Raw genomic sequence first — 115343 nt, 5'->3', positions numbered from 1 at the left:
ACTCCAAGCGAGCACATGGTGGGAGCGAATGCCCGCAGCTTCCATAAGAAACGGATTCGGCAAATGCGCTAGTTGTAAGAAACGATGACTAGCAATCTCAGTGCCGCACAAGAGCTGTTTACCGAGCCGCATGACTACGCGACTGACATCTGTCACGTCGTTGATGCTTCGGTTCTGCATCTAAAAGCACATGACACTGCACTGCCATGCCAGGCACCGAAGCACAACCATCGGCATGTATCGAAATCGCTTCCATCGCAGTGCGTCATTGTTTCCCCAAGCTTTGCCTCGGATTTACCCTCATGTCCACCATGTCACGCGTGTTGTTCTGTTTCGTCGGCTTGTTGCTGCCATCGATCGTTGCGAGCGCGCCCTCAAGCATCCCCGCGACAACGTTGCTCCGGGAGATGCGCCAAGCCTATGGCGGCGACCGCTGGAACCATGTCGGCGCTCTCCAAAGCGACGGCACTGAAACGGGAGATGGCCTGAGCGGCGCGTGGCATTCCCTGGTGGATCTGCAGAGTGGCCAGTTCGTAAGCCGCTGGCGCAACGAGATGTTCTCCGCTGCTGATGGTTTTGACGCAGCTGGTCGTTGGCATGAGCGTCTTTCCGGCATGGTCGGCCCGTATGATTCCGATGAGGCCAAAGCCGTTGCGATCAGTGAAAGCTGGCTGCGGCGTTTTGGCTTTCTCATGCCACAAACCCACGCAACTTTGCGCCCACTCGCTGATGCCGAAGACAACGGACATCGCTACATTCGACTGGAAGCGACGCCCGACGGCGGTCGTACGGTGACGCTGTGGATCGATCCGGCCACCTACCGGCTCGACCATGCCACGTGGAAGGGCTCGTTCTTTCAGTGGACCCAGCGCTACGACGACTATCGCTCCGTGGAAGGATTGCAACTGCCGTTTCGCGTCACTACGTCCTCGACGTTGGCGGCAGGCGGGTCCCATGACACCACAATTGACGTCGCTGAAAGCATTCGCGTACTGCCCGGAGCATCCATCGATCAGCTCAAACGTCCCCCTGGCATCGTTCGCGACGTCACGATGGCGCATGGCGTCTCTGAGACCACGGTGCCTATGCACTTGGAGGGCGGCATATTGTTGGTCGAGGCGAGCATCGATGGAAAGGAACCCATGCCTTTCATCCTCGACACGGGCGGGCAAGCCATACTCACGACGGCGGCCGCGAAACGCCTTGGTGTTCAAGCCAAGGGTAGCGGCGTGAGCGCCGGCTCTGGCCCCGGATCAATGACCACGGCATACGCCAAGATCGATCACCTCACGCTCGGTGACGCCGACCTCCGCGATCAAACCTTCGTCGTGATGCCGTTCCCGTACAGCTTCTATCAACGCGGCACCGGACGCGAACCGATCGCGGGAATTCTTGGCCTGGAGGTCTTTCAGCGCTTTGCCGTAACGTTCGACTACGACGACGGCAGGTTGATTCTGCAGCCGTACGATCACGGCGACGCGCCTGCGGCTAGCAAGGGCGAGGTCATGCCGATTCGCTTTACCAACGATGTGCCACTGGTTCGAGCGATGCTGGACGGCAAACCAGGCATCTTTGACGTGGATACGGGCAACTCTGGTTACACGCTGGTATTTCCTCAGTGGGCTGAAAGTCAGGGTTTGCAGCCGCGCTATGAGAGAGGCCCTCAGTATCTCACCGGTGGAGCGGGCGGCCTTTATGCCGCACATCTCGCGCATGCGCGCTCGCTACAGCTTGGAAATTACACGCTGAGGAATGTGCTCGGCATGCTCACGCGTGCCGATGCCGGAGCTACCGGTAATCCAAGTGAGGCCGGCAATATCGGGCAAGACATACTGGCGCGATTCAATGTGCATTTCGACTATCGCCGCCAGGAGATGGTACTCATGCCGCGTGAGAAAGCGCCGACGTGGCATTACGCGATGGCAGGCTTCCGTGCCGAGAAAGAGGAGGACCGGCCGGATCGCTACCGGGTCGGCGCGGTGATGGCCGGAAGTCCAGCCAAACAAGCTGGGTTGAAGAAAGACGACGAGATCGTGGCCGCTAATGGCAAGCAGGCTTCAGTGCTGAGCGTTGGCGACCTGTGGGACATCATTTCACTTCGGCCCGAAGGTAGCTTGCTGACCTTGACCTTAGCTGATGGCCGGACACTGACGATGGAACTGCGTGACATGACACCTCGCTAGTCGAGGGAACATCGAGCGCTGCGCCGCCATTTGCTCGCGTGGCGACCGCTCTCCTGGCTTGCACATTTTGCATTGCTACAGATATGCGAGATCTAAGCATGGATTCGGATCATTTTGATCGCCAGCTTCTCAGTCTTGTCCAGGACGATGCGGAGCGATACCTTCGATTGCATTGAGATTTTCTACAATTGGCAACACCGCCCAAGACATCTGGGCGGCCTAGCGCCAATGATATTCGAGGCGGTCAATTCAAAATCCAACGCCCAGCCGTCTACGAAAGCGGGGCACACGATCCTGAGGACCTTGTTATGTTCGAATTGACAGATCGCGTGGCTCTTGTCACTGGTGGATCGCGTGGTATCGGAAAGGCAATTGCTCTTTCACTGGCGAAGGCGGGAGCTGCCGTCGCCGTAAATTATCGCCAGCGAGACGACGAGGCTAAAGCTGTCGTCGAAACCATACTTGACAGTGGTGGGCGGGCGGCGGCTTTTTGCGCAGACGTTTCGCTCGGCACTGCAGTGCAAGATATGGTTCATCAAGTCGAAGAGTGGCTTGGCCCGATTGACATCCTGATCAATAACGCTGGTATCGCAGTGATGCGCGGCCTCGACGATATTACGGAAGAGGACTTCGATCGAGCTGTCGCCACCAATTTGAAATCGGCCTTCCTCTGCACGCAAGCCGTCCTGCCGGGCATGCGAGCGCGGAAGTGGGGCCGGGTTGTCAATATCTCATCGATCGGGGCGCGTATCGGCGCGGGCTCAGTCAGCGTTGCGTACGGCGCCGCGAAGGCTGGACTAGAAGGCCTGACTCGCGGTTACGCGCTACGGCTAGCGCCAGAAGGCGTGACGATCAATGCCGTAGCACCGGGCCTGATTGACACAGAGATGGGCGCGACTCTTATTGAGTCGGGCGTCCCTGCACGTATCCCAGTTGGACGGGCTGGAACCGGAGATGAGATCGCGCAAGCGGTCATATTGCTATTGAGCAATGGCTACATGACGGGGCAGACGATAGCGGTCAACGGCGGCTCGCTTTTTTCCTAAAGCAGGCGTCACCGCTCAGCGGCCTTTGACTGCGTCGTGTAACGGCGGTGGGTACCCGTTCCTTAGGCGCCCCATGGTTGGTTCCGGGTTACACAGAAAATCTTCACACGCACAAATCCGTCCCTTGCCCACCTCCGATAACCCCCGCTTATCGCCCACGCCGAGCGTCAAACCCTAAGGCCATGCAACAGGCCTCACCGTGAGGTTGGCGAGCGTCTTAAGACGGAGGCAGTCCACCTGCCTGCTGGCGTGACGGCCAAGATAGACGCCATTTCAAATTGACGCCAAGCGTGCCAAGCACGATGAGCGCAAGGCCAGCAAGTTGCACTGGCATCAGGCGGTGTCCATAGATCAAGTAGTCCAGCATGAGCGTTACCACCGGGTAGACAAATGCCAGAACGGCGATCGTCACTACCGGCAACCTGGGGTAGGCCGAATAGAACAGGACGTACACCACGCCGCTGTGGATGACACCAAGTCCAAGTAACCAAAACCAATGCGGACCGGCATGAAACACATGAGAGCTCGAGAAGCCGGCCAACATGGCAACACCCACCCAGCACTGCAACATCACCAGTGCAAATGGACGCTCTCGTCCCAATTGCCTTGACATCAAAAGCGATGCGCCACATAGCACCGCTGCCAGCAGGGTCAGACCGATGCCCACAAGATAGGAAGGATCAGCATCTCGCCACAATCGCATGGGGTCCGTTGAGCAAGCTACACCCGCGAAACCAAGAAACGTCCACGCCAAATCGGCCGGGCGCGTACGCTCTCCCTGCAACAGCGCAGCCAGGATGATCATCACGAATGGGAAGAAGTGATAGATCAGCGTCGCTACGCCAATGGACGAGCGCGCCATACCGGCGAACAATGCCACCCAGTTAAGTACCAGAAGCACGCCACTGACGAGTGCACCGCGCAATAGTGCGCGCTCTCGCCATAAGCCGCGCAATTGGCCACGAGCCAGCCCCCAGCCAAGCAGAAAGAGTCCGCCAAACAAACAGCGGTAGAAGACGGCTGTGACTGGATTTTCGCCGCTTTCGTGTACAAACACGCCAACCGAACCGATTAGCAGTTCGCCGAGCAGCAATTGCCCCAGCGCTGCTTGCTGGCCATTGCGAACGGGTGAGGGATGCATGACGCTTTTTTCAGACGGGGAGCCAAGCGTATGCGGGCCGAGAAGGCCAGTACAGATCCAGATAAGATAGATGTGGACCGGTACAGATGGGAAAAGGCATGCTTCTTTACGAGCACCTGGCGACTCAGATGCGCACGCAGATTGCGCAAGGCGCGCTGCGCGTCGGCGATAAGTTGCCATCCATTCGGCAACTCGCACAGGGCTACGGGGTTAGCATCGCCACTGCCGTGCAGGCCTGTCTGCAGCTTGAGCGCGAGGGGCTGGCGGTAGCGAGGCCACGCTCCGGCTATTTTGTCCGCGCGACTACTCCTCCACTACCTTCTGGGCGACCGCTTCGGCAACGGGCGCCGCGTATCGTCAGCAATCCAGCGTTAGAAGGCGTGTTGGACATGCTCGCCCGCAGCGATCTGCTACCGCTGCATAGCGCCACGCCTGCGGCCGCTCTGTTACCGCAATCGGCCTTGGCCATGTCACTGACCCGATGCATGCGGCATGGCACGGCGGCATTCGACTATGCGCCACCACAAGGTCAGCTGGCCTTGCGACGACAGATCGTGCAGCGCTATGCGCAAGTGGGCACTGCCGTGTCGCCGGATGAGGTCGTGATAACTGCGGGTGCCATGGAGGCAATCAGCCTCGCTTTGCGCACGATCACAGAGCCGGGCGACGTGGTTCTTCTGGAAACACCGACTTATCACGGCATCCTGCAGGCGGTGGCAACATTGCGGCTCAAGGTGTTGGAAGTGCCCACTCACCCGGCCCATGGCATCGATGTGACGCGTCTGGAGCAGCTGCTACAGCTGCATGCAGTGCGCGCAGCCGTGCTGGTTCCAAATTTCAATAACCCGCTTGGCAGCCTGACGAGCGACGCTGCCAAGCAAGCTCTGGTGGAAAGCTGCGCACGTCACGGCACGGTGATCATCGAGGATGACGTCTATGGTGAGCTGGCCTGGTCGGGCCAGCGTCCGTCCCTGCTACGCCGCTGGGATCGGCATGGCATCGTCATAAGTTGCGGCTCATATTCGAAGACGTTGGCACCCGGTTTGCGCCTTGGCTGGCTGGTCGGCAACTCCTGGACCGATGCATTAGTGCGTGCCAAATACTTTTCGACCATCGGTAGCGCCAACCTGCCCCAGCTGGCGATGGCCGACTATCTTCAGCGTCACGACCTTGAACGACACCTGCGCCGCTTGCGCCGTACTCTTGCGGAAAATGCGCAACGCATGCACGAAGCTATTGCACGTCATTGGCCAACGGGCACTCGGGCTAGCGAGCCATGCGGTGGTCTGTCGCTATGGCTGCAACTACCACCCGGTGGCGATGGTCATCGGCTATTCGAGGCGGGCCTTAAGGTTGGAGTGGGCACCTCGCCGGGAGTTTTGTACTCGAGCCGGGGGGATTACACCGATTGCCTGCGCCTGAGCTGCGGCCTGCCCTGGAGCAATGAGCTGGACGTGGCGATGAGGCGGCTCGGGCAACAGGCGTCGCGCCAAGTTTCTTGAAGACCCTCAGCGCTTCGACGCTGATGCGCCATGGCAAACGCTCCAGCAACTGGGCTTCCCAGGAAATAAGACACTCGCCGTCTCATCATGATCGCCTAATGGAATATTTGGCTGGTCTGGTGCTGGTGACTTCAGCATCATCGTTTGTGGACTCGCCTGGTGTGCCGCTGAACATCAGCGATCTAAATCGGTTGCGCGAAGCGGCGGCTCTGCCGGTGCCTCCTTTCTTGCACCATCCCGGGATGATCTGGGTTTATCGATCGAGTTCCATGCGCTCCAGTCGACCGCCCGTCCTGCCCCTGTGCTGGAACCAAGGCGGAACTGACACATTAGTCCGCCGAACAAAAGCGCCGCCTACGGTGTAGCCGCGCTCGCTGACCTGCCCCACTGCCTCGGCCTTGAACTCGTCGATAAAGCGATGCTTGGTCTATCTCGTCCGATCCTAAAAGACGCTATCAGACCTCTACGGGATAGGAGGCACTCGAGCCCCATCGCTGTACACAACACTGATACTGAGGGGTGTTTTCGTGCCAAGGCTGATGGTCAAGTTGCCAGGACTACATCGAGCAGACATGCATCGATGGCCAGCTCGCCGCACTTCAGGTGGGCAAGGTATATATATTATATAAGTGCTGTCACATAATTCAGGCGGAGAACGTCCTTGATGCGGGCCACGCCTCAGGCGGTACGGTCTTCATTACCCCCGGAAAGGACTTTTTGTGAGACGACTCTTGGATCCCATCGATTTTTCCGCTCGAGGCTTGCCTGCGGACCCTGCGCTGGCGACCGCCATCGATTTGTCGCAGCACATGTCTCCCAGATCTTTCCATTTGGCTGACTTCACGCCATCACTTCTGCGGACGTTGCCCACGGATGACGATCGCGTCCCAAATTTTTCTCAGCCGCGCCAACCTAGGGAGAAAACGCGCCTTGCGGTCGCCTCCCCCGCTATCCGCGCCCAGGCGATTTCGATGGAGGTGGAATGAGTACGTCAGCAATGTCGGTGTGGGAGCGTCTTGCACCACTGCCGTTAGGCAAGTGGCTGTTCTCGCGGATTGTGTGCTGGAAAGCGCCCTACTTCGCCAGCATTCGTCCACTGATTGAGGAGTTGGGACCGGGCCGATGCTGTGTAAGGCTTCGCAAATGCCGCGCCATCCTCAATCACCTGGGCACAGTGCATGCCATCGCGATATGCAACGCGGCGGAACTCGCTGCGGGAATGATGACCGATGCATCGACACCCGGCGACCTTCGCTGGATTCCGATAAAAATGGTGACTCGCTACGGCAAGTTGGCGACCACCGACCTGGTCGTAACCGCCGAGCCGCAAGGAATCATGGGGCCCTCACCGGGAGACTACGTGGTGGAAGTCACCGCCGAGAATTCCTCTGCGGAAGTTGTCTTCCATGCTGCCATAACGATGCGGCTGTCAATGAGAAAGAAGAAGGCGCAACAGGATTGAGTCGAGTACGCTCATAACTCAGGTGATCAGGCCCCCTGTCACCTTTCTCGCCGATCCGACGTCCTATTTCCGGGGGTGTAAGGCGGTTTGCGCAAACAGCAATGCCGGAGTGACCGATTGGCGATACCTATGGCCTATGGCGGAGTGTTGTTTGGCCAAATATAACAGCACTCATATATATGAATGCCGATAGTCGTATTCACGGCTCAAGCCGGTAGCGAGTCCCGTATAGGCGTGGCCACGACAGCGAGAACACCGTCCCCGGCTCCGCAACGCGCGAATGCCTTTGGAAACGACGACAACGAGAGCGACGAATGAGCTTAACGACCAACGTTGTGGTTTATGGCGCGAGTGGGCATACAGGGCAACTGGTTGCCGCGGAGCCGATCGCCAGGGGCAATGCCGTTGAGCAGCTCGCGGCAAAGCGACTGTTGGCCAAAGGCATGGAGAAGTCTGGTGTGCTGAGCCCTGCTCAGGCCTTCGATGCCGCTGAGCTTCCTGGTGCGCTTTCGAAACAGGGATTGCGCATTAAGGACACTGCCTTGGCACCGGCGTCTCAAGGTTCTTGAGGCTGAAGCACGCTGCAGTTCATTTTAGTCACCCACTCCCGAAAGGAACTCACCAAATGACCTCGATACCCCGTAGACGATTTCTGCAGGGCGCGAGCGTGGCGGCGCTTGCTGCCAGTCTGCGTGCTGTTGCCGGTCCCGCCGATCATTGGTTCGGACAAAGCCACGCCGTGGCGCCGCCAGGCCGTCTCGCGTTTGCTCATTTCATGACCGCCGGGCTGCGCAGTTTCAACAATGCTCCCGCACCGGATTTCTACGACACGACGTATCTCGCCCCCGCCGGCGATGGCGGAATCCATTCGTCATACGGTGGGCTGTCGAGAAACAGGCCGTTGTTCCGGGCGCCCATTAACGACCCGAATTTGACGTATCAGATCGTCGATGCGATGTGGGATGTCGCCACGGCCCGACAAGCGGGCTTGGATGGCTTTGCCATGTGGATGCCCAACTATCAGGGCATCCACGTTCCCCGCATGGATGATCTCTGGACAGGCGCCTACCTGCAGGATCCCACCTTTCTGATGCGCATGATGCCTGACATGGGCGCATCCATTGGCAGCGCCACGCAGCAGCAGTTTGTCGAATGCATAAAGCGCTATGCCGCCATGCCCAATACCATGCGCCTGGACGATGGTCGCGTAGTGCTGTCTCCGTACCGGCCGGAGCTGAAAAGCGTTGATTGGTGGCAGGCGGTGATTGATATGTTGAATATGCCAACCATGAATGCAGACGGGAGCCTGGCCCCTCCCATATCCATTGCTTTCGTGCCCATCATGCTGAGTTTCACGACGGCATTTCACACGATGCCGGCCACCTACGCCGTAGGTTCGTGGGGTAGTCGCGCAGCGGCGAGCACGAATCCCGCCACGTCCGGGCAGCCGGGTTTTGCGAGCGGTGCCCGTGCCGCCGGTCGACTTTGGGTGCAGAACGTGGCGTTGCAGGATGCGGTGCCTCAAGCGAAAGTATTCGATGAGGTGCTTGGCACCATCACGCTGGTCAATGGCACCCAACTCGCGGTCAACACCAACGCCGACTGGATTGATCTGGAGACATGGAACGATCCAGCGGAGTGCACGGTTTTCTATCCGTCGCGCAACCTGGGCATGGTACCTATCGAACTTTGGCGACGGCTTGGATCGTTATGGCGCACTGGGGCTCTGTGGGAGCCCGATGATTCTTTCTTCGTGATGCACCGCCCGCATTTCTGCAATGACAAACCAAGCTGGAGCGGCTACCCCGTCGACCCCTATGGTGCGATCCAGAATCTCATGGTGCCGCGCCCCGTGTCGTCCGCGCCCGTGGATATCATTGACGTGACGTCGTGGTTCAAGGCACCAACGCCGGTCAGCGTATTGGCGGATGACGTCGTCATCGCCTCGTACACGGCACCTGCGGGTTATTGCCGGTACGTAACGCCTTTGGCCGAGGGTGTCATTCGGGTTCTTGCGACCAGAGATGGGGCTTCGCTGTTCATACAGACGCCGACCGCCGTCACACACCATCCGCTGGTGCAGGATGCGTCGTATTGGGGTGGCATGGGCATTCTGGGTGCGGGTGAAGATGGCGCCCCGGCCTAGGCGATACGACTTTCGGCACGTGTGAGGGCAGCTTTCTTTATATATAACAGTGCTTATGCATATGTGCCGACCTGGTGGCCGGCGCGGCCCGCCTTGACCCAGGGATTTTCATCCATGCTCGGCATTCAACACTTCGGCGCCTTTCTCATTGCCTGCATCGCCCTGAATCTCACTCCGGGGCTGGATACGTTCTACATTCTCGCCCGCAGCAGCCGCGAAGGCCGCACGGTTGGCGTCGCCGCCGCGCTCGGGATCAATGCCGGGTGCCTGATCCATACCGTGGCCGCTGTCGTCGGGCTCTCGGCGTTACTGATGACTTCAGCACTCGCGTTCAACGTACTCAAATACCTGGGTGTCGCTTATCTGTGCTGGATCGGCCTGCGCATGCTCCTGAGTCGTCAGGCAACGCATACGCCGGCGACGACCCAAGGCCAGGGTCCGCGCGCGGCCTTCTTGCAGGGGCTACTCACCAATGTGCTGAACCCGAAGGTCGCGCTGTTTTACCTGGCATTCCTCCCGCCATTCGTGTCGTCGCACACGCCCCATCCGCAATTGGCGCTGCTCGTGCTGGGACTGAGCTTCATCGCCACGGGCCTGTGCTGGTCAATGGTGCTGGCCACACTTGGTGGACGAATCCAGACCTTGCTTTCGACAAAACCGCAGATGGGCACCTGGATGGATCGGATCTGCGGCGGCGTCCTGCTGGGATTCGGTGCCGTCCTGGCGTTGCGGCATCCGCACTGAGCGGCGCGATTCCCTCACTGCCGTTTCCCGGCTGGAGTTCATGGCGCCGGTGGCGAAGCAGGCAGCGCGCCTGCCTGTGTTGGTGCTCGTATCTGCAATCCTGGCCACGTGCGCAATGCAATCGAATACGGCGCCGCCTCCCGGCCCTCAGGGGCCGGAACGTACTTCCGCGGTCCCACGCCAGGTCCCGACAAACTGGATCAGCCTGCTCTGATTAAGTCCCAACTCAGCGACATACAGGCAGGCCTCGCGGTCAGCCGACCTGAATATCCAACTCCCGACGCGCCAGCGCATCGAGAAACTCTGCTGGGTCGAAGGCCTCACTTGGACTCAGTACTCCGGCCTTGTCGAAACCGCGGCCCATACGCTCGACAGCGGTCGCCATCATGATGGCAGTAAAGCCGTAGATATCCGTACCGCGCGCTGTGAGTCGCTTTCTACCGCTGCCATGCCGTACGTCGACAACGACAACGAACTCGGTCTGCTTGCGCAGGTGAGCCGCGGCCGTCGCTGCCTCCTCCGGGTCCTGGGAGCGAAATTCCTGCACGGTGGACACGGTCATTTGCACAGCCACTTGCTGCGTCGGTACGTGCCGGGGAATCGTTGCGACTGCGACATCGGGATAATTCTTGATGACGTCGAGCACGCCGTAGTGCGGACCGAAATCGAATGAATCGATGCTCGGTGGATCCACGTTCGTCGAAAACCGGCCCTCGCTAAAGATCAACCTTGGCGTGCCTTGCGCTTTGCGTGCGGTGGCTTGCGATCCGCGAGTCGGGATCCAGCCCCTGACTATGTAGCTCACGGTGACCTCAGCGATTGAATCGAGGCCGCGCGCCGCCTGGCTTGCCAACATATCGCCGAGGCCACCAAATGTCGCCAGGCCCGGCACGACAACTACATGGCCCATGCGGGCGGCATCAGACAATTCATCGAACAGGCGCTTGGCGGTCAGCTGCTCGACCGCATTGGTATCCAGGTAATGGACCCCGCGACCGATGGCGGCAGCTGCCAATGGATAGGCCGTATCACTCTGTGGACCGGCGCAATTGATCAGCACATCAATCCCCATCAACGTGGCGTCCAGTGTCAAGGGATCGTCCACATCGGCGACTGCAATCAGCGCCTTTCCGGCCAGACCAGTAGCAACCTGCTCAAGCGCCGTTTTGTCTCGTCCCACCAGCAATGGAACGTAGCCTCTGTGGACCAGCTCCGCGGCAAGCAACTGGCCGGTGTGCCCGCTAGCACCATAAATGGCAACGTTTATCTTGGGATTCATACGTCTACTCCAATCACTTCTTCATTTGCGCCGGGATGAACTCGGTGCGGACCGCATCGGCAATCAGGTTCGGTGGCAACATGCCTTGCGCCACCAGGAAGTCATTGAAAGCCTTGCGGTCGAATTTTTCGCCCAGGGTCAATTCCGTACTCTGGCGCAGCTGCACGATTCGGGAATAACCATAGAAGTACGCCGCCGCCTGCCCCGGAGACTGGAAGGTGTAGCGATCGATCTCCTGCTTCGCCAATGCCTCAGAGAAGCCGGCGTCGTGGACCAGGACGGCGTGGGCGCGCTCGGGTGTGATCAGGCCCAGATTCAACATCGGATCAAGGAACGCACGCGCGGCGCGCAGCAAGCGGAACTGCAGGGCGACGAACTGCCCGGCTGCTGGTTCGTAAGGCAGCATCTCCATCTCAGAGTAAAGCGCCCAACCCTCCGCATTGACGCTGTTGAAGGCAAACAAGCCGCGCGTCATAGACACCCCACGCTCGATCATTCCCGCGTACTGCAGCTCGTGACCGGGGCGCCCCTCGTGCGCGGTTAGCGTCCAGGCCGCGGCTTCATAGGTGAAGTCGTCGTAGGCTTCGCCTGCGTCGCCTCCATTGCCTGGATGGCCGGTTGCCAAAACGAAGGTGCCCCGTTCACCCTTATTGTCGATGAAAGCAGGCGGGTCCATATGCGGCGACGAGATCGCTGCATTCTCGGCATCCGAAGCGATGCGGATGAGCATGCTTCGCTGCGGCAACTCAACGATTCGTTGCTTCCGGATCGCGTCCTCGACATTAGCGATGACACGGTTGTAGGTCGGCAGCACCGAATCCTTGTCCAGTTGCTTCGCCTTCAGACCCTTGAGCACATCGAGGTAATCGGTGGCTGGGATACCTTCGGCCTTGGCGACGACCGGCGCCATCATCTGCATGGCCGCGCGGGTCTCAGCGAACTCGAGCATGGCCTGTTTGATCAGAGCGTGTGGATCCACATCCAGGCCGAACTGCTTCATGCGGTGGGCATACACAGGCTCCGGCAGCCGAAAGTCGCCGCGGGCGCGCGGCAGCACGGTCTCGCGCACCCATGCGTCGTAGGCCTTCATTTGTTCTTGTAGCTTGTCCAGCGGCTCTTTGGCGCCCGCCATCTGGTATTTCGCGAACAGTTTGCGCAGCCCGGTGATGTATTTTTCGGTCTTGCCCAGCTTCTGCTCGACTTCACCTTTGTACGGGGCCAACAGGGTATTGTCGTTGAGTCGCTCGGTCGTCCGCGCCTTGGCGAGTTCGGCGATCGGCTCGCAACCCGGCGTCATGCCGACATAGCACTTCAGGCGCTCGATCGCGGCTGGTCGACGCTTGGCATCGACCTCGTCCTTGAGCAGGACGAACTCGCCGTCGAACACCAATTGGCCGACGTCGGTATACGGCAGCAAGTACTTCGCATTCAGGTCGATATCCTCAACCTGCAAGTCAATCTGCTCGATCAGGATCGCAAGGTCCTGACGGACGTTGGGATCCCTCTCCGTTTTCATGCGCGTTTCCAGCGTGGCACGCGCGCCCGAAAGGGCTTCACGCGTCCTCTCACTGACCTGCGGCTTGAGGTCAGCCACCATGGTGTCGTACTTGGCCGCTCCGAAATCGGAGGCATCCTCAGGGCTGAAGCGTGCAGTGACGTCCAGCAGGATCTGCGCGTCAGCGTTGCTGCGGGTAATCCAGGCCGGAGTGCTGGGCCCATGCGCGGATTCGGCGTTAGCCAGTTGTGAGGCAAGCGTCAGCGAGATCGCTGCAGCGAGCGCAATACTTCTCAACACGATCGGAGTTCTCCATCAATGGAAGCGGGGCCGGTCAAAGCAGCGTCAGCCCGGCATACCGCGCACAATGTATTAGCACTGTTATATATGGGCAAGGCAATGCCGCCATGTGCCAAAGGTGTATGCAACCTTTAAAGACGGCGCGCCTCAGCGCGCCTTCACCAGACTGCGCTGCGCATCGCTCAGCCGCTCGGCAAACGAGCGTTTCTCAAGTGCGTTAATCGCATCCTGAAGCACTTGCGAGAGAGGAACAGTCAGGTCCTTCTCCAACGACTTCGCAGCTTTCGCTGTCGCCACCCAGAAGCGCTCCAACTCGGGCACTATTTTCTTGGCCGCAGCGCTTAGTTCGACGATCCGTTCACGCGCGTCCTCGTCACCGCTGCGAACCTTGACCAGGCCCTGCTTAGCCATTTGCGCCACCGTCTGGCTGGCTGCGGAATGAGACAGGCCGGCGTTCTCGGAAATCGCCCGAATGGTCGATGGCCCGAGATCCAGCAAGGTCCTCACTATCGGCGTATACCGCGGACGGTAGTCCAGGCCTGCTTCCACATAGGCCTCATCGACCGCGCTATCGAGTATTTCAATGAGGTGACGCAGCAGCGTTCCCAGCATCGGCTTTTTCGCTTTCATCGTCGCCCCCATGGATGGACACCCGTAACGGCGTCAGTGCTCTTCGAACAGTTTACGCAATTCATTGACGTCGCTGTTCCGACTCAGACCCAGTGCCAACAGGATTCGCGCCTTCTGGGGGCCGAAGTCCTCGCCGCCAATGAAGCCATTTTCCTCGAGATAGGCGCGGCGCGCGACTCGCCCACCGGCCGCGCGAGAGCACTGAACCACGGCGATGCCTGCGGCGATCGCCGCCTCCAGCGCTTTCCTTTCCGCCTTGGTGGGGATACCGGGTGCCAGCCCCGCCGAGACGAGGCCGCGCGCACCCTTGTTTATGGCCGCCTCGATAAAGGTCTCATCGGCACCGACATAGGAGTAAACGATATCGACCCGTGCGAGCTCGGCGGGGGGAGCAATGAACCGCCCGTGCGGCGCATGCCGTCGCTCGGAGCGGCGATAGTAATGAATGCCATCCGGGTCGATAACGCCGAGCGCACCATGATCGCCCGATCGAAACGTCTCCAGGCGCAGCGTGCTGGTCTTGACCACATCGCGCGCGGCAAAGATGCCATCGTTCAAGGCCACCAGGACCCCACGCCCGCGTGACGCGGCCGCACCTGCCACCCGGACGGCGCCATAGAGGTTCATCGGCGCATCGGAGCTCAATGCGCTGAAGGGGCGTTGCGCTCCGACCAGAACCACGGTCTGCTCTATATCGAGGGTGAGGTCCAGAAAGAACGCAGTTTCTTCGAGAGTGGCTGTGCCATGGGCAATCACGAAACCCGCGAGATCAGGCTGCTCGCGAGCGAAGCGCCGCAGGGTTTCCCCCAGGTCCAGCCAATCAGCGTATGTGAGGTCGGTACTCCCGACGGATCGGAACGGCACCGCCACAAGCTCGGCGATGCGCGCCGCCTCGGGTAGCCGTCCGAGCATCTCTTCGATGCTCATCTTGCTGCCGCGCTCGGGATAGTCCATCAGATCGGTCAGTGATGCACCGATCGAGGAAATGGTGCCGCCGCATCCGATGACGGCGACTTTCGGTCGCGATGTGTCCGGATTCATGCACCCATTCCCTCAATGAATCTGCTCTGCCCGTCCATACGGCGGCTGGACATCCTGCTTGATCCAGTCGCCCAGCAAACGGAAGTAACCGTCGGCGACGCGGGTGAAATGGCGCTTGCCATCGGCATCCTCGGTAAATTCGTAGATCCCATGATCCGTTTTCGGGAATACATACAGATCGATCGGCTTGCCAGAGTGGACCATGTCGACTAGGCGATCGCGCGTCACCTTGCCCGGCGCCTCGCGGTCTTCGCCGGCGAGTACCCACAGCTGCGGAATATCGAGGGAGCGAATGGCCTTGACTGCGTCGTAGCGCCAGATGATGTTCAGATTGTCCATCCGCGCCGCACCAGTCCGGCGCAGGTCGGCTTCATCCTCGTGCAGGATGCGTCCGGTGAACTCACCATGGATATCCTTGAACCACTGCTCTGATCCGTAGCGCTTCTTTGCCTGGGCCAGCAGGTCGTAGCCGCCGGTGAAATGCGAAGCTATGACCGCGCCGGTGGCATCGGTGACTTCGCGCGCATGGGCTAGTGTTTCATCGTCCGCATGCTTCTCTCGCAGCTCTTTGAACACCTGCTCTTGGTCTTCTTCCAGCGGCGTCAGCACCAACCCGAACCCGACTGCGACAAAATCCGCATGGGCCAGCTTGGCAGCGAGAGGCGCCACCCAACCACCCTGGCTGCCGCCGAAGTAGCCCGCACGGGAGTAACGACCCGCCGCCACCCTCCGGGCCTCGTTCAAGGCGGCAGCGGCGTCGTCGGCGAGAAGTTCGAAGTTCTGGGTGTAGTCGCCCTCGGAACTGCCAGTGCCGCGCTTGTCATAGACCAACACAGAAAGACCTTGCGCTGCGAGCACGTACGGATAGTAGAAGCCGATCGCCGGCCATCGTTCCGAGCCATGAACGAAGACTACCAACGGCGGCTTGCCGACTGGGTGCCTGGACTCCATCAACACACCCGACAACTTGGTGTCGTGGCTGGTGAAGTGCACGGGGGTCTCGCTGATCTCCACTCGATTCCACGTCGCGAACTTGCCGTCCGCCCCTTTCACGCTGGCCACGTTGTTCTCACAGCGCACCAGGCCGCCGTCGGCGTTGACTGCGTCCTTGCGCCCATCGAGGAAGGTGTAGCGCGGTCCGGTCGAGCCAATCGGGTTGGTAATGACGACGCGGTCATTGGCTGCGTTGCCATAGACGCCACTGGCGCAGGTCGCATCGGCCACGCTTGCGGCAGACGCGAGCGCTCCGGCGAAACATAGACTTGCCCACTTCTTCACTACGGTCTCCTGCTTAGATCTCAACATTGTCTGGCGCCGTGTAGACGTCATCCTCAACGTCACCGGTATTACGGGTTGCGGCGGGCTCGAAGATCAGCACCTCCGCCTCTGCATCGGCCGCAGTGCGATGCTCAACGCCGTGCGGCACCACCACCATCTCGCCGGCGCTCAACTCGACGATGAAGTCGCGGAATTCGACGCGGAAGACCCCGCGCCAGACCATGAACATTTCGTCTTCGTGTTCATGGGTGTGCCAAGGAAAAACGCCCTGGACCTTGACGAGTTTCACTTCCTGCCCGTTCATCGATGCGACCGTTTTCGGGCGCCAATGCTCGCTGAATAGGCTGAACTTCTCGTCAATTGCGACTTTCTCAATCTTCGGTTTCATGACAGTCGAATGCTCCGACCAGTTGTGGGGGGGGGGGAGGCGGCCACGCTCACATGACTCCGTGACCAAAATCTGTATAAGGCCTGTTATAAATGGACAGGTATCTGCCCGCCATATGCCATTGGTCGCGGTCGCGGACAGGTCACCCATCGATACCTGTCGCTGCGCAAACGATACGCACCTGAAGCAATATCTTCACCAGGCTCATCACTACGAAGGTTTCAGATCGTTTCACGTTGGCGTTTGCGAACTGACTCTGCGTCAGGCCCTCGCGTTGAGCCATGGCGGCCCTGTAACCCTGCAGGTCATGACATCTACGGCGTAACCGCATTGATCGTGGCCAGCTGGTGGATCGATTGGTCGCTTGTGCACTTTTTGGGAGTGGCGCATTTGCCGCGTCGCAGGTGCGGTCACCGCGTCAGGCGTTGCCCAGTTGCCGTTGAATGGTTTTACGTGCCCGGCCTGGCGTCCGATCGAAAGTCGCGATCCAAGAACACGGTGCCTCCGTGTGCGAGATCTTTCTCGCTGCTGGACATCCGATATTTTGCCATCGCTCTACTATTCGTGCACTCGCGGAAGTATTGAGTGTGCATCTTCCCAATAGTCAGCCAGCTCGACCGGCAGCATGGATGTCGCTTCATGCATCCACGATTGCACACTTCCCCTTGCCAGCAAGCGCGATGACCATGCAGCGATTCGGGGCCAGCTGTCCAGCGTTTCCACGTGGGCAAGAACGCGCACCAGCGTTGGAACGAAAGCCAGGTCGGCAAGACTTAGCGAGCCTACGAGATACGGCCCACCGCTCCGAGCAAGTGATGCTTCCCAGGTACTGAACAGACGGTTTGCGCCTGCCATTTCGTCCGCCGTCATGGCACGGCGTACTGGATAGAAAGCGCTCTCAAAAGAAAGTCGCGGGCAAATATTCGACAGCCCTTCATGTTGCCACGCCAGTAACGAGCGCGCTTCAGCCCTAAGCTTCACATTGCTCGGAAGCAAGTCTGCGTCGGTCAGGTCGTTGGCGTATTCCATAATGGCCAGCGAGTCGTAAATGACGTGTTGTCCGTCAACGAGTACCGGCACGGCGCCGGGTGGAGAAAAGGCGGCGATCTGCGCGAGCTCGGCATGCCTCTGCGGTAACCGAAGATCCACCGTGCGCTCTTCGAATGCAATGCCCGCTTCCGTAAGTGCCAGCCAGGCGCGGAAAGACCAGCTGGACGCATTGCGGGTGCCTGAATATAGGATCACGGTCTTACCTGCGGTGCCATGTTGGCAGACAAGGAAACTTCACCACTGCGGTGCGGGGTCAATGGTAGTCGCTTGCCCGGTCGCGTTTGTGCGCGTCATCGACAGCTCCGACGATAGCCCCATGAGGAGCCGGTAACGGCCCCTCACATTGGCCTGCCGTGAAACGGGATGCTTCAAATCGTCACTTAGTGCATGCTGGGTGCGCGCCCTGCCCCGCCGCCTGGTGCAGGTAACCGGTGACGATGGCCTTGAGACGCGGATAGTCCGACCGATCGGTCACCGCGCCGGCAATCGTCTGTCCGGAAATCGGCTCCTCCGCAACGATGGTTCCCCAGAATCCCGAATGCCCGATCGCAGCCACGCCATCAAAGTCGTAGGCAAAGACACCTAGCCGATAGGGACTGCCCGCGGGCAGCCCCGCGCTCGATTCCATCATCGCCAGTGTTTTGGCATGCCGGAAAATCTTGCCATCCAACAACGCATTGAAAAACGTTGTCAGGTCCTCAGTCGTGGCAACCAGGCCGCCGCCGCCGAACAAGTCCATGGTCGGACTCCAGGCATACGTATCAATACCCTCGTACCACTGATGCGCTCGCTCGCGTCCATTCGCAGGCTCATATTGCTCCCAGTAGGTATTGGGGAGGCCGAGCTTGTCCAGTTCCAGCTCAGTGCGAACGGCCTTAGGCAAAGACTCTCCGGTCACGCGTTCGATGATCGCCCCCAACAAGACATATCCCGTGTCGGAATAGGAGTACTTCTCGCCTGGTAGACCCACCGGGTGAGTCCAATCGATCAGGTGCTGAATGTCACCCGATCGTGACCAGGTTGTCTGGGGATTCGCCTTGATTGTCTCCATGAACTGCGGCGCCTGCGCGTGGTCGGCCAGTCCCGAGGTATGACTCAGCACCTGGCGAACGGTCATCTTGGTCGGCTCGTAGCCACCGCGAACCAAAAGATCCAGCCAATCTGAGGGCAACCATTGGCTGATGGGAGCCTGAAGGTCGATCCTGCCGTCCTCCCAGAGCCTGAGTACAGTCGCCGCGACATAGGTCTTGGTAATGCTGGCGATTCGAAAGCCTTCGTGACCGGTCAATGTCGTTCCGGGTGATGACTTCCCCTGAATGACCTTGGTGTCATGCACCCCATTGCGCGAGAGCGTGGAAAGCACGATCTGCCCGTGGATACCTGCGTTCGCCTCCGCTCCTCCGGCCGATTCCACCAGGCACTGGTCTCCAGCGAAGGCCGGCATGGCGAGGGCTAGCAAGGTGATTGCACTGAGCATTCTGATCATGTCTTCGTCTCGAGCGGCATGGTGGGAATCGAATCGCGAGATGTTATATAAGGACTGTTATATATGGATGAAAAAACGAATCCATGTGCCGGAAGTCGCAGACCACTGCCGGTGGAGAAAGGCTGTTGTTGTGTTGCGAGGCCTATTCGTGATCCGGCCATATCAGCGCCTGTGCAACCACCACATGTTCGCCGTTGAAGGTTGCTGCTGGCGATCCATGAAGCTGGTAACCCAGGGCGAGCGCTGCCGATACGCGATGACAAAAGGAGTCATCGTCCCTGCCAGTGAGCAAGCGGTAGCAGGGAAGCCCTGATGGCGGGGTCGACATGTCGTTTTTCCTCTTGGCTTGATTCATTTCAAATCCGCTCCACGTTGCCGGAATTCTTTGATCGGAAGACCACCCCAGCCCCAGTTCTCGGTGTCGACTTCTTCGATCACCACAAACGTCGCGTCGAGTGGCTTATTAAGGACGTCCCGAAGCAACTCGCTGGCCCCCTTGATAAGTGCCGCTTTTTCCTCGGCAGTAACGCTCACCCGGTCAGGCGACGAGCCCTCACGGGTGATCTGGATCGTAACAATCGGCATGCTTGTGTCCTCTTTCAGGCACGTGGGCGGAATGAATCCATACCCTCTTCCAACCTGGCTTTTTCTTTGGCGCCCTTGCGAGCGAATGTCTCGCTGGCCGCCCGAAGTCGATCAGCAAACTAACGCCGCATGAGTGCCACGATGTTTTCATGCAATATCGTTGAGAGCGAGACGGATAACTCGCAGCCCAGTCCGTCAGCCACCATGTTTTTCGGCGCCAAGTAGCGCTCGCTGATGGGCATCATGCGATGCACCAACGGTATGAGCTTGACGATTCGTCGGCGTTCATCGTCGCCACTACTTTGATTGACCGAATTCTGCTTCTTCGTCTGGGTAACGGCCTGGCCGGCAACCGAAGGCGTGATGCGCGCTGTGTGGCGATGGAACGGATCGACGACGAGCCGAGGTCCAGTAGCGCCTTGAGCACAGGCGTGAAGCGCGGACCGTAGTTGAGCCTCGGCGCTCATGGGCATCGCCAATATCGGCGTCCAGCGCGCCGATGAGATGACGAGCTAGTGCACCCAGCAAAGTTGGCGTCTTCATCGGAAAAATATAGATGGCTTATTACATCCCCGTCAACGAGGCATGATCCGTCACGGAGGACGCCATCGCTGCCGCACGAAATGCATGAATCATGAGAATGGAATCATGACTTTAAGCACATGCAAGTCATTTTCCGCAGATTTATAACAGCACTTATACATATTGCAAGAGGTGCTTGGCATGACTATGCAAGCTCCGATGAATTCCCCCGTCGGCAACGGATCGCACCGCACCTCTCCCACGTTTGCATGGCATGAAGGTCCATGCTCAGCCATTCCCTGACGGAGGGGATCGCTACAAACCACGAATCGCAGAGATGCGCACGTCCGTAGGACAATTTACCGAGCTCTTCCAACGATGAAATGGCTACTTAACCATTGCCTGGATGTCCCGCAATACGAACGCTCACTGGCGGCAGCCGATGCGCTCGGCGCGGAGACTGCAACGCGTGTGCGCGCGCTACTCTCACGCTGCCCAGGCTACGAACCAACGCCGATCCACGAACTCGACACCCTGGCAATCGACATGGGTGTGGCGGGAATTGTTGCGAAAGACGAGCGATTCCGCCTGCACATGGGAAGTTTCAAAGCGCTTGGCGGCGCCTATGCGGTTCTGGTTCTTGCCGCAAAACTTGCGTCGCAACAGCTTGGTCGTTGCGTTGATGTAGAGGAGCTTCTTGAGAAGAGAGTCGAAGCCGCGCCAAGACTGACCGTTACCACCGCCACCGCGGGCAATCACGGCCGGTCCGTTGCCGCCGGCGCCGCGTTGATCGGGGCGCGCAGCGTGATCTTCGTCTATGACGGTGTGCCTCATGACCAGGTTGCCGCGATCGCAAGGCACGGCGCCCAGATCGAATACGTGAATGGTGTCTATGAGGAGGCCGTCCGGGTATGCCGCGAACGCGCGGCAGTCGAAGGTTGGCACGTGGTCTCCGACACCTCGTGGGAGGGATACGAGGAAACGCCGATCAACGTGATGGCCGGCTATACCGCCATGGCATCAGAGCTTCTGGAGCAAACCGCCGAGGCACGCCCCACACATGTATTTCTTCAAGCTGGCGTGGGCGGAATGGCCGCCGCCATTGCCGGCCATCTTGCGCAGTGCCTTGGGCCGAACCGTCCCCGCATGATCGTCGTCGAGCCGGAGGCAGCCGCCTGCCTCCTTGAGAGTGCCCGCCACGGCAAGCTCATGACAGTACCTGCGACTGAGCGCACCGCCATGGGGCGGCTCGAGTGCTACAGCCCGTCGCCGGTGGCCTGGCGTGTACTTGAAGGCATTGCCGATGCATTTGTTGCCGTGCCTGACTCGGAGACGTTCGACGCACAGGACAAGCTGGCGCGCCTGGGCATCACCACCAGCCCGTCGGGTTGCGCGGGGCTTGCTGGGCTGGCGGCTGTCATGCGCTCGCCGGAGGCAAGGCAAGCGTTACGCCTCGATAGCCAGAGCAGAGCGTTAGTGCTCATTACCGAGGAGGCCACTTATGACGATCTGATTCGTATCAATGCCACCCCCACTCCCACGCCAGGATCCTCCCATGCTTGACATTCTCCCCCTCGGCGATCCGCGCTTGCGCCAGATAAGCGCTCTCGTTGGGCCCGCTGACCAGGACCTCACGACCCACATCGCCGATCTTTCATACGCTCTGACAACATTCCAGTCGTCGCACGGCTGGGGGCGAGCGGTCGCCCTTCCCCAGTTGGGAGTAGCGAAACGGATCATCGCGTTTGACTTCGGTGCTGGTCCGGTGTTTGCCATCAATCCGGTCATCGAATGGACTAGCCCCGAGATGTTCGAAGTGTGGGACGACTGCATGTGTCTGCCGGAAATTGCCGTACGCGTTCAGCGCCACCGCTCAGTGTCCATGACATATCTCGATTCGAACATGCAGCCCGCACGCCTGAGCCGCGTTCCCGAAGACATTTCCGAGCTCATTCAGCACGAGGTCGATCATCTCGATGGCATCCTGTTGACTGATCGCATGCTGCCGGCTTGGGGCGTGATCGCACGACATGCGCGAGAATATGCGCAGCCGACCATTGCCTCAGTGGACTACGACCTCACTGGCTGAGCCTGCCGGCTCGGGACGTCCACACATAGTCGCTTCCCTGCGGCCCGCACCTGGCACGGGTCGCCATCGCGCGCAGCCCATGTCGCCCGGCGTCGGCATTTCCCCTCCCGCACGATTCCGCGGCATGGTCAACAGGAGCGCTGATGCGCCCAGGCTCCTTGCCCAGATATGGGTGGTGTCGGCACCAAACCTGGCAACCAAGCAACTCACCGCGAATCCCGGAAAAGTCGCCCATCGCTGTGGCTTCAATGATGACAGTGGCCTAAGGCGTGCCTTTGCGATGCAACTCAACACCTCCCTCTCCCGGCGGCGTATTGGAGGAAGTCCGGGAAGTGAGCTCCGCATGAGAACGCTTGTGCCTTAGCTGGGTCGGCGATGCGATGCCTCAGACCCGTGGCCCCTCTATACGTCGCCGGCTCGCCGAGCTCACTAGATCGATTGGGCCGCCAAGTGCGAGTCGCTTCATTTTGACGACCTTCAGCACGGTGCATTCGTGAAGTCGTCGCGGCTCTTGAGCGCGACAGTCTCGATCAGTGTTCGGCCATGATCGCAAATACTTGATCGCAAAACCCTGCGAAACGTCGCACTTGTTCGAAGGACCGCCGAACGAATAGCCGTCCGCGCGTTTTTCGATACCTAAGAATGCGAATTGGTGAGGATTCACTAGCCTCGATCTTTCGTTCACGACTTACGGTAGGGACGTTCGCTTTATGCGTTCGCGATCTGGCCTCGCCAACCAACTGCCAGGCGATGGTGCGATGCACCGCGCGCGAACTGTCGGCTGCAGGGGCGATCGGTAGAAGATATAAGCGCGAACTCTTGCGCCCGCACTTCTTTTTTTAAAAGGCGCCGGCTTTCGCAAATCGTGCACTGCGGAATGACTGTCATGCCATCAGTCATGTGTCGATGGGCACGGGATCAAGCGCGTCACGCTATGTAAGCTGCCACGCGCTCGAGTCGTAACCGAGAAACGTATCAGCGTTTTGGCAGCGCACGCACAGAGTCTTCGTACTTGGTGACGAAGAGGCGCTGGCTCCGTTGATGACGCGACCCATCAGAACCGGAAGATGCCACGGCTAAAAGCCTCCTGTGCTTGTCCGGGAAAGTGTTGAATCCAAGCCAGGCGCCCTTTCATGTCGAACAACGCGTTCATTACCCATCTCGCCCGCCCCCTTGTTCTCGCGGCGCTTGTAGCCGGTTGCGGCCAAGGCATCGCTGCAACGAACGACGCGCCCTTGTCACCTCAAGAAGGAAGTCATTGGCAAAAACTTCCAACCGAGCCTTACAAGGGCAAGCAAGACGACATCTATTTCGTCAATCAGGACCTCGGTTTCTACGTCAACGGCAAGGGCAATATCTGGCGAAGCACCGATGGCGGTCGCAACTGGCAGAACGTTCTGAAGCAGCCTGGTACATATTTTCGTGCCATCGGCATGGTCGATGTCCGTCATGGTTTTGCTGGAAATATCGGCACCGGCTACTTTCCTGGCGTAACGGACAGCACGCCGCTGTACGAGACGACGGATGGCGGCGATCACTGGAGTGCCGTGTCCAACATTCCAGGGCCGGCCATGCAGGGCATCTGCGCCATCGACATACTTCGCCCCGATACGCATGATCAGACGCGCTCGATCATCCACGCCGCTGGACGCGTTGGTGGGCCCGCTCGCTTGCTGAGTTCCGTGGACAGTGGCAAGACCTGGTCCAATATCGACATGACGCCATGGATCGCCATGATCGTGGACGTCAAATTCTTCGATGCCAGGCACGGCGTGATATTCGGCGGCTCGGATCCGGATCTGGCCAAGTCGCACGCCGTGATCATCACCACGGACGATGGCGGCGCTCATTGGCGACACGCCTATGAATCCAGAAGGCCAAGCGAGCTCATCTGGAAAGGTTACTTCCCGTCGCGGCGCGTAGGCTATGCCACGATCCAGAACTACGACACGGATACAAGCGTAACCCAACGCTGGCTCGCCAAAAGCACGGACGGTGGCAAGACGTGGAGAGAGCTACCACTGGTGGACGACAAGCAGGTCACTGAGTATGGCGTAGGCTTCGCCAGCCCTGACCTGGGCTGGGTCGGCACCAACAAGGGCGGATTTGAAACGACGGATGGTGGCGCACACTGGGCGCACGTGGATATGGGGCGCGTGATCAACAAGTTCCGCATCCTGCCCGATGGCAAGCACTTTACGGCGTTCGCGATCGGTTCGGATGTCTATAAGTACACCAGCGAACAACTGCCGGCGACCACAGAAGCTGCAACACCTGTTCAAGTCGACAAGCCGTAACTGCGGACTCTGTCGTCGCTCACTCAAGGTATCGCACGGTCGCGCCGCGTTGTTGATCCACTCAAGGCCTGTTTGGAACTGCTCCCATGTCTACCCTTATCCGCCTACTATTCGCTTCCGCCGGTTTGTTGCTGGCAACAAGTACCAACAGCGCCGCTGCCAGCATCCCTACAGAAACATTGCTGGGCGAAATGCGTCAGGCCTACGGTGGCGATCACTGGAACCACGTCGGTGCACTTCATTACGAAGGCATTGAGACCAGCGATGGCCTGAGTGGTGCATGGAACTCGATGGTGGATCTGCATAGCGGCCATTTCCTCAGTCGCTGGGACAACGAGGTGTTCGCTGTTGCCAACGGCTTCGATACACAGGGCCGGTGGCATCAGGGTATTTCCGGCATGATCGTCCCCAATGATTCGGCTGAGGCAAAGGCCATCGCGACCAGCGAGAGCTGGCTGCAGCGTTTTGCATTTCTCATGCCGCAGCCCCATGCGACATGGCGGCCGATCGCTGATGCCGAAGAAAACGGACATCGCTACATTCGCCTGGAGGCGACGCCGGACGGCGGCCGCACGCTGACACTTTGGATCGATCCGTCCACATTCCGGCTCGACCACGCGGAGTGGAAAGGTTCGTTCTTGCGGTGGACCCAGCGCTATGGCGACTATCGCTCCGTGGATGGATTGCAACTGCCGTTTCGTGTCAGCACGTCCTCAGCGTTGGCGAGCGGAGGTTCGCATGACACCACGATCGGCATCACCGAAAGCATTCATGTACTTCCCGAGGTAGCTGCCGATCGCCTCGAACGCCCTTCCACTGTCGTACGCGATGTCACGATGGCCCATGGCGCTTTGGAAACGGTGGTGCCGATGCACTTGGAAGGCGGCATCTTGTTGGTCGAGGCCAGCATCGACGGAAAGGGGCCCATGCCTTTCATCCTCGACACGGGTGGCCAAGCCGTACTGACGACGGCAGCCGCGAAGCGGCTTGGCGTTCAAGCCAAAGGCAGCGGCGTGAGCGCTGGCTCAGGCCCCGGCTCGATGACCACGGCGTACACCAAGGTCAGTCACCTCACACTCGGTGATGCCGACATCCGTGATCAAGCCTTCGTCGTCATGCCGTTCCCTTACAGCTTCTATGAACGCGGCACCGGACGCGAACCGATTGCGGGGATTCTTGGTCTCGAGATCTTTCAGCGCTTCGCCGTGACGTTCGATTACGACCATGGGCAATTGATTCTGCAACCGTTCGATCACGGAGACGCGCCTGCCGCAAAGAAAGGCGATGTCTTGCCGATTCATTTCACCACCGACATGCCACTGGTTCAAGCGACACTGGACGGCAAGTCAGGCATTTTCGGCGTGGATACAGGCAATTCCGGCTATACGTTGGTTTTTCCGCAATGGGCTGAGCACCAAGGTCTGCGTTCTCACTATGAGAAAGGCCTTCCTTACCTCACCGGCGGCGTCGGTGGGCTATATACCGCTCACCTTGCGCACGCCCGTTCGCTGCAACTTGGGGGCGATACGTTGAACAATGTGCTTGCTCTTCTCACGCGCGCCGACGCTGGAGCCACTGGCAACCCAAGTGAAGCCGGCAATATGGGTCAAGACGTGCTGGCTCGCTTCAACGTGCATTTCGACTATCGCCGCCAGGAAATGGTGCTCATGCCCCGCGAGAAGGCGCCGGCGAAGCATTACGCGATGGCGGCCTTCCGCGCGGAGAAAAATGAGGATCGACCCGATCGCTATCAGGTCACTTCGGTGATACCTGGCAGTCCAGCCGAACAAGCCGGGCTGAAAAAAGGCGACGAGATTGTGGCGGTCAATGGCAAGCAGGCATCTGTGCTGGGCGTCGGCGATCTGTGGGACACCATCTCACTTAGGCCCGAAGGCACTCAGCTGACATTGACCCTGGCCGACGGCCGCACGCTGACGATGGAACTTCGCGACATGGCGCCTCGCTAGTCGGGCTGGGGCGTCACCCTTTCCACGATTCATTCGGAAGATTAAGCAGTCTCTTCGTGCCCCATATCGAAACCAACATCCGCTGTGGGTCGAAAGCGGCCGTGCCGTGGAAGTTGCGAGGCACGTCGCTTACTCCTGAACCTCGCATCCCCAGCCGTCGTTCTGGCCTCCGAATGGCGCCGCCTCGCTTTCCAACAATGTCTCATAGCCAGAGATATTGTCGTGAGTGGGAACCATGAATGGATGGGCCTGTACTTGCCAGGGCAGCTCATCGTGCGCTTCGTAAGGGGAAAAGGTGACCTTCTGGCCATTCCGAAGCAGTAGCACAGCAAATTCAAGAGCTGCGCGCTCTGATGGAAAAATCACCGAGAAGTCGATTTCGCGCGGTATGGAAAGGTCGTCGCCCTGCTCTGCCATCTGTCGAAGCACTTCACCGTTCTCATCGTTCGGAAAAGCCGTCTGATTACTAGCCATAGTAGCCCTGAGCCTTGTGGGAAATGATGTATTGAGGCAAGCCTATCGGGTTACGGGGCCATAGGTCGACCAGCGCTTTGTTGAGCGACACGGCCAATCTGTGGGTGCTAGTGGTTATTGTGGCTTTCGTCCGCGGACGGAAATCATGGGTGGCTGGGAGAGGTCCAGCGCACCCGTTCGCACGTTCTCAAGATGTCGTTCAATGTCGTCATCGGTTGCTATGCGATTGCTCAGCAGATCGTTTCGAATCATCTTTATGGTGGCAATTTCTAACGGCGCGCATTCCGGCAAGGTGATCGGAAAATAAGCTTCGGCCGCGATGTTCGCCATGCCGGCTCCGCGGAATATTCGCGGCAGTTTTCGACCGAAGGAAAGATCTGCGCCGCGATTTGACAATAAAGTCCTGAATCCCTGCCTGATCCTGTTGGCCAGCTCCTGTTCGGGGCCGTACGCATCTATACAGCTCAAAGGCTGGAGTGCCGGATCGGCGTCCTCGATTACCAGCCACCCACCGGGCTTCAGCGCGGAGATCATGTTCTTAAGTGCGCGTTCCCGCTCGGGAATGTGGACCAAGACAAGCCGAGCATGGATTAAATCAAATTGCTCATCAGGTGGAGGGTTGCTCGCTACGTCATGGTTGCGCACCTCGACGTTTGTTGACGCTGCCTCCTTCGCCCACGAGTCGTCGATGTCAGTCGCCAGTACGTGCCCGGAGTGTCCGACACGCTCCGCGATCTTACGGACCAGCCCGGGTCCACCGGCCCCCACTTCCCAGCAACGCCATCCAGCAGCCATGCCGCAAGCGTCGAACTGTCGAAGCGTTACCGGGTCAAACAGCGCTGACAACGCAATGAAGCGCTGCGCCGCTTCCACCTTCCGGTTCTCCAGAAGGTAATTGGAGTCGTTCATCAATTTCTCCACGCTCGTGTGCCGTGTTTCGTGGCGCCCAACACTTGAATCAAGTGGCGACGAAGCCGTCCGCTTGAATGAGTGGCCAGGCTATCTTTCGTTGAGTATCGCAAACACAAAGTAGCAGGCGATTGACGCGACCAGCAACTCACGAGCGCCACTTTCTCACGAACGATAGGCTTGGTTGGCGGCGGTGAGTTTGGCCAACTTAAACCGGGCCTTGACGACAGCCGCCTGGAAATTCCGAAGAATCTAGAACCTGGAATGGCACCGCTGCGATCCCATCAAGCGTGCCGAAATATCTTGTCTCGGCCTCGCATCGGTAGACCACCGCATTAAGGTCAAAACTCCAGACGATAGGCGATTTTTATCAATGCCTGCTCCGTGTTCCGCAAATCGAAGCTACGACGGAAATTGGAAAACGCGCCTTCATCTCCGGCTTCGGACTCATAGCCGCCGCGGTTGTATACGATGTACAGATCCGACAGCGGCGCGATTTCGTAGCGATATCGAATCTGGAAACCCAGATTCACCACGCCCAGGTCGTCTATCGGCGCATTGGTTGGTACGGCCCGTCCATCACGGGAAATTTCATAAGCCTGCCGCAAATGCGCACCAACACCCAGCGCCTGCAGCTTGATTCGTAGTTCCTGTCGCGTACCAATATTCCAGTTGACTCCCGTATTGATGCCATAGGTCTTTCCGTCGAATGCACCGACCAGATTGTCGTGCTGCCAGATCATCCAGTAGGGGTCGGACTCGATGCTGGCACCGGTGAAGACGCTGAAGGCATCACTAATGAAATAGGTAGGCACGAACTTGAGCATGTAGCCCAGGCGATGCGATCCGGTCAGCTCATTGCCTTTCACTTCCCCGTCCAGTACCCACGACCAGTTGCCGACACGCGGCCGCGTGCGTTCATAGGTCAGGGTCAGATTGGGGGGAAGGTGAAGAGGGTTGCCGCCTCGGGTGAGAAGATCGTCATGGCCGGCGGCATCCACCCGTAACTGCCATATCTCCTCACCGCCATCGCGACGCAGACTGTCCCGGGTCAAGCGCAGTTGGCGCTCCAGCGCAAGCCCATGGGTGTTGTTGACGGCGGCGATGCGATAGCGCCAATAGTGCGAACTGTATGCGGAATCCGGCGACAGCCCGGTGAGACGCTCACCCACCTCGTAATGCCCGTAGTTGAAGCCATTGCGGTCCAGGTAGCCGAAGTCATTGACGTCGAGGCTATCGGTGAAATGCATGCCCAACCATTGCTGGCTCCATACCGGCGACATCTCATAATTGATGACCGTCGTGGCGCCGGTGCCGGTGCTGTTGTGTCCTGGTTGGTCGATATGACTGGCGATGATGTTGCTCGTCATATCGAAACTCGCGTTGGGCTTCCAGCGATGGTCGATGCCAAGCACGTTAGCGTCCCGATCCAGCCACGGATGGTCGACATGCGTCGCCAGCATGCCAAGACTTTGGGTTCCAAGGTCCTGACTGATGCGCAGGGCGCCAAAGGTGCGGCTCATGTCACCCTTCTCCTGCGCAGCGAGCACGCCATAACTGGTGCCACCGATGCTGCCGTTGAGCTTTACCGCGCCGGCGATATCCGCAGGACCTGAACCGTCGTCAGTCGTGCCGCCGACGCGGCGCGTATAGACCAGCTGCGTGTAGTCGTCGAGCAGACTGAAGTCAAAAATGCCCTGGTTCTCGGTGAAGAACGGACGCTTGTCCGTCAGAAACGTTTCTTCCGGCGTGAAATTGATGACCAGGTCATCGCTTTCAACCTGGCCAAAATCAGGATTGATGGTAGCCGTGAGCTGGGTCTGCCCGTTGGGTTTCCACACCAGGTCGGCACCCTCTTGAAATGACGTGTGGCCACGCACGCGATCGGTAGTGGCGACCATATAAGGCGTCACAGCAAACATCGACTGCGTATAGGCCGGTATCTCGACATGCTTGAAGTCGGACAGGAAGCGCGGCTTATTGAAGCTTGCAACCGGCCATGCCATGCGTTCGCCAGTGCTCGCGACCACGCGATCCAGATAGAGCCCGATAGTGCGCGTACCGTTGCTGCCAGCGCGCATCTGCGCCACGTACCACGGGATCAACACTTCAACCGACCAGCCCTGCTCGTCCTCGGTCAGCGCATGGCTCCATACGCCATCCCAGTCGAAGCTAAACATCGATTCGTTGGTGATGACCTTGTCCGCGATGCCGCCCGTCGAGGTCACTTCGAAATCGTAGCCAGTGCGTCCATCACCGTTGAAATCGACCATGACATTGATGCGATCGACCATGGCGTCCTCATCTCGACGCGTCTTCTGATGTGTTCGAGGAACACCTGGTGGCTGGGTGGCGCGGATCGCAATAGCCAGTCCCTTGGGCGTGGAAAGAATCCAGGCTTCGGTAGGCATGCTTCCCGGTTGGCCCGAGAGGGGCTGCACGTCGCGAAAGTCGGTCACGTGCATAGCCCCGGCCCATTCGGCTGGATCGATGTGACCATCGATCTCGACGGCGCGTGCTGCGAAGGACAACACCAACAAAACAATCAACAAGACAGTACGGTAAGGCATGAGAACTTCTACGTAATGGACGGGGATCGGATGCGCCCAATCACGGGAGGGTTGGCATGACTGATGACCCAGGCGCGGGCATCCGCCGGCTTAGACTGAAAGTGGTGATGCATCAGGGCCAGACTGCGGAGGGCCCCGCATCAGGCGGCTGTGACGTCATTTGAAGACGTTGCTGCAGTGATGCCTCGGCTCATGCACTTCGCCGATGCAGAGCAATCGCAATGCCATGCCCAGTGGCTTTAGTAAGTCGCTTATTTGGTGAATGCGAGTGCAAGTGTTGTGGAGACGGATGCAGTGTCCGCGTCCATCCGCGAAATGTCCGCGGACACTACTTGTGTGAGCCACTCACAGGCTAGACAAGAAATCATCGCTGGCATGGGCCGTGCATACAGATCGGCAGCAACTCTATCGCTGATGCAAGAGCCTGCGCGCCGCTTCGCATGCAGCCACCCCGCATCCAATTCTGCTTCACCGCACCGGAGGAATAAACGTGCGCCATCCATTTCTCGGCTTGCTCATCTGGGCAGGCCTATCGCTATTTGCGGTTCACGCGTCCCCGGCACCTGTCACCGCATTCGTTCATGTGAATGTCGTGCCGATGGATCGCGAGCGCGTGCTTCTCGATCAAACCGTGATGGTGGAAGGAGACAAGATCGTTGCGGTCGGGCGTCAACTGTCTGTGCCAGCCAACGCCCGGATCATCGATGGTCACAAAACGGCGTATCTATCGCCCGGCCTGGCCGACATGCACACCCATTCCGAAACACGCAATGACCTTGCGGTCTACGTGGCGACGGGCGTAACGACGGTCCTCCAGATGGGTGGCGCTCGCGCCGGATTTGTAGATAACACCGTGCCTGCAGCGAACAAGGGCAGCATTCCAGGGCCGCATGTCTATGCCAGTTTTCTGGTAGATGGATCGACCGACTACAACGGCTTCATCATCAAGACCCCGGCTGAAGCCCGGGCAATCGTTGGGCTGGCCAAAACCAACCGATACGATTTCATCAAAGTCTATGTCGGTCTGTCGCCCGACGTCTTTGCAGCGCTCGCCGATGAAGGGCGCCTTCAGGGCATACCACTTGTGGGCCACGGCGTGACTTCGGTACGCCTTGAACACCAGCTTGCCGCCGGGCAGGTGCTCGTCGCGCATGCGGAGGAATTCTTCTACACCTTCTTTACGCCCGCCGGCGTAGAGGAGTCCGACACGCCGCCGGATCCGAAACGAATTTCCAGCGCAGTCGCGCTCGCCAAAAAGTACAACGCCACCGTCACGGCGGACCTTGCCACTTACGCAGCCATCGACCACCAGATCCAACGACCCGATGTCGTCGCCTCTTTCCTTGCTCGGCCCGAGGCCGCCTATCTGTCACCCAACGATCGCCTGGCCTGGCAGCGCAGCGATTACGTCAACAAGACCGCGAAATTGGACGCCAAACTCGCCTTCCTGCGATTGCTCGTGAAGGCAATGGCGGACGGCGGTGTTGAACTGGTGACAGGCACCGACGCACCTGCCGTCCCCGGCCTTCTGCCAGGCTTCTCTTTGCACGATGACCTCGACGAACTGGAAGCATCGGGGCTGACGCGCTTTCAGGCGCTGTCCGCTGCGACCCGAAATCCTGGAGCTTTCATCACGAGGACGAAAGGAGGTGATCCGTTCGGCATCGTCGCACCGGGGTATCGCGCCGATCTGATTCTCTCGACAGATAATCCGCTCGATACATTGTCCACGCTTCGCACGCCCAAGGGCGTGATGGCTCATGGCCAATGGTGGGACGCCAAGGCCCTCACGGATCTGACTGACGACGTGCGTCAGAGTTACCAGCATGCGTCTGAGGTGCCCCACCAATAACTGATGCCCGCTTCGGGTCGGACGCGGACATTTTTTGCCTGCTGTTAGATCAGCTTGGTCGCGAGGATTACGATCAATGCGTTTCGCGTATACGATGCTGACGTGAACCATTTTGCTCTGGTTTTTGGCGCTGGTTTAGTGGCAGGTGCGATGAACGCCTTAGCCGGCGGTGGCTCGTTTATCAGCCTTCCCGCATTGATCGCGGTCGGCGTGCCATCCGTTCAGGCGAATGCTTCAAGCACCGTGGCCTTGTTTCCTGGCGGTGTCGCCAGCGCCTGGGCCTATCGTGGCGGGTTGCGGCCGGTCGGCACTGCGTCGCTCCGAGCCCTGCTGATTACAACGCTCTTCGGCGGAATGATCGGAGCGGCTTTGCTGCTGCGCACGCCAACAAAAACCTTCGATGCTGCTCGTTAGCGCCGCCAACATGATGGCGGTGCTTATCTTCATAGTCGCGCATGCGGTTCATTGGGCTGAAACGATGGTGATGCTCATTGCAGCAATGGTCGGAGGTTACGGTGGTGCGCAGATCGGCCTCCGCGCTCCGCCGAAGGTCGTTCGAGCCGGCACATTGGTTATGAGGGCATGCATCACCCTGGCGTTTTTCGTCAGGGGATACATGCACTAGCCGGCATGGTGCAGTAGGCGCATCGCCTACCGTCGCGATTGTCGCCATGCGTAATGATCATCCCGCCGCCAAGAGGCAACGGCGGGCGCTCGCCAAGACTCGCAAAGATTGGCGACCGTGAAATTCGGTGGCACGGCTGCCAGGTGTGTATGCCAGTCATAGATGGACTCGGTGCTCACACCATAAGTCCACGCTGTGGACACGGTGCAGGACAGGAAGGGCTGCAGAAACAGGCTCGCGCCGCAAAGGAGGCTGAATCAGAGCTAGTAAGCGCCACTCGATATGGTCACGCCCGCTTTCCACGCAAAGCAGGCGCTTCGATATCGCTTCCACCGCGCCGCGGGTAAAGCTTTGGAGCCCGCGGTTGCCCACCGCAAACTGCTTTCAATCCTGGTGGTCGGCTTCAAGTCGCTCCATGCGGTCACCTCCAAAACTGGTGCCCCAATACTGATGGTCGAAGAGTATGGCCGTGGACGCCGCGCCGAAGGTTGGCGTAGCTTTTGCGGAGAATTGCTCAAGTACCTTTTTTGCATGCGTGTCGAAAAGCACGACCTTTGAGTCCATCGGGCAGACGGGCCCCACTCCGCAAGCCATGATGACGTCCGGGCGGCCCATTTGCCCTGCGATCAAAAGTTTCCCATCGCGAAGGAAGTGTGCGTTGTCGGGATGGATATCGCCCAGTTCAATCGTGCTCGCAGCGATGCCTGGACGAAGAGGAAGGATGTGCAGCGTGCCATCTCCCCATCCGTTTACATAGAGCGAGTTGTCGTCAGGATTCCAGGCGATGCCGTTGTTGCCGGCAAACTGGCTGTCAGGCAGGTGGCGCCAACCTGCTTCGGGCGACCACATCGCCACGAACCCGCTCGGCTCTCCTTGCTGGAGTTTCGCGAGGTCCTTGTCGTCGCGTTGTCCGAAGCTGGTGACTGCCATGCCACCGGGCACGAAAGCTACCGCGTTGGTAAGAGTATCCTTCGGAACAGCGACGCACCCGATCCACTGCAAATGCGCGCCGTTCTCGGCCAGCCGCAGATCGTAGATCTCGATCGATTCGCGACCACCATGATTCACCGCGTAAAGCTCGCCGTGGCCCGGAGAAAGCCAATGCACGTCCAGGCCATGGGTAATGAGTTTCTTCGGATCCATCGGGCCTGGACATGCCTTGAACCGGGCATCCGCATGCTTTGAATCGTCCGTCACCAGTTCGCTTACGCGACGTGTCTCCAGATTGATCAGGTAGAACCCACTCGTCATGGAAGGATCTCGCGCAAGGCGAGAAGCGATGGCCCAATGCGTCGTATCGAGGCGAATGGCGTCCTCAGAATTACCCAGTCCGCAGATCTGCGAGTCCTTGCACGGCGCTGCTGCGCTTGCCAGCTGCGTGACCAGCAACGTCACTATCAGGCCCGCAGCCTGCCGCAGGTGGCTCAAGTGGCGCTTGGAAGCAGATCGCGCCGTGGCGCCCGCTCGATGGTTGCATGGCATTGGTGTACATCCTCAGTTGATACGGCGTTGATATCTGCAGGTATTCACCATGGCGCAATCGACCACTCGCCCAGTCCATGTCGGCGCTAGCCTTGGGATCTGAACGTCGTTGCGTGACATCGGATAGCCGTCGCGGCCTTCGGGACGCGGGACTGACATGGACGCCCGTTCGTGGCCGGGTGACCCGTGGATGTACCGATGCCGTCAGCACATGGTGCGTGCGACGGTATACATGCGGGAAAACACACCTGCCATGTGCCTGAAGTCCCGGATGCGAATCCGGGCACCTCGTCGGGTAATGCCCGTCTTGGGTCGAAAGCGGACCTTCGAGGTAGGTCATCACAGACTCGAGTAGTCCACCACGACCTCTCCAAAATACATACGAATCGCTCAAGGTCGACGATCAAGCGGGTCTTCGTCTTGGTCGATGCTGTCCAGATAGCCAAAATCCACCAAAAAAGGGCCGCCATCGATCGGGCAACAGGTGATTCGCCACTCTTGGTTTGCGTCCCGCAGGATGCCGCGCGGGTCAAACTCGATTTGCTTCGCAAAAAGGCTGGACGTCAAACAGTACCAAACCATGCAACGAGCGCAATCCTTGAAGCAAATGCTCGCTTTGCGCCCAAATGGGATGTACCAGATAAGCGCGCTCGCCAAACGATGGTCCCTGCCAAAAGGCACCCCAAATGACGTGACTTCCTGCAGGTGGATAAGAAAAGTGACGCGCGTAGCGTGTGCTGCTTGCCCCGAGACCGGGGCGCTGCCGAGAACCCGTCATGGACCACCGCTTCGACCGCAGTACGTCTTGTCTCGTCTTACCAGCCTTGATGGCATTGGCGCTGACCACACCAGCAATCGCGGCGAATCTACCGCAGGACGGCGACACCGTGAACGGAACGGGCCATCCCGGTTGCGACCGCATTGAAGCAAACGCCTGCGTGCGGCTGGCCATCGATGCCATGGGTGGTTCGCAGCGGCTCTCGAGCATTCACAGCGCGAGCTACGAAGCCATTGGACACACCGTCCTGTCCGAGCAATCGTACCGGCAGCAACCCTTCATCACCTCGTACGAGCGTGACAAAGTGACGGTAGATTTCGACCAACAGCGGCTGGTACGCGATGTGCACCTCACCTGGCCTGAATCGGATCCGCATGGCGCTGATGTGGACCTCACTTTAATTGCCACGCTACAGGGCGGCGTCTATCACACCAAGCAAGACGATTCGGCTTGCTCCCTTGCGGATCTCGATGACACCAAGGACACCTTGGCGCTGGGTCCCGAACGCCTACTGCTCAAAGCCCTAGCGGCGACCGATCTGCACTACGCACCTTCGCAATGGCTGCGCGCCACACCCCACAGCGTGGTTGAGTTCACTTGGCAAGGCACACCCGTCAAAGTGTTGCTGAATGCATCCAACCACTTGCCAGATGCGCTGGAGCGCACGCGTGCTTTCAACGACTACTGGTCCGCGTGGGGCGACGTCGATCAGCGTATCTATTTCGACAATTGGCATGTGGTGCAAGGTGTCGTGTTTCCGACAAACCGCGTCGATCAGCGCAACGGATTGTGGTACGCCTCCACCCAGCTTATCGACCCTGCCTTCAACGTTGTCATCGATGAAAAGAAGTTCTCGATGGATCCCACGGTGGGCGCCAAGAGCGCGCAATCGACGGGATGGAATCGCGAATTCAGCGACAAGAAGCGCACTGAGTTGGCGGCGGGCATCGAGTTGTACCGAGGCTCTTGGAACACGACTGTGATCAAGCAAGATGATGGCGTGCTTGTCCTGGAAGCACCGATTTCCAGCAACTACACACGGGGTCTGCTGGCCAAGGTGCGCAGCGAATATCCCGGCGCACCGATCAAGGCCGTGCTCAGCACATCCGATTCTTGGCCGCACATGGCCGGTGTAAGGCAAGCCGTGGCAGAAGACGTGCCCGTGTACGTACTCGACCTCAACAAACCGCTATTGGACCGGCTCATCAATGCGCCGCACAGCTTGCAACCGGATGATTTGCAGTCCAATCCCAAGGCGCCGCGCTGGACAATCGTTGGCGATCACCTGGAGCTTGGAAAGGGCGCGAACCGTGTCGTGTTATATCCACTGCGTGGCGCATCGACCGAACGGCAGTACATGGTGTACTTCCCGAAGCATAAATTGCTCTATGCCAGCGATACGCTGGTATTGAACAGCGACCACACGCTTTACGATCCCGATCTGATGTACGAAGTGATGCAGGCTGTAGCGCGCGAACATCTGCAGGTCGACAAGGTGTATGCGATGCATGAAGGCCCGACACCGTGGCAAGATGTGCGGCACCTGGTCGAACAGGCCATGTCTGCGACCACTGGAAGCAAGTCGACTGGCTAAATCCCGCGCCAGCGTGCCATTCGCCGTCACGGTTCGTCCGTCTTCCTGTGCGCGTTACGTGGTGACGTACTCGTACATTTACCCTAAACGCGCCTAGGTCTTATGCGGAGTATTGAGACCGCGAATACCCTTACTTCTGCGCGCCCTAGCAAGGTAGGTGTCCGCCCGGGTCGAAGGCGGACATTACGGCAAAGTATTTAAGCCGGCAAAGCACATAAAAATATAGGCGATCGCCAAGAGAGCATCGTTCACGGGGTATCTCACGTGTTATTTCGCACGCAGAAAAGTCGAAGATCGACTCGTCACACACCCTACGGACAGACCCAACCTCCGGCATATGGATCCCGTCTGTCTAACGATATATAACAGTACTTATATTCTTTCTGACATCTACCAGATGATTCTCTACGCTACCCATCCATCACTTGCCAGGCGATCACATCTTTGACCGAACAGCTAATCTACCAACGTCTACCGTGACGCAACTCCAAATTCGATTGGTGCTCGACTACTTCACTGCAAAGTTCTGCCACTCTCAGGATGATCAATCCCAACCCACCCACATCGTTTGACTTGCCGGATCTTGAGTGGCGTTGCCCGTCACTGTTCAAGCCGATTCGTTTTCTGGAAACAAAGTTCATTCACGTAAAGAGAATTGACCCAGTCATCTCTTCGACCATTGCAATCGGCCGCCTGGCTGATGAAATGATCAGTGAGTACTCCTCGGCTCGCGCGTTTGCGTTTGATCCGGGAGAGTTCTTCGATATGGCAACTAGCGCGGATGAATCCAGGCACTGCCGCAGCGCTTCCAACTTTTCCGGCCACATGTCCAATTGCCTGATCGCATGCGCCGACCTCTACGACGGACTTCAAAATATTGCGTCCATTCCGCGAAATGGCGGAGCCGTGGCGCTGCGCACGAGGCTGAGTCGACCGCTTCGGCATGAGTTTCGTCCCACTATGTCACTGATTCGATCGATTGTTGATGAGATCGAGGGTGACCGGGGCGCGAGGCGATCGAAGATGCTTTCTCTCTCCAGCGATCGAAGATCCGTTGGCCTTGAGGCATGCGCCGTTGCCCTGACCGAGCTGATCGAATTCATCTTCGCGCTGTACGCTGGTGCACGCGCATCGATTCTTGCCATGGACATTTGATCAGCGCTTGATGCGGTCACACCTATTGGCGACGACGGGTTATGGAATATCGATCAATGCTTAGCGACCAAAGGGAAGCTGAGTCGGTAGGACATGCGGCGTGCGTGCGCCATTGACATCAACCGATGCAACCAGACTCTTCGCCCGATGCGATCTCACCCGAGTAGTTGATTGGCGAGTTCGGCCGCTACGATGTAGTGCATGGCCATGCAGGTGCAACCATCAGTAGTCAGCGCGCTTGAGAAGTGTCATTAGGCGCACCTGAAGCCCCAATCACAGCAACATTCTTTGCGACCAGCGTCCGGACGATCGTGTCCGAGAACTCGGCGTCGGATCTCCGTAGCCCGCCACAGTTCGCTGACGAACGAAACGTTTTTCAGATTCACTAGCTAACATGACTCATCCATTCATCAAGGCGTAATTTCAATGATGACGCTCTTTGCACTTGCCATTGTTTACGCCACGTCGGTGCGAACGGCGAGTACCCCGATCGTTACCGAGTACCTCCCTGTTCCTGGACATTCAGAGCAACGGCTTGCACTCCATTGCGTCGCGCCAAAGCAACCGACGAACAAAAGTGTCTTGTTCATACATGGTGCCAGCTTCCCGACCAGGCTGGCTGCGGGCTTCAGATTTAATCCTGGTGACTCATGGATGGACTTCATGGCGGCGCAGGGATTCCTTGCCTGCGGGTTGGATTTTCTTGGCTTCGGCGCATCAAGTCGGCCGCCCGCCATGCTCAGTGCCGCTGAAGGCTCACCTCCTGTCACGCAAGCATCGGAAGCAGCCAGCGAAATTGCTCTGGCGGTTGACTACCTGCAAAAGAAGCGGCGGATGGAGGTGATCCACCTTGTCGCGCATTCGTGGGGCACCATTCCTGCTGCGGCCTTTGCATCGCAAAACGCCAACAAACTGAAGTCATTGACACTGTTTGGGCCCATCGTTCCTGTGTCGACAGCCGGCCATGCTGATGCGGCCCAACGCGCATGGTACTCACTTACTTCGAAGGAAAGGCTCGAGCAGCTTCGTTTCAAAAACATACTCCCGCTGGAAAAGTCGTTACTCGATCCAGCAGTCGAGCAACGCTGGGCTGCCGAATTTGCAGCATCGGTGCCGCACGTGCCAGGGGATATGCCAGACATTCTGCGCATCCCCGAAGGCCCAGACGTCGACATAAATGCGGCCTCGACGGGTGCCTACCCTTATGACCCCAAAGATATCAAGGTGCCCATCTTTGTCGTGTATGGAAACTACGACGCTTGGGTAAGCGACGCGGGGGCGATTGCCTTCATGGCGAGGTTCACAGCCAGCCCATTGAAATGGCGACTACGCATTGACGATGGAACCCACGTCATGCACCTCGAACAAGGTCGTCACTCGTTGTACGAGAGCGTAGGTGCGTTTATTCGAACGACAGAATCCGCGCCATGAATCTCATCTTTACTCGCTGTCACAGCCGCCTGGATGTACGCCGGTGCGTTTGAGCTGATCATCATTTTGCCGATGCTGGCGATGACACCCTTCCCTGGATAGCAGATATTCATGTGTAATTTGCTCCTTTGCCCCATCGCGTCCTTGGCGATTGCTGGATCTCACGATGTGCGCGGCGCCCTACCCTGCAAGCCTCTATGACACAATCTGCCGTGCGTTCTCTATTTGCCGTGGTTTTTGAAGTAAAGCCCGATCCTTCCCGCATGGACGACTATTTGCGCATCGCCGGCAGCCTTCGTCCTGTCTTGCTCAAGATGCAAGGATTCCTTGAAAACGAGAGATTTCGGAGCCGATCCCGTCCCGATGTGTTGTTGTCGCTGTCGTTGTGGGACGACGAAAAGGCCCTCATTCGCTGGAGAGCTGTCGAAAAGCACCATGAAGCGCAAATGGAGGGGCGGGAGGGCGTGTTTGAGGATTACCACTTGCGCGTTGGCGAGGTCACCCGTGTAGCGGGGCCCTTTGCTGATCGCCCGGTCGGCTGGATGCGCCAAGACTTTACCGAGGTAGGTGAAGCCAGGATTCTTACTATCGTTGATGGTGCCTTGCCCCCAGAGTCTCCCATTTGGCGGCTTGCGAGAGTGGCGGCTACAGGTCAACAAGACGCGGTAAGCAGTGAAGTCTTTGATCACCTCACCGTGCAGGGCCGCGCGGCACTGCTTATCGGCTGGAACAGCTTAAGCGAAGCGAATGCGTTCATGGATAAAGCAGTCCTGGAAAACGTACCGCCAGTCCAGCTCTACACAATTCGTGTCATCCGTGACTATGGCCTCCATGACCGTCGTGAGGCCCCGCAATTCTATAAATAGCCGGACATCATTTGCGCGGTAGTGGGTTAAGCGACCCGCTGCTCTTCTTTGAGATCAATGTGTTCTGATCGTTTGCCAGAGCTGCCAATACGAAAACGATCAAGGTACGGTGATCGACTGGATCGTTGAGAATGCCACGCCGTGGCCCTGAGCCCCGATGTCCGCCTTGGGTCGAAAGCAGACACCTTCAGTTGCGATCCGTCCAGCTGCCTGGACTGCCACCCGTATAGGTGCCCCTTCATTTAAAGAAGACCCCTCCGAACAGACCCTTTGTTGAATTACAGGTGCAGCCACCAACGGATGCCGCGCCACGTTATTGCCATTCTCGTGTCGCCATGTATACACTGTATACATGGCGCGAATAACGACCCCAGAAAAGATTCTCGAGGCGGCTCACGAATTGTTCGACCGCGAGGGCCCGGACGCCGTCACCATGCGCCGCGTGGCAGAAGCTGTCGGCATCACGGCGATGGCGATCTACCGTCATTTCCCCAATCGCGATGAGCTGCTGAAGCGTCTCTCGGATGACAGCTTCAACGCGGTGGCGCACGAATGGAAAGCGCACGCCGCCAGTCCTGACCCACTGAAGCGCTTGGTAGCGCTTGCTGAACCCTACCTGGACTATGCGCTGGCACACCCGCACCTGTTTGACCATGCGTTTTCCGTGCGTCGCGATGATGCAAGGAAATATCCCGAAGATTTTCGCGCCGGTCTTTCACCCACGTTCAATGTTGTGGTCGATGCCGTCAAAGAGGGCATGGCCAAGGGCTTGCTGAAGCGGGACGCTCCGCACGACGTAGCCATGGCGATATGGGCCCAACAGCATGGCTTGATCGCGCTCTATCGGGCCGGTCGCTTCAGCTACGACGAGGCTCACTTTCGTGCCTTCTATAGAAAGTCTTTGAGGAGATTGATCGATGGCATCAAAGCGTAATCAGGTCCGTTTGCCGTTGGGCTTAGTGGCAGCAACGCTGTCCGCCTTGGCCTGGTGGTTCGGCAGCGGTACCCAGCCGGTGTGGTGGCTGACCTGGCTCGCACCGCTGCCGGTGCTGTGGCTTGCCCCCAGGGTCCGCGCACCGTGGGCCGCATTAGCTGCTTTTGGAGCCTATTCGGCCGGCGGATTCAATCTTTGGACCTACCTGCACACGTACATTGGGTTTCCCACGCCCGCCGTCCTGTACTTCATCGCCATTTCTGGCGTGATGATGGCGGCCTGTGTGCTGCTGTTCCGGCGGCTGCTGCTACGAGACCGTTTTCTTGCAGCGGCGCTATCGGTGCCGGCCGCGTGGATCGCCTTCGAATACATCAACAGCCTGCTCTCGCCCCACGCCACGTTCTTCAATATCAGTTACACGCAGGCCCCTGTACTGCCGATCATTCAGTTGGTTTCCATCACAGGTATCTGGGGTGTCGGATTTCTTCTATTGCTCTTGCCGACCGCTGCGAGCCTGCTGCTATGGCCGCAGGCGAAGCGACGCGGTCAGTGGTCTGTCGCTGCTTTCGCCGTGCTGGCGATTATCGGAACCGTTGCTTATGGCAACTGGCGATTGCGAGAGCCGCCCACATCGACCATGCGCGTTGGCCTGGTTTCGCTAAAAGAGCGTGGCCAGCCTTCATTGCCCAGTGATGAAGGTGACGCGCGAGAAGCACGCTACGTGGAAGCGATGGAGCGTCTCGCCGATGAAGGGGCGAAAATCGTACTGATTCCCGAGACGTCTTTCACAACGACTACCGCAACGATTCCAGCATTCGAGAACATGGCGAAGCAGCGGAATATGATCGTCGCGGCCGGCGTTGCTTACAACGGAAGCCCTCGCGATGCGCGCAATATGCTGACCGTGTTTGAGCCTAACGCCACATCGCCAGCCACCTATAGCAAGCACCATTTGCTGCTCGGCCTGGAACAGTATTCCCCAGGGGACAGCTATACGTTGCTCAATGGCACACCCCGAATTGGCCTGGCCATCTGCAAGGATCTGGACTTTCACGACATTGGGCGCGCGTACGCAGCCCGTCACGCGCAGCTTCTTTTGGTTCCTGCTTCGGATTTCGACATTGACGGCTGGCTCCACAGCCGCATGGCGATCGTGCGCGGCGTCGAAAGCGGCTTCGCCATGGCGCGTGCCGCGCGCTCAGGGCGCCTTACGTTAAGCGATGACCGTGGCCGCGTGGTGGCGGAGGCTTCCAGCGAGCAGCGTTACGGGGAGTTGGTGGGCGACATACCGCTTCATGAAACGACGACCCTCTATACACGTTGGGGCGACTGGTTCGCCTGGCTGGATCTTGTCGGCTTGCTTTACGTTCTGACCCTGACCCTTTGGCCGCCCGGTGGCCACGCATCCCTGCGTGCCAAGGGCGACATGTCGATCTAGAGCAACCCCGGTGGACCCATGCAAGAACGCCGCCGGAACTTCGCGAGTCACATCCCGTACGCGCCACAGGGCACACTAGGCGATACGGGTCGCAATGGTTTCCTGGGCTTGAAAGACCTCATTGAGGACAACCAGTGCGTTTCTCACGGCTGGTCCGCCCGCGTAGAAGACCAATTGCAGCACGGTTTCGACGATCTGCTCCTTCGTGGCACCCACGTTGAGCGCGGCTTCGGCATGGGCACGCAGTTGTGGCATCGCATGCCCCATGGTCACGCATGAAGCGATGAGAATGAGCTGACGCGTCAGGAGGTCGAGGCCCGGTCGATCCATGATCGAGCCAATGGCCCAGTCAATCGTCATGTCGGCAAATGCAGGGCAGATGTCCTGCATTTCCGCGACCATCGCCGCGCCTGCGTGGCCACCGTGCAGCTGCTCAAGCAGCTCGAGACCCCGGCTATGGCTGGAAGGGTATATGGACATCAACTGACTCCTTGGTTCTCTGGTTGGATACGGGATAGGGAAGTCATGCGCAGCCATTGCATGGGTGCGTGTTGACTGGCGAGCAGTATCCCCAGAGTGCGTTACCTCTTAAACCAACCCGCGGTTGATTGACTCGAAACCGTGGCTTGGGAATGCCCGACGACCCGATACGCGGTCGATATCCCCACCCGCCAACAACTCGTAAGCGACCAGGCCGTCGCATGCGCATCGATGCAAGTTCATGCGTCGTGCCGCTCTTTGGTGATCGCCAATGCTTTGCCGCAGCCCGAAGACCAATATGGCCTGTCGGATCGCGAGTGTCCGGCATGCTCAATGGGGTCTGCCACGAAGATCACCAAGAGTTCACCACCCCACCAGGCCGCACCATTTCATTCTGTGAGAATGGCCTTCACGTTAGTCGAACCAGGGGCTATCTAATGTCGCCCAGGAATGAAGCGCGCTGACTGGCTTGGCGCGGGCCTGAACTGTTCTGGCCGTTGGACGACAGTCATCCTATGATCCGCAAGACGTTGTTCGATCAGGAACAATCGACTCATGCCATCCGACAGGCGAATTTCCAGCGGCGAGCAGGCGTCGGACACGGCGCCAGGATGGTTGCGCTGGCTGCCCGGCATGGTGATGCTCAGGGAGTATCGGGCTGCCTGGTTGCCAAAGGACGTGGCCGCCGGATTGGTGCTGACGACCATGCTGGTGCCCGTGGGCATTGCCTACGCGGAAGCTTCTGGCGTCCCCGGTGTCTACGGCCTCTACGCTACGATCATTCCGCTGCTCGCGTACGCCGTGTTTGGTCCCAGCCGAATTCTTGTGCTTGGCCCGGACTCCTCCCTCGCAGCGCCGATCCTCGCCATTGTTACGCCCATCGCCGCCGGCGACCCATCGCGCGCCATCGCTGTTGCCAGCATGCTGGCGATCGTCTCCGGCCTGTTCTGCATCGTCATGGGGCTGCTGCGCCTGGGCTTCATTACCGAGCTACTGTCCAAGCCGATTCGATACGGCTACATGAATGGCATCGCGCTTGCCGTTTTGATCAGTCAGTTGCCGAAGCTCTTCGGGGTCTCCATCGATGAGCAAGGGCCGCTGCGAGATCTTCTGAATCTGGGGAAGACGATCGCTGCGGGGCAAACCAACTGGTACAGCTTCGCCGTGGGTGCCGGGACTCTCGTACTGATCCTGTGCTTCAAACGCTTCAAGAGGCTGCCGAGCATCCTCATTGCGGTTGTCGTGGCGACGTTATGCGTCACCGTCTTCAAGCTCGATAATGTCGGCGTGAAAGTATTGGGCAAGATTCCCCAGGGGTTGCCGACGTTTGCGTTCCCTTGGGCAAGTGATGTCGATCTGGTGAAGATACTGCTCGGCGGCTGTGCCGTGGCGCTGATTTCATTTGCGGATACCAGCGTGCTGTCGCGAACCTTTGCAGCACGGTCCCACAGTCGCGTGGATCCGAACCAGGAAATGGTGGGCCTGGGCTCGGCGAACCTTGCGGCAGGTCTCTTTCAGGGTTTTCCGATCAGCAGCAGTTCGTCGCGCACTCCGGTGGCGGAAGCTGCGGGCGCAAGAACGCAAGTGACCGGTGTCGTCGGTGCGCTGGCTGTGGCCGTGCTTCTGTTGGCAGCACCCAATCTGATGCGCAACGTGCCTAACAGTGCCCTGGCAGCGGTCGTCATTGCCGCCGCCATTGGACTGTTCGAATTTGCCGACCTCAAGCGCATCTACCGTATCCAGCAATGGGAATTCTGGCTTTCTTTCGCCTGTTTTGCCGGCGTCGCGGTATTCGGTGCGATTCCGGGCATCTGCCTGGCAGTGGTCATCGCGATCGTCGAATTTTTGTGGGATGGCTGGCGACCGCATTACGCCGTGCTGGGTCGCGTGGAAGGTTTGCGCGGATATCACGACATAAAGCGCTATCCGCAGGCGGCACAGATTTCGGGGCTTTTGCTTTTTCGCTGGGATGCGCCCCTCTTCTTTGCCAATGCCGAGCTGTTCCAGGAGCGTTTGCTGGAAGCTGTCGAAGCATCACCAACGCCCGTAAAAAGAGTCGTCGTGGCGGCCGAACCCGTGACCAGCGTCGATGTCACTTCCGCCGACATGCTGCGGGAACTGAGCCGAATCCTGAGGGAGCGCGGAATCACCCTGCATTTTGCCGAGATGAAGGATCCGGTTCGCGACAAACTCAAACGTTTCGAGCTGACCGACATTATGAGTGATCAGAGCTTCCACCCTACTCTGGGTAGCGCGGTCGATGACTATCTCAGGAACCCATGATGGCGCTGGAACCTGGTAGTTCACGGGCAAATGCAGGCCAACCCTGCCCGCCTCGCAAAGCATGCACCGAGCACCTTCACGTGACGGCGTGAACCATTCGCTATCGGGACGTGGGCCAGCGCCGCGCGATCACGCCGTAACGACGGAAACCATCTTTCGGATGAGTGGCGCAACGATTACAACAAGAGGCAGCATGATGGCCCACGAGTAGCAATAGGCAACGATCCAGTGGTTGAAGAATGTTCCACTGGAATGGAATGGCGCGCTGGCAATGGCCGCCGCAATCGCACAAGTGATCCCTGATTGAATCGCGCCAAAGACGTAGTGGCAGTGTCTCTTCGGAATCTTGAGCATATGCATCACCCTCAGGCATCAGTTGTGACGACGTTTGCGCGGAAAGCTCTCTGGGCTCTTCTCGCAAATCCGGTTACTGAGCTGATTTCAGACTGCGATGAATCTCAAGCGCATTGCGTTCCACCCAGTTGTGCTGAAGCAATCCATCTTCGCGGACGTGTATGACCGCAGTCCCGGTCATGCGAATGGGCGTCTGGCATGGCTCCGCTCCCATGAACCCATTGTTCTTCCCCGTGACTACCCAACGGGTAACGACACGATCGCCTGTTGCGTTCTGGAACATTTCTACCACTTCGAAGTTGAAGTCATTGATGGAGTCCAGGAATAACTTCACCCAAGCCTTGAACCTATGACGCGGCCCGATCAGGACACCGCCAGATGTGACGGAGAAGTCCTCCGCCACGATATGGTCCGCAGCGTCGGGATTCTCTCCCTGCCATACCTCTCGCCAGAACCGCTCAACAATTTCCACTGCACTTTTCTGAATCATGACCTGTCTCCTGCGCTTGGCACGAATGCAAATTTGTTCGCCCGCAACATCTGACGTCGATGCAGCGGAAGTCGATGCGCAGAAGTTTCCGGCCTTGCCATCAAGAAGTAAAACGAATTATATTTCTTTCATCTAGCAATTTTATTCATTGATATGACTATGCCTGACGTCGAACTTGACCTGTTGAGAGCCTTCATCGCGGTGGCTGACATGGGAAGTTTTACTGCAGCCGCAGAAGTGATTGGCCGCACGCAATCTGCGGTCAGTCAAAAGGTATTGCGCCTGGAAGATGCGCTGCAGATGCGCCTGTTCGATAGGACGAGTCGCTCTCTCCTCCTCACCAAGGATGGTGAGCGCGTTCTGACCGCAGGCCGACGCCTGTTGGCTCAGTACGAATCGTTCGTGCAGGAGCTGCGCGGCCCGTCAAAGATTTCCAGCATTAGGCTTGGGATGACGGAGAACCTGATGCAGACGGAGTTACCAAAGGTATTGGCAGGCCTTGGTGACCGCTATCCCGACGCCAGGCTCGACTTGATGACAGGCCCAAGTGAGGAGCTGCTGGCAGCGTACGACGCGCAAGAGCTGGATGTCGTTATTGCCAGAACCTCGAAGGAAGGCGCGCTTCGGCGAGGTCGCGTGATCTGGCGTGAGCAGCTGGTTTGGGCGGCGAACGCCGAGTTCCGCAAGGACTCCTTAGGGCCGACGCGACTGGTGATGATGCGACCGCCCTGTGCCTATCGACAAACCATGATCGATGCACTCGAATCCGCGGGGCAGGAATGGATCACGGCCTGCACTGTCAGCAACCTCGGTAGCGTGCGTGCAGCCGTGCTGGGCGGTTTGGGCGTGACTGTCCTGGGCAAATCGCTCGTGCAGGAAGGAATGAAGGTCATTCCTGCGTCCCGGCAGTGGCCGTCTTTACCCACCATAGACATCTCCGTACTTGGCGAATCGCCGGAGACGCGGCAGTTTGTGCAGACGCTTGGCTCTCTCTTGATAGAGGCACTGAGCGAAAAAACCGGCGGGCGTCTCAAGAGCGTGAAGTGATCGCATCAGGCGCCGACCCTGAGAGTAGCTTCCCCTCGAAGCCGCCACTCAAACTTCGCGTCACTTGGCGCTGTTCGCGCCACGCCACCCTGTAGCAACCAGGAACTGACCGCATTTCGTGCCCTGCTCCGTGATGCGGCTGCAGCGGCCATCGACGCAACCTTCCATGGCTTAACCGGCACTCACGCGGACAACACCCGTTTGCCCCAGAAAGAAGGTAGTCGGCGGCATGCATAGTGAGAGCAGTACCACGAAATCATTCTGACCTCGAAGCGAGATCGTGTAGTGCGCGACAGGCTTCAGAGGATGGCGCTGGATCTGTTGCCCAAGGGAGCGGACGTGCTCGACTTTGGTGCTGGAACCGGCATTAATGCATAAAACGTATGCCGCTAACGGGCACCTGACTATCGTGTATGAACCTCCTGAAGCGATGCGCGAGTACCTGTCCAATCTGACCGGATTCCGCGACAACAACTACGACGTAGCCGGTAACCGCACCCATCGGGTCCTTAACGGCACCGCGTCCACGTTCACGGTGGAGGTCACATGCAATCGACTCGTCAGCACTTCGGGCGCAATCAACACCACTTGGCTCTACCAACTCGCCATTTCATCGATTGATCAGCCCGGTGGGGCAGAGCTATGTGATAGGTCACCGCCACGACGGCGGCCGTAAACCATTTGCCCCTAATACAGCACATACCTCTTGGGGCATAAGCACGTTCATGCCTCGCAAGCGTGTGCCTGGAGCGCCAGTCATTCGCAATCCCACTGCGCCTGTGCGTGGGCGACCTTCGCAAGTTCGCTCAAGCAACGGCGCCAATAGATATCGGTAGGTCTTGCTTCAAGCTTGAGCCGCAAGAAACAAAAACGACCATCCGAGGAAATCCGCCCACAATGTCCGCACTCAGCCAACCATTTCCGGAAGCGCGCCTCACGGCCGCATCGCGGCCCGCACACGTCGTCCTCGGGGTTAATAATTTCTGCAATCTGCGTTGTGTCATGTGTGACGTTGGCACCGCCAATACCGAGACGAATTTCGGCGCAAATTTGATGGGAGCACAGACGCGATCCATGCCGTGGGAGCTGTTCCAGCGCATCGCCGACGATATGGCGGCCTTCTGTCCCGAAGCGCGCCTGGGCTTTGCATTCACCGAGCCGCTCGCCTGGCGTCCGCTTGGTGACGCATTGGCATACGCCTCTACGCTGGGCTTGCATACGACGGTCACCACCAACGGCCTGCTCCTGCCAAGACGGGCAGCAGAGTTGGCTGCGGGCCGCTGTCGCGGTCTGTTCGTCTCGCTCGATGGTCCTGAGGCTCTCCATGATCGCATCCGGCGCCATGTCGGCAGCTTCGCACGGGCCGTAGAGGGGATCAGTGCCATAGCGGCGCTACAGGACGCGCCCGAGATCTCCGTCTTCTGCACGATCAGCGAATACAACGTCGGTCACCTCAAGACCTTCCTCACCGACATCAGTGATCTACCGCTAAAGCAGGTTGGGTTAATTCACAATAATTTCGTGACGCCCGCGCAGGCCAACGAACATAATGCGCTCTATGGCGCGACGTATCCTGCCACGCCCTCGAATGTCTTCGAATCCGATCCGACGAAGATCGACATCGCTCACCTGGCCGACGAACTGGCCGACATCAAGGCGGCGAATTGGCCGTTCTCGGTCACGATCCAGCCCGATCGCACGAGCGAGGCTGACCTCGACATCTATTATCGCCATCCCTCGCAATTTGTTGGCCGCCGCTGCCACGACGCCTTTCGCATCCTGATGGTCGACGCTGATGGCGAGTCGGTGCCAGTTCATGGCCGGTGCTATCGGTTTCCGATCGCCAATGTCAGGGACGCCGGCCTTGAAGGTATCTGGAAGCACTCGAGCATAGAAGCGTTGCGGGTAGCGCTCGCCGAGGCCGGAGGCCTTCTGCCTGCCTGCAGCCGGTGTTGCGGCGGCTTTGGCACGTAGAGTCGATTCCTCGCCGCCTGGGCGCGCGCTGACTGCCTCGGCAAAGATATGATCGATCCACCCTGTGCCGCCACCGCAGCGTCTGTTTCGGTAGCGGATTCGATGCCGGCTAGTCATGGATCGCTCCCATCGATTTTTTGTTTTCGGACTTGTCCGCGCCAGGGCTCGAAGTCGGTCAGCCCCTTTTCCGAAAGCACAAATTTTTGGAGGTTTCCCATCGTGCGCATCGACAAGGCAGACCACAAGTTGCATCGCAATCAGGATTCTTACCTTGGCCGGCGAGGCGCCCTACCCTCGGACATGAGACGCAACGCCGGAAAGACTTCCATCGAAGTACCGCAAGGCAAGCGCGTGCTTTCATGAAATCTATTGCACCAAAGAAGCAGATGAACGACGCGGGGCTTTATTGCCGCGCTCGTGATGTCGACGTTCTTGATGGGCTCAAGTTTCGTGGCCGGCAAAATCCTGCTCGGCGCTGGGATCCCACCACTGCTTCTGGTCGGATGGCGATTCTTCGCTGCGGCGATTGCCACGCTGCCGCTGATCTATCTGGACAATCGAAGGGTGCGGCTTGCTATTTTTCCGCCTCAAGCATCACTGCGTGATGCAGCACTTGTCGTCGTTATCGGCATGCTTCAAACCGCAGCAGTCATGGGCTTGCTGTTCTTGGCAATGCAGTGGATATCCGCGTCAACGGCGGCCATCCTGCTCTTTACCAACCCCATATGGGTGGCTGTACTCGGACGGCTGTTCCTCGGTGAGCCACTTCATGGCGCCCGGGTGGCTGGGCTGGCGTTTGGCGCTGTAGGCGTCGCCTTGGCCATCGGCCTTGGCCCAACCGCGTTTGCCGGTGGCGTCGCGGTAAGGGGCGAACTCATTGGGCTTGCGTCTGCTCTGTGCTGGGCAAGTGCGACGATCATCAATAAGCGCGCTCGCCTGCCCTTCGGATCGTGGAGCCTGAGCTTCTGGCAGATGCTTATTGGCTCGATGGTCGTTCTGATTGTCGCGTATGGTGCTGCCGGCGAACGCTGGCCAGCGCTCATGACCACGTCCCATTGGGTGTGGTTCTTTTGGCTTGCTATCCCGGCATCCACCGGTTCTTTCGGTTTGTGGTTCGTCGCGCTCGGCAAAGGTGGAGCCACGAGAACCAGCGGTTATCTGCTCCTGGCCCCGCTCTTCACCGTCATCTTGTCATTCTTCATTCTTCATACATCGCTTTCATGGCTGCAGGCGACGGGTGGCTTGCTGATTGGGTTGACGCTCTAGCTCGTCAATCGTGAGCTACCAGCGCGCTCGCCCCAGGAGCGGATTCGCGAAGCACAGAGCGAAGGTGAGCCTTAAAAGCCATTAATACCGTCGGTATCCAGTGCCAAGGCGGGATACTCATAGACCGCGAGCAAACCATCGCGCGGTAGAGCGCAGCTACACAGCCAGACGAACCGACTTGCCACCGCATCACGGCGGCGTTGCGCAGCTACATGACCTCAAGCGGGTCGAGCGTCTTTACCCATGCGTTCGCGATGAGCGGCCTGTTTTGCCCGGTTTCCACACACCGCCATGCTGCACCAGCGACGCGCCCGGCCGCGCGTCCGATCGACGAACAACAAAGTGCACGTCGGACCCTGACACGCCTTCACGTCCACAAAATTCTCGGAACACACCAGGTCGGCCATCGTTTGTGCAAGCGGAATCAGCAAGGTTTCCGGCGACCTCCACCGACGACTCACCTGCCACTCCAGGCCCGTCATGGCATTCCCATCGCCGGAGCCTGCCGTGCTCGCGACGACTTGACCGAACTCTTCATCACGCGCGAGGACGCGATTCAAGGGTCCGAGTTCGGTTATCGCAGAGCGCGTCAGCCGCTTGCCCTTATGAGACACCACGAATCCGCGAAACCATTCGCGGAGAGTCCTCGCCTGGTTCGCCACGGCGTCCAATTCGCCAGGCAACACCGACGCGCGGAACGTGTCCAGCACATCGGCTGGCACCAGATCCGCCTCTCGAAGCCAGGACAACAAACCCTCGCCGTCATCCAACCATTCGACTTGCGTATCGACAGGCACCGCGACCGAATTGAGGAAATCCAACCCTGGCGCATCAGCCACAAATATCGCCGGCAGCCTCGCTTCTTTCTCTGTCATGAACATTCCCTCTCGGTCACTAAATGATGAGCAGACACTTCCGCACGCCCAAATTAACGTAACCACTCTAACGCCTATTGACAAGTTACGCAATTCGCCCAACACTAACGACCAGCCGGCTACCGTGGAGGCTAAATCCCTCTGGCAAGGGATCTCACGGGGCGACTTCCTGACTCAGCCCAACCCCAGGCAGGTATCGATATGAATAGCCAAACTTCCCATCCGGATCGAGTTATTTCCTTCTCCGATGGCGTTTTCGCGATCATTATTACACTTCTGGTGTTGGAGCTAAGGGCCCCGCAGGAGGCTACCGTGGTGGGGTTGCTGGCGTTATGGCCATCAGCGGTAGCCTATGGGGTCAGCTACCTCTTTCTGGCCATCGTGTGGGTTAACCATCACCACCTGATGCGCCACGCGGCCGCTGCTACGCCCCGATTGATGTGGGCGAACTTTGCGCATCTTTTTACGGTGTCGCTCATGCCGTTCACGACGGCATGGATTGCCCAAACGCATCTCGCCGCCCTGCCGGTCGCGGTGTATGCAGTGGTGTTTGTGTTGATCAATGTGACCTACCTGTTCCTCTGCATGGAGGCGATGGACAAACAGCGCGCCCCGGATCTGACACCGGCGACGCGTCGCATGATGCGCATGCGATCGATCGTGACGCTTGGCGTGTTTGCCTTGGCTGCCGGTTTGGCGCTGATTTCACCTGTCGCGGCACTAGGCCTGATTTCCGCCTGTCTGTTGGTCTACGTGCGCCCCGATGCGCCGACTGCATCTGACGGGGTTGCCGCATCAGCACCCCGTAAGCGCCGCCTGTTTACCCGTCTGTCGCATGCCCATTGAGTCACGCGAAGGTGAATGAATATGAGTCCTGAAATGGCTACCCCTATTGTTGTTCTGGTTCATGGCGCCTGGGTGGACGGCTCAAGCTGGAGCGCCGTGATTGAGAGGCTGCAAAGCCAACAGCTTAAGGTCGTTGCGGCTCCCCTGCCCTTGACTTCGCTGTCGGAAGATATCGCAGCACTGACGGCAACCATCGAGCGCCTCGATCGCCCTGTACTGCTGGTTGGTCACGCGTATGCGGGTGCTGTCATCGCTGGTGTGCAGAGTGATCAAGTGACCGGCCTGGTTTTCATAGCGGGGCTAGCGCCAGCAGAGGGTGAAACGGTGGCGGAGGTGTTTACAAGAAATCCTCCTCACGCCCTCGCACCGCAGCTTGCGCCGGGGCCGGATGGGTTCATGTGGTTGCCGGTCGAGGCATTTGCGCAGGCGTTCGCACAGCACGCATCGTCGACAACGGCGGCAGTCATGGCAGCGACGCAACGCCCGATCTCGGTTCGCGCGATTCAAGAGCCATCACCGCCACCGACCTGGGCGTTTCAGCCAACGTGGTACTTCATTGCCGAAGATGACCGCATGATTCCACTGGAGACGCAGCGCTTTGTTGCTGCGCGCATGGGAGCGACCGTGCATTCAGGCGCGGTGGATCACGTGCCCATGGTGACGGCGCCCGAGGTGGTTGTGGAAATCATCAACGAGGCCCTGGAAGCCATTGGTACGAATCGCGCGACTTCCTCGACTAGCAAACGTGTTTAAACAGGTTACTAAATCTACTGAGCGAGGCACCCGACCATGACCACAGTCACCTACAAGACAGTCAACGTTGATGGAACGGACATTTTTTACCGAGAGGCCGGCGACCCGTCGGCACCCACTCTTTTGCTTCTGCATGGGTTCCCCAGCTCAGGCCATATGTTTCGCGACCTGATTCCCCAGCTGGCGGACAAATACCACGTGGTGGCACCCGACCTTCCGGGGTTTGGGCGATCGGCAATGCCGCCGCGAGAGAGTTTCCGTTACACCTTTGAGAATCTTGCCGACGTCATGTCGAGATTCACGGAAGTCGCGGGACTCAAGCGTTTTGCCCTATACATCTTCGACTACGGCTCGCCGGTAGGCTTGCGTATGGCGTTGAAGCACCCCGAGCGCGTGTTCGCCATCGTTTCGCAGAATGGCAATGCCTACGAAGAAGGCTTGAGCAGCGGTTGGGATCCCATCCGCACGTATTGGCAGGCTCCCACACAGGCCAATCGTGACGCGTTGCGCCCCTTCCTTGCGCCGGAGACGACGTACTGGCAATACACGCAAGGGGTGTCCGACCCATCCCTGGTTTCGCCAGATGGCTATTCGCTGGACAACTTCTACATGGCGCGTCCAGGCGCGCATGAAGTACAGCTTGACCTCCTGCTCGATTACGCCAGCAACGTCGCGCTATACCCGGAATTCCACGCCTACTTCCGCAAGCATCAGCCTGCGCTCCTCGCCGTCTGGGGCGACAAGGATCCGTTCTTCCTTCCTCCAGGCGCCGAGGCATTCAAGCGGGACATTCCCTCCGCACAGGTGCGCTTCTTCGATACGGGCCATTTTGCTCTCGAGACGCACCATCAACAGATCGCTTCTGCGATCCGTGAGTTCCTCGCCGCCAACGTCAAGTCGAAAGGCTAAGACACGGGCACGGAATCAAGTGGTGAAGTTGTGCCTGCCTTGTCGCGCTATCCGAAGGCGCCACTCTGCTTTAAGCAAAGTGGCGCTTGACGAGGGTAATCATTGAGGAGTGCACCGATGAAGCAACCATCAGTCGCGATCGTGAGTGGAGCAAGCCAGGGCATTGGTCGGGCAACGGCCATTCGACTGGCACAGGATTTTTCACATGTGGCGCTGGTGGCGCGCCATCGTGACCACCTCGAAGAGACGGCGAATTCCGTGAGGGAGCACGGGGCCGAACCTCTGGTCATCGATGTCGATCTTGGTCGTGTTGAATCACCGGAGCTGGTGGTCACCCGCACGCTCGAACGTTTTGGTCGAATCGATGCGCTGTTGAATATCGCCGGCGCCGTGCCGCAAATCGATCTCTTCGAAATGACCGATGAACAGTGGAATAGCGGCATGGAGCTCAAGCTGCATGGCGCCCGTCGGCTCACCATTCGGGCGTGGGAAGCGCTGAAGCAAGCCCGCGGTGCAGTGGTACTGACGTCGGGCAACTCGGCAGTATTTCCGAAAGCTCCTTACGCAGCGGTGGGCACCATCAATGCCGCGATTGTGGCGCTCGCCAAAGCCTTCGCGGAGCGGGGCTTAAGGGACGGGGTCCAGGTCAACAGTGTATTGCCCGGCCCCATCATGACCGGACGGCGTCGCAGCTATCTCGCGAAATGGGCGGTGGATCATGCCGTGCGAGAGGACGAGGCCACGAAAACCTTTCTTGCACAGTCGGGCATCGATCGCTACGGACGTCCGGAGGAAATTGCCGATCTGCTGGCTTTCCTCGTGTCGCCGAATGCACGTTGGCTGACCGGCTCAGCGGTTCGAATGGATGGTGGCGAGGTCACGTCCATCTAATGCGCTTCATCCCACGCCAATGTCAGATCCCCGGTACCGCCGAAACTGTCGTGCAACGCATCGAATAGCACGTCACTAGTGACAAGGGCTACTACCCGGATTCAACGCAACAAAAGTCGGACGTTGGGCAATGGCTACGAGGTCCCCGTCGGCCTATTTTTACAGACCTGTCCAACGGAGTTATGTCATGTACGAAGCTTCATCCATTTCCGTGGCCCCTGATGCCGCGCACCTGTCCTGGACACGATCATGATTGCGTTGCAGGATCTTCGGAACCAGTGGGGTACGGCGCGCTGGGCGCCGCTGCCCATCCGTCTTATCGTGGGCTACGGCTTTTTGGAGCATGGCCTCGCAAAGCTGCAGAAAGGCCCGGAACACTTTGTCGATATCGTTCAAGCGATCGGCACGCCGCTGCCACATCTGATGGCCTGGCTCACCATCTGGGTCGAGTTGCTCGGTGGCATCTTCATGATACTGGGTGCCTTCGTGACCTTGCTCAGCGTGCCCATGGCCATGGTGCTATTGGTCGCCATGTTCACCGTGCATCTCCAGTTCGGGTTCACCTCCATCAAATTGATTGCGGTGACCGCCGAAGGGCCCAAGTTTGGTCCTCCCGGCATAGAAACCGACCTGCTTTATCTGGCGGGACTGTTTTCGCTCGTGTTGAGTGGCCCTGGTCCGCTTTCGCTCGATCATTGGGTCTCCAGGAAACTCCGGAAGAAGAAATAGATCAGGAACCGTTCGGAGGGAAAGCCCGGCCCTCCAGCGGATCATTCGGCACGAATGATGGGGCCTTGTCGCCGACTTTCACGGCACGACCGGCCTGACGCGAAACGCCTGACGCAGCCGTCACCCTCGCCATGACGGAGTGCATTTCGACAACCCATGGTGAAGCTCGTGAGAGTCGCTCATGCAAACGGCCAGGGAGCTCAAGGGCTCCCCGGCCGTCACGTGGGTTGAAACTCAAGCTTGGTTCGCTGGCGATGCAGCCCGCGCGACGTCCTGCTTCAGCAGATAGGCCGATACGGCGAGCAGCACGACGTCCTTCATCAGGAAGGGAACATTGCCGACCATCGCCGGAAAGCCGCCCGCGGACTCAGCCCAACCATTTGGCATGAACGGAATGATCGTCACGGTCAATACGAAGGTAACCACCGAGCCGGCCGCACCGAGAATGCCCAGGCGCTTGTTCCAAAAACCCGCAAGGATCAAAGCGCCAAACGTCCATTCCGCGACGCCGAGGAACCAACTGGCACCGCGGATACCGAAGACCGGATACATCCACGAAATGAGCGGGCCGTTGCTGATGAACGGAACAAGCGTCTGCGCTTCGTATTCAAACCACTTCTGATAACCGAAGAAGAAAAACATGATCACCATGGAAGTGCGGACCAGGTGGTAATCAAGATCCTTTTTGAAAAGCCCGGACTTTGCCAAAGCATGGATGAGTGAGTTCATGATCTATTCCTAAGGTGGCGTGGTGTTGTGGGTTAAGCGAAAAGCGGGATATCGACAGGCGTGTCGTTGATGCGGTTAAAGGTGTTGGTAAAGGTGGTCACGGCTATCGCCAGGCTGATGTCGACCAGGTGCGCGTCGGTGTAGCCAGCGTCTTTGATACTGGCGAAGTTTTCGTCGCTGAGGGTTCCGCTCGTGCGCACCAGGGTTCGTACAAAGCGGATCAAAGCATCACGTTTGGCGTTGCCTGTCGGTTCGCCGCTTCGAATTTGGGCCAGCGTCTCTGGCGCGAGTCCCGCGAGAAGACCCAGCATGCTGTGCGCCGTAATGCAGTAATCGCAGTTCGCTGACTCACTGACGATCAACTTGACGGTTTCCTGGTCTTGCTTGCTTAGTGAACTGGCAGCAACGACACCATCGGCTTGCAGGATGGTTTTGAGTGCAGCGGGTCTCAGTGAACCGATAGCGGCATAGCAATGGGGAACGGAACCGGCAGCTCGCTTGATTTGCTCGAAAATGGCAGCGGCGGCACCCGTCGCAGATTCAAGCGGAGGCATTTCGATGCGTGGCATGAAGGCAATCCTTCGTTGGTTGACGTGGCACCACTTTACGAAGGGCGGGCGAGCTTGTTAATGTCGTAAATGATCATATATATGCTAATTAATCTCATCGGAGATGGCCCATGGCCCCGCCTCTCGACTGGCTAAGCCGCCTGCTGGAAATGACACCGGTTCGCGGTGCGCTTGATCTGCGCTGCATGTACGGCGCGCCATGGCGCATCGACCAGGACGCTTCTGCGGCTGGCGAAATTCCCTATCACGTCGTGCTGAGTGGATCTGCCTTGCTGGAAGATCCTGAAAGCGGCGTGCCTCAGCGCCTCTCCGCCGGCGACATTCTTCTGCTTGCTGATGGCGAAGCCCATTCGCTGCACGACGGAAGTGGCAAACGTGCCCTTCCCTCACGTCAGCGCATGGCGGCCAACCTGATCTTTAGTGAAAACACCGGTGACCGCGATCGTCTGGATATGCTCTGCGGCCGATTCGCTTTTACGGCCACGCACGCACGTTTGTTGCGTGGCTATTTGCCGAGACGATTGATCGTGCGATCGACCGATCGGAATGACGCTGCGGCGAAGCCCGAAACAGGCGCAGATCTGGTGGGTTTGATGGCCCTCATGCGCATGGAATCGGGCGTCGACGTTCTTGGCGGCCGCGCCATGCTCAACGCGTTGTCGACAGCGCTATTTACCCTCACCTTGCGCTTTGCCAGCGAGTCGGGTGAGGCGCCGGTTGGACTGCTCGCTCTCGCGGGCTACCCACGCCTGGCTCCCGCGCTCGAGGCGATGTTTCATGATCCGGGGCATCCATGGACACTTCCTTCGCTCGCGAGTCTTTGCAACATGTCACGGGCGACATTCGTGCGCTTGTTCCAGGAGAAGCTCGGGCGTTCGGCCAGCGATTTGTTGACCGACGTCCGCATGACGTTGGCGTCCAGTGAGCTTCGCAAACCATCTGCTTCCACGGGCGCGGTGGCTGACATGGTCGGCTATCAATCCGAGGCGGCGTTCCAGCGGGCCTTCAAGCTTCACATGGGAGTCACGCCAGCGCGTTGGCGCCGCATGGCGGATCTCCAGACTTAGATGCAGGTGCGCGGCATCCTGTGTCGCGCTGTGTGGACCGTCCAAACCGGTGGGACATCTTTGCTCTGCTGACGGGAAAGCAGATTCGCACCTACCCATCCGCTAAGCCAGGAAAGGCGCCACCTTGGTGGCGCCCTCAGGTCCGGTTTCACTTCACCGGTGGGAAGTCGATCGCGGTGTCGTTGATGCGATTGAACACGTTGGTAAACACGGTCAGGGCGATCGCCAGGCTGATATCGACCAGTTGTGCATCGGTGTAACCGGCTGCCTTGATCTCATTGAACGCGCTGTCGCTGATCGTTCCGCTGGTCTTGACCAGGTTGCGAACGAAGCGGACCAGAGCATCCCGCTTTTCATCGCCGGTGGATTCACCGGTGCGGATCTGCTTGAGCGCGTCGGGCTTGAGGCCCGTCATCTTGCCGAGCAGGCTGTGTGCGGCCACACAGTAATCGCAACCTGCGACTTCGCTGACGGTCAGTTTGATGGTCTCCTGATCCTGCTTGCTCAGCGTGCCTGTTGCCAGGACACCGTCGGCTTGAAGAATCGCCTTCAGCGCTGCGGGACCGAGTGCACCGATGGCTGCGAACGTATTGGGAACACTTCCAGCGGCCTTTCGAATCTGGTCGTAGACCTCTGCAGTGGCGCCAGTAGCGGTATCCAGCGAGGGGGTGAGAATGCGTGACATGAGATGAATCCTTCATTGCGTTGGGGTGTGAATACTCTACGGAGAAGGAATGATCTTTTTAATGCCTTTATTTCTCACAAATATGCTCAATAGTATCAACCTGGACTCAGCGCTTGTTGCCGGCTCCAAGCCCACAATCCATGCCCCATTGCAGGCTGTCTTCCACTTTCGAGGTATGGATGCCAACCGCCTTTCCGCGCTCAATCAAGACGTCTTCACCACTCACGGATTGGCAGTGCGTCAACGCGACGCTTCTTCCGCAGGCGACATGGCGCACCAGTAATCCCCACTCAACAGTCAGCCCAGGTGGGGCGGAAGTGTGCTAATTGATCGGCCACACCGGAGCGTGCACCGGTCGGCAAGCATCCCTCTGTAAGGTCTTTGGGGTGGAAACATGCGAACAGGTCGCCCGATCATCGCGTTTGCTTTCGCACTGCTTTGCCTTTTCATGCAAGGCTGCGGCTCGCTCCCACCCAGCGAAGACAAACCGGAAACACACCACCTGCCGCCGGCCACCGATACACCATCGGCGCAATACACGCGCGCCGAGGTGGATCAGCATCAGCATCAATCCGGCTTTCGGTTACTCACCCTGAGTACCAACGCACTACTCAGTCGTGTGGATCTTGCGGACCATGCGAAGCATTCGATCGATCTGCAGTACTACATTTTTTCGAATGACATGACCGGGCACCTGATGCTGCAACATCTTCTCGCCGCAGCCGATCGCGGGGTGCGCGTTCGGATCCTTATCGATGACAACAACTTCACCGACAAGGACCACCTTTTCGAGGCGCTCAATTCGCATCCAAACCTGAAGGTGAGGCTGTTCAACCCGCTTCAGACGAGAAACCCTTCACTGCTGTCCCGCGCCACGCAATTCATGCTCGAATGGCGGCGCCTCAATCGACGCATGCACAACAAGTCGTTCATCGTCGACAACAGTGTCGCCATCATTGGCGGGCGAAATATCGGCGATGCCTACTTCGATGCCGGCAGCGACACGCACTTTCGGGATCTCGATGTCGTGGCCATCGGCCCCGTCGTTCAGCAGGCTTCCGCAGCCTTTGACAGCTACTGGAACTGCGATTCAGCGTACCCGCTTCAAAGCCTGACAAAAAAAGACGATTCCACCCAAAGCCTCGTCTTGGCGCGGCAGACACTTCAGCGCGAGGTACGGGCGTACGCACAATCGGACTATGCGCAAGCCGCATTGGACGAGCTTCCCGATGGACCCACTGCGGATCGGCGAGGAGCCTGGTTCTGGGGAGACGCCGAGCTTGTGGCCGATCAACCAGAGAAGGTCGAAACCACCCGCGACGTGCCCGAGTTGCGCATCGGACCAAAACTCAAGGCGATGATCGATGGCGCGCAGCATGAAATAGTGGCAACCACGCCCTACTTCATTCCCGGCGATGAGGGCACCAAGCATCTTTCGTCGCTCGCGCAGGGCGGCATATCGATCAAGATACTGACCAACTCACTCGCATCAACCGACGAAACCGCGGCACATGCGGGATATGTGCACTACCGTAAGGCACTGCTTGAGGGCGGCGTGAAACTCTACGAGTTGAGGCCTGCGATGGGCCAAAGCCAGGGGTCCACCTCGCTCGGAAAGTCCTCAGGCATCAGCCTGCACGCAAAGGCGATTGTCGTCGATGGCCGCCAGGCCTTTATCGGCTCACTGAACATGGATCAGCGCTCCAAGCTGCTCAATACCGAGATGGGTGTCATCGTCGACTCGCCTGGCCTGGCGCAAGCCATCACTGAATTCTTCAATACGGCGACCCTTCCTGCGAATGCCTATCAGGTGATGATCGATCCTGCGTCCCACCAACTCGTCTGGCATGCCACGGATGATGGCAAGGGTGTCACTTACCAAAGCGAGCCTGAGGCGAGCACGAAGCGCCGCACGGAGGTGTCACTCCTTCGCGTGCTGCCTATCGACAGTTTGCTTTAGGGTTCGATCGACGCCTGAGTGACCAATGACGTTGACGGATATCGAGCTGATCGCCTGATATTTCCGCACGGCTGCGCACCTGACCCGCATCGGCCACGACTTCACCACTGGCTCCACCGCCGTGAAAATCAGCGCCTTGACTTGCTCGCCTTCCCCTTGGCAGTCGCTCGTGCCGTGCTGGCGCCCTTAGCCACCTTGGCGACCTTGGCGACCTTAGAAATCGTCGTCTTCTTCGTCACCGGGGCAACAATCGGCTTGGCGCTGGGCGCGGGCAGCATGTCGATCTTTTGCTTCGTACTGGCACGCATCAAATCACAGAGCGAATTGAAACGGCAGCAGCACTCGCTGAAGCTTCCCTGCGCCGATATGAGTCCAAGCACCGCAACATGGTGCATGCCGCGCGACTTGAGCGCGGCGGCGGCACCCGCCACCTGCGGCCAGTCGAGTGTGCCTTGCCCAGCAACACGCGCAGGAATCAGCCAGTAGTCGCCGGTGGCGTAAATACCACCGGGATCAAAGCTGACCTCGACGCCGTCCTCCAGATTGATCACTTCGCCTTCGACCAAAGATACGCAGCCTTGCGCGTCGAGATTGACGTGCTGATCCCAGCGGCGCAGCAACGGGTGCTTCAAAGGGTCATTGCTGATCCCATAAGCGGTGACGTTCTTGGGAACGGCAAGCGTGACGAGTCGATTGGCCGTATCGATAGCCGTCACCTGCAGTAGTGGATAGGCGAGCTGTGCCAGTGTGTAGTCGTCATCGACAAGCTCGACCCAGTCGTTCACCACGAGTCCGAGCCGCTGGTCGCGCCCCAGGCTGGCCAACGTCACGGCCATCTGCGCACTGCCATCGCTTTGCGGCGTGCTTGCCGTCTTTGTCACGGAAAAGATGACTGAACCATTTTCCCGCGACCATTTGAAGTTGGTGCCAGTTGGCGTCGGCGTCGTGCTCGCGAGCCCGCCCTGGTGAACCTCCACGCGATAGAGCTGATTTTCGCAGCCCCGATAGTGCGCGTCCGCCGCAATAACGCAGGGATCATTATCCGACTCGACCGGGCCTAGCTGCGCCCGCATGCGAGGCCACGCATAGGCGGCACGCGCGCCAAGAATCTGGCGAAGGGGTGCACATGGGTCGTTGTTGTTTGGCGCTGCACCGGCGGCAAGACCGTTGCGCAGCTGGGCAATATCGGCGATCTGTTGCTTGATCGCGACCTTCTCCGCATCATTGGTGGCCGCCTGCAACCGCACATTGAGCGCGGCAGTGGCAACATCCAGCGGCGCGCCTTCATGATCCGTTTCGATGTCCAGCATGCGCACTTGCCATACCGTTTGCGCGCGCGTGGCGGTGTCGACGCCATTCAACGCGGTGTCGGCAACATTTGGTGCTTCCAGCGCAGAAAGATGCCGCTCCCAGACATCCAGCCATAACGCGAAACTTGCTGGCGGGTCCGTCCAGTTTCCACCGTCATCGGCAGGCGCAGGCGCGTAAGGCTGACTACCCAATGTGCACATCACATCGTTCTGGCAGAGGATGCCGTCGACATAGAAATGCCCAGCGGACAATTGCCAATCCGCCACGTGCGGCTGCAGCGTGATCGCAAAGCCGTCACCCACGGCCCAGCATGGCCCTACCAGGTCCCTGATCAGGGTATGTAGCAGATGAAGCTGGATGCTGGCCTGCTCATTCCAGTCCGCCTCCAGCAGCACCCTTCCCTGCTGCTGGAACACCTGGCTGTAATGACGTGCCGGATCGAACGTGACACGTGCGAAGTCGCCTTTCATGGTCGATCTCCTAGCTCGCGTAGAGAATGCCGGCGTCGGTATCCGCAGGCACGTATTCCTCCAACCGCAAGGCGAGGTTTGCCTCGCGCTGCGGTTCGTACAAGTCGTGGTACACGCCCATCGCCGAACCGTCCGACGCGCCACTGCGGATTTCCTCGCAGCAACTGTCGGCCAGCCGCGCATAGTTGGGCGTGGTAAAACGCAGACTGCGGAAACCTGGCACCACGCGAAGCGCCTCCTGCGGGCGCTGTGTGGCCGTCACCGCGGCGAGTGCCAAGTCGGGCTGGCAATGGAATCGCTGAGGCGTACGCGAACCCGGCGGTACGTAGCAAAAGCGGACGCAACCCCATTGCCGGCGTAGCACACGCACCGGGCTGGCGAAGATGCTGTCCTCGGCCAGGCTGACGCTGTGTGCCTGCACTTCGCCAATGATCGTGCAACGGCGAATGCTTGCGTCCACATAGGCGACCGCCTCGTCAGGCGCGCCCAGCGCCACGCGTTCGATGCCGGTGGCATCCACGACGCTGTCACACAACTGAAGAGATGGCGGCTCGCCGCGACGGGCCGGACTGATCACCGAGATGGCGCCAACAATGCTCTGCTCGATTCGCAGCGATGCGTGTGTGCTGTCCAGGGTAACGCTGGGTTCGCCGGGACGTTTCGGGTCGCAATCGCAGTGCAGGGCCCAGCCGGGAACCAGGGTGCAGTGGCGGATCACCAGTTCGCATAGATCCTGTTGCGGCTGCGCTGCACTGTCGTCACCGTCTTGTCCGTGAACTTCGACACCGCGGCCTACGATCAACAGGCCATCGAGCAATAAGCGACTACCGGCGCCACCGGTGACGCTCAACGCGTCCGGCTGGCTGGCGCGCACGTCGAGCAGGCGTAGTACTGGTCGCGTGCGCTCGGCCGCGCGCAGCTGGATCGCTTCACCCTCGGACAATTGCAGGTCGATGCTGCCTTCGTAGACGCCGCTCTCAGCCAACTCGATGATGAGCGCGCGCAGTGCAGGCTCGGCCTGTTTCGCCTTTGTCCACGCCGTGAGTGCATCGGCGATGCTGGCGTAGTGTCCCGCTGGCAGCGCTGTCTTGGCCGGGTCGCTGTCGGGCAAAGCAGTGTGGACAATATAGCGCGTGGCATTTTGCAGTTCTGGCGTGATGCGCGCGTACTCGCCGCCACCGATGTCGGCGGCAAATCCGTACTGATAGGAAACCCACACGCCGCGCTTTGGCCGCTGGTTGGCCGGAAACATCAGGCGGCCGCGCTCGGGGTCCACCGCTACGCGACCACGCGGCACCAGGTAACGCCACCCCGCGAGGTCGGCAGGCATAAGTAGTTCGCGCGGTATCGGTAGCCCCTGCCCCTTGGACGGCCAATCGGGGGCATAGATCAGCACACTCCGATCTTCACCATAGAGTGCATCGGACACGGTGAGGTAGTCGGCGTTCGGTCCGCGTTCTGCAAAACGATAGCGGCGCAGCGGCACTGGAAGGTTGATCTCCTGCGCGATGTGCGTCGCCACCGTCTCGTCCACCGGCTGCTGGAAAAGCGCCGTATCGTTGCCCAACACGCTGAAGGTGAAGCAATGCGGGCCACGCTCCTCCAGGCAGTATGCAGGCGTGGTCGTAACCGGATAACTGCGAAGGCGGAAAGCAAACACGCCTACGTCGGGGATACCGTAGCGGCCATGGCGACGGCGACTTCCCATGCGTCGCACGTCCACGCTATGCGCGAGCGAATCAAATGCACCGTTCGCCCAGCCTATGCGCTGCATGACACCTGGCTGGCGCAAGTCCGCTGTGCCACCGCGTTGTGGATGTTGGTGATCGAGGTGTTGCATCCACCCAAGCAGTCGATAGAACTCCACTGCCCGTGCGGGCCATCCAGCCGCATCGCGCGCCAGGTCTTCCAGCAATGACAGCGTGCCCTTGCGGCGGCGCGCGTCAATGGTGTTCGCCACATCGGCACGCGGTGCCAGCACGCGACCCAAGCGAGCCGTGTGAGCGCCTTCGTCAGCCAACGACGCTGCTTCCGGCAACAACTCGTAACCAAGCAGATCGCCGATATACGGCACGACCCAGTCGTCGCATGTCTCAATGAACCAGTTGTTGTACAGGCGGGTGATGTCGTGCTCAAGCACATTGGCCTGTGTCGACAACACGCGCAGGAAGTCACGCAGTGGATAGCCAAGCTCCGCGTCACGCATGCGGTAGATATCGGGCATCAGCTCGTACAGGCGATCCGGATTCGCACTCATGAGGTGACCTCCTGCAACAGCAAGGTGTCGGGCACATCGGGCAGGAAATAGGCCAGCTGCGCCGGCTGACCCACGCCGCTGGTGTCATAGCGTGCGGGCAAAACCTGTACACGCTGCGCCAGGGTGATGGGCGTAGTCGTAGCCGCTGCGTGCGACGTGATGGCAACCTCGCCGCTGCCCTTGCCGTCTCCGTCATTCGGATCGTCTGCACTGAACCCCGCAAGCAAGGTCGTCTCGTCGAGGCTTCCGAAGGCATCCACGTCAACCCAGGCGACGCCGCGCACTGACTGGATGCAGGCGACGATTTCACTCAAATAGACGTTCTGCGCCAGTGCGCGTCGTTCAAAGCCAAAACGGTCCAGCAAGGCCGCACGCACCAGCGGCTCGACCGACTCCCAAGCGTAATCCGGTGCCAGCCCGACCTTGGCGCTCAACGTAAGCGCGAGCAGTTCGCGAACGTCAAGACGAACGGGTAACCCCGGATCCCCGTATAGCTGCAGCGCCTGCAGCAGGTTGCGGTAAAGGTCGGACGTGAAATCGATTGGCGCATCCGCCGCACCGGCAATAGTCACCAACACCTGTGCCCCGAGCTTGATGGACGCAGCCTTGTCGACGCCGCCGAACGTTCGCGCGAAATCGGCGTAATCCGTGACCGATACCAGTCGATCCAGCGCGAGCACCGCCAAAGGCACGTTGCGTCGCGCCTGGTCACGTGTCTCCGCATCGGCGCCACCGGAGGCACGCAGCGGATTGATGACTTGCTTGACGCCCAGCGGCTTGGTGGCCAACAGGCTGATTTGCTGGGCATCCACATTACCCGGCGTGCCGATGCCGTTGCGGTAGACAGCGGTGACGTTCTCGACACCGGTGGGAAGGCGCGCACCATGAATGCCATCGCCAAAGGTGACGCTGGTCTTTCCGTTGTCGTCGGTTGCTGTCACAAAGTCGCGATCGCCATCACCGGCAAAGGCGAGGTTGCGTACCTCATGCCATTGCACGCCATTGACCCTGACGGTGAGCGTGCTCTGCACGCCGTCGACCGTTGCGGCAGACACATAGGTGAGTGGCGATTGCTTGAGCCCGAATACCTGCATCGGTGTGGCGCCATTGGCGCTGCCGAGCACTTCGTTGCGCGTTTCGCCGTGAGTGGCACGGACGACGTTGGCGTAGATCTTTACGCTACTTCGCACATAGGCAAAGGCAAGGCCCTGGTTGGCGAGCACAAGCGTGCTGTGCACAGTATCGCCCGACAGTTGCGCATTCACGCCCTGCTCCACCGCGGCAAGCATCACCAGTTCGGCAGCGGTCACTGCATCAGTGCCCGGCACATCGGCGCGCTGTCCCTCGACGATGACCCAGCGCCCTGCCTTGAGCCCATCCACTGCCGTATCGAGCGTCAGGCGCGTGGCGCTGTCGGCGGGAATACTTGGGGCGGCAATGTTGCCCACGGTGTCACTGATGACCTGATCGGCCAGCAGCAACGGCTCGCTTTGCGCGAACACCTGGGTACCGCGCAGCTTGGTGATGGTTGATTCGCTACTGAGATCCCAAAGCGAACCGTCAGCGCTTTTGACCAGGGCAATCTCAGTAGATTTGCCACTAATGCCGTACGCCGTGCGCGGATGCACCCGCACACTTCGGGCCTGCGCCACGAACGGAAGCTGCTGATCGCTCCGCTGCGGCTGGATCAAAAGGTAGCTGTCCACTGCCACACCATCGTAGGCATTATCCAGCTGCACGACATCGATCGTTTCGTTGGGCGGCCAGTCGTTGCCTGGTGCCGAAATGAAGGGAATGGCAGCCTTGGTCGCTGCATCCGGATTAACCTTCATCACCATGGGGAACACCGCGTTGTACCCGAACATCGGCGCGGTGAGGCGCAACGCAAATACGCCACTAAGCGCCGGGGATGGCACACCGTGCGGTATGCGGGTCCACGAGCCATAGAAGGTATCGATCAGCCGTGCTTCGAAGTTCAGCAACAACTGCGGGCGCACGTCGCTGGCGACACTCAGCGCGGTAGCGGCGTTGCGCGGCAGTAGCAGGTTGTTCGCTGGCTGTACGGTCGGGCTCAGCTTCAAGGCACTAAATAGTGCCGAGAACGGCACGTGGAAGCCTCCGCCTGGTGCTGACGTGGCACCGAACGCGGCATTTACCGCAGCAGCGAAAACAGCGATAGGTGGAGGCCCCGCTGGCGGCGCGTCGTTCCCGAACGGCGGCCGCATGAGGTCGCCATAGCTGTCGCCGTGGTCGCCACCGAAGAGTAAAAGCTTGCGGACCCAGGTGAGCGCCTCGAGCCAGTTGTCATGGTTTGGGCCGGCGCTTGATGCGTACAGTGCATCGATACCCACTGTTGCCGCATCAATAATCTTCAACGAGATCGGATCCAGCGGCTGCAGCTCGATCCTGCTGCGATTGCTCTGCTGCTGCATATCTACCGATTGCACCAGCCGAGTAGCCTGCACACCGGTGGCAAGGTCGCCAAACAGGAACAACAGGCGATCGCCCTGCTTGAGGTTACTGCTGGTGCCTGCGATGCATAGCTCGCCCAGGCTAGCGATCGTATCCACCGTGATGTTTTGTGGCTGGGTCAACCGTGGCTGCAACGCATTCCATTCGCTGCGTGCGTCAAGCGGCTCGGCGGTTTCAAATGTCTGCATCTGCTCGCCGGGCGCCGGTATCGATTGCGCCTTGGCGCCCTTGGGAATCGTTACTGGCGATGAGTTGTCGTCGATGGTGTAGGCCAGGTACACGCTGGCCGCAACGCCTGGCCGCAGGCGGTAGTCCAGCAATCGCCCGAGCTGCAGCACCGAGTAACGCTCTGTGGCCGTGCGCAGGTAGCCTTCGTTGGCGATGCGCTCCTGATAGAAGCTGAGCACATCGGCACCCACCGCCCACGCGTCGAGCAAAGCCATCGACGCATCGTCCAGCAGGCGGGTGCGCAACCCAGCCAATGCCGGCAAAGCGGCATCGCTCAGGTCCATCTGCATGGTGGCGAGGAAATCCTCGTAGGTGCCGACGCGATAGGCAAGGCTATCCAAGCCCGGACGGTTGTAGAGGGAGCGCGGTGTGCGCGCACTGACGCCGCATCCACAGGCGCAGGCATGTTGACCGCAGGCGCTGCAGCAGCTCATCGTCCACCTCCCATCGCAAACGCGATGCTGCCGTGGTCGGGATGGTCCGGATCGTTGTCCCCTTGCGCGATCTCGGCTGCAGCCAGATGCAGCACGCCGTCATCAGGAACGTCGCCCGACTTGCCGCCTTCCATCCGTGTCAGCGTGCGCAATTCAACGTGAGCCACGCCCGTAATCGCTTGTGCCTCGGCCATCAATGCGCTTGCCTTGACCGACTCACCGAGCAGCAAGCGATCCGGATGAAAGAATCCCGGCGTGCCATCGCTGCGCAAGTCGGCCGTGAAACGGTCAAGCAGTTCTGCGTGCACATGGGCCACCAGGAAATCCGGCAACACGCAGACGAACAGTTCGATCAGAAGCGGCACATATCGCGCGCCCTGCACAGCGATGTCGTGACCGATGCGTCGATAAGGCTGGAGATCGGCCTTGATGCGATGGGCGAGCGCGGCGGGAAGGTTCTCGCGACCCAGCGGGTCAACCACCACATCCGCCTCATACCAGCTGCCATTCCATGCCAGTGAGCAAGTTGCGCCCTGTAGCGCCGGCTCGCGTTGGGCGAACATGGCGTAGTCATCGGCGATGATCGCGCGTAGCGGATTTGCGCGAAACGCACCGGGCGCATACAGCTTCACTTCGGCCAGGCTTTCCGGCGCCGTGCCACCACTGGCTGGCAAGGGATTGCGGGGCGTGAGATCGGGTGGCGGAACCCCGTCCTTCAATGCCAGCCATACGATGCTCTCGCGACCGACGTTACCCACGGTGCCGTTGCCGAGGCGCGACGAGGCGCGGAAGAAATCACCGGCCTGCGGCTGTTGGCCGAGCACGCCGTCACCAAAGCGCAAATTCGCGGCGCCATCGTCATCGATTTCGACGACAACATGGCGATCGCTCGGGACGCTTTCCAACAGGTCCTGACGTGTGTCCCAGCGCCACTGATCTTCTGGCGTGCCGCTCACGAGGACATCGCCCAATGCGCCGCCGTAAATGCGTAGCTGCGGCAAGGCGGCACGCGGATCACGCACAAGCAGCTGGCATACCGGCGCGTTCGCGTTTCCAGGCAGAGGCTCGGCCCAGGTCAGCGGCACGCCTGGCAGCACATGACCCGTGTCGCTCGGCGGTCGCAGCACGTCTTGCACGGCGTCCTCGCAGCGACAGCAGCCGTACTGCGTGGCGCCGGGAACCAGCCAGCAATCTTCGGCGAGCGCCATGCAACGCGGGCAGGCATCCGGCATCGCGGCGAGTGCATTGCCAAGGCCGGGATAGGTGGCATTGTCGATACTGTCCGCCGGTGTGCAGATGGCATCACATTGGCATTGCCCCGGTACGTGATCGCCGTGATCGACCAGCAACACATTGCCTCGCGCAAGACTGACATCGTGCAGCCATGAACAATCGGGCGATGGCCTGCGTACCGACAGGCACAGGTCGAACGGCAGTGCGTCGCAAGAATCCCAACTCACTTGCAGCAGCAGGCTGCCATCGAGCGGATCAACCAGCTCTTGTATCGCCGTCAGTCGCACGGCATGGCGATGGTCTGGATTCGCATCAGCCGGATTGCCGGTCGCGGCACCCAACACTTCCTCGAAGATCAGCAAGTCGCCCACCTGCAACTTCAGCACGCGCTGCGGCGCGACGACCATGGCAGCGCTTGTGGCCGTAGTCGCCGGAGACGGCGAGTTGCCCGCCTTTGCTCCGCCGGCTGCCACAGGCGCTGCCGGATCCGGCGGCGTTTCCGGTGATGGAGGTACTGCAGGAACCGAAAGCGGCGGCCATGGCGCATCGACCAGCACGGCCTGCGTGCTGCCACGCGGCAGACAGCACAGTTCGTTGCCCCAGGTGTAAAGACGAATGGCGCTATGCGCACCGATCACCGTGATGGTGGTGGCACCGTCCAGTGGCATCGGCTCGAACACCAGCGCGCCTTGCGCCCGCGCGGCGGCCAGCTGCGCGGCATTGATCACGCCGGCCTTGGCGTCCGCTTGCCCTGCGGGCGGTACCAGCAGCAAAAGATTGTCGAGGTCGAGCGTGGATTCACCGGCTGGCAGCGACAAGGCCACCAGCGCGCGCGCATTGCAGCCTTCATGCATGCGGTAATCCACCAGCCTCGCGTGCCGGCGCACGGAGATGCGCCGCCGAGCCGTGGCCAGGTAAGCCTCAGTGGCTACGGCATCCTGGTAATAGCTGAGATAGTCAGCGGTATAGGCCAGCGTTTCGACCAGGGCTATGCCGATGTCGGGCACATGGCGCTCCTGCCATGCCGGCACATTGAGCGCCATGCGATCGAGGAACAGCTGGCGGAAGCTTCCGTAATCCTTGGCGAGATAGTTGATTTCCGGTGGCGGCACTGGCGCCACGACGCAGGGCACTTCCGTCGCGCAGTCAAAGTCCTTCGCGCAATCGAGCCGGAAACGCAGCGTGACGCAGGCATAGCGAGGGTCAAAGCCAGGATAGGCAACCCAGCTTGCCACGTCGTTGCCGGAGGATGCATCGACCAGGCACAGGCAATAGGCAGTGTGATCACCTTCGCGATCCAGCACCACGCGCAGACAGACGTCATCGTGCAACTCGGGCTCCTGCTCCTCATTGACGCTGAGCACGCGCAAGCCTGTGATGCGATCGCCGCCACTGAGGCGCACGTTGGAGACGCCGATGTCCGATGGCACCTCGCCGAACAGATGAACGCACAGCGTCACGCCGTCATCGCCCACTTCGACATAGTCGATGCCGTTGAGTTTCCCCGAAAGACGCAGGCGCTCGCGACGCGCTTCGTCGCTGCAGGCTGGCAACAGCATGCAGCCAATTGGGCCGTAATTCGCGGCGCTGCCCGCGGTGCTCATGGCGTACTCCGCGTGAAACTGTCGCTACGCGCGTCGCCTGTGGCGAGCACGATGTAACTGAGGTCCACCTGCAGGGTCGAGTCGTTACTGGTGACTTGCAATGCGTTGACGCTGATGACGTCGCCGAGGTAACGCTGCAATGCCGCCTGCAGCGTGAACTGCAGTGCGGCGGCAATCTCGGGGCTGTTCGGCGCAAACACCATCTGCAGCAGGCCGCTGCCGAAATCCGGGCGGTTCACGCGCTCGCCAGGGTTGGTAAAGAGCAGCTGCTCGATCATGTCGCGCACGTGGTCGTCGTTGTCTGTCGACGCGGTGCGGCCACGACGGTCGAAGTGATAGGGAAAATCGATGTTCATCGCGGTGTCCATGACATTCTCACATGGCGCTGACGCGCATCTGGCTGGCCACGATCAGCAACGGCGTGCCGGTGGGCGCGCATATCGCCTGACTGTCGAAACACAGCAACGGTTGCCCGTTGGAAGTAACGCGCGTCGCCGAGGTAACGAATTGCGCACTCACGCAAGGGCCATTCGCAGCAATTGGCGGCGGCAGCACGCAACCAGCGATCAACCATGGGCCGGGCATCGTCACCGTGGGTTGTCCGCTGACCGTGACACGCGGATTCGGCGTCGTGGCCTGCGCCTGCCCGGCGTGCGAACAAAGCACGGTGGCACCAACATGGATGAGAAAGCCCGGCATCGCGTATCTCCCTACGTCACGACCAGCGCGCCGTTGTTGATGGTGACGGTGGGCCCAGCCAGCACGATGGTGGCGCCCTTGCCGTTGGAAATCGTGATGCCGATGTCGTTCACCACGATCATCGCGCCCGTGGTGCTCTTGATCATGATGCCGCCGGTGGGTCCGGGAAGATCGCTGATGGAAATGGAGTTCTGCAGGATCGACGCCAGCACGATGCTGGGGCTGGCCGGATTGCCGGCGAGTGCCAGCGTGGGCACCTCGGCCGCCACGCCCCAGTAGCCACCCGTCCAGATCGGATAATCCGGATCGCCCTGCTCGAACTCGATCCACACGCCAGCACCGATCTGCGGCACGACATAGGTGCCGCTCAATTTGCCGGCGATCGGCATGCAAGGCATGGCCCAACTTGATGGCAGCAAGCCAGATACGTCCGGCACCATCGCCTGGATGCGGCCCAGCTGTTCCGGGTCCACGTTCTGGATCACCGTGCCGCGGTACTTGCCATAGAACTTGGTCATGGCGGCACCAGCGGTAAAGTGGAGATGAGTCCTTTGCGCGACAGACTGAAGCTCTGCTTGTATTCGCCGCGCTTGATGGTGTGCCGCACTTCGCTCACGTAGTGCAGGCCGTCAAACGCGGGACCGACACCTCGCACACCCACCAGTTGACGCGCCCTCAGCACGCGACCGTAGCGCGTGACATCGAGACTGCCGTGCCCGCTGACGGTATCGGCGGATTTCGCTGCTTCCGCCATGCCAAGCAACATGGCGCGCACTGGCGTGTACTTGGCTGTCTCGGGCAGCGCGCGGAATGTCTGCGGTGGCGGATCGATCAGACCCAGCGGCGGATTGAGTGGACCGATATCAGGGATCGGAATCGGCAGCGGCACCTTGGTCTGCTGGTTCTGGATATAGACGATGGGCAGGCTGCGCGCGTTGCCGTTGTAGCTAAAGCTGAGACTGTCGACATTGCTGCCCGCATCCATGTCTGCATTCAGTGCGGGCTGCGGTATGCCCACCTTCACCTTCGGCCCCCAGTACGCCGTGCTCATGCCGGGGGCCGGACCCGGCTCGATGTAAAACACATAGCCCACCCGCTCGGCCAGCAGACGGATGTACTCCAGGTCGCTGCCCTGCTGGGTGGGAATGCGGTCGGTGGGAATAGGCACATCGATAGCGATGCTGGGTATCACCAGCGGAATGACGCCGAGAAAGGCGTACTTGGCCAGCAGCAAGGCGACAATTGCCTCGGCCGGCATGGCCGGATACGGCAGGCCCGGCAGGCCGGAGAACTCCAGTTTCTGCATCACCGTAGTGAGGTCGTCGCCAGTGACCTGCAAGCTTGTATGCCGCTGGTCCGCGCCAGGCACAACCTCGGTCTTGGTCACCACACCATCGATCAGTACCTGTGGCGTGCCGTTGACCGTCACCACCACGATCACGCGAAGCAGCGGCACCACACCGCCGCCGCTCAGCAAGAACAACGTGTGCAACGGCGACTGCACACTAAGCGTGAACTGCAAAGTGAAAGCACCTGCCGCTTCATCGGGCTGCACCACTTCGATCTGCGTGAGCGCATCGAGCACCAACTGCGGCACCGGCACGGGCACCACAGGGCCGACCAGCAAGGTCAGGTGCACGCCCTTAAGCATGCGGCACCCCCGGAATGCCTTCCGGCAAAGTGATGGCCAGCTTGCGGCCGATGGTCTCGGTGAGCTCCTCGGGCCGTAGCGCACGGTTCGCGTCGCACAAGCGCCAGAACTGCTCCGGGTCACCAAGATACTTTGCGGCCACGTTGTCCGGTCGCTCGCCCTGCACCACGCGATGCCATTGCAAAAGCGCAAAGCTCTCCGGCGCCGGCACGATGCGTCGCTTCAAATAGACCACCGGCGTACCGTCCGCTCTCACAAAGGTGCAGGTGGGTGTCAGTGCGTAGCGACTCGTGGGAGGAAAGATCACAGTCATCACGGCACTCCCGTAATGCCAAGCGCAGAGAGCGGCATGGCAGGCGCGCTACCGGCCAGTTGTTCCTTGCGTTGCAGATAGCTCATGAAAAGGCTGGCGGCCTTGTGTCCCGTCGGCACATCGTTCACCGACAGCACGCGCAAGCCCAGGCTCACCTTGGCGCGAATCGGATTGAGCGCGGTATCGAATGCCTCTTCGGTGATGCTCAACTCGGTAACGCGCACCGGCAGAATGCGCGTCTGGCTCCAGACGAACAGCGCCAACGGCGTTTCCATCGGAATGATCTCCAGCGTACCGATCTGCGATAGCGCATCGTTGGTGTTCAACTGCGCACTGGTGGGATAGATCAACGTTTCCAATGCAGCAAGCTGAGCGAAAACACCCGACTGCGTGGCGGCGCTGTTCTGATCGGGAAACTCCAGCTGGTCGGTGGCATCGATTTCCGCCTCCAGCTTGATGGTCTCCACCGGCGGCCCTTTCAGGCGCAGCACTTCGGACCGATCCCCACCATCCGCACTGATCGCCTGCACCTGCAGCGAGCGCGTGAGCGAGTCGGGGTTGTACTGCAGCGCGATCACACGCAGCACGGCCGAGCTGTCCGGATCGATCAGCACGAGCCCGCCCTTGAGGATGCGCGGTGAGCCGGGGAAGCTGCTCATGAGGCCTGCTCCGCAGTGGATTGCGGCTGTGTAGCCGCACTGGCGTACGCTTCACCAGCCGGCAACTGGCGCCCAGGAAAGTCGCCCGGTCCCTGAGGGAGGTCTCTTTTGGTCACATCGATGATCGTGACGTCCCTGCCCCCGACCACACCCTTGTGGAAGCGCCGCGTAATGATGTGCGAGCCGATCACGACACCGTTGTGCGCATAGTTTTGACGGCACACTGCTTCGCAAGCGTTCATCCCGGCAGGATTGCGCGTGGCGTCGTGCAGAAAGCTCAGGTCGCGCGAGCGCGTGACGTGGTAATCGTAGAAGCGATTGCGCGTGGCCGGCTGGGCCGGAATAATCGCAGAGCGACCAGACGCACCGCCGATGGGAAAAGTGGAATCCCCATGGCAGGGACCTGGACTGGTAAGTGTCGCCGGGCAAGTGTTTGAGAGTTGCCATAGCTCTTCAACCACGCTATCGCCATCCCAGGTCACGTTGTCGGGCAATACCTGCATGCGTGCGATGCTTCCGTAGCCCGAGAGATAGCCAGCCTGTAGACCCGCCTGGGTGAAGTCACTGACGGTATCCACCCGCGTGCCGGTAGGTCGCCTGCGTGCCGACGAGGGCGTGCGAGCGGTTCCGGTCGCTCCACCCGCGCTCAGGCCACTACTGGAAGGAATCGGAATATTCACCGACTCCAACCCTTCGTCGTCTTCGCCGCCATTGAGTGAAACCTCACGGACATCCACCGGCAAGCGCGTGAAGTCGTGTGCAGCGGGCAAACCGGAACCGCGGGCTTCCACTGTCGTTCTCATCATGGCCGGAGCCAGAGGGCTTTCATGCTCCGCAGCAGATCGCGATTGTCGCGACGCAGCCCAGGGCGTCCGCGGAAGTCGCTTTTCAGGGCACTTGGTACAACTCGCGCTGTGAGCACCGCAACCGCAGGTTCGCTTCAAGCCAGTCACAGCCGCGGGCACCGGCATCGTCCGGGACGATGATCGTTGACTGAGAGCGAAGGCACTCATGGCACGTGTCCGAAGCCGAGCAGCTTATCCATGCGACTCAGCACATACGAGAAGCCCTGCACGCGCGGGCTACGATTGCCCTCGATGGTGTAGAGCATGCCGTCCTGCACGGAATGCACGATGCCGACATGGCCAAACCAGCCTGCCAGACTCACACGCCACCACACGACGATGTCCCCTGGCAACGGGATGTAGCGCGCCGTCGGGTCGATGGACCATCCCAGCTGCTTGAACTCCCCCAGCATGGTGCGCGCGCTGGCCGTATAGGCGAATGGCATATGTGACTTGTCACCACCACATCCTTCCATGAAGCAATAGCTCGTGAAGGCTGCGCACCACGGATTGCCTTCGCCGAGACCCGTTGGCGCGAGGTACTTGCGCACGAACTCCCCACGGTTGTCACCGCCTTCTTCACCCGCGCCGGCTTTCAGCTGGTCGATCGCGGCGCCGAGCGCCGCACGCCCTACGGCGCTCCCGCCATCAGGCATGCTCGTGTAATCCACAGCAGTGGGCGTGTCGATCAATGGCTTGGGATTCTGCAGGCTCCACCATGTCAGGGGGCCAGCGACGCCATCCACAACCAGCGGCTGGCCGTGCTGGTCGAGGTTCTGAGCCTGAAAGGCGCGTAACGCCTGCCACGTCTTGGTATCGAAGATGCCGCTGGTCGACGCCGCGTAGCCACGCTGCGACAGCAACTGTTGCAACAACTGCACCTGCTGGCCGTGGTCGCCCTTGCGTATTGTGTCCATCACCATCTCCTTGAAGGTCCCCTGGTGCTGTCTCGCAAGCACACACCATGGTTCTACTGGAGTGTTCAATCCCGATCCGTTCAATCCCGTTTGTTACTCGGCAAATCAAAGTTGAAGGGCCCCGGCGGCTTCAATCCGAACGATTTTTGCGCCGCCTCCAGCACTTGCGGACTGCATTCAACGCCGCTGTATTCATCGCGAGCCGGAACACCGGGCTTGCGCTCGCGGGTCGTGCGTGTGCGCTCAAGAACGATCGCAGCGCGACGCATCAACTCGAACGCCTTCTCGCGTTGCTGGCTGAAAGGCAACCGCTCGAACTTCGCACGGTTCGCAGGCTCGGCAGGCGCCAGTGGATCGGCCTTACCCGTCTTGCCGAGAAATTCATCGACCGCGCCATGCTCCATCCCCCGCCCCTCGGGCTCCGGCTCCTGCTTGCCCTGCTCTGGCGGAAGCTCACTCTCCCCACTTTGCTTGGCATCCTTCAGGTCGCAGCCAGCGCATACCTTGGGATCAATCAACCAATCGTATGCAGCCTTCGCTCGCTCGATGGCCAACGCGACATTGCCTTCGAATTGGGGGAGATGTTCCGTGCCACGCGGCCCTTCGGGCGAGGTAAAGCCCTTGATGGAGGTAACGCGATAGCCCTGTTCGTTGAGTGCCTGAATATCCGTAGGTAGCCTGAAATCCTTGCGGACATCGTGCATCGCGTGTTTGAAGAAAACATAACGCGTCTCGACATCTGTCTTCTTCTCTTCCGGTACTTCCGGGATCGCCGGCACGTGATTGACCTTTTCACACGTGAATACGATCTGCTGCTTACCCTTCTTGAGACACTTGACGCTTCTGGTGGCCGAACCGCCGCCCAATTCGATGGTGAACATGCATGACTTCGATTGCGGGTTGCAATTGACTCCACCCGTCACGGTTACATCATCGGTCTGCACTTTCACCGAACCTCCAGCGCCGCTAACGCCGCTCTGATCCACCTTGACGGATGGTGCGATCGTCAGCGTGAAGCTCTGGCTCTGGACGAGGGTGAACTTCAACGTCGGTGTAATGCTGACGCCCTTCAGGGCATCGGATCCAGCAACCATGTTGGCGATGGTGGTAGCGAGCGCTTGCGGTATGTCGATACTCGGCCTGATGTTCACCTGGGTACCGTCCTTGCATAGCTCGATATCCAGCCAGATCTCTTTGAAACTGGCACCGGGCGTGACCGAGCCATGAAATCCGGGAACCATCGGGCCATCCGTTGGCGTCATCGTGACCCGGTAGCTGGAGCCATCGGGACACAGAACGTTCCGCTTGTCCGGGCTATCGCCGGGCGATGCCGAGCATCCGCTCAACTGTCGGCGCACCACGCCACCGCCTGCTGACGCGACTGTCGCTTTGCCGCCACGCATGACGGCATCTGCCGCCTGATCCGCGGCGCGCTCGCTCGCATCGCTGGCATCGCCGATCTCCAGCGAAGGGTGCAGCCCCGATGCGCCCGGATCCTGGATCGTATGCGCGAGCTCGTGGGCCAACAGATGGCGGCCAGCCGGCGTGTGCGGAGCATAGCGATGATGATCGAACACCACATGTCGCCCCACCGCATAGGCAAGCGCACCCACCGATCTGGCGGATTCCGCCGCCTGACCGTCCGTGTGCACACGCACGCCGCTGAAATCGTGGCCGAATCGAGGCTCCATCCACGCACGCGTCCCCGCATCCAGCGGCTGGCCTGGCGTGTCCAACACGTCATGCACGACATGTGGCGCCGCTTCAAGCGGAGCGGCACCACTGCTCTTGCGCTGGACACGCTTCTTGCAGCTTTCGCATTCACCACCGCCTGTCGCGTGACTGCCGCATGCGCATTTGCGTCGCAAGCGAAGCCCGGCGTGCGCTAACGGCACGCTTGCTGCCTTGACGACGCTGGCGGAACGCTCAAGCACGACGAGTCCCTCGTACCGCACGCTTGCGAGCGGGAGCATTCTTCGCCACTGGCTGCTTCGCCTTGCCCAGCGAACCGAGAAACGCCTCAAGCTTCTTCGCGTCCAGACCACGCTTCTTCTTGGTCGTATCGATCGCATCGATGATCGAATAGGCCTCGTCGCAGTACTTGGCGAGGAAGGCCCAGCTCATCTGCTGCTTGCGCCCCCAGGTGACGCAGACCGGGCCGATCTTGGTGTATCCCGGCACATAGACGTAGTGGCCGTTCTTTGGATTGGGCTTGCCAGTCTTGCCGCTAACCACTGCCCACGGCTTGCCTGCATGAAACTGGGTAATGGCCGTATCGGGCAAGGTGAAGCCAAGGCCCACACCGATATCCAGATAGACGGAGCGCTTGATCTGGCTTGGCGTGGTCGGATCTACCTGTGCGAAGGCCTTGATCTTGTAACGGCGCTTGGCCGCGAGCCAGCCGCTCGTGCGCCACTCCTTCAGCGAGTCGAGCACGACCAGACCGGCATCGGCACCACCGGTCTCCTGAAAGTATTCCGTCAGTACCTCCTGTTCGGTGATGGGAATCAGTTTTTTCTGTTCCGCGAACTCAAAGCGAAGAGTCTGATGTGCGCGGCCCGCCATGACGCAATCGCCATACCAGTCGTTTCCAAACATCGGCGTGGGAATACCGTGATGGTTCACGTCGAAGTCGTACTCGGCGGGCAATGCCGGTGCGGCTTTCAACAATGACGCGAACATCAGGTTGCGCGAATCGCGTTTCGCTTTCTTCTTGCCGAAACGGATGATGCCGCCGGGGCGGGGTTTGGGAATGCGGATACTGGCGGATTTCTTCATGACATCCCTCCTAAGGTTTTCCCTTGGGTTTAGCGGAGCTTGCTTTTGCGTCGGTTGGCACGTGCAGTTCGTCCACTCCCTCGGCCAGTTCGAAATGCATGGAATCGACGCTACCTGGCTCCCATTCAGAGCCCTGGCCGAATCCGTGCTTAAGCATCACTTCCATGAAATTCAGATCGAAGCCACGCAGAGGTGCGGGTGTAGCTGCGCGCTTGGGCGCCCTCGCCCCCTTCGCCGCCGGAGGCGCGGTTGCTGGCGCGGGCGGAGGCGGAGGATCGACGTTGAAGTACCCTTTGGAGAACAGCTGGACCAGGGATGGATCGACAACTGCGTTGTCCGCCTCGGCGTCCTTCTCGCCAATGCCGAACACCAGTCGCGCATCAAAATGTTCGACTGACAGACCGCGCCGCAATGCTTCAAGCTGCTCCACCCATCGATGGCGATCGGGGACAGCCTGGCCCTCCTTGAGGGCGCCCTCGGCATCGTCCTGGAGCTTTCCTGCTTCAATGCGCTTAGTGATGCGCTGTCTGCGTGCATTGTCGGACGTGGCAAGCGCAGCGGCTTCAAGGCCACGCTTCTCCAGATCCGCACGCGCGCGCCTGGCCTTGTCGGCATCCGTGCGACTGCTCCCTGCCTTGCCCGGTGTCGCCTGTTGCGTTGCGGCTTTAGTGGTGGCGATACGCGCGTCCAGCTGGTCAAGCTCGCGCTTGTGCATTGCGGTTTCCGCCTTGGACTGCTTGACGTCCTTATCTGCGGCGATCACAGCTCGCTTGGCTGCCTCTTTTCCGGCAGCGAGACGGCTCATGGTTTCCGCATACTCCTTGCCTGTCTCACCCATATGCGGCATGCCTTGCATGCGCTTGATTTCGCTTTCCGCCTTGCTCATGACGCTGGCAAGAATCACCCGGGTTTCTTCGATGATCGATTGCCTTGACGCGACGATCTGCAAACCCTCGACAACCAGTCCGCCAGTCGGGTCACCTGGCTTAACGATCGCGCGCAAAGTGTCCAGGTCAGAGGTGCCTTTCAACGCACCGCTTTTCCTTGCGGCAGCTACGGCACGATCAAAGGTCGCCTTGCGTGCAAGCATGGCTTTGAATTCCTGACGCAGCGCCTTGAGCCTGGCAAGGCCAGTGGGCGGGATCTGCCGCTTGATGCGTTCATTGCCTACCAGGTCCTTCTGTGCTCCTTGTTCGAACGTGTTGATGAGATCCTTCGCCTCTGGCGAATTTTCATCAAGCTCGTGACTCCCTAAGCGCTTGACGATCCCACGGTACTTTCGCCAATCCCCCAAGCCGACGCGGAACGCGGTTTGGTCCGTCGTGAACAGCGCCTGGGTACCCACCAGGCGCGGATCTTTGAAGTGCGGATTGACGACAGCCCGATAGTCAATTGCGTAACCCATGGCGTGGACCATCATCCCTGGATAGAGCACGTCCTTCGAACTCACCTTGTCGCGCAGTGCGAAGCCCACACTGGATGACGGCATGTTCTTCTCGCCAATCACGCCCTGCACTTCCTGCAGGCGAGCGATAGCGCGGCTGTGGAGGATCAGCTCAGTCTTATTAGCGTCAGCGAACGTGAATGTGCCGATGCCCTTGAAGTGATCGACCGTTTTCGGGTGTGGACCGAGATAAAGCGAGCATCGGTAAAGAAATTTCCGTCGGAAGGCTGCGTCGGTGCCGATGGCTTTTTGCACAACATCAGGCAGAGGTACAAGGGCATCGGCAACCGCCTTTTCATCCGGATAGAAAATCTGTGTATCGGCAATAGCTTCGGCTTCGTTGGCAGGTATTCGCGTTGGCATCGTTGTCGCCGGCCCGGGCGTTCCGGCCGAACCAGCACCGGCATCGGACGTGGTGACGGGTATGCCCGCGTCCACTGCTGCCCCCCCGTCACTCGCAGTCTGTTCGGCATCCACGGGAGGACTGGTCCCGGCGTCGCTCGCGGGTTGGCGTTGCAAGGCCTGACCCGGGGATGCGCGCTGTTGCAACACATGGGTGAGTTCATGAGCAAGAAGGTGACGACCTTCTGTGGTATGCGGAGCAAAGCGGCTGGCGCCAAACACGATGTCCGAACCTACTGTGTACGCCTGCGCGTGAAGCTCATTTGCCGATTGTGCGGATGCCGGGTCGGAGTGCAGGCGCACCTTTGAGAAATCGTGTCCGAAGCGGCCCTCCATGTCTTGCCGCAGCGCCGGCGGCATCGCTTCGCCACTGCCGAGCAGGGTGCGATCCACGCTGTCCGGAACGGCCTGCTGCGATTCAAAAGCAGGTGCAGCCGACAAGGCCTGGACTTGACGCGTGGCGGGCGACATCGCGCCGACCGCATTCGGTGACGTCGAAGCGAGCACCCAGCTCGCCACACGATCCGCTTCCGCTTCCAGCGGATCGTTCGTGGCGCCAACTCGAAGTTTGCGCTGCAAGCGACCATTCGCCCCCGCACAGCTTGCACACGGGATACCGCCTGGCGTGTGCTTGCCGCAAGCGCACCTGCGTTGCCATTGCGCTGCTTGCGCCGTGGCTTGCGCAGCGCCCTTCGTTGCCACGCTCGCTGCAAGGATGCTCATAGCGCCCTTCCCGCAGCAACACCGATGCCCATCCCCTGCCCCACGGCCATGGCAATACGCGAGCTGAGCTGCTGGCGTGGATGCGCAGGGGGAGGCAAAGCACTTGACGGAAGTGCTGCCACGCTGCCAATGGACCGCAGCACATCGATCGATTCTGTCCGGGTGAGATGTTTCGCCAGTTCGCGCTCGATGGCGTGGCGCACTGCATGAGCCGACTCGCCACCGAGCAGCGCCTCATCCAGCACCAGCCGCTCGATGTGAAGTTCGATGCTCATGACCTGGCTCCCGCGCTTGCCAGCCAGCGGAAGTCCGCCTCGTTGACCGGCTTGTCGAGCTTTCGAAACTCGGCGCGTGCCGCTTCGAGTATCAGCGGCATGTTGATTTCGATGCCTGCCTTGGCTGCCATGAAGGCCGCATTCAAGGCAATGCCCTGGATGCTTCCGCCGGTCAGTGCAAGCCGGGCCAGGCGGTCCACATCGAGCGCGGTGGTCGCCGCCTTGGCAGGAAATACCGATGCCCAGATGGCCTTTCGCTCAGCCACGCCAGGGAATGGGAAATTCACCACGAAGCGGATGCGGCGCAGGAAAGCCGAGTCGAGCGCACCTTTCATGTTGGTGGCGAGAATGGCCAGACCGCGGAACGACTCCAGCCGCTGCAGCAGGTAGTTCACTTCAATGTTGGCATAGCGATCGTGGCTGTCCTTCACTTCACTGCGGCGGCCAAACAGGGCATCGGCCTCATCGAAAAGAAGGATGGCGCCGCCCTCTTCCGCTGCATCGAAAAGTTTGCGCAGGTTCTTTTCAGTCTCGCCGATGTACTTGCTGACCACTGCGGAGAGGTCGATTCGGTAAAGGGAAAGACCCAGCTCATTGGCGATGACTTCCGCTGCCATGGTCTTGCCCGTACCACTTTCGCCCGCGAACAAGGCGCTGATCGACAGCCCGCGATTCATGCGCTCGCGGAAGCCCCAGTCGTCGTAGACGGTGCTGCGCTGCGCAACCTGGTCGGCGATCTGGCGCAGCAGGCTTTTTTCGGTGTCGGGCAATTTGAGGTCGCTCCAGCTGGCTTTGGCTTCGATGCGCTGTGCGAGCGGGTCCAGTGCGGGCCTCGTACGTTCCAGTGCTCCCTGCCACAACGTCTGGCCCAGCGCACTGGATGCGCCCTCGGCCGTCGCGAGCGCCGAATGGGCAATCTGGCCGATCTTGCCGAGGTTGAAGTCGAAGTGACCGGCCAAAAGCTGCGGGTGCTGACCTGCGCCGTTACCCAGCAGCCGTTGCCACAAGCTGCGCTGTTCGATAGCGGTCGGCTTGGCGACATCCGCGCTCAACGTGGTCATGGCGCCGCTGCCCGATGGCTCGCGAGTGTCGATGAAGGCAAGCCCACCGGCACGCGACAGAAAGCGCTTGATGGGCGCTGCGCTCGCATCGCCGCGGTCCAGCTCGGCCGCATCGACATACAGGGCGATCGGGAGCAGCTGGCTTTCGCGTTGCCACAGGCGGATCAGCGTTTCCTGTTCGGCAATCGTGGCGGGCAACAGCTCTGCCGACAGCCGCAGCGCCTGCGCACCCAACGCCGTTGCCACCACATGGGCAATGGCCTGCTTGCTCACACTGTCGCTGCCGATCAGCTGCACCGCAGGCAGTGGCTCACCCATGGGCACATGACGGAGGCTATCGACAATGCGATCGGCCACGGTCTGCTGAGATGGTGGCAAGGAAGATGGCGACAGCGGTGTCAACAGTGGCGACAGGCGATCGTCGAGATAGTTCATGCCCTTGACGAAATTCACGATGCGCTCGTCGGCACTCAGTGCCGCGCCGATCAGCGGTTGCGGTCCCGGCTGATGGATATCCAGCAATCGCCAGTAACGCAGCGGGCGTTCGGGCGAGAGAGCGTCCCAACTGGGGTTATCCAGCACGGCAAAGGCCAGCGCGAAGGTCGGCCACGGCTTGCTGGTATCGTGCTGCGCCTGCGCGCACAGCGCCGGCATGCGCGTATCCAGCTCCATGCCGATGCAAAGCAACAGCACGTTGCGCTCGAATTCCGACAACCCCAGCCGCTGCGCGAGTAGCAGCAAGGCTGGCATCTGTTGACCGATGGATGCCGATGCGGAGGCATCGACATCGAAAGCAATGGAACCCTGTGGCGACACGTCCGTCGAAGGGGCCGAGTCATCGCCCGGTACATCTGCCGCGAGAGGCGACGCCCCAGGCATCGATGCCACAGCATCCACCGATGGCGAAGCATGCTCGCCGAACATCCGCGCCAACCACGATTCATGCCCGCCTTCGGCCATGGCGCCAGAGGGTGGCGCGCCCACCACCGGCGCCGATGCCACGGCTTCATCGGGTGTTGTGCCTGGCACTGGCGCAGCGGGTGTTTCAGCACCGTGCTGCGAGGCAGCTCGCTGCAATCGACCACGCAGTTCAGCCAACGCATTGGCCAGGTATTGGTCATTTGCGGCGAGCCACTGTGCGTAGTCGCTCATGACACCACTACCTGCTGGTCACTGGCGAAGGCCGGCACGCTGCCGCTGAAATCGACTGGAATGCTGTCGGCGCCGTCCACGCGCAAGCGCACGGTGTAAGTGCCCTTGCCGACACCCGGCACCTGGAATACCAACGCAGTGGGTTTGTGCGTATCCGCCGGGTTGCTGAAGCTCTGCGGCACAACGAGCTGATCGCCGAACAACAGAAACACCCTTTGGCCGTCGCGGATGCGTGGCATGCAAGTCAGGTTCAAGCTCAGCGTGCCCGCAGACGCCGTCAACGGGCTCACGGTAATAATGGGCGCCAGTGCCAGCGGCAGTTCGTTGCTCATCAGCGCGGGCAAATCCGGTGATTGCACCAGCAAGGAAACGGTGTAGATCCCGGGCGCCCAGCGCGAAGGCGCGTCTACATCCCCACTGCTATCGGCCAGATGCACGCGCAATGTGCCCGCCGAATCGCCAGCCACCGGCGCCACATCAACCGGTGCATCAAGTCGCAGACTACTGAAGCGCGCCAATGTGTTGGCCGCCGCGAGCTGACTGCCACCCAGCACGATATCGTCACCAAGGCGCGCCGCTGCCTGCGCATGCGGCAAGATCAGAGAGTCCAGCGACGGTGCCGCCGACGGCATGGTGATCACCCCACGGTCCTGCTTGCCACGCTTTAGCACGGGCAAGCTGGCGCGAGATGGCGACTGGCTGTCGATCAACACCACGGTGGCTTCGTAGGCCGATGACACGCGGTAGTTGGTTTGAAACGCGGTCCAAAGTTTGGATAGTTCATCTACGCTCTGCGGAAGCGGCGTCAGGCGTACGCGCTCGATCTGGTCGGCAAGATCGTTGTCAGGCAGCGCATTGCGAATGTCGTTGCCATCGAGCACCGAACGGTCGTGCAGCGTACTCATCGCGGCGGCGAGCACGCGATGGCTGATCGCTTCGCTATCGCTGTCACCTCGCCCCCAGGCGGTGATCAGGTAGTGCAGGTTCAACGCCAGTGCGGGCGGAGCCGTTTCGCCGGGACGGACGCGCCCTGGCATGTCCATGTTGCGCCACGCAGCGTTGTAGACAACCTGATACAGGAACAAGTTGAGCTGGGCCTTGCTAATGCCCTTGCGTGCGATGTCCGGCGGTTGCAACGTCACTTCCAGATCGCCCAGATCGCTGTCCAGCAATGGCATCTGCGCCAACAGCAGGTTGCGAAGCGTGCGCGTGGTGGCGGCGATGGCAAGTACGTTGCTCATGGCTTCGCCTTGCCGCGCTGGCGCAGGTAGTCATCGAGGCTGCTCGGCCGTGGCGCGTCTTGCCGGCGTGGCGCAGCACCGGCTGTTGCCGAGGTGGCTCGCACTTCGAGCCGGCCGATGCTCACGTGTACGACAGGCTCGTGGCTGTCGCGCAGGTCGTGGACAGCACCCTGGTGCTGCGTGGCATGGGAGATCCGTTGTGGCGCTTCCGCAGCCGCAAGCGATGATGCGAACACTGGCGTACTTGGGGGAAGCAGCGAACCACTATCGACATCCAACCATGCCTTGGTCACCGCTGGCGTGATGCGCTCTCGCTGCTCACGTATCACCACGGATTCGTGGCGTGCATCCAACGGGTCCACGCGCGAAGCCTTCTCCGAAGCACTTGAATGGACCGCCACCGAAGACGGCTTCGCTATGACAGTCGATGGCTGCATCTGGCCCCGGATGTCTGATTGTTCGCGCGGCGCCAACGATTCGAGAAAACTGGCGGCAGCAGCTCGCGAACGCGGCGACGCCGGAGTCGTCTCCGCCTCAACCTGCCCCACCGGCCGGCGCGTTGTGCCATCCCGAGGTGACGCTTCCAGTGGCGAGGCATCGTCGTGCTGCAGGCTATCGATGGCGGGCATCGACAGGCGCTGCATCGGCTCAAACAGCGAAGGAAGGCGCGGCGACAGCATGGCTTCGCCGCCAATCGCCCGTACTGCAAGCCGGTCGAGAAAGTCGCTCACGACACGCATTGCTCAAGATAGGCCTGACGACGGCGCGGGCTCATGGCAAGAATGTCCGCCTCGCTCCAGTGATAGATGCGTGCCAGCAGGTCCACATCGCGCAGCAGGTGAAGTGCCCAGGCGTTCAGCTCCTGCCAGAGGAATCGGGCAATGTCGAACACCGGCTGCCAGCGGTGCGCACAATCGGGGCAGGTTAAATCAAGCTGCAGATCAGCTTGCGGGTCGGCAGCCGCCATGGCCATGGCCAACTCCGTCTCTATCTCTTCAGGTAGCACTTCGAGTACGCCGGACCCGTCGGCTTTCATCACATCAACGACACAGCGTTCGAGCAACAGGTCGCGTGCCTGCGCCGGATCGGCACACGAGTGCAGCGCGATAAGGTCGCTGCAGTCGACCGGGCGAAACCGCACCCAGACATCATGCGCGAGCGAATGCAGCTCCAGGATGCGCGGCGCGTCGACCACTGCGTTATCGCCTCGCGCGACCTGCAATCCATCGGCATCGAATGTTGCTTCGACAATGGCGTCACAGGCCGGACAATGCACCACACCGTCGAGCCGGCGGCCAAACAGCCGGGCATGTAACTGCAGCAGCAGCGCGTCACGTTGACCCAGCGGCAACTTCTGCAAGGTGTCGGCATCGAGCTCGTCGCAGCTTGCACCAATAAGTCGCAAACTTTGCGCGACGGCGGACGCTTCGCCGCCGCGCTCCCATACCTGCAACAACTCGCTGGCGGTGGGCGTGCGCATGACTCAACCCACTGGCACCGTAAACGTGGGCTCGGTGGGTTCCTGCACGCTGGTATCGCGCTCCCACCCCTCGTTTTCGAGCTTCAGGTGCTGGATTGCTACCGCGTTGGCATTGGCATCCAGATCAGGCAGCGCCTGGTATTCGGACACCCAGCAGCGATAGAGCTTGTACGCCAGCGCGAGTTGGCCAGCCTCGTTGTAGACCTCAAGGATCAGATCCTTGCGGAAATCCTTGAGCGACACTTCAGCACCGAGTCCGGCGCCGAAGTTCCAGATCTTGTTCGCCCACTTCTCGAACTCCAGATCGTGGGTGACGCCACGCTCGATGGTGATGGCATCGTATTCGGTACGACCGGGCGACTTGCGGCTGCTGCTTGGGTCGCCACCCTCACGATGCTTGACTACCTCGGTGGTGCGCTTGAGGCCGGAGACCTTGCTGACGCCGGCCACATAGCGGCCATCCCACTTCACCCGGAACTTGAAGTTCTTGTACGGATCGAAGCGCTGCGCATTGACGCTGAACTGAGCCATGACATTGTCCTCAGGTCTGGATCTGGCCGGCCATCTGCTGCAGCTGGATGACCACGAACTCGGCGGGCTTCAGCGGTGCGAAGCCGACCACGATATTGACGATGCCCAGGTTGATGTCGGTCTGCGTGGTGGTTTCACCGTCGCATTTGACGAAATAGGCATCCGTCGGCGTCTTGCCCTGGAATGCGCCCTGTCGGAACAGGTTCTGCATGAAGGCGCCCACGTTGAGGCGTATCTGTGCCCACAAAGGACCGTCGTTGGGTTCGAACACCACCCATTGCGTGCCGCGGAACAGGCTTTCCTCCAGGTACAGCGCAAGGCGGCGCACCGGAATGTATTTGTATTCGTCGGCGAGCAAATCCGCACCGCGCAGGGTGCGCGAGCCCCACACCACCGGGCCGCTGAGCGGGAAGCTGCGCAGGCAGTTCACGCCGAGTGGATTGAGCATGCCGTTCTCGTCATTGGTGAGCACGGCGGAAAGTCCTTGCACACCATTCAAGGCTGCATCCAGGCCCGCAGGCGCCTTCCATACGCCACGCTGGGTGTCGGTGCGAGCCATCACGCCAGCGATGATGCCGCAAGGCACAAAGGTGTCGAGCTGGCTTTGTCGCGCAGGGTCCGATTCGATCACGCGCGGGAAGAACACCGCAGCGTTGCGTGCGGCCGTGCCGTTGAGTCCCAGCGCGGTAAGCGCCGCATTGTTCGACTTGGTGATCGCGTTGGCGCTGGTCCAGGCCGAAGGTGGATCCACGATCAACAAGGCTCGCCGCTCCACGCAGAACGCCATGGCCGTCTGGTACACGCCGACGCTGGTATCGCCACCGCGCAGATCCGCCGGAATGCAAAGCAAATTGAACAGATCAACCTTTTTCAGCGCATACATGCCGGTCTTGGCATCGGGATCACCTTCGTAGGCGGCGTCATCCAGCACCGCACTGTCGACTGCGTCGGTGGATACACCGATGGACGTGGTGTCCTGGTCCCACACGGTCTTGCCGGCAGGCACGGTGTCGGACATCGCTCCGGGCGTCGTCGTCGCAGGCAGGCTCAGGCTCGAAGCCACGCGAATCAGCGAAGAGTTCGCCAGCAGCACCCTGTCAACGCGGCGCGGACTCTCCTTCACGCTGACATTGAGAAAGCTCTCCTGCGCCCCGCTGACCATGTCGCGCACCGTGACATTGAACAGGTCGGCGGCAACCAACCCATACAGTGCCGCCACATCGGGCGATGCGTGGTTGTCCACGCGCACACGCAACGTATTGCCCCAGATACCGGCCGATGCCGCCACCAGTGGCAGGTTGGTGATGGCGAACTGGGCCATGGCCGTGTTGGCTGGCCCTTTGTACAACCGCACGATCACTGCCTGTGCGCCACCATTGAGGTAGAAATCGCGTACCGCGTAACCCATCGGATAGTTGGGATCGAGCGCGCCAAAATTTCGTTCGTAGTCGCCGTAGCTATTGATGATCACGGGACCGTCATCATCGGCGTCGGTCGGCCCCTTGGCAGCGCGGCCGATGAAGGCGGTGATAGACGTCGCCACACCGGTAATGGTGCGAACACCGCTGGGAATCTCTTCGATATAGACGCCTGGATAACTCAAGGTGGCTGGCATGGCTCTGTCCTCGATCTTGGCAATGTGCGGCGCAGTCAATGCGGACGCGATGTGGCGGGACGGTTCAGCGAGTACAGGGCTGCACCGCCAGGCAGCCTGTCGCACCGGAGCTCACCTCGAACGACCAGATCGCTCAATACGCGCTCAATGCGTAGACGTTCCATTTCGTATCGTTGTTGCGGCAGCCACCAGCTGACAATGCCGTCAAGCGTGTCGGCGGCATCCGGATGCCGGTGCAGGTAGCCAAGCACGGCCACCTCCACTTCTTGCTGGTCGGTTTCCCCTCCGGCTTGCCGATGACTCATAGGGCGCCTCCGCAATCACCAAGTGCCAAGGCAACACGCGTGCCATCGCATGCGTCACTGCCAAACCGCATCAGGTAGGCATTCGCAGTCAATGCGTCGCGTGCAGCCGGGTCTGAGTTGACCCGACAAATATGAGCAGGAGGGTCGCGCTACACCCGGTGATCAGGAGAGCGGAGGAATGACAGGCACGCCGACTCGTGCCTGATGCAGTCGCGCATTACGACTGGGCGCGAAAGTGCCGCGTCTCGATACCGTGCTTCTTGAGGAGTTTGCCGAGCTGGCGTCGCTCGGTACCGGACAGACGCGCTGCCGCGGTGATGTTGCCCTCGGCGCGCTTCATCAGCCGCGTGAGATAGCCGCGCTCGAAGGCGCGCATGGCGAGGTCTTTCGCCACCAGGTATCGGAGCCCCGCCGTGTCGTCAGGGTCAACGGCATCATCGAACGAAGGCGTGGATAGCGGCGTGGAAAACAGTTCACTGAGCGCAGCCCCTTCTATGACTTCACCGTCCGCTTGCATGTATACGCGCAGAACCACGTTCTCCAGTTCACGCACATTTCCGGGCCAGTGGTACGACGAAAGTATTTGCAGCGCCTCGGGCGACCATTGCTTTGCCGTGCCGCCAAGCCGCTGTGCGACAAGATCGAGGAAGTATTCAGCAAGCAGCTGCACATCATCCGTCCGCTCGCGCAGCGGTGGCATGCGCACATGCAGGGCATTGAGCCGGTACTGCAGGTCCCGGCGAAAATGCCCAGCCGCAACCTGTTCTTCGAGACAACTATTGGTGGCGGCGATCACCCTGGCGCTCGACACGCGCGTAGCGCCGCCACCCACCGGGCGGTACTCGTTGTTTCCGAGAAAGCGCAACAGGGTCACCTGTGCCTTGCTGGACAGGGCATCCACCTCGTCGAGAAACAGCGTGCCGCCGCGCGCATGATCGATCAGGCCCGACTGGGCACACTTTGCATCGGTATAAGCGCCACGTTCGTGGCCGAATAGTTCATTCTCGATCAGGTTGTCCGGCAATGCGCCGCAATTGACCGGCACAAAAGGACGCTCTCGGCGTGCGCTGGCGTAATGGATTTCCCGCGCAGCCAGTTCCTTTCCGGTACCGGTCTCGCCCTCGATCAGCACTTGCACGTCGCAGCCTGCATAGCAACGCAGCTGCGCGCGCACCAGCTGGAAAGCTTTGGAACGACCAAGCATGACCGGCATAGTCCATTCCCCGTAGCCCGTCGAAGCGTGGGCAGGTCATCACCGCCATTGAGCGGCTTCACCAGCGTGAATGAACCACAGGGCGGGCGGTGACAGGCGGGAGTATGCGTGGCCGTATGGCCCATTCCCATCCGTATAAGGTGATAGAACCGTACCCTGTGGGGTAATCAGAGAAAATCCCTACACCATCCTTGCTAGTGCTTTGGTAATGCCCCTGGCGATACCGAACGGGTGCGTTCTGAATTGTGCGTTACCAAGAACGCACGGAGTCGTGCCCGCGCCCGGAACCGCGTGATCGATGTGAATCCGAATTGCACATCGACGTGATGTTGAACCCCTAAACATTTGTGACGACGAGTTCAGCTCCAGAGTCACCGCTCAATGCGGCTTCGGCAGCTTGCGCGCCAGGAAGTTACGCATTTAGGCAGCCGCCTCAGGCGCTGTGCGTTTCCAGTGACCTGCGGCACTTCGGCATTCGACCAGCATCCCCCAGCGAGGGTGAAGCGGCAGTGTGCGCGGCGACGGCTCGTGGACAACACCGGCTGCCCTGCCCCGCAAGACCTTGTATTCAGGGTGACCGTGACTCGTGGCGGAAGGACGCGGGGTGGTTGTGAACGGACTTCACGCCACTACGTCTTCGGTGATGGCAGCTTTTTCCTGATGGGTTGCGTGTGCGCAACCGGTGATAGATCTCCATAGTCACAGTCAATAGCCTCCATGCCAACAATCAATTGGATCAATTGAAGCAAAGCCCTTACTCTCACCATTCCACTAACCACAACCAACGGAAAAACAACGATGTCGTTGATCAATACCGAAATCAAACCGTTCAAGGCCCAGGCTTATAAGAATGGCCAGTTCGTTGAAGTGACCGATGCCACGCTGAAGGGCAAGTGGTCTGTGGTGGTGTTTTATCCCGCCGACTTCACCTTCGTCTGCCCGACGGAGCTGGAAGACCTGGCTGACCATAACGACCAGTTCCAGAAGCTGGGCGTGGATGTCTACTCGGTTTCGACCGACACCCATTTCGCGCACAAGGCTTGGCACGACACCTCTGACACGATCAAGAAGGTCAACTACACGATGATCGGCGACCCGACCGGCGCGATCACCCGTAACTTCGGCGTCATGATCGAGGAAGAAGGCCTGGCGCTGCGCGGTACCTTCGTGATCAATCCGGAAGGCCAGATCAAGCTGTGCGAGATCCATGACAACGGCATCGGCCGCGACGCTTCCGAGCTGTTGCGCAAGGTGAAGGCCGCTCAGTACGTTGCCGCCCATCCGGGTGAAGTGTGCCCGGCCAAGTGGAAGGAAGGCGACCAGACCCTGAAGCCGTCGCTGCACCTGGTTGGCAAGATCTAAGTCCCCGCTGCTCCCCTCTTGCGGCTCGCTGCATCGAGCCGCCTTGGGCCCGGCGTATTGCCGGGCCCGATTTCCGAATTCCCGACGTACGCGACGCCCGGCCTTGCCGGGTGATCGTGACGCTCACCCCGAATAAACCGATGGAGCCCCTCATGTTGGATGCCGATCTGAAGACCCAGTTGCAGACCTACCTGGAAATGCTCGTCCACCCGATCGAGCTGGTGGCCTCCATCGACAGTGGCGAGAAGTCACAGGAACTGAAAGGCCTACTGCAAGATATTGCGTCGCTCTCCAACAAGGTTGCGCTGAGCCTCGACGGCGCCGATGCGCGCAAACCCTCCTTCGCGATCAACCGCGTGGGTACGGATGTGAGCGTGCGCTTTGCGGGCATCCCGCTGGGCCACGAGTTCACCTCGCTGGTGCTTGCCCTGCTGCAGGTCGGCGGCCATCCGCCCAAGGTCTCGCAGGACGTGATCGAGCAGGTGCGCAATCTCGATGGCGACTTCCGCTTCGAGACCTTCATGTCGCTGTCCTGCCATAGCTGCCCGGACACCGTGCAGGCGCTTAACCTGATGAGCGTGCTCAATCCCAACATCAAACATGTGGCGATCGATGGCGCGCTGTTCCAGGACGAAGTGAATGAGCGCCAGATCATGTCGGTGCCCACGGTGTTCCTCAATGGTGAACCGTTCGACCAGGGCCGCATGACCATCGAGCAGATCGCCGCACGCCTGGATACCGGCTCCGCCGATCGCGCCGCCGAGAAGATCAACACCAAGGCACCGTTCGATGTGCTGGTGATCGGCGGTGGCCCGGCTGGCGCGGCAGCGGCCATCTACGCCGCTCGCAAGGGTATCCGTACTGGCGTGGCCGCCGAGCGTTTCGGCGGACAGGTGCTGGACACCATGTCGATCGAAAACTTCATCTCGGTGCCGTACACCGAAGGCCCGAAGCTGGCTGCTGCGCTGGAGCAGCACGTGCACGAGTACGACGTGGACGTGATGAACCTGCAGCGCGCCGAACAACTGATTCCCGCTAATGAACCGGGTGGCCTGCACGAAGTGCAGCTGGCCAATGGCGCGACGCTAAAGGCGAAGACGGTGATCCTTTCCACCGGCGCGCGCTGGCGCAACATGAACGTGCCGGGCGAGCAGGAATACCGCAACAAGGGCGTCACCTATTGCCCGCACTGCGATGGCCCGCTGTTCAAGGGCAAGCGCGTGGCGGTGATCGGCGGCGGCAACTCCGGCGTGGAAGCGGCCATCGACTTGGCCGGCATCGTGAGCCACGTCACCTTGCTCGAGTTCGACAGCACGCTGCGTGCAGACGAAGTGCTTCAGCGCAAGTTGCGTAGCCTGCCGAACGTCGATGTGATCGTCAGTGCGCAGACCACCGAAGTGTTGGGCGAGGAAAAGGTCACCGGCCTCACCTATACCGACCGCAGCAGTGGCGAGAGCCGGCATGTCGCGCTGGAAGGCGTATTCGTGCAGATCGGCCTGCTCCCCAACACCGAATGGCTCAAGGGCACGCTGAAGTTGTCGTCGCGCGGCGAGATCGAAGTGGATGCGCGCGGCGAAACTTCGCTGCACGGCGTATTTGCGGCTGGCGATGTGACCACCGTGCCATACAAGCAGATCGTGATTGCCATGGGCGAAGGCTCCAAGGCGTCGCTTAGCGCCTTCGATTACCTGATTCGCCTGCCCGTAGCGCAGCCGGTTGAAGAAAGCGTGGTCGCCTGACGCATCAGGCAGCACGCCCGGCGGCATGAGCGCACGCTCTCATGCCGCCGGGCTTTTTTTATGCAAGGGAATCGCACAACGATATGGATTCGGTGGGAAGGAAACACTGCGGAGAAGCTTCCTGCGCCTGCTCGCAACCACGCTGCAAGACGACCGCGCGCGATTCGGTCAGGCGGACCTGCGAAAATACAGTCGATCAGGGTGCAACTCACTCGTCCATTGCTCGCGCTGCAGGCGCGTCTCGACATCACACTTGTACGCTCACTGCCCAGCCCGTCTGACGAGCGGGCGTTTCCGCATGGCGCGAAGGCCCTGAGAGGGTCGTGACCCCGCCGAGACTGTCATCCCGACGAGGCCACGCGATGCGTCAGGCGAGATCGAACCGGTCGAGGTTCATCACCTTGACCCAAGCTGCCACAAAGTCACTGATGAATTTCTCCTGCGCGTCCTCGCTTGCATAGACTTCGCTCAGGGCGCGGAGCTGCGAGTTCGAACCGAAGATCAGGTCGACGCGGCTGCCGGTCCACTTCAGCTTACCGGTCTTGCGGTCATGCCCCTCGAACACGTCCCGGGCCTGCGACTGCGGTTTCCATTCCGTACCCATGTCGAGCAGGTTGCGGAAGAAGTCGTTGGTCAGCGCTTCCGGCCGATCGGTGAAGACGCCGTGCGAGTTCTTCCCGTCGTGGACGTTCAGCACACGCAGGCCGCCGACAAGCACCGTCATCTCAGGGGCGCTCAGCGTCAGCAACTGCGCCTTGTCGATCAGCAGGGCTTCGGCCGGGATGCTGTACTTGCCCTTGAGGAAGTTGCGGAAACCGTCGGCGACCGGTTCGAGCATCGCGACGGATGGCACGTCGGTCTGTTCCTGCGAGGCGTCCATGCGGCCCGGCATGAAAGGTACGGTCACACGATGGCCAGCCTTCTCCGCCGCCTTTTCGATACCGGCGCTACCGGCCAGCACGATCAGGTCGGCAAGCGACACTTTCTTGCCGCCGGACTGCGCCTTGTTGAACTCGCCCTGGATGCCTTCGAGCGTCTTCAGCACCTTCGCCAGTTGCTCGGGCTGGTTGGCCGCCCAGTCCTTCTGCGGTGCCAGGCGAATGCGCGCGCCATTGGCGCCACCACGCTTGTCGGAACCACGGAAGGTGGATGCCGATGCCCAGGCGGTGGTCACCAACTGCGAGACGGACAGACCTGATGCCAGGATCTTCTGTTTGAGCGAGGCGACGTCCTTCTCATCGACCAGCGCGTGGTTGACCGCCGGGATCGGGTCCTGCCAGATCAGTTCTTCGGCCGGCACTTCCGGGCCCAGGTAGCGCGCGCGCGGCCCCATATCGCGGTGGGTCAGCTTGAACCAGGCACGGGCGAAGGCGTCGGCGAGCTGGTCGGGATGCTCCAGGAAGCGTCGCGAGATCTTCTCGTAGATGGGATCCACGCGCAGCGAGATGTCGGTGGTGAGCATCGTGGGCCGCAGCTTTTTCGAGGAATCATGAGCATGCGGGATGGTTGCTTCAGCGCCCTTGGCGACCCACTGGTTGGCACCGGCGGGGCTCTTGGTCAGTTCCCATTCGTGGCCAAACAGGTGCTCGAAAAAGCCGGGACCCCATTTGGTCGGCGTGCTGGTCCAGGTGACCTCCAGGCCGCTGGTGATCGTGTCGCCACCCTTACCGGTGCCGAAACTGCTCTTCCAGCCCAACCCCTGGTTCTCGAGATCGGCGGACTCGGGTTCGAGACCCACGTTGTCGGCGGGACCGGCGCCATGCGTCTTGCCAAAGGTGTGGCCACCGGCGATCAGCGCGACGGTTTCCTCGTCGTCCATGGCCATGCGCGCAAACGTCTCGCGGATGTCGTGTGCCGCGGCAAGCGGGTCCGGATTGCCGTCGGGGCCTTCCGGGTTCACGTAGATCAGGCCCATCTGCACGGCGCCCAGCGGATTTTCGAGATTGCGCCCTTTGTCGGTGCGGCTGGTCTCGCTGCCGTGCAGCTCTTTCTCAGCCACGATCACGCCTTCGTTGTCGCCGTCTGGCCCCTTGCCGTAGCGGATGTCGCCGCCCAGCCAGGTCTTCTCGTTGCCCCAGTAGACGTCCTGATCCGGCTCCCAGGTGTCCTCGCGTCCGCCGCCAAAGCCAAAGGTCTTGAAGCCCATGGTTTCGAGCGCGACGTTGCCGCTGAGGATGAACAGGTCGGCCCAGGAAATCTTCTGGCCATACTTCTGCTTGATCGGCCAGAGCAGGCGGCGGGCCTTGTCGAGGCTGACGTTGTCCGGCCAGCTGTTGAGTGGCGCGAAGCGCTGCTGGCCACGGCCGCCGCCGCCGCGGCCGTCGCCTATGCGGTAAGTGCCGGCACCGTGCCAGGCCATGCGGATGAACAGCGGGCCGTAGTGGCCGAAGTCAGCGGGCCACCAGTCCTGTGAATCGGTCATCAGGGCCGCGAGATCCTTCTTCACCGCCGCCAGATCGAGACTCTTGAACGCCTTGGCGTAGTTGAAGCCATGGTTCAGTGGGTTGGATTTGCTGGAGTGCTGGGCGAGCAGATCCACCCTCAACTGCCTGGGCCACCAGTCCTGGTTGGTCGTACCGCCACCGGCGGCATGGTTGAACGGGCACTTTGCTTCGTTTGACATGCGCTCTCTCCTTAAAGGGATGAAACGACTACGAGTTCTACGAAGACGTCAGGCTTCCGTGGCGCAACCGCGGGCTCCATGGCGAGCCCGTTCTGACACGTCGCTGCTGGTCACCCGAGGCGCGTGGCTCTGATCCGATAGTGGATGTTGTGGCGTGCATGGGACGCGTATGGCTCACATCGACAGACCGGTCCTTACTGGAATCTACGCCGGGGCGACCATCAATGGAATTCGATTCTTGCAATGACCTTGATAGGTTCTGGCTATCGAAAGACGAGTGGTTTTGGCGACCTTGGCTCAATGTCCATGGCACCTACCGCGGGGAGACGATCGTCGTTGGCGAAGGGTGGGCTTTACGTCTACAGGGGTGAAACTTCCGTCGTTCAACGGGGCACCCGCATGCGCGCGCTCCAGTCGGCTGAAGCCCAACGCCCAGTGCAACATCGAGCCCATCTGGCTGACCGGGCGCTACTCGCCTCACTTCAAGACACTGGTGGTGCCTTTAGCACGCAAGGTTGCGAATTCAAGACGGGCATGCGAGGTCGGATGGGGCCTGACCGGTCAGTGAGTATGCTCTCGCAATGCTCCCGGAATGCCACCCTCGGCAAGACCGCCCTGTTCGAGCCATTGACGGGTTCGTGCCTTCGATCGAGCGATCAGTCCGTCTGCAGCGGAGTAGTCGTAAGGCGACGTATCGAGCGGACACAGGCTGGGCACGATACGTAGCTCGATCGAGCTGTTGGCGTAGCGCTCGGCGTCCTGCACGAGTTGGCGCGACACCAGCAGGCTTACGGCGTGCATGGCGCGCGCAATTGCTCCCGCCGGTATCTGGCTCAACGAACAGGCAAAACCGGTAGGCAGCACGATGACGCGAGTCGCACCGAGCCTCACGGCGGCGGAGATGGGCGTGTTGTTGGCAACGCCGCCATCCACCAGCAGACGGCCGTCGATCTGCACGGGAGGAAACACGCCGGGAATGGCCGTACTAGCCAGCACGGCATCCACTACCGACCCCGCCGACAGCAGTACCTCATCGCCAGTGAGCATGTCCGATGCCACGACATGCACCGGCAACGCAGCCTGCTCCAGTCGTCCGTAGGACATGTGCTGCTCCAGCAAGGCGCGCAAGCCATCGGAATCCACGAGATAGTCGCGTCGACGCAGCACGCCGAGCAGGTTGCGCCAGCTAAACGGAAAGACGTCGCGCCGTCGAAGTGCGCACCAGATGCGCTCCAGCCTGCTGGCGCCGTCGATGGTGGGTTCCGCAGCGAAATAGGCTGCGTTGATCGCACCTGCCGAAGCACCCACCACGAAAGCGGGTTGTTCGCCCCATTCCAGCAGGGCCTGCAGCATGCCCACCTCCACGGCACCGAGGCTGCCTCCGCCTGCCAGCACAAAGGCAGTGCGTGGTGGATGGGTGCGGACTGCGGCTTCTGTCTGGTTCATGGCGATTACCTGCATGCAGGCTCACAGCGATGTCGTGAGCCGGGTCAGCCATTCAGGACTGATGGACAGTACGAACGCTTCAAACTTGCGGTCCAACCCGGTGAGAACCAATAGGCCAATCAGCACAAAGCCTGCCCCCAGTACCGACTTGGCAGCGCTGCCGACCGACACCAGCGCGCCGCGCATGCGCGTCATCGACGCTCCGGACACGGTGCTCAACGCAAGCAATGGCAGCCCGGCGCCAAGGCCAAATACCGCCATAAGCAGTGCGATCTGACCAAGGTTTCTGCCTTGCGCGGCGAGCGTCGTGGCAGCGCCTAGCGTCGGACCGACGCACGGACTCCACACCAGGCCAAGAATCAGCCCGATCAGGAACTGGCTCAGCCCGCCCTCGCCACGAATCGAACCAAGCGCCTGCTGCCCTGTATTGCCGATACGAGAGCTGATCTGCGCGAAGGCAACCTGCCAGCGCGGCACCAGCATCGCCAGCCCGAACAGCACCATCAATACCGCCGCGACCCGCCGAAAGGTGTTGGCACTCAGGCCAATCGATGCCCCCAGCGTGGCGAGAAAGATGCCGGTGAGCGCAAACGAGAGGCTGAGTCCGAGTGCGAGCATCGCGCCGCCCCACCGATGTCGCGAAAGCGCGGACGCGATCAGTATCGGAAGAATCGGCAGCACGCATGGCGACAGCAAGGTGGCCGCGCCCGCCAGAAAACCCAACGCATACGTGCCCAGGCCAAAATCCATCAGAGCGCCTGCTCCAGTGCGGAACGAATACCCGCTTCGCTGGTTTGCCCCGTCGAACGCGTCACCTCGTGCCCCTTCTTGAACACCACGAAGGTCGATTGCTGCGTGACTTTCAGTGATTGCTCCAGCGCCGTCTCGGTGTCGAAATCCGCGACGAAGATGGTCACCTCCTTGAGTCGAGGCTCCACCGATAGCCGATCGACGATCGGCTTCTGCGCACGGCAGGTCGGACACCAGTCCGCGTGCAGATAGACCACGACGGGTTTGCCTGCGGCCACCGCCTGTTCGTACTGCTTCTGGTTGAACGGCACTTCATCCGCCGCAACGACTCCAGCCACCGCCAGAAGCAGCGCGCCGAGGGCGAGTCCGAGCTTGTTCGTTTTCATGTGGGTTGGTTTTCCTGTGATTGACGCATCAGTCGCCGATGGCATGAATGGCACCACGCGTCGTGACGGCGCTCATCGATTGAGTGTGGATGCCGAGCGCGCGGGCGAGCAGCGTGTCGAGGCTCGCTTTGCCAGGCCCCGAAATCAGCAGCCAGAAGAAGATCAGGCTGTAGACCACCTCATCAGCCTCGACGTAGTCATCCAGGCCCATGAGGTTGGTGGACACCACCAGCGTCACTGCCACGGCCATGTTGATCAGCATGGGGATGCACACCAGCCGCGTGAACAGGCCCAGCATCAGCAACAAGCCGCCGATCAGTTCGGTCCACGCCGAAAGCCCTGCGCTGAACGCCGGAAATGGAATGCCCCAACCCATGAATCGCTGGACGAAGCCATCGAGGTTGTGGACTTTGGCGATGCCGGTTTCCAGCCAGAAGTAACCGAACACCACGCGAACCGTGAGCGGCCCGATCCATTCGATGCTGTTGAGCCACTGAAGCAGGCGCGAAGCCGTGACGGCGATGGTGTGGCGCATGGCGGCGAGTTCCGGAGTGACGAAGTAAAGGCATCATGCGAACCCCCAGCAATTCCCGCCATGTTCGGGCGTCCAAGCTTTCTTGCCGTGAGTCCGGTCCTTCATCGTCACTTCGTCTACCCGCCCTTTATCGGACGATTGGGCACAAAAGCGGGACGCCCGGGAACAGTCAATGGCGCTCCAGCTGTCGAGAATGGCTGCGTCGGAACCTGCCCGGAAGCTCCATGGCCGGGGTCGACGATCTCTTTCCCCATGCCGCCACTGCGCGGCCGTCACCACATGACAGGAGTGATCCATGAAGACCAACAAACTCAACGGCGCAGCCATGGCGATGATGGTTGCCGGCCTATTCGCCGTCGGCTCGATGTCCGCTTCGGCCGCCGACAAGACCCCCACTGGCGACACCGCCAGCGTCAAGTGCGTGAACTCGTCGAGCTGCAAGGGCCACGGCGCGTGCAAGCAGGCCACCAATTCCTGCAAGGGCCAGAATGCCTGCAAGGGTCAGGGCTTCACCATGCAGAAGACCGACAAGGACTGTGAGGCCGCCCAGGCCGCGGCAAAGCAGGCGTAAGACCTGCAGCGGGGCTTCCTGCGCCGTGCAGGAAGCCCCGCATCTACGGCCATGACGACTTCCATCGCTTCCCGCCAGCTGCCCTACCTTGGCTTTGGCCTCGGCCTGCGCGTCGATCACTACGAAGCGCTGCTCGAGGATCCGGGCAACGTCGAGTGGCTGGAAATCGTTTCCGAGAACTATCTCGTTCCCGGCGGCCGCCCGCTGCGATGGCTGGAGCGGTTTCGTGAGCGCTTCCCTCTGGTCATGCATGGCGTGTCGATGTCCATCGGAAGCACCGACCCGCTGGACGACGGTTACCTGAGCCAACTGGCCGCATTGGCCAGACGCGTCGAACCCATGTGGGTTTCCGATCACTTGTGCTGGACGGGTGTGCGCGGAGTCAACCTGCACGACCTGATGCCGCTGCCCTATACCGAGGAAGCGCTGGCGCATGTGGTGGAACGCGTGCAACGCGTACAGGAGAAACTCGGCCGGCGCATTCTGCTTGAGAACGTATCGAGCTATATCAGCTTTGCCGACTCGCAACTGACCGAGTGGGAATTTCTCGCCGCCGTCGCCGAGCGCGCCGACTGCCTGATCCTGCTCGACATCAACAATATCCACGTCAGCGCGCACAACCACGGCTTCTCCGCGCTCGACTACCTCGATGGCATTCCCTCGTCGCGCGTGCAGCAGTTCCACCTTGCTGGCCATGAGCACGGCGGACAGTTATTGATTGATACCCACGATGCGCCGGTGGTCGATTCAGTATGGGATCTCTATGTCGAAGCAGTGCGTCGCTACGGCAAGGTGTCCACCATGATCGAACGTGATGATCACATCCCGCCACTGCACGAACTTCGGCTGGAACTCGATCACGCCCGGCGGCTTGCGACACCGCTACTGCAGGAGGCGGCATGAGCGATCTGCATGCCATGCAGGTGCGGCTGGCCGAGGCGATGCTGACGGATACGCCGCAGCGCCTTGATGATTTGCGCGGCGACGATCTGGCCGACATCGCGAGCCGTTTCGCGATCTACCATCACGGATACCGCATACGTCTGCGCGATGCGCTGGGTACGGAATTTCCCGGACTAGCGCTTATGGCGGGGACGCACTTTCCGCGGCTGCTGGACAGCTACGTGGACGCGCACCCGTCCACGCACTACAACATCCGCTGGCATGGCGAAGGACTTGCGGCGTTCCTGGCCGAGGTTTCGCCCTGGTGCGAACGTTCCGAACTAGCGGAGATGGCGCAGCTGGACTGGGCCGTTTCCAGCGCCTTCGACAGCGCCGACCAGGGCACCGTTGGCGTCGACGAACTCGCGAGCGTACCACCCGAAGCATGGGCGGGCCTGCAACTACATCCGCTTGGCCATGTGCGAGTACTCACCTGCACTTGCAACGTCGACGCATTCCGCCGTGCGGCCGACCGCGGTCAACCCCGCCCTTCATTGCGTCGTTTACGCCAGCCACTTCACTTGCTGGTGTGGCGACCTGCTCTGGATGTCCGCTATCGCAGGGTCGACGCGGACGAACTGTCGGCGCTGGACGGTGCATTGCGTGGCGAGCCATTCGCCCGACTGTGTGAACGCCTGGCCGAAAGGCATGCGCCCGCCACCGCACTGCCACGCATGGCCAACCTGCTCTCCCGATGGCTAGGCGAAGGGCTGATCGGCCGGCTGGTTGTATCGGGCCAAGCCCCCATGTAACCCCGGGCACGCCTCCGACGAACTTGACTATTGAGTCACCTGTCGGAAGGAAGCCCATGTACATCGAACCGAACCCCTCGCTTTCCGCGGGTTCACGCGCTCGACTTGTCGAACCCGCGCTGGAATCGTTGCTCAACCGGTCGATGCTCCGGGTCGAGGTGATCGCCGAACTACACCGCTGCGGCTCGTGGTATCTCGACGGCCCCCGCCACCACTGCGGCCTGTTTCACCTTGTCGGCGTCGGCCAGTGCAAAGTCGAGAGCCATGCGCTTGAGCAGGCGATGGAGTTGGAGACGGGCGACCTGGTGATGTTTCCGCACGGCGATCCACACCGCCTGAGCGCGCGCGATAGCGCATGCGCCGACCAGACCAGCCTGATATGTGGCGAATTCCGCTTCACGGGTAGCTCACAGCATCCGCTCAACCTCGCATTGCCCTCGTGCGTGGTCATTCGCGCCGAGCGCGCCAGCACACCCTTCAGGCAACTGTCTTCCATGATGGTGGATGCAGTGCATGCTGGTTGTGCCAGCAGGCAGGTGCTACTCAACAAACTGGCTGACGCGCTGTTCACGCTCGCCATCTGCGACTACGCCCGTGACGCGGGCGAACGCCAGGGCCTGTTCGCCTCGCTGGCCGACCCTCGCATCGCACGAGTGCTGCAGGAGGTCTACAACCATCCAGGCATGGCGTGGACCATGCAGTCCATGGCCGCGGTAGCCTGCATGTCGCGATCGGCGTTCGCCGAACGTTTCACACAACTGATGAAGGTGCCGCCGATCCAGTATGTGACGCAATGGCGCGTGAGCTTGGCCGAACAGTTGCTGCGCGATCGCCAGCAATCGGTCGCCGGCATCGCACAACAACTGGGCTACAGCAGCGAGGCTGCATTCCGACGTTTGTTCAAACGGGTAAGCGGCATGTGCCCAGGCCGTATTCGCGGCGAAAGCATGCGCGCGACGGTACTGAACTGATCCTCGCAACGAACAACGCTGTGGCGTGACCTGGCGTCACGCCACAGCGTTGTTGCTGCAGTGAGAGCCCCGCTCTCTACGCGCAACCTCAATGCGCAAGCTGGCGCAGCAACTGCTCCAGTTCGGCACGTAGATGTGTCACTTGCGCCCTGGCTGCATCGCGCTCCTGCACCACCTGGCTGTGCAGGCTTGCCGGCACCGCATGCATGGAGAGCACTTTTTTCCTTGCCCTATAGCGGCGCGCGCGCTCGGCTGCCGTCAACGCATTCAACTTGCGCGGACGGCCACGACCGCGCTTGAAAGCCAAGGGCAACGTCATCGTCCCGGGATCCCGTGGATCAACCATGTCGCGTCCTCCGCCGAATTTGGCCTATTTTATGTGGCGTCACATAAAATTACAAGCCAAAATTCTCTTGTTTCACAAGAAGTCAGCGACTTTTCTTCAGGTAGAACAACTTCGACCGGCTGGCCTTTGCCATCGGTTTCCTATTCACATGACAGGGAGCTTCACGTCGCTACCGTGAGTGCCGAAGCCCTCCCGCGAGACCGCGCGGCCAACGAACCCCGGAGTGGAGCGTTCCCAAAGCGGAACCCGACGAGGAAACCCCGAACATGGATTCGCTCTACGAGTGGTCGTCGCGAACCATCCGCCGCATCTTCGACGCGCGCATCAAGACGCCACCCGTGCTGGACACCGCCACTTACTTTCCCGCGGCACAGCGCTTTCAGGCGGCATGGATGACGATTCGTCGCGAGGCGCTTGCCGTCATGGACGGCGCACAAGCCATACCGAGATTCCACGAGATCATGCCGTCCCAGGCCGAGATCTCCGCGAACGACGGCAAGGACTGGCGCATGTTTCTGCTCAAGGTCTACGGCCAGGACATACGTGCCAACCAGGCGACCTGCCCCGCGCTGACCGAACTGGTCAACTCAACGCCGGAAGTGTTATCAGCCACCCTGTCCTTTCTCGCGCCGCACAAGCACATTCCACGTCACAGCGGCCCGTTCCGGGGCATTCTTCGCTTTCAGTTGAACCTCGAGGTGCCAGCCGATGCGGACGGACGGCCAGGCGCGGTGCTGCGGCTTGCCGATCACGAACACCGGCTGGGCAATGGCGAGTGCCTGCTGTGGGACGACACCTATCCACACGAGGTGTGGAACCACAGCGATCGCACGCGCATCGCACTGTTGCTCGACGTGCGCCGCACCGAGATGCCATTGGATCTTCGCCTGCTGTCGCGCGCCGTCACGGCGGGCGTCGGCATGGTCGTGCGCTGGCGCGGTTTTGCGTGAAGCGAACACCGCGTGGAACGCCGTCCGGGCCAAGGGTCCAGCAAAGGCACCCTGACCCGGACAGCTGAAGCCCTCCAGGCTCAGACGCGACGGCTGGTCTCAAACAGGAACCATACGCGGCGTTCGGCCTCGTCGATCCAGTTCTCCAGCAAGCTGGCGGTGGCGACATCACCATGCTCATCGCACAGTTCATGGGTTTTGCGCATATACGACGCGAGCTGGATGTTGTCTTCGCGAAGCTCCGCGAGCATGTCGTCCGGCGTGACGAAGTCTGCATCGTTGTCCAGCAGCCGCTGCATGCGGGAAGCATGACCCAGCGAGCGCAGCGTGGTGCCACCCAGCTTGCGCACACGCTCGGCAATAGGGTCGACCGTGGCGTAGATCTGGTCCGCCTGCTCGTCCAGCAACAGGTGATAGTCACGGAAATACGGGCCCGACATGTGCCAGTGGAAGTTCTTGGTCTTCAGATACACGGCCAGTATGTCCGACAGCAATGCGTTGAGTTCCCCGGAGATGTCGCGCGTCGCATTTTCGCCCAATGGCGAAGGCGTCGAGAGAGCCGCCTTGCGGCGGGTTTTGGCGTTGCTTGTGTCGCTCATCGCATGTCTCCGGTGGGGAAAGGGAATCGTTTCGTATCGCTCATTTCGGTGCCGCGGCCGCCGCGGCGTCCTCGCTACGAAGGTAGGCAACCAAGGCCAGCAATGGCGGCACGAGAAAGCACCAAACGCCGGCAAACGCATACAGCAATGCGGCGGCCGCACAGCCCACGGCAAAGGCCAGCACGGCGAAGCTCATACGCGCGAGTCGCGTATTCACCACGCCCACCTGCTCGGGGGAAGCGCCCTGAATACGCTCGGCAATGTCCAGCATGATTTGCGTGGTGGTACCGGTCATCAATGTCGATGGCGGTGAACTGGAGAGATGGACGCGATGCACGGCGTTCTGTATGGCCATGGCAGTCACCAGGGTCATGCCGGTGACCGTGGCTGACCAGCTGTCACCGGCAGTGAAGGGGCCGTAGTACACCGCCAGTACGGCGGCGGCGACCAAAAAAAGCAGCTTGATCGCCAACAGGGTCTTCAGCACCGGCAACCCACGATCGATCAGGCGATAGCTCAGCAGGCGGGTAAGCATCACAGCAACACAGAACACTGGCAGCGCGAGCAACTTGGCAATGACGCCGGAAGTACCCGTTACCAGCGCCGCGCCTATGGTGACGAAGTTGCCGGTGACGTGCGCGGTGAACAGACCGTGCAGTGCCAGGAAGCCGGCGGTATCGACATACCCCGCATTCACGCTGAGTACCGTCGGTAACATGGGTTTGTCGGCCATGCGGTAATTTCCTTCTGTAGGGCGTAGGGGATGCACTCAGGCTCACCACACGAACTTCAGCTCGACGCGGAGATAGTTACTGTCTCGTCCACCGGCCAAGCGGATGGCATGACCGACGTCGTAATGCACAGCTTCCACCGCCCCGATGAAGTTGGCGTTGAAGACATAATCCGCTCGCAGCTGGCCGTATACGCCGGTCCAGTGACCGCCCCTGCCCGCCGTACCCGCGAGCGGAATGTCAGGCTGCACGTAGATGGCATCGGCGGTGGATTGACGCCACTGAAAAGCTACGGCGCCAGTAAGCGTAAGTTTGGCCAACGGCTTGATGGTCAGGCTCGGCTTGAGGTGTAGCAAGTTGGTATAGCCCGTGAACCCGGCGAGCGTGAAGTAATAGCCATTGGGAAATAGCGGATTGAACGTGCCCAGAGTGTGATCGCCAGTGCGGCGATCGCCTGATGCCGCATCGAACTGCAAACCCGCGCGGGGATGCCAGGCAGGACCGTCCCAGGTGAAGCCGACACGCGCACCGGTTGCCCAGGCCTCGACATCCTTGGGGCCGACCGTCCCTCGCTGCACCATGCCTTCCAGGTCCCAGTCCAGGCCCATGGCGGCGCCTGCGAATCGCACGTCGTAGACGTCGCGCCGCTCCTTGCCCACAGCGTCCAGATATGTCGCGTCGTCGAGGCTGTAACGCGAGACATAGGCAGACAGCTCGTCACGCCCCCACAGCTGCCGCTCCACGCGCAAGGTGCTGAAACGGAAGTGACGATTGGACGTATCGTCAAAGGGATGCTCGTCCTTGTACTGCACAGGCTGGCTGATGAAGCCGATGAAACGCCATTTCCCGGTTTCCCAATCAGCCCAGACCGCGTCGAAGGACTGCCGCACGTTCGGCCCATCTCGCAGCGACACGAAACGCTGCAGGTCGAACGCGAAGTCCTGCCGCCCTACCCGCGCCTTGAACGTGCCTGCAGCGAAAGGGCGCACATAAGCCACGAAGGCCAGGCGCAAATCCCAAGGGTTACGGTCGGCACCACCAATCACGTGCTTGTTCTCGGTGCGCACGTCTTCGACCTGCACGAAACCTTGCCAGTACTGGCCGATGCGGGCATCGGCATGCACCTGAAAGCGCTGCAGCAAGTAGGTATTGGCGGTATTTCCGCCGATACCAAAACTCGCCGCGTTCGACGTATCTATCCGCTCACGCAGGTTGACGCCCAGCGAGAGATAGCTCCTGGGATCACTTGAACTCAATGATATGTATTTGAGCGAATCGCCCCATTGAGTGCGCAAAGCTGGATCGGCCAGCGCCGACCAGTCTTCCTGCCAGCGATTGCTACTGAATTGGGGACGCGCCCCAGCGTTCGTCGGCTCCTCAACCTCATCTTGTGCGTGGGCCTGCACCGACCACATCAGCAGACCGCCAGCGAGCACTGCGCACGCCGCACCCATTCCGGAGCGGCGACCGAACCCATCCGCGCGCGGCAAGCAATGGACTCGCCTGGCCATGCCCCGCATTCGCCTATTTGCCTGCGTTGGCGTGGATCTCGGCCACATAACCGCCAGGGAACTTCACCACGGCCGATGCGCGACCTTCGCTGGTGAATGGCTCGACTAGCACGCTTGCACCATTGGACTTTGCCTTGCCCAGCGTTTCGGTGAGATCGGCAACCTCATAGCCCGTCAGCTCATGGCCATAGGGATAAGGCAGGTGGCCGTCGGTGACATGCACCGTCATCCTGCCGAACGTCGATTCGATGCGGATACGCCGATACGTGTCGTTGGGCCGACCGATCTCCACACCCGGCGCCTTGGCCACATCGGACACCACCTTGCCGTGCGAAAACTTCAGGAAACTGCGCACGAATGCATCCGCGCGATCGGGCGACACGTAGACGCGATTCTCGGGAATGGCATGGAACGGCGCATACGACGGCGACGTGGTGTGCCAATACAACTGCATGTTCACGCCACCCGGCCACTGGATTACCGCATCGCGGCCGATAGGGTCGGGAAATGGCTGCACGATCACATCCGCGCCCGCCGCACGCGCGGCGCTGATCGCCTGGTCAAGATCGGTGACCAGGTAGCCCGTGCGCTCCAGCCCAAACGGATAGGGAACCGGTGTCTTGAAGCCGAACAGCGACACCGTCCCCACCGGCGTCTGCAGCAACTGCGAGGTCGTACTGCTGGGCGTAGGCGTCACCGTCGCGACGACCTGTTTGCTGCTCTGTCCGCCGAACGTACCGAGGAAACTGCTCACAAAGCGGTCGACATCATCCGGCGCCACATAGACATGCGTGGTGTCGTATTGCGCACCAACGGCCACCATCGGCGTGGCCGCCTCCTTCGCAAACGCGAGCGAAGGAGAGATCAGCGATGCCGCAGCTACCAGCCCGAGGCTGAGAATGGAGTTCAAAGTGCGGTAAGACATACGCATGGAATAACTCCTTGAAGATTTGGCCCGATGGAAGAAGGAGGCGAGCAAAGCTCACGTCTTCGTGATCCTTCCGCGCAGGTCATGCCAGGCCACCAGCACGAAGCCGCCAACCAGCCCCAGATGTTCGAAAAACGCATTGGCCATGCCGAAACGCACAGAAGCAGGTGCGTCCCAAAACCGATTGGCGAGAAAGGTCGCCATCAGCGTGAAGCCTGCCAAAAGCAATGCACCCAGCCAGCGGCGAAACCCCAGCAGGATCGCCAGTGATGCACCCAGCTCCAGCACGATGGTGGCCACGGTGATTGGCATGGCGGGCGCCAGTCCGAAATGCGCGGTCTCGGCCATGGCCCCATTGAAATCCACCAATTTCTGGATACCACCCTGCAGATACGCGGCGCACAGACCAAGTAACGCCAGCCAATGCACTACTGGCGTCGCAACGGCAGATGCCCATCGGGTACCCAGGGACCGGACCGCTGTATCACTCATCTAGACCGCCCAACACGCGCAGCCAAGCGCGCCCCAGAACGACTTCAAGTCTGACACCGGCAATGAACTCGACCACGCATTGGCGTGCTCATGGTTATGTACACCACAGGCATGCCCGCATCCGCAGGCGGCCCGCGCAACCACGGGTGCCGCGTGACGCTGTTGCGCCCAGGCACCATAGCCGCCATAGACACGAACCGGTGACCAGTCCGGCATGGCCGGCGGCACATCCACTTCGTCCAGTGAAGCGAACTCACCGACGCCATAGACGATGCGTCCGCCCACCATGGTGAGCAACGATGTGGTGTCGGCAATATCGTCTTCCGCGCATGCAAAGAAGTCGCGATCGGGCACCATCAGGTCAGCGAGCTGCCCCACCTGTATCTGACCTTTCTTTCCCTCTTCGTTGGAAAACCAGGTGACGTACTCCGACCACATGCGAAGTGCGGTGTCGCGATCCAGGCAATGTCGACGCGGATAGAGCGAAAGGCCGCCCACGGTCTTGCCGGTCACCAGCCACGACAACGACACCCACGGGTTGTACGAGGCCACGCGAGTGGCGTCCGTACCGGCGGACACTCTCACGCCCTTTTCCAGTATGCGCGCTACGGGCGGTGTCGCCTGCGCAGCGGCCGCGCCGTAGCGCTCCACGAAATACTCGCCCTGGTAGGCCATGCGGTGCTGAACGGCAATGCCTCCGCCGAGCGCAGCGATACGATCGATAGACCGCTCCGAGATGGTCTCGGCGTGATCGAAGAACCAGTTGAGTCCTTGCAGCGGAATCTCTTTGTTGACCTTCTCGAATACGTCCAGTGCGCGGCTGATGGTTTCGTCATAGGTGGCGTGCATGCGCCACGGCCAGCGGTTCTCGACCAGGATGCGCACCACTTCCTCAAGGTCGCCCTCCATCTGGGGCGGCATGTCGGGTCGTGGCTGACGGAAGTCCTCGAAATCCGCTGCGGAGAACACCAGCATCTCGCCAGCACCGTTGTGTCGGAAATAATCGTCACCCTGCTTGTACTTCGACGTACGCGTCCAGTTAAGGAAGTCGTCTTTCTCTTGCTTGGGTTTCTGCGTGAAGAGGTTGTAGGCGAGGCGCAGGGTGAGCTGGCCTTCAGCGGCGAGCTTATCGATCACCGCATAGTCGTCAGGATAGTTCTGGAAGCCGCCGCCCGCGTCGATAACCCCGGTGACGCCCAACCGATTCAATTCGCGCATGAAGTGACGCGTGGAATTGAGCTGGTAGTCGAACGGCAGCTTGGGCCCCTTGGCCAGCGTGGCATACAGGATGGAGGCATTGGGCTTGGCCAGCAGCAGTCCGGTCGGATTGCCCGAGGCATCGCGCACGATCTCGCCACCCGGCGGTTCGGGCGTGTCTTTCGTATAGCCCACGGCGCGCAAGGCGGCCGCATTGAGAATGGCACGGTCGTACAGATGCAGCAGAAATACCGGTGTATCGGGAGCCACGACATTAAGCTCTTCGATCGTCGGCAGACGCTTTTCGGCGAACTGGTGCTCGGTGAATCCGCCGATGACACGCACCCACTGCGGCGAAGGCGTGATGGCCACTTGCTGCTTCAGCATCGCCATCGCATCGGCCAACGAACGCACGCCATCCCAGCGCAGTTCCAGGTTGTAGTTCAGGCCGCCACGGATGATGTGCGTGTGGTTGTCGATCAGTCCTGGCAATACACGCCTGCCCTTCAGGTCGATCACGCGCGTGCGCGACCCGGCCAGCGGCATGATGTCTGCGCCGGTGCCGACGGCCACGAACTTGCCACCGGCGACGGCAACCGTGTCCGCCTCGGGATGCGAGCGGTCAAGCGTGGTGAAGCGCCCGCCACGCAGGATCAGATCAGGCGCAACTGCCGGCGCGGTCACGACCGCTCCCCTTTCTCCTCACCATGAGGCGGCGTAACCGAAGCCTTGGGCAGCTCGCCAAAGCAATGCGGTTTCACCTGCGAATCAAACCAGCTGGTGGCTATCGCTTCGCGGTGCATCAGGCTCTTGACCAAGGGCGGCACCTGCTCACCCAACAGGATGCCAAGCAGGCCCACCAGCGCCACCATGGGTGGCGCTGGCGAACGCACGTTGAGCAAGCCATAGATAACGCCGACCAGCACGCCCACAGCAAGGGAAATCAGGTAGATCTTCATCGACGTTTACCTCCGCGCCACTTATCTGGGCAGCACACTGCTTAGCCTTCGTGTGCGCCGAACATGCTCTTGGCGTAGATGACGCCCAGGCCGTACGAACCACCGAACCGCTTTGCGATGCCGGTAGTACTGTCGTAACTCTCCGTGCGCGCCCAGTCTCGCTGCAGCTCAAGCAGGTACTGCAATGAGGTCATGGGCCTGACACCCGCCTGGATCATGCGGTCCATGGCCCGGTTGTGCGCCTCGGTCGAGACGTCGCCGCAGGCGTCGGCCACCACGTACACCTCGAAGCCCTGGTCCAACGCCGAAAGCGTGGGCCCGACGATGCATACCGAGGTCCAAAGCCCGCCAAACACCAGGCGTGTCTTGCCGATCTCGTTCACGCGCTTGATGACGGCCACGTCTTCCCAAGTGTTCATGGATGTGCGGTCAAGCAGCGCCTGGCCCGGGAATGGCTCGATTACCTCATCGAACATGGGGCCCGAGAAACTTTTCTCGGCCACTGTGGTGAGAATGGTCGGCACCTTGAAGCTGGCCGCCGCATGCGAAATCAGGGCGGCGTTGTTGCGCAGGGTGATGGCGTCGATGGAATGCGTGGCAAACGCCATCTGCGACTGGAAGTCGATCAGGACCAACGCGTGATCCGTGGGCGTGAGCAACTGTTTGCCCGGTGTGGGTGTGGCGGTGATGGCCATGTGCATTCTCCTGGATGTCGTCAACAGGACCCGCCAGCCACGCAAGTGGTGGCCGGCGGGCCAAACAGAATCAGGAGCGAATGAACGCGAGCAGGTCCTCGTTGACCTGATCCTGATGCGTAGCGGTGAGGCCATGCGGCGCGCCCGGATACACCTTGAGCGTGGCGTGCTTCACGATCTTTGCCGAGAGCCGGCCCGCGTCGTCGATAGGCACGATCTGGTCGTCATCGCCGTGAATCACCAGCGTGGGCACTTCGACCTTCTTCAGGTCAGGCGTGTAATCCACTTCGGAGAACTGCTTGATGCAGTCGTACTGGCCCTTGAGCCCGCCCATCATGCCCTGCATCCAGAACGAATCACGCATGCCCTGCGTCGCCTTGGAGCCCGAGCGGTTCGCACCAAAGAACGGGCCCGACAGATCCTTGAAGAACTGCGAACGATCGGCCAACGTCTTGGCGCGGATGTCGTCGAACACGGTGATCGGCAGACCGCCCGGATTGTTGGGGCCCTTGACCATGATCGGCGGCACGGCACCGATCAGCACCAGCTTGGCCACGCGCGCATTGCCATGACGGCCGATGTAGTGCGCCACTTCGCCACCACCCGTGGAATGACCAACCAGCACGACGTTCTTGAGATCGAGCTTCTCGATCAACTGGGCGAGATCGTCGGCATAGGTGTCCATGTCGTTGCCGTTCCACGGCTGGCCGGAACGGCCGTGACCGCGACGGTCATGGGCAATGGTGCGATAGCCGTGCGAGCTGAGGAAAAACATCTGCGCGTCCCACGCATCGGCGGTCAGCGGCCAGCCATGCGAGAACACGACAGGCTGCCCCTGGCCCAGGTCCTTATAGAAAATCTCGGTACCGTCTTTCGTGGTGAACATCGTCATTTCGGGTTTTCCGTGGTGGGGTTGAGATGGCACAGGAGCGCCAAAGGACGACGAAGGCACCGCCAGGCCGGCAATCGGCAATGCCAGTGCCGCCGAGACCGTGGCAACACCGCTGAGGAAGGCACGCCTGGGCTGACTGACGTCGTTAGCCGGATCATTCGTCGACATGAAGACTTTCCTTGTTGATGGCCTGCAGATGACGGACACCCGATAGCTGCTCGAAGGCGCAACCTTCCCTTGGCCTCCCGCAGATCGTACGCGTGAGCCTGTGGTCATCGGATGAACCGGATGGGCGAAGCGAGAGTGAACTCGCCTACCATTCTTGCCAGAACGCGCTCCATGCGAAGCCCTATCGCGGCAAATCTTCCCTACTCGATCGGGTAGGCTTCTTTCGCCGTGGCCTCATGCTGCAAAACGGATGCGCATGCCGCACCGCCTGGTCGCTCAGGCGTCGAAGAAGCCGCGATCCCGGGCGAGCGTGACCGCATGCGTGCGATCCATCGCGCCGAGCTTGGTCATGATGTTCTTCAGACGCGCCTTCACGGTGTCTTCGGACACGCAGAGAATGTCGGCAATGCGCTTGTTCGTATGTCCCGTGGCGACCAGTCGCAACACACTCAATTCGCGGTCGCTGAGCATCTCCGACCAGGCATGCGAGGCAATCTCGCCCGCCACCTCAGAGGCCACGACACGTCGACCATTCATGACCGAACGAATGGCGGCGAGGATTTCATCGCGCGTCGCCGTCTTGAGGAGATAGGCGCAGGCACCATGGGTCAGCGCACGCTTGACCCGCGCATCACCGGGGTACGAAGTGAGCACGATAATCTTGGCGGCCGGATATTCGCCGCTAATGGTGGCAATGGCCTGCAGGCCATCCACGCCGGGCATCTGGAGGTCAATAAGGGCAATGTCCGGCTGCAGTTCGCGATACCGCACGATGGCCTCCGCGCCATCGGCAGCCTGCCCGATCACTCGCATGTCCTCATCGCTTTCAATGGCGGCAGCAATGCCATCGCGCATGATCGGATGATCGTCGGCAATGAGGACCCGGATGCTTTCCGCACCAACTGTCACGTTGTGGTCCCTCGGCTAATGACTGGTCACGCCTCCAGGAACGAATGCAGCGCGAATCCGCCACGAGGCACCCGGCGACACTATCCGGATCGAGGCCATGGCGTTCAATGCCCGATCGGGTGATTCTCTGTTCGCGCCACGCGCCCTTCTGGTCGCGGGCAGCCCGCACTATGCTCCCATCGGTGAATGATGCTGTCGCGAGACGGTCGGCAAGCAAGGCGGGGACCCAGGTATTGAGCGTGTTCGGACGACCTGTTGGCAAGAATTCCAAGCGACGGCAGAGCTGGTGGCTTCTGCTGCTTGCGATGTGGCTGGGGCTGGTTGGCGTGGCCGCTCACGCCGGGCCGTCCGAGTTCCATCGCAAGCTTTGGACGGTCGAGCAAGGCACGCCGGCTGATATCTGGGCGCTGGCGCAGGGGAAGGACGGCTACCTTTGGCTGGGCACCGGCAACGGGCTTTACCGCTTCGATGGCGTGCGCTTCGAGCGCTTCGAGCCCGCCATCGACGAGCGCTTTCGCTCCAATGACATCACCGCCCTGACCATGCTGCCGGACGGCACCTTGTGGATCGGCTTCTACTACGGTGGCGCCAGCGTGCTGCGCGACGGCCACCTGCAACACTACCTGCCGGGCGACGCGTTTCCTCGTGGCGCCGTGCTGACCTTTGCCCGCACCAGCGACGGTGCCATCTGGGCAGCGACCGAGGGCGGACTCGCCCGCTTCGACGGGCAGCGATGGCAGACCGTCAATGCGAAGGAATGGAACTATCCGACCCAGCGCACCGACTGGCTCATCGTCGATCTCGACGGCACGCTCTGGGTCACCGATGGTGAATCCCTGGTGTTCCTTCGCCCAGGCTCGCATCGGTTCGAAGACACACAGGAGAAGGTAGCCAAGTATGGCGTGGTGATGCAGGCACCCGACGGCACCTTGTGGCTGTCCGATCATCTGCACGGCACACGAGCCCTCCCCGGCCTCTCTTCCAATCACCCGCAGTCCAAGCGACTGGATTTACCCGACAACACGACGTCTGGCGAAGCCCACCGCCTGTTGTTCGACCGGTACGGCAACTTGTGGGGCACCGATGTCGGCGAGAGCGGCATCTATCGCGTCGATGCCGTCCATCGACTCGCCAACGGCCGATCGCTGCGACCAGAAGACATCGCCGAGACTATCAATCGCAGCAACGGTCTCCTTTCCAATCGCACAGTGCCGCTGCTGGAAGATGCGGAAGGCACCATCTGGGTGGGAACCAACCTCGGGCTAGCCAGCTTTCACCGCAACAGCTTCGCGGTGCCGCCACAGATAACCCTGGGCAGTGGACAGCACTACTCCATGGCGCGCGATGGCGATGGCGTGGTCTGGCTGGCCAACGCGGGCATGCTGCTGCGCGTGGATGGGCCGGACAACCACGTCGTCAGGCGCGATTTGCCAGACATTCGCGCCGCGCTGTTCGACCGTTCGGACGTGCTGTGGCTGCTGGGCGACGACCGTCTCATGCGGGTACGCGGCGATGCGCTGGACAGCATAGCCCTGCCGTCACTGGCCGACGTCGGCAAGATCACTGCATTCACGCTCGACCGCGACGATGCCCCCTTGTTCGCCGTTTCACAACACGGGCTCTATCGCTATCACGATGGCAGCTGGTCCGCGCTCGGGCCCACGACCGCCTTGAGCGGACAGACACCCACGGCATTGAGCACGGCACCCAACGGCAATCTCTGGATTGGTTATCAGGACAACCAGCTCGCCGTCTTCGATGGAAATAACGCACAGATCTACGGCGCATCCGATGGCCTCCGGGTTGGCAACGTGACCACCATCAACGCGACCGGCAAGGACGTGCTGATCGGCGGCGAACTGGGCCTCGCCCGATGGCACGATGGAAAAATCGAATCGCTGGTCGTCACCGACGATGATGCTTTCGGCGGCATCACCGGCATTGTCCAGACCGCCAACGGCGATCTGTGGCTCAACGGCAGCAAGGGTGCCGTACTGGTCGAGGCCGTCGAGGCAAATGCAGCCTTTCAGCAGCAAGGTTATCGTCCGGCCTATCGCTTGTTCGACTACCGCGATGGCCTCCCCGGCATTGCGGTGCAGGCATCGCGCGTCCCCACGGCCACGCTCGATGGCGACCAGCGGGTATGGTTGCTGACCAGCCAGGGGCCGGCGTGGATCCAGCCACAGGACATGCGCATCAATGCATTGCCGCCGCCCGTCGCCGTCCTGTCGCTGAGCGCGGACGGCAGCCGATATGCACCGGCGGCTTCGGTGACGCTGCCCAAGGGCACCGCCAACCTGCAGTTCAGCTATACCGCGCTTAGCCTCGCCAACCCGGAGCGCGTACGCTTCCGCTACAAACTCGATGGTGTCGATGCCAACTGGCAGGATGCGGGTAACCGACGCGAGGCGTTCTACTCCAACCTGCGGCCAGGCAACTATCGCTTCCATGTATTGGCGGCGAATGACGACGGTGTATGGAACACGCAAGGAGCCGAGGTCCGCTTCGCCATCCAGCCGCGGTTCTTTCAGACGTGGTGGTTCTACACGCTGTGCGCCATCGCAGGCATTGCGCTGACGGTGGTTTTCTTTTTCTGGCGCATGCGCCTGGCCGCAGACCGCGTTCACCTGCAGCTGACGGAGCGCATGAGCGAACGCGAGCGCATCGCCCGCGACATCCACGATACGTTGCTGCAAGGCGTGCAAGGACTCCTGCTGCGTCTGCAAGCCATGCTGGCCGGCATGTCCGCGGACGACAAACGCCGTGACGTCATCAGCTCGGCCGTCGAGCAGGCAAGACAGATGGTGATCGAGGGCCGTGGCAAGATCATTTCGCTGCGTGGCGACGGGCCGCAATACATCGAGCTGGTGCAGTCTCTACTGGCTGTCGGCGAAAATCTCGCGGCGAACTATCCCACCACCTTTCACATC

General features: G+C 60.4%; 102 protein-coding genes (1 of these 102 cut by a window edge). 39 read left to right on the top strand and 63 right to left on the bottom strand.

Annotation, left to right across the window (positions count from 1 at the left end; genetic code table 11):
- Window positions 1–341 precede the first annotated feature (341 nt).
- Together AC3CBN_RS14430 and AC3CBN_RS14425 are read left to right on the top strand one after the other, a co-directional pair.
- Window positions 342–2183 (top strand): aspartyl protease family protein, encoded by a 1842-nt coding sequence (locus AC3CBN_RS14430; RefSeq protein ID WP_488633707.1) that lies wholly within the window; start codon window positions 342–344, stop codon window positions 2181–2183.
- Between the two features lie 308 nt (window positions 2184–2491).
- Window positions 2492–3229, top strand: a complete 738-nt coding sequence (locus AC3CBN_RS14425) for an SDR family NAD(P)-dependent oxidoreductase (RefSeq protein WP_488633706.1) — start codon at window positions 2492–2494, stop codon at window positions 3227–3229.
- 217 nt (window positions 3230–3446) lie between these two features.
- Here AC3CBN_RS14425 and AC3CBN_RS14420 read toward each other — a convergent pair whose 3' ends face one another.
- Window positions 3447–4370, bottom strand: a complete 924-nt coding sequence (locus tag AC3CBN_RS14420; RefSeq protein ID WP_488633705.1) for a DMT family transporter — start codon at window positions 4368–4370, stop codon at window positions 3447–3449.
- Between the two features lie 98 nt (window positions 4371–4468).
- On the opposite strand from AC3CBN_RS14420, the gene AC3CBN_RS14415 reads away from it, so the two are divergent.
- From AC3CBN_RS14415 to AC3CBN_RS14395, 5 genes are all read left to right on the top strand, one after another.
- The gene (locus AC3CBN_RS14415) at window positions 4469–5872 is read left to right on the top strand and encodes an aminotransferase-like domain-containing protein (protein ID WP_488633704.1); all 1404 of its coding nucleotides are present in this window, start codon (window positions 4469–4471) and stop codon (window positions 5870–5872) included.
- Window positions 5873–6854: 982 nt separating this feature from the next.
- Window positions 6855–7334, top strand: a complete 480-nt coding sequence (locus tag AC3CBN_RS14410; protein ID WP_488633703.1) for a hotdog fold domain-containing protein — start codon at window positions 6855–6857, stop codon at window positions 7332–7334.
- A 314-nt stretch (window positions 7335–7648) separates the two neighbouring features.
- The gene (locus AC3CBN_RS14405; RefSeq protein ID WP_488633702.1) at window positions 7649–7903 is read left to right on the top strand and encodes a hypothetical protein; all 255 of its coding nucleotides are present in this window, start codon (window positions 7649–7651) and stop codon (window positions 7901–7903) included.
- A gap of 56 nt (window positions 7904–7959) precedes the next feature.
- On the top strand, window positions 7960–9480 hold the full coding sequence (locus AC3CBN_RS14400) for a glycoside hydrolase family 71/99 protein (protein WP_488633701.1): 1521 nt from the start codon (window positions 7960–7962) through the stop codon (window positions 9478–9480).
- A gap of 114 nt (window positions 9481–9594) precedes the next feature.
- Complete coding sequence (locus tag AC3CBN_RS14395; RefSeq protein ID WP_488633700.1) at window positions 9595–10224, top strand: LysE family translocator; 630 nt, start codon at window positions 9595–9597, stop codon at window positions 10222–10224.
- Between the two features lie 253 nt (window positions 10225–10477).
- On the opposite strand, the gene AC3CBN_RS14390 is transcribed toward AC3CBN_RS14395, so the two are convergent.
- The 11 genes from AC3CBN_RS14390 to AC3CBN_RS14340 all read right to left on the bottom strand — a co-directional run bounded on the left by AC3CBN_RS14390 (window position 10478) and on the right by AC3CBN_RS14340 (window position 20223).
- Window positions 10478–11503, bottom strand: a complete 1026-nt coding sequence (locus AC3CBN_RS14390) for a saccharopine dehydrogenase NADP-binding domain-containing protein (RefSeq protein ID WP_488633699.1) — start codon at window positions 11501–11503, stop codon at window positions 10478–10480.
- A 13-nt stretch (window positions 11504–11516) separates the two neighbouring features.
- A complete protein-coding gene (locus AC3CBN_RS14385) occupies window positions 11517–13100 on the bottom strand; it encodes a DUF885 domain-containing protein (RefSeq protein WP_488633698.1) in 1584 nt (527 codons plus the stop codon).
- 345 nt (window positions 13101–13445) lie between these two features.
- The gene (locus AC3CBN_RS14380; RefSeq protein WP_488633697.1) at window positions 13446–13940 is read right to left on the bottom strand and encodes a MarR family winged helix-turn-helix transcriptional regulator; all 495 of its coding nucleotides are present in this window, start codon (window positions 13938–13940) and stop codon (window positions 13446–13448) included.
- A 21-nt stretch (window positions 13941–13961) separates the two neighbouring features.
- Complete coding sequence (locus tag AC3CBN_RS14375; protein WP_488633696.1) at window positions 13962–14969, bottom strand: asparaginase; 1008 nt, start codon at window positions 14967–14969, stop codon at window positions 13962–13964.
- A gap of 12 nt (window positions 14970–14981) precedes the next feature.
- Entirely contained in the window at window positions 14982–16247 is a 1266-nt protein-coding gene (locus AC3CBN_RS14370; protein ID WP_488633695.1) for an alpha/beta hydrolase family protein, read from the bottom strand.
- 13 nt (window positions 16248–16260) lie between these two features.
- Window positions 16261–16635 carry a cupin domain-containing protein gene (locus AC3CBN_RS14365; RefSeq protein ID WP_488633694.1) on the bottom strand — a complete coding sequence of 125 codons (375 nt, stop codon included), beginning with the start codon at window positions 16633–16635 and terminating at the stop codon, window positions 16261–16263.
- Between the two features lie 558 nt (window positions 16636–17193).
- The gene (locus tag AC3CBN_RS14360; protein ID WP_488633693.1) at window positions 17194–17880 is read right to left on the bottom strand and encodes a glutathione S-transferase family protein; all 687 of its coding nucleotides are present in this window, start codon (window positions 17878–17880) and stop codon (window positions 17194–17196) included.
- Window positions 17881–18061: 181 nt separating this feature from the next.
- Window positions 18062–19171, bottom strand: a complete 1110-nt coding sequence (locus tag AC3CBN_RS14355; protein WP_488633692.1) for a serine hydrolase domain-containing protein — start codon at window positions 19169–19171, stop codon at window positions 18062–18064.
- 142 nt (window positions 19172–19313) lie between these two features.
- The gene (locus tag AC3CBN_RS14350; RefSeq protein WP_488633691.1) at window positions 19314–19499 is read right to left on the bottom strand and encodes a DUF1737 domain-containing protein; all 186 of its coding nucleotides are present in this window, start codon (window positions 19497–19499) and stop codon (window positions 19314–19316) included.
- A gap of 23 nt (window positions 19500–19522) precedes the next feature.
- Entirely contained in the window at window positions 19523–19756 is a 234-nt protein-coding gene (locus AC3CBN_RS14345; RefSeq protein WP_488633690.1) for a tautomerase family protein, read from the bottom strand.
- Window positions 19757–19875: 119 nt separating this feature from the next.
- The gene (locus AC3CBN_RS14340) at window positions 19876–20223 is read right to left on the bottom strand and encodes a hypothetical protein (protein ID WP_488633689.1); all 348 of its coding nucleotides are present in this window, start codon (window positions 20221–20223) and stop codon (window positions 19876–19878) included.
- A 433-nt stretch (window positions 20224–20656) separates the two neighbouring features.
- On the opposite strand from AC3CBN_RS14340, the gene AC3CBN_RS14335 reads away from it, so the two are divergent.
- From AC3CBN_RS14335 to AC3CBN_RS14320, 4 genes are all read left to right on the top strand, one after another.
- Window positions 20657–21841, top strand: coding sequence for a diaminopropionate ammonia-lyase (locus tag AC3CBN_RS14335; protein WP_488633688.1), 1185 nt, complete (start codon window positions 20657–20659; stop codon window positions 21839–21841).
- Complete coding sequence (locus tag AC3CBN_RS14330) at window positions 21834–22367, top strand: peptide deformylase (RefSeq protein WP_488633687.1); 534 nt, start codon at window positions 21834–21836, stop codon at window positions 22365–22367. Before AC3CBN_RS14335 ends, AC3CBN_RS14330 begins: the two co-directional genes overlap by 8 nt.
- A 1133-nt stretch (window positions 22368–23500) precedes the next feature.
- The gene (locus AC3CBN_RS14325) at window positions 23501–24664 is read left to right on the top strand and encodes a WD40/YVTN/BNR-like repeat-containing protein (RefSeq protein WP_488633686.1); all 1164 of its coding nucleotides are present in this window, start codon (window positions 23501–23503) and stop codon (window positions 24662–24664) included.
- Window positions 24665–24750: 86 nt separating this feature from the next.
- A complete protein-coding gene (locus AC3CBN_RS14320; protein WP_488633685.1) occupies window positions 24751–26631 on the top strand; it encodes an aspartyl protease family protein in 1881 nt (626 codons plus the stop codon).
- Between the two features lie 129 nt (window positions 26632–26760).
- Here the strand turns inward: AC3CBN_RS14320 and AC3CBN_RS14315 are convergent, their stop codons facing one another.
- The 3 genes from AC3CBN_RS14315 to AC3CBN_RS14305 form a co-directional block, all read right to left on the bottom strand.
- Window positions 26761–27105, bottom strand: coding sequence for a ribonuclease E inhibitor RraB (locus AC3CBN_RS14315; RefSeq protein ID WP_488633684.1), 345 nt, complete (start codon window positions 27103–27105; stop codon window positions 26761–26763).
- Between the two features lie 114 nt (window positions 27106–27219).
- Entirely contained in the window at window positions 27220–28014 is a 795-nt protein-coding gene (locus AC3CBN_RS14310) for a class I SAM-dependent methyltransferase (RefSeq protein ID WP_488633683.1), read from the bottom strand.
- A 341-nt stretch (window positions 28015–28355) separates the two neighbouring features.
- A complete protein-coding gene (locus AC3CBN_RS14305; protein ID WP_488633682.1) occupies window positions 28356–30584 on the bottom strand; it encodes a DUF5916 domain-containing protein in 2229 nt (742 codons plus the stop codon).
- A gap of 490 nt (window positions 30585–31074) precedes the next feature.
- On the opposite strand from AC3CBN_RS14305, the gene AC3CBN_RS14300 reads away from it, so the two are divergent.
- Together AC3CBN_RS14300 and AC3CBN_RS14295 are read left to right on the top strand one after the other, a co-directional pair.
- A complete protein-coding gene (locus AC3CBN_RS14300; RefSeq protein WP_488633681.1) occupies window positions 31075–32436 on the top strand; it encodes an amidohydrolase family protein in 1362 nt (453 codons plus the stop codon).
- A 102-nt stretch (window positions 32437–32538) separates the two neighbouring features.
- Window positions 32539–32850 (top strand): TSUP family transporter, encoded by a 312-nt coding sequence (locus AC3CBN_RS14295; protein ID WP_488633680.1) that lies wholly within the window; start codon window positions 32539–32541, stop codon window positions 32848–32850.
- Window positions 32851–33445: 595 nt separating this feature from the next.
- Here AC3CBN_RS14295 and AC3CBN_RS14290 read toward each other — a convergent pair.
- Window positions 33446–34489, bottom strand: coding sequence for a hypothetical protein (locus AC3CBN_RS14290; protein WP_488633679.1), 1044 nt, complete (start codon window positions 34487–34489; stop codon window positions 33446–33448).
- 881 nt (window positions 34490–35370) lie between these two features.
- Here AC3CBN_RS14290 and AC3CBN_RS14285 point away from each other — a divergent pair.
- From AC3CBN_RS14285 to AC3CBN_RS14260, 6 genes are all read left to right on the top strand, one after another.
- Window positions 35371–36915, top strand: a complete 1545-nt coding sequence (locus AC3CBN_RS14285; protein WP_488633678.1) for an MBL fold metallo-hydrolase — start codon at window positions 35371–35373, stop codon at window positions 36913–36915.
- 540 nt (window positions 36916–37455) lie between these two features.
- The gene (locus tag AC3CBN_RS14280; protein WP_488633677.1) at window positions 37456–38070 is read left to right on the top strand and encodes a hypothetical protein; all 615 of its coding nucleotides are present in this window, start codon (window positions 37456–37458) and stop codon (window positions 38068–38070) included.
- Between the two features lie 426 nt (window positions 38071–38496).
- Window positions 38497–39501, top strand: a complete 1005-nt coding sequence (locus AC3CBN_RS14275) for an alpha/beta hydrolase (RefSeq protein WP_488633676.1) — start codon at window positions 38497–38499, stop codon at window positions 39499–39501.
- Window positions 39502–39698: 197 nt separating this feature from the next.
- Window positions 39699–40367, top strand: coding sequence for an antibiotic biosynthesis monooxygenase family protein (locus tag AC3CBN_RS14270; protein ID WP_488633675.1), 669 nt, complete (start codon window positions 39699–39701; stop codon window positions 40365–40367).
- A gap of 352 nt (window positions 40368–40719) precedes the next feature.
- Window positions 40720–41301, top strand: a complete 582-nt coding sequence (locus AC3CBN_RS14265) for a TetR/AcrR family transcriptional regulator (RefSeq protein ID WP_488633674.1) — start codon at window positions 40720–40722, stop codon at window positions 41299–41301.
- Window positions 41285–42739, top strand: a complete 1455-nt coding sequence (locus AC3CBN_RS14260) for an apolipoprotein N-acyltransferase (protein WP_488633673.1) — start codon at window positions 41285–41287, stop codon at window positions 42737–42739. The genes AC3CBN_RS14265 and AC3CBN_RS14260 overlap by 17 nt, the downstream gene beginning before the upstream one ends.
- 75 nt (window positions 42740–42814) lie before the next feature.
- Here AC3CBN_RS14260 and AC3CBN_RS14255 read toward each other — a convergent pair whose 3' ends face one another.
- Complete coding sequence (locus tag AC3CBN_RS14255; RefSeq protein WP_488633672.1) at window positions 42815–43219, bottom strand: carboxymuconolactone decarboxylase family protein; 405 nt, start codon at window positions 43217–43219, stop codon at window positions 42815–42817.
- Window positions 43220–43774: 555 nt separating this feature from the next.
- Between AC3CBN_RS14255 and AC3CBN_RS14250 the strand changes: the two genes are divergently transcribed.
- A complete protein-coding gene (locus tag AC3CBN_RS14250) occupies window positions 43775–45502 on the top strand; it encodes a SulP family inorganic anion transporter (protein WP_488633671.1) in 1728 nt (575 codons plus the stop codon).
- 129 nt (window positions 45503–45631) lie between these two features.
- On the opposite strand, the gene AC3CBN_RS14245 is transcribed toward AC3CBN_RS14250, so the two are convergent.
- A complete protein-coding gene (locus AC3CBN_RS14245; RefSeq protein ID WP_488633670.1) occupies window positions 45632–45856 on the bottom strand; it encodes a DUF2798 domain-containing protein in 225 nt (74 codons plus the stop codon).
- Window positions 45857–45929: 73 nt separating this feature from the next.
- Window positions 45930–46346 (bottom strand): ester cyclase, encoded by a 417-nt coding sequence (locus AC3CBN_RS14240; protein ID WP_488633669.1) that lies wholly within the window; start codon window positions 46344–46346, stop codon window positions 45930–45932.
- A gap of 159 nt (window positions 46347–46505) precedes the next feature.
- Here AC3CBN_RS14240 and AC3CBN_RS14235 point away from each other — a divergent pair, with 159 nt between their 5' ends.
- From AC3CBN_RS14235 to AC3CBN_RS14225, 3 genes are all read left to right on the top strand, one after another.
- Entirely contained in the window at window positions 46506–47393 is an 888-nt protein-coding gene (locus tag AC3CBN_RS14235; RefSeq protein ID WP_488633668.1) for a LysR family transcriptional regulator, read from the top strand.
- Window positions 47394–48290: 897 nt separating this feature from the next.
- A complete protein-coding gene (locus AC3CBN_RS14230; protein WP_488633667.1) occupies window positions 48291–49367 on the top strand; it encodes a radical SAM protein in 1077 nt (358 codons plus the stop codon).
- Window positions 49368–49787: 420 nt separating this feature from the next.
- Window positions 49788–50633, top strand: a complete 846-nt coding sequence (locus AC3CBN_RS14225) for a DMT family transporter (protein ID WP_488633666.1) — start codon at window positions 49788–49790, stop codon at window positions 50631–50633.
- Window positions 50634–50851: 218 nt separating this feature from the next.
- On the opposite strand, the gene AC3CBN_RS14220 is transcribed toward AC3CBN_RS14225, so the two are convergent.
- Window positions 50852–51508 (bottom strand): CGNR zinc finger domain-containing protein, encoded by a 657-nt coding sequence (locus AC3CBN_RS14220; protein WP_488633665.1) that lies wholly within the window; start codon window positions 51506–51508, stop codon window positions 50852–50854.
- A gap of 201 nt (window positions 51509–51709) precedes the next feature.
- Between AC3CBN_RS14220 and AC3CBN_RS14215 the strand changes: the two genes are divergently transcribed.
- From AC3CBN_RS14215 to AC3CBN_RS14195, 5 genes are all read left to right on the top strand, one after another.
- Complete coding sequence (locus tag AC3CBN_RS14215) at window positions 51710–52354, top strand: TMEM175 family protein (RefSeq protein ID WP_488633664.1); 645 nt, start codon at window positions 51710–51712, stop codon at window positions 52352–52354.
- A 33-nt stretch (window positions 52355–52387) separates the two neighbouring features.
- Complete coding sequence (locus AC3CBN_RS14210; RefSeq protein WP_488633663.1) at window positions 52388–53107, top strand: alpha/beta fold hydrolase; 720 nt, start codon at window positions 52388–52390, stop codon at window positions 53105–53107.
- Window positions 53108–53143: 36 nt separating this feature from the next.
- A complete protein-coding gene (locus tag AC3CBN_RS14205) occupies window positions 53144–54016 on the top strand; it encodes an alpha/beta fold hydrolase (protein ID WP_488633662.1) in 873 nt (290 codons plus the stop codon).
- Window positions 54017–54133: 117 nt separating this feature from the next.
- Window positions 54134–54907, top strand: coding sequence for an SDR family oxidoreductase (locus AC3CBN_RS14200; RefSeq protein ID WP_488633661.1), 774 nt, complete (start codon window positions 54134–54136; stop codon window positions 54905–54907).
- Between the two features lie 249 nt (window positions 54908–55156).
- Window positions 55157–55636 carry an HvfX family Cu-binding RiPP maturation protein gene (locus AC3CBN_RS14195; protein WP_488633660.1) on the top strand — a complete coding sequence of 160 codons (480 nt, stop codon included), beginning with the start codon at window positions 55157–55159 and terminating at the stop codon, window positions 55634–55636.
- A 234-nt stretch (window positions 55637–55870) separates the two neighbouring features.
- On the opposite strand, the gene AC3CBN_RS14190 is transcribed toward AC3CBN_RS14195, so the two are convergent.
- Window positions 55871–56365 (bottom strand): YkgB family protein, encoded by a 495-nt coding sequence (locus AC3CBN_RS14190; RefSeq protein ID WP_488633659.1) that lies wholly within the window; start codon window positions 56363–56365, stop codon window positions 55871–55873.
- A 32-nt stretch (window positions 56366–56397) separates the two neighbouring features.
- The gene (locus AC3CBN_RS14185; RefSeq protein ID WP_488633658.1) at window positions 56398–56934 is read right to left on the bottom strand and encodes a carboxymuconolactone decarboxylase family protein; all 537 of its coding nucleotides are present in this window, start codon (window positions 56932–56934) and stop codon (window positions 56398–56400) included.
- Between the two features lie 110 nt (window positions 56935–57044).
- Between AC3CBN_RS14185 and AC3CBN_RS14180 the strand changes: the two genes are divergently transcribed.
- On the top strand, window positions 57045–58001 hold the full coding sequence (locus AC3CBN_RS14180) for an AraC family transcriptional regulator (RefSeq protein WP_488633657.1): 957 nt from the start codon (window positions 57045–57047) through the stop codon (window positions 57999–58001).
- Between the two features lie 148 nt (window positions 58002–58149).
- Here the strand turns inward: AC3CBN_RS14180 and AC3CBN_RS14175 are convergent, their stop codons facing one another.
- Window positions 58150–58686 (bottom strand): carboxymuconolactone decarboxylase family protein, encoded by a 537-nt coding sequence (locus AC3CBN_RS14175; protein WP_488633656.1) that lies wholly within the window; start codon window positions 58684–58686, stop codon window positions 58150–58152.
- A 49-nt stretch (window positions 58687–58735) separates the two neighbouring features.
- Here AC3CBN_RS14175 and AC3CBN_RS14170 point away from each other — a divergent pair, with 49 nt between their 5' ends.
- Together AC3CBN_RS14170 and AC3CBN_RS14165 are read left to right on the top strand one after the other, a co-directional pair.
- On the top strand, window positions 58736–58969 hold the full coding sequence (locus tag AC3CBN_RS14170; protein ID WP_488633655.1) for a hypothetical protein: 234 nt from the start codon (window positions 58736–58738) through the stop codon (window positions 58967–58969).
- A 399-nt stretch (window positions 58970–59368) separates the two neighbouring features.
- Complete coding sequence (locus AC3CBN_RS14165) at window positions 59369–60646, top strand: phospholipase D family protein (protein ID WP_488633654.1); 1278 nt, start codon at window positions 59369–59371, stop codon at window positions 60644–60646.
- A 128-nt stretch (window positions 60647–60774) separates the two neighbouring features.
- Here AC3CBN_RS14165 and AC3CBN_RS14160 read toward each other — a convergent pair whose 3' ends face one another.
- The 24 genes from AC3CBN_RS14160 to AC3CBN_RS14045 all read right to left on the bottom strand — a co-directional run bounded on the left by AC3CBN_RS14160 (window position 60775) and on the right by AC3CBN_RS14045 (window position 89959).
- A complete protein-coding gene (locus tag AC3CBN_RS14160) occupies window positions 60775–62427 on the bottom strand; it encodes a DUF6519 domain-containing protein (protein WP_488633653.1) in 1653 nt (550 codons plus the stop codon).
- A 10-nt stretch (window positions 62428–62437) separates the two neighbouring features.
- The gene (locus AC3CBN_RS14155; RefSeq protein WP_488633652.1) at window positions 62438–64684 is read right to left on the bottom strand and encodes a hypothetical protein; all 2247 of its coding nucleotides are present in this window, start codon (window positions 64682–64684) and stop codon (window positions 62438–62440) included.
- On the bottom strand, window positions 64681–67818 hold the full coding sequence (locus tag AC3CBN_RS14150; protein ID WP_488633651.1) for a putative baseplate assembly protein: 3138 nt from the start codon (window positions 67816–67818) through the stop codon (window positions 64681–64683). Before AC3CBN_RS14150 ends, AC3CBN_RS14155 begins: the two co-directional genes overlap by 4 nt.
- Window positions 67815–70655, bottom strand: coding sequence for a putative baseplate assembly protein (locus AC3CBN_RS14145; protein WP_488633650.1), 2841 nt, complete (start codon window positions 70653–70655; stop codon window positions 67815–67817). Before AC3CBN_RS14145 ends, AC3CBN_RS14150 begins: the two co-directional genes overlap by 4 nt.
- Window positions 70652–71023 (bottom strand): GPW/gp25 family protein, encoded by a 372-nt coding sequence (locus AC3CBN_RS14140; protein WP_488633649.1) that lies wholly within the window; start codon window positions 71021–71023, stop codon window positions 70652–70654. The genes AC3CBN_RS14145 and AC3CBN_RS14140 overlap by 4 nt, the downstream gene beginning before the upstream one ends.
- A 7-nt stretch (window positions 71024–71030) precedes the next feature.
- Window positions 71031–71354, bottom strand: coding sequence for a hypothetical protein (locus AC3CBN_RS14135; RefSeq protein ID WP_488633648.1), 324 nt, complete (start codon window positions 71352–71354; stop codon window positions 71031–71033).
- 11 nt (window positions 71355–71365) lie between these two features.
- Window positions 71366–71872 (bottom strand): phage baseplate assembly protein V, encoded by a 507-nt coding sequence (locus tag AC3CBN_RS14130; RefSeq protein WP_488633647.1) that lies wholly within the window; start codon window positions 71870–71872, stop codon window positions 71366–71368.
- Entirely contained in the window at window positions 71869–73005 is a 1137-nt protein-coding gene (locus AC3CBN_RS14125) for a hypothetical protein (RefSeq protein WP_488633646.1), read from the bottom strand. Before AC3CBN_RS14125 ends, AC3CBN_RS14130 begins: the two co-directional genes overlap by 4 nt.
- On the bottom strand, window positions 72998–73318 hold the full coding sequence (locus AC3CBN_RS14120; protein ID WP_488633645.1) for a LysM domain-containing protein: 321 nt from the start codon (window positions 73316–73318) through the stop codon (window positions 72998–73000). The genes AC3CBN_RS14125 and AC3CBN_RS14120 overlap by 8 nt, the downstream gene beginning before the upstream one ends.
- On the bottom strand, window positions 73318–73977 hold the full coding sequence (locus tag AC3CBN_RS14115) for a hypothetical protein (RefSeq protein ID WP_488633644.1): 660 nt from the start codon (window positions 73975–73977) through the stop codon (window positions 73318–73320). Before AC3CBN_RS14115 ends, AC3CBN_RS14120 begins: the two co-directional genes overlap by 1 nt.
- Window positions 73974–74783, bottom strand: a complete 810-nt coding sequence (locus tag AC3CBN_RS14110; protein WP_488633643.1) for a hypothetical protein — start codon at window positions 74781–74783, stop codon at window positions 73974–73976. Before AC3CBN_RS14110 ends, AC3CBN_RS14115 begins: the two co-directional genes overlap by 4 nt.
- A gap of 203 nt (window positions 74784–74986) precedes the next feature.
- A complete protein-coding gene (locus AC3CBN_RS14105; protein ID WP_488633642.1) occupies window positions 74987–75739 on the bottom strand; it encodes a CHAP domain-containing protein in 753 nt (250 codons plus the stop codon).
- 80 nt (window positions 75740–75819) lie between these two features.
- A complete protein-coding gene (locus AC3CBN_RS14100) occupies window positions 75820–77478 on the bottom strand; it encodes an eCIS core domain-containing protein (protein WP_488636736.1) in 1659 nt (552 codons plus the stop codon).
- Between the two features lie 187 nt (window positions 77479–77665).
- Window positions 77666–78517, bottom strand: coding sequence for a hypothetical protein (locus AC3CBN_RS14095; protein ID WP_488633641.1), 852 nt, complete (start codon window positions 78515–78517; stop codon window positions 77666–77668).
- A 10-nt stretch (window positions 78518–78527) separates the two neighbouring features.
- Entirely contained in the window at window positions 78528–80942 is a 2415-nt protein-coding gene (locus AC3CBN_RS14090) for an eCIS core domain-containing protein (protein WP_488633640.1), read from the bottom strand.
- A 140-nt stretch (window positions 80943–81082) separates the two neighbouring features.
- Window positions 81083–81361 carry a hypothetical protein gene (locus tag AC3CBN_RS14085; protein WP_488633639.1) on the bottom strand — a complete coding sequence of 93 codons (279 nt, stop codon included), beginning with the start codon at window positions 81359–81361 and terminating at the stop codon, window positions 81083–81085.
- Window positions 81358–83574, bottom strand: a complete 2217-nt coding sequence (locus AC3CBN_RS14080; protein WP_488633638.1) for an ATP-binding protein — start codon at window positions 83572–83574, stop codon at window positions 81358–81360. Before AC3CBN_RS14080 ends, AC3CBN_RS14085 begins: the two co-directional genes overlap by 4 nt.
- A complete protein-coding gene (locus AC3CBN_RS14075; protein WP_488633637.1) occupies window positions 83571–84815 on the bottom strand; it encodes a Pvc16 family protein in 1245 nt (414 codons plus the stop codon). The genes AC3CBN_RS14080 and AC3CBN_RS14075 overlap by 4 nt, the downstream gene beginning before the upstream one ends.
- Window positions 84812–85546, bottom strand: coding sequence for a hypothetical protein (locus tag AC3CBN_RS14070; RefSeq protein ID WP_488633636.1), 735 nt, complete (start codon window positions 85544–85546; stop codon window positions 84812–84814). The genes AC3CBN_RS14075 and AC3CBN_RS14070 overlap by 4 nt, the downstream gene beginning before the upstream one ends.
- Window positions 85543–86295, bottom strand: coding sequence for a T4 family baseplate hub assembly chaperone (locus AC3CBN_RS14065; protein ID WP_488633635.1), 753 nt, complete (start codon window positions 86293–86295; stop codon window positions 85543–85545). The genes AC3CBN_RS14070 and AC3CBN_RS14065 overlap by 4 nt, the downstream gene beginning before the upstream one ends.
- 3 nt (window positions 86296–86298) lie before the next feature.
- Entirely contained in the window at window positions 86299–86826 is a 528-nt protein-coding gene (locus AC3CBN_RS14060; RefSeq protein ID WP_488633634.1) for a phage tail protein, read from the bottom strand.
- 10 nt (window positions 86827–86836) lie between these two features.
- A complete protein-coding gene (locus tag AC3CBN_RS14055) occupies window positions 86837–88441 on the bottom strand; it encodes a phage tail sheath family protein (protein WP_488633633.1) in 1605 nt (534 codons plus the stop codon).
- Between the two features lie 35 nt (window positions 88442–88476).
- Window positions 88477–88746, bottom strand: a complete 270-nt coding sequence (locus AC3CBN_RS14050) for a hypothetical protein (protein WP_488633632.1) — start codon at window positions 88744–88746, stop codon at window positions 88477–88479.
- Window positions 88747–88963: 217 nt separating this feature from the next.
- A complete protein-coding gene (locus AC3CBN_RS14045) occupies window positions 88964–89959 on the bottom strand; it encodes a sigma 54-interacting transcriptional regulator (RefSeq protein ID WP_488633631.1) in 996 nt (331 codons plus the stop codon).
- A gap of 798 nt (window positions 89960–90757) precedes the next feature.
- Here AC3CBN_RS14045 and ahpC point away from each other — a divergent pair.
- Window positions 90758–91321 (top strand): alkyl hydroperoxide reductase subunit C, encoded by a 564-nt coding sequence (gene ahpC / locus AC3CBN_RS14040; protein WP_488633630.1) that lies wholly within the window; start codon window positions 90758–90760, stop codon window positions 91319–91321.
- Between the two features lie 152 nt (window positions 91322–91473).
- Entirely contained in the window at window positions 91474–93060 is a 1587-nt protein-coding gene (ahpF, locus tag AC3CBN_RS14035) for an alkyl hydroperoxide reductase subunit F (protein ID WP_488633629.1), read from the top strand.
- Between the two features lie 367 nt (window positions 93061–93427).
- Here the strand turns inward: ahpF and katG are convergent, their stop codons facing one another.
- The 5 genes from katG to AC3CBN_RS14010 form a co-directional block, all read right to left on the bottom strand.
- Window positions 93428–95683, bottom strand: coding sequence for a catalase/peroxidase HPI (katG, locus tag AC3CBN_RS14030; protein ID WP_488633628.1), 2256 nt, complete (start codon window positions 95681–95683; stop codon window positions 93428–93430).
- Between the two features lie 561 nt (window positions 95684–96244).
- Complete coding sequence (locus AC3CBN_RS14025; protein WP_488633627.1) at window positions 96245–97129, bottom strand: patatin-like phospholipase family protein; 885 nt, start codon at window positions 97127–97129, stop codon at window positions 96245–96247.
- A 21-nt stretch (window positions 97130–97150) separates the two neighbouring features.
- Complete coding sequence (locus AC3CBN_RS14020; protein ID WP_488633626.1) at window positions 97151–97879, bottom strand: cytochrome c biogenesis CcdA family protein; 729 nt, start codon at window positions 97877–97879, stop codon at window positions 97151–97153.
- Window positions 97879–98265: a thioredoxin family protein gene (locus AC3CBN_RS14015; protein ID WP_488633625.1), complete on the bottom strand. Its 387-nt coding sequence runs from the start codon at window positions 98263–98265 to the stop codon at window positions 97879–97881. The genes AC3CBN_RS14020 and AC3CBN_RS14015 overlap by 1 nt, the downstream gene beginning before the upstream one ends.
- Window positions 98266–98293: 28 nt before the next feature.
- A complete protein-coding gene (locus tag AC3CBN_RS14010) occupies window positions 98294–98800 on the bottom strand; it encodes a DoxX family protein (protein WP_488633624.1) in 507 nt (168 codons plus the stop codon).
- Window positions 98801–99095: 295 nt separating this feature from the next.
- Here AC3CBN_RS14010 and bufA2 point away from each other — a divergent pair, with 295 nt between their 5' ends.
- From bufA2 to AC3CBN_RS13990, 4 genes are read left to right on the top strand one after another with little or no spacing between them, the layout of a single operon-like run.
- Window positions 99096–99371 (top strand): BufA2 family periplasmic bufferin-type metallophore, encoded by a 276-nt coding sequence (gene bufA2, locus AC3CBN_RS14005; RefSeq protein WP_488633623.1) that lies wholly within the window; start codon window positions 99096–99098, stop codon window positions 99369–99371.
- 51 nt (window positions 99372–99422) lie between these two features.
- Complete coding sequence (gene bufB / locus AC3CBN_RS14000) at window positions 99423–100274, top strand: MNIO family bufferin maturase (protein WP_488633622.1); 852 nt, start codon at window positions 99423–99425, stop codon at window positions 100272–100274.
- On the top strand, window positions 100271–101065 hold the full coding sequence (locus tag AC3CBN_RS13995) for an HvfC/BufC family peptide modification chaperone (protein WP_488633621.1): 795 nt from the start codon (window positions 100271–100273) through the stop codon (window positions 101063–101065). Before bufB ends, AC3CBN_RS13995 begins: the two co-directional genes overlap by 4 nt.
- Window positions 101066–101121: 56 nt before the next feature.
- On the top strand, window positions 101122–102036 hold the full coding sequence (locus AC3CBN_RS13990; RefSeq protein WP_488633620.1) for a helix-turn-helix transcriptional regulator: 915 nt from the start codon (window positions 101122–101124) through the stop codon (window positions 102034–102036).
- Between the two features lie 88 nt (window positions 102037–102124).
- Here the strand turns inward: AC3CBN_RS13990 and AC3CBN_RS13985 are convergent, their stop codons facing one another.
- Window positions 102125–102382: a hypothetical protein gene (locus AC3CBN_RS13985; protein ID WP_488633619.1), complete on the bottom strand. Its 258-nt coding sequence runs from the start codon at window positions 102380–102382 to the stop codon at window positions 102125–102127.
- Window positions 102383–102648: 266 nt separating this feature from the next.
- On the opposite strand from AC3CBN_RS13985, the gene AC3CBN_RS13980 reads away from it, so the two are divergent.
- Window positions 102649–103332, top strand: coding sequence for an aspartyl/asparaginyl beta-hydroxylase domain-containing protein (locus tag AC3CBN_RS13980; protein WP_488633618.1), 684 nt, complete (start codon window positions 102649–102651; stop codon window positions 103330–103332).
- Between the two features lie 80 nt (window positions 103333–103412).
- Here AC3CBN_RS13980 and AC3CBN_RS13975 read toward each other — a convergent pair whose 3' ends face one another.
- The 10 genes from AC3CBN_RS13975 to AC3CBN_RS13930 all read right to left on the bottom strand — a co-directional run bounded on the left by AC3CBN_RS13975 (window position 103413) and on the right by AC3CBN_RS13930 (window position 112359).
- Window positions 103413–103931, bottom strand: coding sequence for a Dps family protein (locus AC3CBN_RS13975; RefSeq protein ID WP_488633617.1), 519 nt, complete (start codon window positions 103929–103931; stop codon window positions 103413–103415).
- Window positions 103932–103971: 40 nt separating this feature from the next.
- Window positions 103972–104664, bottom strand: coding sequence for a YoaK family protein (locus AC3CBN_RS13970; RefSeq protein ID WP_488633616.1), 693 nt, complete (start codon window positions 104662–104664; stop codon window positions 103972–103974).
- Between the two features lie 42 nt (window positions 104665–104706).
- The gene (locus AC3CBN_RS13965; RefSeq protein WP_488633615.1) at window positions 104707–106173 is read right to left on the bottom strand and encodes an alginate export family protein; all 1467 of its coding nucleotides are present in this window, start codon (window positions 106171–106173) and stop codon (window positions 104707–104709) included.
- A 13-nt stretch (window positions 106174–106186) separates the two neighbouring features.
- Window positions 106187–107104, bottom strand: coding sequence for a glyoxalase (locus AC3CBN_RS13960; RefSeq protein WP_488633614.1), 918 nt, complete (start codon window positions 107102–107104; stop codon window positions 106187–106189).
- A gap of 51 nt (window positions 107105–107155) precedes the next feature.
- The gene (locus AC3CBN_RS13955; RefSeq protein ID WP_488633613.1) at window positions 107156–107593 is read right to left on the bottom strand and encodes a DoxX family protein; all 438 of its coding nucleotides are present in this window, start codon (window positions 107591–107593) and stop codon (window positions 107156–107158) included.
- Complete coding sequence (locus AC3CBN_RS13950; protein WP_488633612.1) at window positions 107594–109474, bottom strand: amidohydrolase; 1881 nt, start codon at window positions 109472–109474, stop codon at window positions 107594–107596.
- Window positions 109471–109749 carry a DUF1427 family protein gene (locus tag AC3CBN_RS13945; RefSeq protein WP_488633611.1) on the bottom strand — a complete coding sequence of 93 codons (279 nt, stop codon included), beginning with the start codon at window positions 109747–109749 and terminating at the stop codon, window positions 109471–109473. The genes AC3CBN_RS13950 and AC3CBN_RS13945 overlap by 4 nt, the downstream gene beginning before the upstream one ends.
- A 41-nt stretch (window positions 109750–109790) precedes the next feature.
- Window positions 109791–110444 (bottom strand): hydrolase, encoded by a 654-nt coding sequence (locus tag AC3CBN_RS13940; protein WP_488633610.1) that lies wholly within the window; start codon window positions 110442–110444, stop codon window positions 109791–109793.
- A gap of 70 nt (window positions 110445–110514) precedes the next feature.
- Window positions 110515–111336, bottom strand: a complete 822-nt coding sequence (locus tag AC3CBN_RS13935; protein WP_488636735.1) for an alpha/beta fold hydrolase — start codon at window positions 111334–111336, stop codon at window positions 110515–110517.
- A gap of 444 nt (window positions 111337–111780) precedes the next feature.
- Entirely contained in the window at window positions 111781–112359 is a 579-nt protein-coding gene (locus AC3CBN_RS13930) for a response regulator (RefSeq protein ID WP_488636734.1), read from the bottom strand.
- A 293-nt stretch (window positions 112360–112652) separates the two neighbouring features.
- Here AC3CBN_RS13930 and AC3CBN_RS13925 point away from each other — a divergent pair, with 293 nt between their 5' ends.
- A protein-coding gene (locus AC3CBN_RS13925) for a sensor histidine kinase (RefSeq protein ID WP_488633609.1) crosses the window boundary here: on the top strand, window positions 112653–115343 show its 5' portion. The gene runs 384 nt beyond the window's last position; 2691 of the gene's 3075 nt are visible here — the first part of the coding sequence; the start codon lies at window positions 112653–112655; its stop codon lies off the right edge, out of view.

This window comes from Dyella sp. OK584 (assembly GCF_057787755.1).
Note: the sequence above shows the minus strand (reverse complement) of the source record. Positions and strands in the feature narration are given on the sequence as shown.

Coding starts and splice junctions, on each gene's coding strand:
- AC3CBN_RS13990 (WP_488633620.1), top strand. CDS start 101,122: ATGTACATCGAACCGAACCCCTCGCTTTCCGCGGGTTCACGCGCTCGA.
- AC3CBN_RS14420 (WP_488633705.1), bottom strand. CDS start 4,370: ATGCATCCCTCACCCGTTCGCAATGGCCAGCAAGCAGCGCTGGGGCAA.
- AC3CBN_RS14025 (WP_488633627.1), bottom strand. CDS start 97,129: ATGAACCAGACAGAAGCCGCAGTCCGCACCCATCCACCACGCACTGCC.
- AC3CBN_RS14340 (WP_488633689.1), bottom strand. CDS start 20,223: ATGAGCGCCGAGGCTCAACTACGGTCCGCGCTTCACGCCTGTGCTCAA.
- AC3CBN_RS14285 (WP_488633678.1), top strand. CDS start 35,371: ATGGCATTGGCGCTGACCACACCAGCAATCGCGGCGAATCTACCGCAG.
- AC3CBN_RS14140 (WP_488633649.1), bottom strand. CDS start 71,023: ATGGACACCGCGATGAACATCGATTTTCCCTATCACTTCGACCGTCGT.
- AC3CBN_RS14375 (WP_488633696.1), bottom strand. CDS start 14,969: ATGAATCCGGACACATCGCGACCGAAAGTCGCCGTCATCGGATGCGGC.
- AC3CBN_RS14210 (WP_488633663.1), top strand. CDS start 52,388: ATGGCTACCCCTATTGTTGTTCTGGTTCATGGCGCCTGGGTGGACGGC.
- AC3CBN_RS14195 (WP_488633660.1), top strand. CDS start 55,157: ATGATTGCGTTGCAGGATCTTCGGAACCAGTGGGGTACGGCGCGCTGG.
- AC3CBN_RS14335 (WP_488633688.1), top strand. CDS start 20,657: ATGAAATGGCTACTTAACCATTGCCTGGATGTCCCGCAATACGAACGC.
- AC3CBN_RS14280 (WP_488633677.1), top strand. CDS start 37,456: ATGATCAATCCCAACCCACCCACATCGTTTGACTTGCCGGATCTTGAG.
- ahpC (WP_488633630.1), top strand. CDS start 90,758: ATGTCGTTGATCAATACCGAAATCAAACCGTTCAAGGCCCAGGCTTAT.
- AC3CBN_RS13975 (WP_488633617.1), bottom strand. CDS start 103,931: ATGAGCGACACAAGCAACGCCAAAACCCGCCGCAAGGCGGCTCTCTCG.
- AC3CBN_RS14315 (WP_488633684.1), bottom strand. CDS start 27,105: ATGGCTAGTAATCAGACGGCTTTTCCGAACGATGAGAACGGTGAAGTG.
- AC3CBN_RS13930 (WP_488636734.1), bottom strand. CDS start 112,359: ATGCGCGATGGCATTGCTGCCGCCATTGAAAGCGATGAGGACATGCGA.
- AC3CBN_RS14395 (WP_488633700.1), top strand. CDS start 9,595: ATGCTCGGCATTCAACACTTCGGCGCCTTTCTCATTGCCTGCATCGCC.
- AC3CBN_RS14015 (WP_488633625.1), bottom strand. CDS start 98,265: ATGAAAACGAACAAGCTCGGACTCGCCCTCGGCGCGCTGCTTCTGGCG.
- AC3CBN_RS14425 (WP_488633706.1), top strand. CDS start 2,492: ATGTTCGAATTGACAGATCGCGTGGCTCTTGTCACTGGTGGATCGCGT.
- AC3CBN_RS14120 (WP_488633645.1), bottom strand. CDS start 73,318: ATGACTGTGATCTTTCCTCCCACGAGTCGCTACGCACTGACACCCACC.
- AC3CBN_RS13945 (WP_488633611.1), bottom strand. CDS start 109,749: ATGAAGATCTACCTGATTTCCCTTGCTGTGGGCGTGCTGGTCGGCGTT.
- AC3CBN_RS14020 (WP_488633626.1), bottom strand. CDS start 97,879: ATGGATTTTGGCCTGGGCACGTATGCGTTGGGTTTTCTGGCGGGCGCG.
- AC3CBN_RS14400 (WP_488633701.1), top strand. CDS start 7,960: ATGACCTCGATACCCCGTAGACGATTTCTGCAGGGCGCGAGCGTGGCG.
- AC3CBN_RS14080 (WP_488633638.1), bottom strand. CDS start 83,574: ATGAGCGACTACGCACAGTGGCTCGCCGCAAATGACCAATACCTGGCC.
- AC3CBN_RS14305 (WP_488633682.1), bottom strand. CDS start 30,584: ATGCCTTACCGTACTGTCTTGTTGATTGTTTTGTTGGTGTTGTCCTTC.
- AC3CBN_RS14110 (WP_488633643.1), bottom strand. CDS start 74,783: ATGATGAGAACGACAGTGGAAGCCCGCGGTTCCGGTTTGCCCGCTGCA.
- AC3CBN_RS14115 (WP_488633644.1), bottom strand. CDS start 73,977: ATGAGCAGCTTCCCCGGCTCACCGCGCATCCTCAAGGGCGGGCTCGTG.
- AC3CBN_RS13995 (WP_488633621.1), top strand. CDS start 100,271: ATGAGCGATCTGCATGCCATGCAGGTGCGGCTGGCCGAGGCGATGCTG.
- AC3CBN_RS14310 (WP_488633683.1), bottom strand. CDS start 28,014: ATGAACGACTCCAATTACCTTCTGGAGAACCGGAAGGTGGAAGCGGCG.
- AC3CBN_RS14160 (WP_488633653.1), bottom strand. CDS start 62,427: ATGAAAGGCGACTTCGCACGTGTCACGTTCGATCCGGCACGTCATTAC.
- AC3CBN_RS14055 (WP_488633633.1), bottom strand. CDS start 88,441: ATGCCAGCCACCTTGAGTTATCCAGGCGTCTATATCGAAGAGATTCCC.
- AC3CBN_RS14155 (WP_488633652.1), bottom strand. CDS start 64,684: ATGAGTGCGAATCCGGATCGCCTGTACGAGCTGATGCCCGATATCTAC.
- AC3CBN_RS13965 (WP_488633615.1), bottom strand. CDS start 106,173: ATGGCCAGGCGAGTCCATTGCTTGCCGCGCGCGGATGGGTTCGGTCGC.
- bufB (WP_488633622.1), top strand. CDS start 99,423: ATGACGACTTCCATCGCTTCCCGCCAGCTGCCCTACCTTGGCTTTGGC.
- AC3CBN_RS14050 (WP_488633632.1), bottom strand. CDS start 88,746: ATGAGTCATCGGCAAGCCGGAGGGGAAACCGACCAGCAAGAAGTGGAG.
- AC3CBN_RS14385 (WP_488633698.1), bottom strand. CDS start 13,100: ATGGTGGCTGACCTCAAGCCGCAGGTCAGTGAGAGGACGCGTGAAGCC.
- AC3CBN_RS13970 (WP_488633616.1), bottom strand. CDS start 104,664: ATGGCCGACAAACCCATGTTACCGACGGTACTCAGCGTGAATGCGGGG.
- AC3CBN_RS14170 (WP_488633655.1), top strand. CDS start 58,736: ATGATCTTTTTAATGCCTTTATTTCTCACAAATATGCTCAATAGTATC.
- AC3CBN_RS13960 (WP_488633614.1), bottom strand. CDS start 107,104: ATGCGTATGTCTTACCGCACTTTGAACTCCATTCTCAGCCTCGGGCTG.
- AC3CBN_RS14175 (WP_488633656.1), bottom strand. CDS start 58,686: ATGTCACGCATTCTCACCCCCTCGCTGGATACCGCTACTGGCGCCACT.
- AC3CBN_RS14065 (WP_488633635.1), bottom strand. CDS start 86,295: ATGCGCACGCCCACCGCCAGCGAGTTGTTGCAGGTATGGGAGCGCGGC.
- AC3CBN_RS14415 (WP_488633704.1), top strand. CDS start 4,469: ATGCTTCTTTACGAGCACCTGGCGACTCAGATGCGCACGCAGATTGCG.
- AC3CBN_RS14250 (WP_488633671.1), top strand. CDS start 43,775: ATGCCATCCGACAGGCGAATTTCCAGCGGCGAGCAGGCGTCGGACACG.
- AC3CBN_RS13940 (WP_488633610.1), bottom strand. CDS start 110,444: ATGGCCATCACCGCCACACCCACACCGGGCAAACAGTTGCTCACGCCC.
- AC3CBN_RS14130 (WP_488633647.1), bottom strand. CDS start 71,872: ATGACCAAGTTCTATGGCAAGTACCGCGGCACGGTGATCCAGAACGTG.
- AC3CBN_RS14405 (WP_488633702.1), top strand. CDS start 7,649: ATGAGCTTAACGACCAACGTTGTGGTTTATGGCGCGAGTGGGCATACA.
- AC3CBN_RS14205 (WP_488633662.1), top strand. CDS start 53,144: ATGACCACAGTCACCTACAAGACAGTCAACGTTGATGGAACGGACATT.
- AC3CBN_RS14345 (WP_488633690.1), bottom strand. CDS start 19,756: ATGCCGATTGTTACGATCCAGATCACCCGTGAGGGCTCGTCGCCTGAC.
- AC3CBN_RS14010 (WP_488633624.1), bottom strand. CDS start 98,800: ATGCGCCACACCATCGCCGTCACGGCTTCGCGCCTGCTTCAGTGGCTC.
- AC3CBN_RS14225 (WP_488633666.1), top strand. CDS start 49,788: ATGTCGACGTTCTTGATGGGCTCAAGTTTCGTGGCCGGCAAAATCCTG.
- AC3CBN_RS14355 (WP_488633692.1), bottom strand. CDS start 19,171: ATGATCAGAATGCTCAGTGCAATCACCTTGCTAGCCCTCGCCATGCCG.
- AC3CBN_RS14365 (WP_488633694.1), bottom strand. CDS start 16,635: ATGAAACCGAAGATTGAGAAAGTCGCAATTGACGAGAAGTTCAGCCTA.
- katG (WP_488633628.1), bottom strand. CDS start 95,683: ATGTCAAACGAAGCAAAGTGCCCGTTCAACCATGCCGCCGGTGGCGGT.
- AC3CBN_RS14380 (WP_488633697.1), bottom strand. CDS start 13,940: ATGGGGGCGACGATGAAAGCGAAAAAGCCGATGCTGGGAACGCTGCTG.
- AC3CBN_RS14045 (WP_488633631.1), bottom strand. CDS start 89,959: ATGCCGGTCATGCTTGGTCGTTCCAAAGCTTTCCAGCTGGTGCGCGCG.
- AC3CBN_RS14255 (WP_488633672.1), bottom strand. CDS start 43,219: ATGTCCATATACCCTTCCAGCCATAGCCGGGGTCTCGAGCTGCTTGAG.
- AC3CBN_RS14350 (WP_488633691.1), bottom strand. CDS start 19,499: ATGTCGACCCCGCCATCAGGGCTTCCCTGCTACCGCTTGCTCACTGGC.
- AC3CBN_RS14180 (WP_488633657.1), top strand. CDS start 57,045: ATGGCCCCGCCTCTCGACTGGCTAAGCCGCCTGCTGGAAATGACACCG.
- AC3CBN_RS14060 (WP_488633634.1), bottom strand. CDS start 86,826: ATGGCTCAGTTCAGCGTCAATGCGCAGCGCTTCGATCCGTACAAGAAC.
- AC3CBN_RS14190 (WP_488633659.1), bottom strand. CDS start 56,365: ATGAACTCACTCATCCATGCTTTGGCAAAGTCCGGGCTTTTCAAAAAG.
- AC3CBN_RS13955 (WP_488633613.1), bottom strand. CDS start 107,593: ATGAGTGATACAGCGGTCCGGTCCCTGGGTACCCGATGGGCATCTGCC.
- AC3CBN_RS14270 (WP_488633675.1), top strand. CDS start 39,699: ATGACACAATCTGCCGTGCGTTCTCTATTTGCCGTGGTTTTTGAAGTA.
- AC3CBN_RS14235 (WP_488633668.1), top strand. CDS start 46,506: ATGCCTGACGTCGAACTTGACCTGTTGAGAGCCTTCATCGCGGTGGCT.
- AC3CBN_RS14410 (WP_488633703.1), top strand. CDS start 6,855: ATGAGTACGTCAGCAATGTCGGTGTGGGAGCGTCTTGCACCACTGCCG.
- AC3CBN_RS14230 (WP_488633667.1), top strand. CDS start 48,291: ATGTCCGCACTCAGCCAACCATTTCCGGAAGCGCGCCTCACGGCCGCA.
- AC3CBN_RS14150 (WP_488633651.1), bottom strand. CDS start 67,818: ATGAGCTGCTGCAGCGCCTGCGGTCAACATGCCTGCGCCTGTGGATGC.
- AC3CBN_RS14185 (WP_488633658.1), bottom strand. CDS start 56,934: ATGCCACGCATCGAAATGCCTCCGCTTGAATCTGCGACGGGTGCCGCC.
- AC3CBN_RS14125 (WP_488633646.1), bottom strand. CDS start 73,005: ATGCTTAAGGGCGTGCACCTGACCTTGCTGGTCGGCCCTGTGGTGCCC.
- AC3CBN_RS14240 (WP_488633669.1), bottom strand. CDS start 46,346: ATGATTCAGAAAAGTGCAGTGGAAATTGTTGAGCGGTTCTGGCGAGAG.
- AC3CBN_RS14145 (WP_488633650.1), bottom strand. CDS start 70,655: ATGAGCACCGCGGGCAGCGCCGCGAATTACGGCCCAATTGGCTGCATG.
- AC3CBN_RS14095 (WP_488633641.1), bottom strand. CDS start 78,517: ATGAAGAAATCCGCCAGTATCCGCATTCCCAAACCCCGCCCCGGCGGC.
- AC3CBN_RS13935 (WP_488636735.1), bottom strand. CDS start 111,336: ATGACGATGTTCACCACGAAAGACGGTACCGAGATTTTCTATAAGGAC.
- ahpF (WP_488633629.1), top strand. CDS start 91,474: ATGTTGGATGCCGATCTGAAGACCCAGTTGCAGACCTACCTGGAAATG.
- AC3CBN_RS14330 (WP_488633687.1), top strand. CDS start 21,834: ATGCTTGACATTCTCCCCCTCGGCGATCCGCGCTTGCGCCAGATAAGC.
- AC3CBN_RS14200 (WP_488633661.1), top strand. CDS start 54,134: ATGAAGCAACCATCAGTCGCGATCGTGAGTGGAGCAAGCCAGGGCATT.
- AC3CBN_RS13980 (WP_488633618.1), top strand. CDS start 102,649: ATGGATTCGCTCTACGAGTGGTCGTCGCGAACCATCCGCCGCATCTTC.
- AC3CBN_RS14325 (WP_488633686.1), top strand. CDS start 23,501: ATGTCGAACAACGCGTTCATTACCCATCTCGCCCGCCCCCTTGTTCTC.
- AC3CBN_RS14215 (WP_488633664.1), top strand. CDS start 51,710: ATGAATAGCCAAACTTCCCATCCGGATCGAGTTATTTCCTTCTCCGAT.
- bufA2 (WP_488633623.1), top strand. CDS start 99,096: ATGAAGACCAACAAACTCAACGGCGCAGCCATGGCGATGATGGTTGCC.
- AC3CBN_RS14245 (WP_488633670.1), bottom strand. CDS start 45,856: ATGCTCAAGATTCCGAAGAGACACTGCCACTACGTCTTTGGCGCGATT.
- AC3CBN_RS14265 (WP_488633674.1), top strand. CDS start 40,720: ATGGCGCGAATAACGACCCCAGAAAAGATTCTCGAGGCGGCTCACGAA.
- AC3CBN_RS14075 (WP_488633637.1), bottom strand. CDS start 84,815: ATGAGCAACGTACTTGCCATCGCCGCCACCACGCGCACGCTTCGCAAC.
- AC3CBN_RS14105 (WP_488633642.1), bottom strand. CDS start 75,739: ATGGACACAATACGCAAGGGCGACCACGGCCAGCAGGTGCAGTTGTTG.
- AC3CBN_RS14275 (WP_488633676.1), top strand. CDS start 38,497: ATGATGACGCTCTTTGCACTTGCCATTGTTTACGCCACGTCGGTGCGA.
- AC3CBN_RS14220 (WP_488633665.1), bottom strand. CDS start 51,508: ATGACAGAGAAAGAAGCGAGGCTGCCGGCGATATTTGTGGCTGATGCG.
- AC3CBN_RS14260 (WP_488633673.1), top strand. CDS start 41,285: ATGGCATCAAAGCGTAATCAGGTCCGTTTGCCGTTGGGCTTAGTGGCA.
- AC3CBN_RS13985 (WP_488633619.1), bottom strand. CDS start 102,382: ATGGTTGATCCACGGGATCCCGGGACGATGACGTTGCCCTTGGCTTTC.
- AC3CBN_RS14135 (WP_488633648.1), bottom strand. CDS start 71,354: ATGCCGGGCTTTCTCATCCATGTTGGTGCCACCGTGCTTTGTTCGCAC.
- AC3CBN_RS14320 (WP_488633685.1), top strand. CDS start 24,751: ATGTCTACCCTTATCCGCCTACTATTCGCTTCCGCCGGTTTGTTGCTG.
- AC3CBN_RS14085 (WP_488633639.1), bottom strand. CDS start 81,361: ATGAGCATCGAACTTCACATCGAGCGGCTGGTGCTGGATGAGGCGCTG.
- AC3CBN_RS14390 (WP_488633699.1), bottom strand. CDS start 11,503: ATGAATCCCAAGATAAACGTTGCCATTTATGGTGCTAGCGGGCACACC.
- AC3CBN_RS14165 (WP_488633654.1), top strand. CDS start 59,369: ATGACCGGGCACCTGATGCTGCAACATCTTCTCGCCGCAGCCGATCGC.